The sequence below is a fragment of the Aquisalibacillus elongatus genome (assembly GCF_003843875.1).
GTDB classification, from domain to species: domain Bacteria; phylum Bacillota; class Bacilli; order Bacillales; family Alkalibacillaceae; genus Aquisalibacillus; species Aquisalibacillus elongatus.
On sequence record NZ_RKRF01000008.1, the window covers coordinates 461,373 to 576,715 of the forward strand.

Annotated in this window: 108 protein-coding genes, 1 tRNA gene and 1 riboswitch (2 of these 110 cut by a window edge); of the genes, 81 read left to right on the forward strand and 28 right to left on the reverse strand. The window is 39.6% G+C overall.

The features are described from left to right. The 8 genes from gnd to EDC24_RS07430 all read left to right on the forward strand — a co-directional run. On the forward strand, positions 1-259 hold the 3' portion of the coding sequence (gene gnd, locus EDC24_RS07395; protein ID WP_124221205.1) for a phosphogluconate dehydrogenase (NAD(+)-dependent, decarboxylating). Its footprint begins 641 nt before the window's first position; 259 of the gene's 900 nt are visible here — the last part of the coding sequence; its start codon lies off the left edge, out of view; its stop codon occupies positions 257-259. A gap of 31 nt (positions 260-290) precedes the next feature. Continuing rightward, entirely contained in the window at positions 291-1,337 is a 1,047-nt protein-coding gene (locus EDC24_RS07400; protein WP_124221207.1) for a TRAP transporter substrate-binding protein, read from the forward strand. Between the two features lie 117 nt (positions 1,338-1,454). Next, the gene (locus tag EDC24_RS07405) at positions 1,455-2,015 is read left to right on the forward strand and encodes a TRAP transporter small permease (RefSeq protein WP_124221209.1); all 561 of its coding nucleotides are present in this window, start codon (positions 1,455-1,457) and stop codon (positions 2,013-2,015) included. Further along, complete coding sequence (locus EDC24_RS07410; protein ID WP_124221211.1) at positions 1,990-3,270, forward strand: TRAP transporter large permease; 1,281 nt, start codon at positions 1,990-1,992, stop codon at positions 3,268-3,270. Before EDC24_RS07405 ends, EDC24_RS07410 begins: the two co-directional genes overlap by 26 nt. Positions 3,271-3,344: 74 nt before the next feature. Further along, entirely contained in the window at positions 3,345-3,995 is a 651-nt protein-coding gene (locus tag EDC24_RS07415; protein WP_124221213.1) for a bifunctional 4-hydroxy-2-oxoglutarate aldolase/2-dehydro-3-deoxy-phosphogluconate aldolase, read from the forward strand. Continuing rightward, positions 3,995-5,143, forward strand: coding sequence for a galactonate dehydratase (gene dgoD / locus EDC24_RS07420; RefSeq protein WP_124221215.1), 1,149 nt, complete (start codon positions 3,995-3,997; stop codon positions 5,141-5,143). The genes EDC24_RS07415 and dgoD overlap by 1 nt, the downstream gene beginning before the upstream one ends. Positions 5,144-5,149: 6 nt before the next feature. Then, positions 5,150-6,046: an AEC family transporter gene (locus EDC24_RS07425; RefSeq protein ID WP_124221217.1), complete on the forward strand. Its 897-nt coding sequence runs from the start codon at positions 5,150-5,152 to the stop codon at positions 6,044-6,046. 15 nt (positions 6,047-6,061) lie between these two features. Then, positions 6,062-6,328, forward strand: a complete 267-nt coding sequence (locus EDC24_RS07430) for an HPr family phosphocarrier protein (RefSeq protein ID WP_124221219.1) — start codon at positions 6,062-6,064, stop codon at positions 6,326-6,328. A gap of 130 nt (positions 6,329-6,458) precedes the next feature. On the opposite strand, the gene EDC24_RS07435 is transcribed toward EDC24_RS07430, so the two are convergent. From EDC24_RS07435 to EDC24_RS07465, 7 genes are all read right to left on the reverse strand, one after another. Further along, positions 6,459-7,220, reverse strand: a complete 762-nt coding sequence (locus EDC24_RS07435; RefSeq protein ID WP_124221221.1) for a putative hydro-lyase — start codon at positions 7,218-7,220, stop codon at positions 6,459-6,461. A 16-nt stretch (positions 7,221-7,236) separates the two neighbouring features. After that, on the reverse strand, positions 7,237-8,511 hold the full coding sequence (locus tag EDC24_RS07440; RefSeq protein ID WP_124221223.1) for a TRAP transporter large permease: 1,275 nt from the start codon (positions 8,509-8,511) through the stop codon (positions 7,237-7,239). Then, entirely contained in the window at positions 8,508-8,963 is a 456-nt protein-coding gene (locus tag EDC24_RS07445; RefSeq protein ID WP_170158506.1) for a TRAP transporter small permease, read from the reverse strand. Before EDC24_RS07445 ends, EDC24_RS07440 begins: the two co-directional genes overlap by 4 nt. A gap of 92 nt (positions 8,964-9,055) precedes the next feature. Continuing rightward, entirely contained in the window at positions 9,056-10,048 is a 993-nt protein-coding gene (locus tag EDC24_RS07450) for a TRAP transporter substrate-binding protein (RefSeq protein WP_124221227.1), read from the reverse strand. Positions 10,049-10,073: 25 nt separating this feature from the next. Continuing rightward, positions 10,074-10,865 (reverse strand): carbon-nitrogen family hydrolase, encoded by a 792-nt coding sequence (locus tag EDC24_RS07455; protein WP_124221229.1) that lies wholly within the window; start codon positions 10,863-10,865, stop codon positions 10,074-10,076. Continuing rightward, positions 10,866-11,546, reverse strand: coding sequence for a DUF2848 family protein (locus EDC24_RS07460; protein WP_124221231.1), 681 nt, complete (start codon positions 11,544-11,546; stop codon positions 10,866-10,868). 23 nt (positions 11,547-11,569) lie between these two features. Next, positions 11,570-12,235: a GntR family transcriptional regulator gene (locus EDC24_RS07465; protein WP_124221233.1), complete on the reverse strand. Its 666-nt coding sequence runs from the start codon at positions 12,233-12,235 to the stop codon at positions 11,570-11,572. Positions 12,236-12,423: 188 nt separating this feature from the next. Here EDC24_RS07465 and EDC24_RS07470 point away from each other — a divergent pair, with 188 nt between their 5' ends. Next, a complete protein-coding gene (locus tag EDC24_RS07470) occupies positions 12,424-13,320 on the forward strand; it encodes an AEC family transporter (RefSeq protein WP_124221235.1) in 897 nt (298 codons plus the stop codon). Positions 13,321-13,390: 70 nt separating this feature from the next. Then, positions 13,391-13,750, forward strand: a complete 360-nt coding sequence (locus EDC24_RS07475) for a cytochrome-c oxidase (protein ID WP_124221237.1) — start codon at positions 13,391-13,393, stop codon at positions 13,748-13,750. A 174-nt stretch (positions 13,751-13,924) separates the two neighbouring features. Here the strand turns inward: EDC24_RS07475 and gltC are convergent, their stop codons facing one another. After that, the gene (gltC, locus tag EDC24_RS07480) at positions 13,925-14,830 is read right to left on the reverse strand and encodes a glutamate biosynthesis transcriptional regulator GltC (RefSeq protein WP_124221239.1); all 906 of its coding nucleotides are present in this window, start codon (positions 14,828-14,830) and stop codon (positions 13,925-13,927) included. Between the two features lie 221 nt (positions 14,831-15,051). Between gltC and gltB the strand changes: the two genes are divergently transcribed. Next, positions 15,052-19,566 (forward strand): glutamate synthase large subunit, encoded by a 4,515-nt coding sequence (gltB, locus tag EDC24_RS07485; protein WP_124221241.1) that lies wholly within the window; start codon positions 15,052-15,054, stop codon positions 19,564-19,566. 15 nt (positions 19,567-19,581) lie between these two features. After that, positions 19,582-21,069: a glutamate synthase subunit beta gene (locus tag EDC24_RS07490; protein ID WP_124221243.1), complete on the forward strand. Its 1,488-nt coding sequence runs from the start codon at positions 19,582-19,584 to the stop codon at positions 21,067-21,069. Between the two features lie 49 nt (positions 21,070-21,118). Here the strand turns inward: EDC24_RS07490 and EDC24_RS07495 are convergent, their stop codons facing one another. Further along, positions 21,119-23,875 (reverse strand): FIMAH domain-containing protein, encoded by a 2,757-nt coding sequence (locus tag EDC24_RS07495; RefSeq protein ID WP_170158507.1) that lies wholly within the window; start codon positions 23,873-23,875, stop codon positions 21,119-21,121. Between the two features lie 326 nt (positions 23,876-24,201). On the opposite strand from EDC24_RS07495, the gene proC reads away from it, so the two are divergent. After that, positions 24,202-24,990, forward strand: a complete 789-nt coding sequence (gene proC, locus EDC24_RS07500) for a pyrroline-5-carboxylate reductase (RefSeq protein WP_124221247.1) — start codon at positions 24,202-24,204, stop codon at positions 24,988-24,990. 312 nt (positions 24,991-25,302) lie between these two features. On the opposite strand, the gene EDC24_RS07505 is transcribed toward proC, so the two are convergent. Continuing rightward, positions 25,303-26,397, reverse strand: a complete 1,095-nt coding sequence (locus EDC24_RS07505; RefSeq protein WP_124221249.1) for a M20 peptidase aminoacylase family protein — start codon at positions 26,395-26,397, stop codon at positions 25,303-25,305. Positions 26,398-26,476: 79 nt separating this feature from the next. On the opposite strand from EDC24_RS07505, the gene EDC24_RS07510 reads away from it, so the two are divergent. Continuing rightward, positions 26,477-26,965, forward strand: coding sequence for a VanZ family protein (locus tag EDC24_RS07510; protein ID WP_124221251.1), 489 nt, complete (start codon positions 26,477-26,479; stop codon positions 26,963-26,965). Positions 26,966-26,986: 21 nt separating this feature from the next. Continuing rightward, a complete protein-coding gene (locus EDC24_RS07515) occupies positions 26,987-27,202 on the forward strand; it encodes a hypothetical protein (protein WP_124221252.1) in 216 nt (71 codons plus the stop codon). 134 nt (positions 27,203-27,336) lie between these two features. On the opposite strand, the gene EDC24_RS07520 is transcribed toward EDC24_RS07515, so the two are convergent. Both EDC24_RS07520 and EDC24_RS07525 read right to left on the reverse strand, forming a co-directional pair. After that, positions 27,337-28,458: an ABC transporter ATP-binding protein gene (locus EDC24_RS07520; RefSeq protein WP_124221254.1), complete on the reverse strand. Its 1,122-nt coding sequence runs from the start codon at positions 28,456-28,458 to the stop codon at positions 27,337-27,339. Positions 28,459-28,562: 104 nt separating this feature from the next. Further along, positions 28,563-29,420, reverse strand: coding sequence for a PucR family transcriptional regulator (locus EDC24_RS07525; protein WP_124221256.1), 858 nt, complete (start codon positions 29,418-29,420; stop codon positions 28,563-28,565). Positions 29,421-29,524: 104 nt separating this feature from the next. Between EDC24_RS07525 and EDC24_RS15155 the strand changes: the two genes are divergently transcribed. Further along, positions 29,525-29,668 (forward strand): hypothetical protein, encoded by a 144-nt coding sequence (locus EDC24_RS15155; protein ID WP_170158508.1) that lies wholly within the window; start codon positions 29,525-29,527, stop codon positions 29,666-29,668. 29 nt (positions 29,669-29,697) lie between these two features. Here EDC24_RS15155 and EDC24_RS07530 read toward each other — a convergent pair whose 3' ends face one another. From EDC24_RS07530 to EDC24_RS07540, 3 genes are all read right to left on the reverse strand, one after another. Beyond that, on the reverse strand, positions 29,698-30,783 hold the full coding sequence (locus tag EDC24_RS07530) for an AI-2E family transporter (RefSeq protein WP_124221258.1): 1,086 nt from the start codon (positions 30,781-30,783) through the stop codon (positions 29,698-29,700). A 178-nt stretch (positions 30,784-30,961) separates the two neighbouring features. Then, a complete protein-coding gene (locus EDC24_RS07535) occupies positions 30,962-31,144 on the reverse strand; it encodes an anti-repressor SinI family protein (protein ID WP_245998018.1) in 183 nt (60 codons plus the stop codon). Beyond that, positions 31,125-31,208: riboswitch (cyclic di-GMP riboswitch) on the reverse strand. (Overlaps the previous gene by 20 nt.) Before the next feature lie 131 nt (positions 31,209-31,339). Then, a complete protein-coding gene (locus tag EDC24_RS07540) occupies positions 31,340-31,882 on the reverse strand; it encodes a hypothetical protein (RefSeq protein WP_124221260.1) in 543 nt (180 codons plus the stop codon). Positions 31,883-32,179: 297 nt separating this feature from the next. On the opposite strand from EDC24_RS07540, the gene EDC24_RS07545 reads away from it, so the two are divergent. Together EDC24_RS07545 and EDC24_RS07550 are read left to right on the forward strand one after the other, a co-directional pair. Next, positions 32,180-33,661 carry an APC family permease gene (locus tag EDC24_RS07545; protein ID WP_245998020.1) on the forward strand — a complete coding sequence of 494 codons (1,482 nt, stop codon included), beginning with the start codon at positions 32,180-32,182 and terminating at the stop codon, positions 33,659-33,661. 86 nt (positions 33,662-33,747) lie between these two features. Beyond that, entirely contained in the window at positions 33,748-34,008 is a 261-nt protein-coding gene (locus EDC24_RS07550) for a hypothetical protein (protein ID WP_124221262.1), read from the forward strand. 53 nt (positions 34,009-34,061) lie between these two features. On the opposite strand, the gene EDC24_RS07555 is transcribed toward EDC24_RS07550, so the two are convergent. Together EDC24_RS07555 and EDC24_RS07560 are read right to left on the reverse strand one after the other, a co-directional pair. Further along, entirely contained in the window at positions 34,062-35,606 is a 1,545-nt protein-coding gene (locus EDC24_RS07555; RefSeq protein WP_245998023.1) for a S8 family peptidase, read from the reverse strand. 390 nt (positions 35,607-35,996) lie between these two features. Continuing rightward, positions 35,997-36,638 (reverse strand): YigZ family protein, encoded by a 642-nt coding sequence (locus EDC24_RS07560; protein ID WP_124221264.1) that lies wholly within the window; start codon positions 36,636-36,638, stop codon positions 35,997-35,999. 150 nt (positions 36,639-36,788) lie between these two features. Here EDC24_RS07560 and EDC24_RS07565 point away from each other — a divergent pair, with 150 nt between their 5' ends. The 18 genes from EDC24_RS07565 (at position 36,789) to fliT (ending at position 51,195) form a co-directional block, all read left to right on the forward strand. After that, the gene (locus EDC24_RS07565; RefSeq protein ID WP_124221266.1) at positions 36,789-37,934 is read left to right on the forward strand and encodes a sensor histidine kinase; all 1,146 of its coding nucleotides are present in this window, start codon (positions 36,789-36,791) and stop codon (positions 37,932-37,934) included. Positions 37,935-37,991: 57 nt separating this feature from the next. Then, on the forward strand, positions 37,992-38,693 hold the full coding sequence (locus tag EDC24_RS07570; RefSeq protein WP_124221268.1) for a response regulator: 702 nt from the start codon (positions 37,992-37,994) through the stop codon (positions 38,691-38,693). Positions 38,694-38,936: 243 nt separating this feature from the next. Beyond that, positions 38,937-39,782 (forward strand): DegV family protein, encoded by an 846-nt coding sequence (locus EDC24_RS07575; RefSeq protein ID WP_124221270.1) that lies wholly within the window; start codon positions 38,937-38,939, stop codon positions 39,780-39,782. 75 nt (positions 39,783-39,857) lie between these two features. After that, positions 39,858-41,174 carry an ATP-dependent helicase ComFA gene (locus EDC24_RS07580; protein WP_124221272.1) on the forward strand — a complete coding sequence of 439 codons (1,317 nt, stop codon included), beginning with the start codon at positions 39,858-39,860 and terminating at the stop codon, positions 41,172-41,174. A gap of 1 nt (position 41,175) precedes the next feature. Then, the gene (locus tag EDC24_RS07585; protein WP_124221274.1) at positions 41,176-41,853 is read left to right on the forward strand and encodes a ComF family protein; all 678 of its coding nucleotides are present in this window, start codon (positions 41,176-41,178) and stop codon (positions 41,851-41,853) included. A gap of 78 nt (positions 41,854-41,931) precedes the next feature. Continuing rightward, positions 41,932-42,348, forward strand: coding sequence for a TIGR03826 family flagellar region protein (locus tag EDC24_RS07590; protein WP_124221276.1), 417 nt, complete (start codon positions 41,932-41,934; stop codon positions 42,346-42,348). A 71-nt stretch (positions 42,349-42,419) separates the two neighbouring features. After that, positions 42,420-42,689 carry a flagellar biosynthesis anti-sigma factor FlgM gene (gene flgM, locus EDC24_RS07595; protein WP_124221278.1) on the forward strand — a complete coding sequence of 90 codons (270 nt, stop codon included), beginning with the start codon at positions 42,420-42,422 and terminating at the stop codon, positions 42,687-42,689. A 12-nt stretch (positions 42,690-42,701) separates the two neighbouring features. After that, positions 42,702-43,196 (forward strand): flagellar protein FlgN, encoded by a 495-nt coding sequence (locus EDC24_RS07600; RefSeq protein ID WP_124221280.1) that lies wholly within the window; start codon positions 42,702-42,704, stop codon positions 43,194-43,196. A 27-nt stretch (positions 43,197-43,223) separates the two neighbouring features. After that, positions 43,224-44,792, forward strand: a complete 1,569-nt coding sequence (gene flgK, locus EDC24_RS07605; RefSeq protein ID WP_124221282.1) for a flagellar hook-associated protein FlgK — start codon at positions 43,224-43,226, stop codon at positions 44,790-44,792. A gap of 10 nt (positions 44,793-44,802) precedes the next feature. Further along, on the forward strand, positions 44,803-45,678 hold the full coding sequence (gene flgL / locus EDC24_RS07610; protein WP_124221284.1) for a flagellar hook-associated protein FlgL: 876 nt from the start codon (positions 44,803-44,805) through the stop codon (positions 45,676-45,678). 54 nt (positions 45,679-45,732) lie between these two features. Then, positions 45,733-46,287, forward strand: a complete 555-nt coding sequence (locus tag EDC24_RS07615) for a DUF6470 family protein (protein ID WP_124221286.1) — start codon at positions 45,733-45,735, stop codon at positions 46,285-46,287. A 15-nt stretch (positions 46,288-46,302) separates the two neighbouring features. After that, positions 46,303-46,737, forward strand: a complete 435-nt coding sequence (gene fliW / locus EDC24_RS07620; RefSeq protein ID WP_124221288.1) for a flagellar assembly protein FliW — start codon at positions 46,303-46,305, stop codon at positions 46,735-46,737. 1 nt (position 46,738) lies between these two features. After that, the gene (gene csrA, locus EDC24_RS07625) at positions 46,739-46,963 is read left to right on the forward strand and encodes a carbon storage regulator CsrA (RefSeq protein WP_124221290.1); all 225 of its coding nucleotides are present in this window, start codon (positions 46,739-46,741) and stop codon (positions 46,961-46,963) included. A 119-nt stretch (positions 46,964-47,082) separates the two neighbouring features. Then, positions 47,083-48,348: a flagellar hook-associated protein FlgL gene (gene flgL, locus EDC24_RS07630; RefSeq protein ID WP_124221292.1), complete on the forward strand. Its 1,266-nt coding sequence runs from the start codon at positions 47,083-47,085 to the stop codon at positions 48,346-48,348. Between the two features lie 117 nt (positions 48,349-48,465). Then, positions 48,466-48,840, forward strand: coding sequence for a flagellar protein FlaG (gene flaG, locus EDC24_RS07635; protein WP_124221294.1), 375 nt, complete (start codon positions 48,466-48,468; stop codon positions 48,838-48,840). 14 nt (positions 48,841-48,854) lie between these two features. Continuing rightward, complete coding sequence (locus EDC24_RS07640; RefSeq protein ID WP_245998024.1) at positions 48,855-50,417, forward strand: flagellar hook-associated protein 2; 1,563 nt, start codon at positions 48,855-48,857, stop codon at positions 50,415-50,417. Positions 50,418-50,441: 24 nt separating this feature from the next. After that, complete coding sequence (gene fliS, locus EDC24_RS07645) at positions 50,442-50,837, forward strand: flagellar export chaperone FliS (RefSeq protein WP_124221296.1); 396 nt, start codon at positions 50,442-50,444, stop codon at positions 50,835-50,837. A 1-nt stretch (position 50,838) separates the two neighbouring features. Continuing rightward, positions 50,839-51,195 (forward strand): flagellar protein FliT, encoded by a 357-nt coding sequence (gene fliT / locus EDC24_RS07650; RefSeq protein WP_124221298.1) that lies wholly within the window; start codon positions 50,839-50,841, stop codon positions 51,193-51,195. A 25-nt stretch (positions 51,196-51,220) separates the two neighbouring features. Here the strand turns inward: fliT and EDC24_RS07655 are convergent, their stop codons facing one another. After that, entirely contained in the window at positions 51,221-53,674 is a 2,454-nt protein-coding gene (locus EDC24_RS07655; RefSeq protein WP_124221300.1) for a YheC/YheD family protein, read from the reverse strand. A 271-nt stretch (positions 53,675-53,945) separates the two neighbouring features. Between EDC24_RS07655 and hpf the strand changes: the two genes are divergently transcribed. The 38 genes from hpf (at position 53,946) to EDC24_RS07845 (ending at position 96,196) form a co-directional block, all read left to right on the forward strand. Further along, complete coding sequence (hpf, locus tag EDC24_RS07660; RefSeq protein ID WP_124221302.1) at positions 53,946-54,503, forward strand: ribosome hibernation-promoting factor, HPF/YfiA family; 558 nt, start codon at positions 53,946-53,948, stop codon at positions 54,501-54,503. A 311-nt stretch (positions 54,504-54,814) separates the two neighbouring features. Further along, complete coding sequence (locus EDC24_RS07665) at positions 54,815-55,039, forward strand: hypothetical protein (protein ID WP_124221304.1); 225 nt, start codon at positions 54,815-54,817, stop codon at positions 55,037-55,039. 234 nt (positions 55,040-55,273) lie between these two features. Then, positions 55,274-57,787, forward strand: a complete 2,514-nt coding sequence (gene secA, locus EDC24_RS07670) for a preprotein translocase subunit SecA (protein WP_124221306.1) — start codon at positions 55,274-55,276, stop codon at positions 57,785-57,787. 242 nt (positions 57,788-58,029) lie between these two features. Continuing rightward, positions 58,030-59,134, forward strand: a protein-coding gene (gene prfB, locus EDC24_RS07675) for a peptide chain release factor 2 (protein ID WP_124221308.1) whose coding sequence is annotated in 2 segments (ribosomal slippage) — positions 58,030-58,101 and positions 58,103-59,134 — 1,104 coding nt in all. Because the reading frame shifts where the segments join, the coding sequence is not laid out codon by codon here. Between the two features lie 59 nt (positions 59,135-59,193). Next, positions 59,194-59,592 (forward strand): c-type cytochrome, encoded by a 399-nt coding sequence (locus tag EDC24_RS07680; RefSeq protein ID WP_124221310.1) that lies wholly within the window; start codon positions 59,194-59,196, stop codon positions 59,590-59,592. A gap of 265 nt (positions 59,593-59,857) precedes the next feature. After that, positions 59,858-60,544, forward strand: a complete 687-nt coding sequence (gene ftsE, locus EDC24_RS07685; RefSeq protein ID WP_124221312.1) for a cell division ATP-binding protein FtsE — start codon at positions 59,858-59,860, stop codon at positions 60,542-60,544. Beyond that, positions 60,534-61,430 carry a permease-like cell division protein FtsX gene (gene ftsX, locus EDC24_RS07690; protein ID WP_124221313.1) on the forward strand — a complete coding sequence of 299 codons (897 nt, stop codon included), beginning with the start codon at positions 60,534-60,536 and terminating at the stop codon, positions 61,428-61,430. The genes ftsE and ftsX overlap by 11 nt, the downstream gene beginning before the upstream one ends. A 42-nt stretch (positions 61,431-61,472) precedes the next feature. Continuing rightward, positions 61,473-62,834 carry a murein hydrolase activator EnvC family protein gene (locus EDC24_RS07695; RefSeq protein WP_124221315.1) on the forward strand — a complete coding sequence of 454 codons (1,362 nt, stop codon included), beginning with the start codon at positions 61,473-61,475 and terminating at the stop codon, positions 62,832-62,834. Positions 62,835-62,990: 156 nt separating this feature from the next. Then, positions 62,991-64,475: a S41 family peptidase gene (locus EDC24_RS07700; protein WP_124221317.1), complete on the forward strand. Its 1,485-nt coding sequence runs from the start codon at positions 62,991-62,993 to the stop codon at positions 64,473-64,475. A 114-nt stretch (positions 64,476-64,589) separates the two neighbouring features. Continuing rightward, entirely contained in the window at positions 64,590-65,783 is a 1,194-nt protein-coding gene (locus EDC24_RS07705) for a PDZ domain-containing protein (RefSeq protein WP_124221319.1), read from the forward strand. A 158-nt stretch (positions 65,784-65,941) separates the two neighbouring features. Then, positions 65,942-67,918: an excinuclease ABC subunit UvrB gene (gene uvrB / locus EDC24_RS07710; RefSeq protein ID WP_124221321.1), complete on the forward strand. Its 1,977-nt coding sequence runs from the start codon at positions 65,942-65,944 to the stop codon at positions 67,916-67,918. Positions 67,919-67,927: 9 nt separating this feature from the next. Then, a complete protein-coding gene (gene uvrA / locus EDC24_RS07715) occupies positions 67,928-70,795 on the forward strand; it encodes an excinuclease ABC subunit UvrA (RefSeq protein ID WP_124221323.1) in 2,868 nt (955 codons plus the stop codon). A 16-nt stretch (positions 70,796-70,811) separates the two neighbouring features. After that, positions 70,812-71,168 (forward strand): YojF family protein, encoded by a 357-nt coding sequence (locus EDC24_RS07720; protein WP_124221325.1) that lies wholly within the window; start codon positions 70,812-70,814, stop codon positions 71,166-71,168. Between the two features lie 12 nt (positions 71,169-71,180). Beyond that, positions 71,181-71,882 carry a bacillithiol biosynthesis deacetylase BshB2 gene (gene bshB2 / locus EDC24_RS07725; protein WP_124221327.1) on the forward strand — a complete coding sequence of 234 codons (702 nt, stop codon included), beginning with the start codon at positions 71,181-71,183 and terminating at the stop codon, positions 71,880-71,882. Positions 71,883-71,972: 90 nt separating this feature from the next. Further along, complete coding sequence (locus EDC24_RS07730; protein WP_170158509.1) at positions 71,973-73,046, forward strand: DUF4097 family beta strand repeat-containing protein; 1,074 nt, start codon at positions 71,973-71,975, stop codon at positions 73,044-73,046. A gap of 12 nt (positions 73,047-73,058) precedes the next feature. Next, complete coding sequence (locus tag EDC24_RS07735; protein WP_124221330.1) at positions 73,059-73,415, forward strand: phage holin family protein; 357 nt, start codon at positions 73,059-73,061, stop codon at positions 73,413-73,415. A 464-nt stretch (positions 73,416-73,879) separates the two neighbouring features. Continuing rightward, positions 73,880-74,803, forward strand: a complete 924-nt coding sequence (hprK, locus tag EDC24_RS07740; RefSeq protein WP_124221332.1) for an HPr(Ser) kinase/phosphatase — start codon at positions 73,880-73,882, stop codon at positions 74,801-74,803. Between the two features lie 28 nt (positions 74,804-74,831). Further along, the gene (lgt, locus tag EDC24_RS07745) at positions 74,832-75,692 is read left to right on the forward strand and encodes a prolipoprotein diacylglyceryl transferase (RefSeq protein WP_124221334.1); all 861 of its coding nucleotides are present in this window, start codon (positions 74,832-74,834) and stop codon (positions 75,690-75,692) included. Between the two features lie 26 nt (positions 75,693-75,718). Further along, the gene (locus EDC24_RS07750) at positions 75,719-76,693 is read left to right on the forward strand and encodes a nucleoside recognition domain-containing protein (RefSeq protein WP_124221336.1); all 975 of its coding nucleotides are present in this window, start codon (positions 75,719-75,721) and stop codon (positions 76,691-76,693) included. Continuing rightward, complete coding sequence (gene ppaX / locus EDC24_RS07755; protein ID WP_124221338.1) at positions 76,668-77,306, forward strand: pyrophosphatase PpaX; 639 nt, start codon at positions 76,668-76,670, stop codon at positions 77,304-77,306. Before EDC24_RS07750 ends, ppaX begins: the two co-directional genes overlap by 26 nt. Positions 77,307-77,311: 5 nt before the next feature. Beyond that, a complete protein-coding gene (locus EDC24_RS07760; protein WP_124221340.1) occupies positions 77,312-77,830 on the forward strand; it encodes an acyltransferase in 519 nt (172 codons plus the stop codon). A gap of 202 nt (positions 77,831-78,032) precedes the next feature. Further along, entirely contained in the window at positions 78,033-79,526 is a 1,494-nt protein-coding gene (gene glpK, locus EDC24_RS07765; RefSeq protein ID WP_124221342.1) for a glycerol kinase GlpK, read from the forward strand. A 15-nt stretch (positions 79,527-79,541) separates the two neighbouring features. Further along, a complete protein-coding gene (locus EDC24_RS07770; RefSeq protein ID WP_124221344.1) occupies positions 79,542-81,194 on the forward strand; it encodes a glycerol-3-phosphate dehydrogenase/oxidase in 1,653 nt (550 codons plus the stop codon). 105 nt (positions 81,195-81,299) lie between these two features. Beyond that, positions 81,300-82,280 carry a tetratricopeptide repeat protein gene (locus tag EDC24_RS07775; protein ID WP_124221346.1) on the forward strand — a complete coding sequence of 327 codons (981 nt, stop codon included), beginning with the start codon at positions 81,300-81,302 and terminating at the stop codon, positions 82,278-82,280. Between the two features lie 76 nt (positions 82,281-82,356). Continuing rightward, entirely contained in the window at positions 82,357-83,307 is a 951-nt protein-coding gene (gene trxB, locus EDC24_RS07780) for a thioredoxin-disulfide reductase (protein ID WP_124221348.1), read from the forward strand. A 413-nt stretch (positions 83,308-83,720) separates the two neighbouring features. After that, a complete protein-coding gene (locus tag EDC24_RS07785; protein WP_124221350.1) occupies positions 83,721-84,194 on the forward strand; it encodes an NUDIX hydrolase in 474 nt (157 codons plus the stop codon). A 27-nt stretch (positions 84,195-84,221) separates the two neighbouring features. After that, positions 84,222-85,112, forward strand: coding sequence for an RNase adapter RapZ (rapZ, locus tag EDC24_RS07790; RefSeq protein ID WP_124221352.1), 891 nt, complete (start codon positions 84,222-84,224; stop codon positions 85,110-85,112). Then, the gene (locus tag EDC24_RS07795) at positions 85,113-86,069 is read left to right on the forward strand and encodes a gluconeogenesis factor YvcK family protein (RefSeq protein ID WP_124221354.1); all 957 of its coding nucleotides are present in this window, start codon (positions 85,113-85,115) and stop codon (positions 86,067-86,069) included. Between the two features lie 31 nt (positions 86,070-86,100). Next, positions 86,101-87,048 carry a DNA-binding protein WhiA gene (gene whiA / locus EDC24_RS07800; protein WP_124221356.1) on the forward strand — a complete coding sequence of 316 codons (948 nt, stop codon included), beginning with the start codon at positions 86,101-86,103 and terminating at the stop codon, positions 87,046-87,048. A 97-nt stretch (positions 87,049-87,145) separates the two neighbouring features. Next, the gene (locus tag EDC24_RS07805) at positions 87,146-87,403 is read left to right on the forward strand and encodes an HPr family phosphocarrier protein (RefSeq protein WP_124221358.1); all 258 of its coding nucleotides are present in this window, start codon (positions 87,146-87,148) and stop codon (positions 87,401-87,403) included. Between the two features lie 171 nt (positions 87,404-87,574). Then, entirely contained in the window at positions 87,575-88,735 is a 1,161-nt protein-coding gene (locus EDC24_RS07810; RefSeq protein WP_245998026.1) for an aminotransferase class I/II-fold pyridoxal phosphate-dependent enzyme, read from the forward strand. Further along, on the forward strand, positions 88,732-90,390 hold the full coding sequence (locus tag EDC24_RS07815) for a thiamine pyrophosphate-dependent enzyme (protein WP_245998028.1): 1,659 nt from the start codon (positions 88,732-88,734) through the stop codon (positions 90,388-90,390). Before EDC24_RS07810 ends, EDC24_RS07815 begins: the two co-directional genes overlap by 4 nt. 43 nt (positions 90,391-90,433) lie before the next feature. Next, complete coding sequence (locus EDC24_RS07820; protein ID WP_124221360.1) at positions 90,434-91,933, forward strand: aldehyde dehydrogenase family protein; 1,500 nt, start codon at positions 90,434-90,436, stop codon at positions 91,931-91,933. A gap of 20 nt (positions 91,934-91,953) precedes the next feature. Next, a complete protein-coding gene (locus tag EDC24_RS07825) occupies positions 91,954-93,126 on the forward strand; it encodes a saccharopine dehydrogenase family protein (RefSeq protein WP_124221362.1) in 1,173 nt (390 codons plus the stop codon). Between the two features lie 512 nt (positions 93,127-93,638). Continuing rightward, positions 93,639-94,358 carry an IclR family transcriptional regulator gene (locus EDC24_RS07830; RefSeq protein WP_124221364.1) on the forward strand — a complete coding sequence of 240 codons (720 nt, stop codon included), beginning with the start codon at positions 93,639-93,641 and terminating at the stop codon, positions 94,356-94,358. Continuing rightward, positions 94,355-94,669, forward strand: coding sequence for a DUF3870 domain-containing protein (locus tag EDC24_RS07835; RefSeq protein WP_124221366.1), 315 nt, complete (start codon positions 94,355-94,357; stop codon positions 94,667-94,669). The genes EDC24_RS07830 and EDC24_RS07835 overlap by 4 nt, the downstream gene beginning before the upstream one ends. Before the next feature lie 73 nt (positions 94,670-94,742). Next, entirely contained in the window at positions 94,743-95,459 is a 717-nt protein-coding gene (locus tag EDC24_RS07840; protein WP_124221368.1) for a hypothetical protein, read from the forward strand. After that, positions 95,456-96,196 (forward strand): hypothetical protein, encoded by a 741-nt coding sequence (locus EDC24_RS07845; RefSeq protein ID WP_124221370.1) that lies wholly within the window; start codon positions 95,456-95,458, stop codon positions 96,194-96,196. The genes EDC24_RS07840 and EDC24_RS07845 overlap by 4 nt, the downstream gene beginning before the upstream one ends. Before the next feature lie 45 nt (positions 96,197-96,241). Here the strand turns inward: EDC24_RS07845 and EDC24_RS07850 are convergent, their stop codons facing one another. The 5 genes from EDC24_RS07850 to EDC24_RS07870 all read right to left on the reverse strand — a co-directional run bounded on the left by EDC24_RS07850 (position 96,242) and on the right by EDC24_RS07870 (position 103,130). Beyond that, positions 96,242-97,702, reverse strand: coding sequence for an NAD-dependent succinate-semialdehyde dehydrogenase (locus EDC24_RS07850; RefSeq protein ID WP_124221372.1), 1,461 nt, complete (start codon positions 97,700-97,702; stop codon positions 96,242-96,244). Further along, a complete protein-coding gene (locus EDC24_RS07855) occupies positions 97,702-98,916 on the reverse strand; it encodes an acyl-CoA dehydrogenase family protein (RefSeq protein ID WP_124221374.1) in 1,215 nt (404 codons plus the stop codon). The genes EDC24_RS07850 and EDC24_RS07855 overlap by 1 nt, the downstream gene beginning before the upstream one ends. Positions 98,917-98,931: 15 nt before the next feature. Next, positions 98,932-100,119, reverse strand: coding sequence for a CaiB/BaiF CoA transferase family protein (locus tag EDC24_RS07860; protein WP_124221538.1), 1,188 nt, complete (start codon positions 100,117-100,119; stop codon positions 98,932-98,934). Positions 100,120-100,333: 214 nt separating this feature from the next. Continuing rightward, a complete protein-coding gene (locus tag EDC24_RS07865) occupies positions 100,334-102,241 on the reverse strand; it encodes a vWA domain-containing protein (protein WP_124221376.1) in 1,908 nt (635 codons plus the stop codon). A 10-nt stretch (positions 102,242-102,251) separates the two neighbouring features. After that, entirely contained in the window at positions 102,252-103,130 is an 879-nt protein-coding gene (locus EDC24_RS07870) for an ATP-binding protein (RefSeq protein WP_124221378.1), read from the reverse strand. Positions 103,131-103,433: 303 nt separating this feature from the next. On the opposite strand from EDC24_RS07870, the gene EDC24_RS07875 reads away from it, so the two are divergent. The 3 genes from EDC24_RS07875 (at position 103,434) to EDC24_RS07885 (ending at position 106,712) form a co-directional block, all read left to right on the forward strand. Further along, a complete protein-coding gene (locus EDC24_RS07875) occupies positions 103,434-103,709 on the forward strand; it encodes a YhdT family protein (RefSeq protein WP_124221379.1) in 276 nt (91 codons plus the stop codon). Further along, on the forward strand, positions 103,706-105,148 hold the full coding sequence (panF, locus tag EDC24_RS07880) for a sodium/pantothenate symporter (RefSeq protein WP_124221381.1): 1,443 nt from the start codon (positions 103,706-103,708) through the stop codon (positions 105,146-105,148). Before EDC24_RS07875 ends, panF begins: the two co-directional genes overlap by 4 nt. 229 nt (positions 105,149-105,377) lie before the next feature. Beyond that, the gene (locus tag EDC24_RS07885) at positions 105,378-106,712 is read left to right on the forward strand and encodes a short-chain fatty acid transporter (protein WP_124221383.1); all 1,335 of its coding nucleotides are present in this window, start codon (positions 105,378-105,380) and stop codon (positions 106,710-106,712) included. 43 nt (positions 106,713-106,755) lie between these two features. Here EDC24_RS07885 and clpP read toward each other — a convergent pair whose 3' ends face one another. Continuing rightward, entirely contained in the window at positions 106,756-107,334 is a 579-nt protein-coding gene (gene clpP / locus EDC24_RS07890) for an ATP-dependent Clp endopeptidase proteolytic subunit ClpP (RefSeq protein ID WP_124221384.1), read from the reverse strand. Positions 107,335-107,564: 230 nt separating this feature from the next. Here clpP and EDC24_RS07895 point away from each other — a divergent pair. Together EDC24_RS07895 and EDC24_RS07900 are read left to right on the forward strand one after the other, a co-directional pair. Further along, positions 107,565-107,636: transfer RNA gene (locus EDC24_RS07895), tRNA-Arg, on the forward strand. Positions 107,637-107,792: 156 nt separating this feature from the next. Next, positions 107,793-108,824: a tyrosine-type recombinase/integrase gene (locus tag EDC24_RS07900; RefSeq protein ID WP_124221386.1), complete on the forward strand. Its 1,032-nt coding sequence runs from the start codon at positions 107,793-107,795 to the stop codon at positions 108,822-108,824. 42 nt (positions 108,825-108,866) lie between these two features. On the opposite strand, the gene EDC24_RS07905 is transcribed toward EDC24_RS07900, so the two are convergent. After that, a complete protein-coding gene (locus EDC24_RS07905) occupies positions 108,867-109,523 on the reverse strand; it encodes a hypothetical protein (RefSeq protein WP_124221388.1) in 657 nt (218 codons plus the stop codon). 50 nt (positions 109,524-109,573) lie between these two features. Then, positions 109,574-110,011, reverse strand: a complete 438-nt coding sequence (locus EDC24_RS07910) for a hypothetical protein (protein ID WP_124221390.1) — start codon at positions 110,009-110,011, stop codon at positions 109,574-109,576. A gap of 495 nt (positions 110,012-110,506) precedes the next feature. Between EDC24_RS07910 and EDC24_RS07915 the strand changes: the two genes are divergently transcribed. Next, a complete protein-coding gene (locus tag EDC24_RS07915) occupies positions 110,507-111,970 on the forward strand; it encodes a hypothetical protein (protein WP_124221392.1) in 1,464 nt (487 codons plus the stop codon). Positions 111,971-113,165: 1,195 nt separating this feature from the next. Here the strand turns inward: EDC24_RS07915 and EDC24_RS07920 are convergent. Together EDC24_RS07920 and EDC24_RS07925 are read right to left on the reverse strand one after the other, a co-directional pair. Next, positions 113,166-113,501, reverse strand: a complete 336-nt coding sequence (locus tag EDC24_RS07920) for a hypothetical protein (RefSeq protein WP_170158510.1) — start codon at positions 113,499-113,501, stop codon at positions 113,166-113,168. A gap of 545 nt (positions 113,502-114,046) precedes the next feature. Next, positions 114,047-114,433 (reverse strand): type II toxin-antitoxin system PemK/MazF family toxin, encoded by a 387-nt coding sequence (locus tag EDC24_RS07925; protein WP_124221396.1) that lies wholly within the window; start codon positions 114,431-114,433, stop codon positions 114,047-114,049. Positions 114,434-114,989: 556 nt separating this feature from the next. Here EDC24_RS07925 and EDC24_RS07930 point away from each other — a divergent pair. Beyond that, positions 114,990-115,343, forward strand: partial view of a competence protein CoiA family protein gene (locus EDC24_RS07930; protein ID WP_124221398.1) — the 5' end (the start) only. It continues 936 nt past the right edge of the window; the window shows 354 of its 1,290 coding nt (coding positions 1-354); its start codon is at positions 114,990-114,992; its stop codon lies off the right edge, out of view.

A 115,343-nucleotide genomic window follows, 5' to 3' on the forward strand; every position in this document is an offset into this window, starting at 1 on the left:
TCGATCATGGTTAATTGAATTAATGCAGAATGCGTTTTCGAAAGACGGCGATTTAGAATCTATTCGTGGGGTCATGAACTCTTCAGGAGAAGGGAAATGGACAGTTGAAAGCGCTATTGAATTTGAAATGGCTGCACCAGTAATCGCAATGTCGTTAATGATGAGATATCGTTCTCAAGAGGATGATACATTCTCTGGTAAGGTTGTTGCCGCTTTACGTAATGAGTTTGGCGGACATTCAGTCGTGAAAAAAGATTAAATTTTAATTAAATAAAAAGGAGAGTTCTATTATGAGAAAGTTATTTTCATTACTTGCTGTATCTCTTTTAGCATTAGTATTAGTAGCTTGTGGTGGTAGCGATGATGGAGATCAAAATGGTGAAAATGAAAGCGCTTCAGACGGTGACGGGAAGACAATTCGCGCAGGTATTGGATTAAACCAAGACCATCCTCAGTATAAAGGTTTATTGAAGTTTAAAGAGATTGTAGAAGAGGAAACAGATGGCGAAATCACAGTTGAAACATATCATAGTGGTCAACTTGGTGATGACCGCTCAATGACAGAAGCACTTCAACTTGGTAACCAGGAGGTAACTGTTCCTTCTACAGCGCCAATTGCGAACTTTGTTCCTGAATTCAGCGTGTTCGATATTCCGTTTTTATTCCCAAGTGAAGATGTAGCTGACGAAGTGCTGCAAGGAGAAGTAGCGCAAGGTCTATTAGACAAATTAGAAGAGGAAGACTTAGTAGGTCTTGCTTATTGGGAAAATGGTTTCCGTGATCTAACGAATAGTGAACGTCCTGTTGAATCAATTGAAGATTTCGAAGGATTAGATATCCGTACCATGGAAAACGATTTACACCTAGAAGCGTTCAAGGCATTAGGTGCAAACCCAACTCCAATGGCATTTACGGAGTTATTCACTGCTATGCAACAAGGTACTGTTGATGGACAAGAAAACCCGTATGCAACTATTTATTTAGAAAACTTCTATGAAGTTCAAGATTACGTTTCTAATACTCACCATGTGTATAGCCCATTCGTATTCTTAATGGGTAAACAGTTCTACGATGGTCTAACTGAAGAACAACAACAAATTGTAAGTGATGCAGCTAAAGAAGCAGGACAACATCAAATCAAGTTAAATCGTGAAGCAAACGCGACTTATTTAGAAAACTTACAAGAAGAAGGTATGGAGTATACTGAAATCTCAGATGAGAACCGTCAAGAAATGGTTGATGCTGTTCAACCAGTAATTGAAGACTTCAAAGATCAAATTGGTCCAGATGTCGTTGACGGTATTATGGAAGCAGTAGAAAAAGCGCAAGCTGAATAATTACAATATTCCCCACACCCTTTAAATTCAAAACTCTTGCTGCCGTTTAGGTGGCAAGAGTTTTGCCTTATGTGAGTGTGAAAATTGGGGAAAGTTGGTAGGTATTGAGGTGAAGTCATGTTTTTGCTAAAGAAGATTGAACAACACATTGAAGAATGGCTTTTAGTGATTATTGGTAGTGTGATGACAACCGTCATTTTTCTACAAGTTGTCATGCGTGAAATGGGAAGTTCACTATCATGGTCTGAAGAATTAGGACGTTATTGTTTTATTTGGTTAGTATATATCGGTATTAGTTATGGTGTTAAGAAACAACGCCATATTAAAGTAGATGTCATATTGTTCTTATTAAAAGGTAAATGGAAAGTTTTATTATCCTTGTTTGCTAATTTACTTTTCTTAATATTTGCCGTTTTAGTGGTTTATTACGGTAGTGATATTTCGTCTAATCTACTAAGATTGGGACAAAAATCTCCCGCCTTACAAGTTGAAATGGGACTCGTCTATTTAGCTGCTCCAATAGGCATGGGTTTAACCGTAATTCGCTTGATCCAAAACATGTATCGTCAGATTCTAATGTTAATTGGAAAAAAGGAAATGGATGTTGCAGATGAAAGAGAGAGAGTATTAGAAGAAAAGGAGGAAGTCACAGATGACAGTAACGGTACTGTTCGGTAGTTTTGCTTTACTATTACTTATAAGTGTTCCTATTGGAATTGCATTGGGTATTGCCACGTTACTAACGATTGTCTATTCAGAGTCTGTGCCAATCTCCTTTTTAATGACGGAGTTAGTAACCTCTCTTGATTCGTTCCCAATTATGGCCGTTCCATTCTTTATCCTTGCCGGTGAGATTATGGGTAAAGGCGGTATTTCTGAACGACTGTTTAATTTTGCTAATGCCTTAGTCGGAAGCAAAACGGGTGGATTTGCAATCGCAACGATTATAACGTGTATGTTCTTTGCGGCGATTTCTGGTTCTGGACCAGCGACCGTGGCGGCAATTGGGTCGATTATGATTCCTGCTATGGTGCGTAAAGGTTACGGAAAGGCCTTTGCTACGGCAACAGTAGCTGCTGCAGGTTCTATTGGTGTGATTATACCACCAAGTATTCCGATGGTTATCTATGGGGTAACAGGTGGTGCTTCCGTAGGAGATATGTTTATTGCAGGAATTATTCCGGGTATACTTGTTGGTCTTGGTTTAATGACATGGGCTTATATACACTCTAAGAAAATGGGTTATAAAGGTACACTTGAAAAAATAACAATGAAACATATTTTGCAAACATTTTGGGATGCAAAATGGGCTATGGTTATTCCAGTCATTATTTTAGGTGGAATTTACGGTGGTAAATTTACGCCAACAGAAGCGGCAGTCGTGGCTGTGTTTTATGGACTTGTCGTTGGTTTATTCTTACACCGTGAATTAAAGATCAAACATTTACCGAAATTAATTGCTGATTCAGCGCTAACGACGGCAACTGTTTTAATTATTGTAGGAACAGCCAATGCTTTTGGTAAGTATTTAACGATTGAACAAATTCCTAACCAAATCGCAGAATGGATGTTAGGTTTAACCGAAAATAAAATTATTCTTATTCTATTAATCACAGCTCTATTATTACTAGTCGGCTGTTTTATGGATACGATTGCTGCCATTATTATCTTAACACCAATTTTATTACCGATCGCTTTGAATATTGGTTATGACCCAATTCACTTCGGTATTATCATGGTTGTTAGTTTAGCAATTGGATTTATTACACCGCCATTGGGAGTCAATTTGTTTGTGAGTTCGGGGATTTCTGGGTTATCGATTGAGAGGATTTCTAAAGCGGTCATCCCATTTTTCTTTGCGATGATTTTCTCATTATTAATGATTGTTTTCATCCCAGAATTGTCAACTTGGTTGGTCTCATTAGGTGATTAGTAAAAGTTGCTGACAGGCTTTTTTAGTTCTGTCAGCTATCTTTTTTTAATTTGTTTTTTGGAAGGAGACGGCTAATGGAAAAGTCAAAAAACCTAGAAATGTTGAAACAGACAGGTATGATCGCTGTATTAAGGCGTGTACCTAAAGAGCGCTTATTTCCTTTAGTTGATACGTTAATCTCATCAGGCGTTAATGTTCTAGAGTTAACGGTGGATAGTGAAGATGCATTTAAATCAATCCAACAATTAAATAAGCAGTACGGAGACCGTGCTTTAGTTGGTGCTGGAACTGTTGTTTCAATCGACGAAGCTCAACAAGCATTAGAGGCAGGTTCTAAATTTATTTTTTCACCTTCATATAATGAAGAAGTGGTCAGGCTAACGAATCAATCTAACGCCATATCAATACCCGGTGTTTTAACGCCAACTGAAATCGTTCAAGCCCACCATACTGGTGCGGATGCGGTGAAAATTTTCCCGGCGTCTGCAGTTGGACCAAGTTACTTAAAGGATTTAAAAGGGCCTTTAGGTCATATCCCAATGATTCCAACTGGTGGTGTCGATATTGAGAATACGGCAGCGTATATTAAAAATGGTGCAGTTGCTGTAGGTGTTGGAGGATCGCTTATTGACCGTGAGGCTATCCAGCAGTCGGATATGGAAAAAATTAAAGAGAAAGCAAGTGCCTTTCTTAGTGAAATTCGCAATGGAAGAGGTGTTGAATAATGAAAATTACAAAGCTAACCACCTACGTTGTACCACCTAGGTGGTTGTTTTTGAAAGTTGAAACGGATGAAGGGATTGTCGGCTGGGGAGAGCCTGTTATTGAAGGACGGGCTGAGACGGTTAAAGCTGCGGTTCATGAACTTGAAGACTATCTCGTAGGGAAAAATCCATTACACATCGAAGATCACTGGAATGTCATGTATCGAGGTGGCTTTTATCGAGGTGGCCCCATTCATATGAGTGCAATTGCCGGTATTGATCAGGCATTATGGGATATTAAAGGCAAGTATTATGATGCACCTGTCTATGAATTAATGGGTGGCGCTTGTCGCGAATCGATTAAAGTGTATTCTTGGATAGGAGGCGACAGACCATCAGATGTTGGACAAGCTGCGAAAGAAGTAGTAGATAAAGGCTTTCATGCAGTTAAGATGAATGGAACGGAAGAACTTCAGTATATTGACACGTATGCAAAACTTGATCAAGTTTTAGAACGTGTGGCAGCAGTAAGAGAAGCGGTTGGTAATCATATCGGCATTGGCATTGACTTTCATGGGCGCGTTCACAAACCAATGGCCAAAATATTAGCTAAAGAATTAGAGCCGTATCGGTTAATGTTTATTGAGGAGCCGGTATTGCCTGAACATAATGAAGCGTTACGCGATATCGCATCTCACACAGCTACGCCAATCGCAACTGGGGAGAGAATGTATAGCAGGTGGGATTTCAAGCCACTATTTGAAGATGGTTATGTGGACATTATTCAACCTGACTTATCCCATGCTGGCGGTATTACAGAAGTGAAAAAGATTGCCAGTATGGCAGAGTCTTATGATGTCGGCTTAGCTCCTCATTGCCCATTAGGACCCATTGCTTTAGCTGCTTGCCTGCAAGTAGATGCAACGAGTCATAATGCATTTATTCAAGAACAATCTTTAGGCATTCATTACAATAAAGGAAACGATTTACTAGATTATATAAATGATCGATCTGTCTTTGAATACCAAAACGGACATGTTTCACTTCCGAAAAATCCAGGGCTAGGTATTTCAATTAATGAAGAATATGTAGAGGAGATGGCTCAAAAAGGACATCGTTGGAGAAACCCAGTTTGGAGACATCAAGACGGAACAGTTGCGGAGTGGTAAGTTAAAATGGGCGTATTTTTACAAACAGTCCTACCAGTTATTTCAATATTTTTTATAGGTTATATTTTGCAAAAGTGGCTTAAACTAGATGTCAAATCAGTTTCTTCTGTCGCGCTTTATGTCATGTTACCGTGTTTAGTGTTTCAGACCTTCTATGAATCAGAACTAAATGAACAATACATTAAGATGGTAGTTTTTTCGGCTATTTTATTATTGGCCATTATTATGATTAATAAGATTTTGAAATGGATCTTAAAGTTAGATTTAACAGATGAGAGTAGTTTAGTTTTAGGGACGGCTTTTATGAATGCGGGTAACTATGGTGCACCGATTATATTATTTGCATTTGGTGAAGAAGGCTTTGTTTATTCCGTTTCTTTTTTAGTTCTACAAGCCATTATTATGAACTTCTTTGGAGTTTATTATGCAGCGAGAGGGACTAAAGGCGGTATGGTCAAAGCGGTTTACTCCGTATTGAAAATGCCACCGACATATGCGTTGATGATTGTTATGTTTGTAAAATTCTTTGATATTCGTATGCCAGACGCCGTCATGTCACCGGTTGATTTGTTAGCATCAGCATTAGTGCCGATGGTTATGGTGGTGTTAGGGATGCAACTAGCTAACATCAAATTTGAAAAACTAGAATGGTGGAAAGTATCTTATGCTACCGTTGTACGTTTATTTTTATCTCCACTTATAGCCTTTATCATTGTATCATTTATAGATATGGAGCCATTATTAGCCAAGGTTCTTATTGTCTCGTCTGCCATGCCATCAGCTGCAACGACAACGATGTATGCTGTCGAATTTAATACAAAACCAGACCTAGTTTCTAGTATTACATTAGTCACAACTATTATGAGTGTGTTCACGATATCTGTTTTATTATTAATTGTTTAAAAGGAGGTTTTTAAAATGTCTAATCAAGTGAGTAAAACAATTCGGATTCAACTGGATGATGCTCAAACGATTATGGAATTAAGTCAGCTTATTCAAAAGTATGACGCTGAAATTTTTCTTCAAAAAAATGTGCATGGCAGCATGATGGAGGCAAATCTGAAAAGTATATTAGGTTTAGTTAATTTACAATTACAAGGTGATGATCAAGTTAAAGTCATTTGTGAAGGTCCAGATGCAGATTCCGCTTTACAAGCTATTGAACATTTCTTGAATGCAAATTAAGTGCTCTGAATTGTTGTTTGAATGCTCACAATTACAATTTAACAGCTCAAGAGGCCAAAATCAGAACTCAAAATATCATCGAAATTCAAAAGATAACCCCCAAATTATGGAATTATCCACAATCTGGGGGTTAAGTTTCCTCGAATTGATCGGTAATCAACATATAGCCTGGGGCATGGCTGATGAACTTTGGCAGTCTGGCGTTTTGTAAGACGTTTTGTGGTGTGACGCCGCATGCCCAAAATACAGGGATTCGATCATCATCCATATCAACCGGTTCCCCGTAATCTGGTTGGTTTAAATCATCAATTCCAATTTCCTTAGGATCACCAATATGAACGGGTGAACCGTGTGATGTTTCGAATCGGCTTGTAATTTTAACGGCGTGATCGACTTCTTCTGGCTTTAGGGGTCTCATGCTGACGACCATATTGCCTGAAAAAGGGCCTGCTGGGTGGCAGGGGATATTCGTTCGATACATTGGGATAACGCTACCTTGTTCCTGATGTAATAATTGAATGCCTTTTTCGGTCAGTGCTTTTTCAAACGTAAAGCTACAACCGATTAAGAATGTTACATACCGCTCGTTCCATTCCTCTGCAATATTAAAGACTTCCCTAGAAAATTCTCCGTTTTGATAAACTCTATACTTAGGTAAATCACTTCGAATATCTGCACCAATGGCAATTGAGGGTTCCACCTGGCCAGGTTCCAAAACATCGATGACGGGACAGGACTTTGGATTCCGAAAACAAAAGAGTAAAAAGTCGAACGCATACTCATAAGGTAACGAGATTAAATTCGTTTGTAAATAATTGGGACACATGTTGCTCGTGGTCCCAACGTGTTCATTGTTTCGGAAAAGTTCTCTCATGTCTTTAGGACTTTTCATTGTGTAACACCTCTAGTTAGTTAAATAACTCGACAGGGAACAAAATAACATCCGGTAAATAAGTGACGACTAATAACACAACGATTAAAATAGCGACCTGTGGTATTAAAAACTTAAACATTTTCGGCACGCTAATCTCAGCAATCGATGATGTGACAAATAAGCACACACCGAGTGGTGGCGTGACCATACCGATCGTTAAGTTGACAGCTAAAATAATCCCAAAGTGAAGCGGGTCCACACCGACTTGCTCGACTAATGGCAGTAAGAGTGGGGTGAAGATCGACACTGCACTGATCGTATCAATAAACGTACCTGCTAATAGTAAGATGACGTTAATTAATAATAGTAATAAAATCGGGTTGTCTGCAACGATGCCTAGAGCATCAATAAGTTGGTTCGGTATTTGGTTAAAGGATAAGAACCAAATAAATAAGGATGCACCACCGATTAAAAATACAATTGCTGCTGATGTTTTAGCTGTTTGTAATAAAATAGGTTTAAAGTCTTTGATCGAAATTTCTTTATAGACAAACATGCCGATAATAATCGCATACACAACCGCAATAACACCGGATTCAGTTGCGGTAAACACGCCTGAAACAATACCGCCAATAATAATGACTGGCATAATCAAAGCTAAAATGGCATCTTTAAATCCGTATAAAAGTTCACGAAAGGATGCGCGCGTTTCACTCGCACGATAATTGTGCTTTTTGCCAACAAAATAGCTGTAGACCATTAATCCAAGACCCATTAATAGACCAGGAATAACACCTGCGATAAATAAATCGCCAATGGACTGGTTGGCCATTACTCCGTATAAAATAAGCACGATACTAGGTGGAATAATCGGGCCGATCGTCGCGGCTGAAGCCACTAAGCTTGCTGAAAAACGGAGATCGTATCCGTCTTTTTTCATCTCTGGGATCATCATGCCGCCAATTGCTGCTGCGGCAGCTATTGCTGTGCCAGTTAATGCTGCAAAGAAAATACTAGATAGAATGACGACCATCGCAAGACCACCTGGCAAGGGACCTACGACCGTTTTCGAGAAGTTTATAAGGCGTTTTGAAATTCCGCCTTTCGTCATCAGTTCACCAGCTAAAATAAACAATGGAATGGCAACAAGTGTAAATTGGTCAATGCCATTAAATACATTACGTGGTACATTGATTAATAAATCTGGGTTACTCAGTAACATGCCTAATATGGAAACGAAAATTAAAGCAAAGGCAATCGGGATTCTGAGTAATATGAGCGCAAATAATAGAACAACAATCCAAATCATCTAAACACCTTCCTAACGTGGAAGTAAAACATTAAGATGGCACTGACAGGTAAAGCTAAGTACACATACGCTTTTTGGATGTCTAAAAATCCTAATGTTTGACCAGAATCTAAGTTGTTTTGAACGAGTTGGATGCCGTAATAAATAAGAAAGACGATGGTGAACCCAACTACTAAAAATTCAAGTACTTTTAAAACTTTTATCTTGATTCCACTTGCTTCTTCAAATAAATCAACCGTCAAGTGGCCGCTGTTATGAATGAGAAGAGCTGCTCCAAATAAAATACTGTATACGAATGAAATCATGAGCACTTCTTGCGACCAAGTTAATGGTTGTTGAATGACATAACGAAATAAAACCTGTAGGAAGGTTACGACAACAGTTGCTGTTAGCGTAAGTCCGACGATGATCTCCACGATTCGGTAGATCAAGGTATCTATTTTTTTAAGCAATAGAAACACCTCATTTCATAGAACAATTAAGGTTAAAAAAGACTAGCTCCTAGCTAGAGCTAAGTGTTTAGGAGCTAGTCTTGTTCAATTTTTTATCGTGCGTCTTCAATGCGGTTAATTAAGTCCTCTGGTACTCGGTCAGTTACCGCGTTTTTAACATCTTTAGTTGCTTCACGGAACGCTTCACGATTAGGTTCTGTAATCGTAACACCGTTGTCTTCTAGCTTTTGAATGATCTCGTCTTCTTTTTCAGCTAGCGTTTCTCTGTGGTAATCCGTAGTTTCTTCAACTGCTTCGTCAATTGCTTGTTGATGCTCTTCAGATAAATCGTCATATATACCTTGGTTCATAACGACGATGGCTGGTGAATACGTGTGCGATGTTAAGGCAACATAGTCCTGAACTTCGTAAAATTTCATTGAATCAATTGTTGGTAATGGGTTCTCCTGACCGTCAACGACGCCTTGGTCTAATGCTGAGTAAAGCTCGTTAAAGTCAACTGGAGTAGGTTCTGCTCCAAGTGCCGTCATGTGTTGTTCCCAAACGTCAGATGGTTGAACGCGGATTTCTAAACCTTCAACGTCTGCAGGTTCATTAATTTCGCTTTGATTATTCGTTAAATGTCTGAAACCAACTTCCCAATAACCTAAGCCTTTCATGCCATATTCTTCTGTTTTGCCTAGTAATTCTTGTCCAATGTCACCATCTAAAACGGAGTAAATGTGCTCTTCGTCTTCAAATAGGTAAGGGATACCAAATACGTTCATCTCTTCAACGGTATTAGAGAATGAGCTATCAGCAGCAACAGTTGTCATTTCAATGGAACCGTCCATTACCTGTTCAACTGCGTCAGCTTCACTTCCTAATGTTGCGTTACCATGAATTTCAATCGAGACTTCGCCATCTGTCTTTTCTTCAACTAGTTCTTTAAACTTCTCAGCGGCAATTTGATATTGGTGTGAATCAGAGCCAGAGTGTGCAAGTTTTAGAGAAACAGAGTCACCGCCTGATTCAGAATCACCACCGCCACATGCTGCTAAGATTAATAAGGATGCAGATACAACTAATAACAGTAATTTTTTCATTCTTAATCTCTCCTTTGATGTCGAATTATTTTTTGTAAAGGTTTGGGACGCGACTGTCGAAGATCGGAACGTCTTTTCGGACTTGATCGACTTTCTCTAAATCAAGTGACAGGCTTAAGACTTCCTGCTTGTCATTACTTCCTTCTGACAAAATGTCCCCCCAAGGATCGACCACCATGGAATTACCGCTGAATTCCTGGCCATCATATTCGCCGATTCGATTGCTTGAAACAACATACATTTGGTTCTCAATCGCTCGTGCGACTTGCAAGCTTCTCCAGTGGTTTCTTCTAGCTGATGGCCACTCGGCTACGACGCATAGGACTTGTGCACCTTCTAACGCCAGAGGTCGGATAAGTTCTGGGAATCTCAGGTCGTAGCAAATGATTAATCCAAACTTTAGCCCATCCAGTTCGAAAACTTCTGTTGGTTTCTCACCCCCTGTAAGATACTGTGGCTCATTTAACATTGGGACTAAATGTGCTTTGTCATATTCATAAACGAGCTTTCCGTTTCGATCAACAACGAGGGCAGAGTTATAAATGCCACCGTTTTTCTTATTGGCAACCGAACCACCGATGATATTGACGTTGTATTTCGTCGCTTGTTCTTTTAAGAAATCAATGGAAGGTTGTCCATTTTCATCTGCAATGTCGTTTAATTCGGGTAAGGTATATGCCGTTGTCCACATTTCGGGTAAAACAACGGTATCAGGGTTGTTTTCTTTTATATCTTTTTCTAGCCATTCGGCTACTCTCTCTCTATTGGCTTTAGGATCTCCATGGATAACATCCATTTGATAGATGGAAAATTTCATTTATTCATCACCTGTGATTTGATTAATAGTATAGGTTGCTACTATCGTTTTATTTAAAATAGGGTCATTTAAACGCATCTTAAAACCTTCTCCGAATTTAAAGCCGTCTAGCAGTGGAACGGTTCCAGCAAATACAATTGAGTTTTCAAAGGGAACTTCATGATCTTCAAGGTATTTGACGATTTCTTCATATGGAATAATCGCTGAGATTTCATGTTGTTGATACGAAACCCACTCGCCGTTTATAAGAATTTCTGATGAAAGCTCGAGTTGATCCCAGTGATCTTTGACATCAGATAATGTCCAAGCTTCACTTGCAAAAGGCTTATCACACACTTGCTTGGATTTATTAATATCAACGGTTTCTAAACCTCGGTCAGTGTGGTCACTGCCAACCGTTATATACGTTTCATCATTACCGAAAAGAAGGACGATTTCAGCTTCGCCACTCGTTTTTCCACCGATGACATCCATTTGACCCAATTGGTTCAAACTCGTGAGTCGAATTGGATATAGAGCAGGGACTTCACTCGGTTCTGGAATGCCGATTTCTTTTAGTTCCTTAATATGTTCTAATGTTTTTTCTTTGTTTCGTCCGGTGTAACCGATGCAATAAACATGGGCAATGTCTAATGGGGTTTGGACGCCGTTGATGTCTAGATTAAAAGTTAATGTTGTCAAAGTATTCCCTCCAGATGTAGTTCTTATTGCTTTATATTATTGACAATTACTTCAGTATTACTTAAATGAAAGAGTAATTTATTAACGGCAAGCTCTTCGTCATGTTCTTTTAAAGCATCGATAATCGCGCGATGCTCTTCAATAACTTCTTCCATACGACCTTTTTTCATTAAGGCTTCATGACCGATGACACGTGTTAGGTTGTAAAGGTCTAAGAAGATTTTTTTGAACATGTTTTGTTCCGCAAATTCTAGTAAGGTTTTGTGAAACATCTGATCGAGCTCAATGTTACGAACACGGTCGTTTTGTTTAGCCGCATCTTCTTGCTCAATTAAAATTTCTTCTAGTTCATGGATTTGGTCATCCCTGATAGAGGAGGCGAGCTTGCGGATGCATTCTTGTTCCATTGATTTTCTTAAGTAAATAATTTGTTCTTTTTCATTATCTGAAATTTGACGTATCTTAAAGCCTTTGCGCTGAACGTGGACGAGTAATCCTTCTTTAGTCAGCTCAGCTAAGCTTTCACGTATAGGTGTTCTTGATACGTTAAAGGTTTCGGATAACGAGATTTCAGTTAGTAATTCATCAGGAGAAATAGCGCCGTGTAGTATTGCGTTTTTTAGTTCATCGTAGACGAGTTCTTTGGATGTTTTTTTCTTTTGAATGGGTTTTAATTTGAAATCACTCAATTTAAATTCTCCTTAAATGTATGATGTATACATTATACACTATAGAATGTAAACGCTTTATTGTCAAACAACTTTTAAAATTTTTTAAAGCTCGTTCTGTTCATTGCAATTAGCGGGTCGTCATATTATGATTTAAGAATTAGTAATTTATGTTTATGGAAAGTGAACACTAAAAGGTTGGTGAAAAGATGGGGATCTTTCTTGAAGTGGTTTTGCCGATCATCAGCGTGTTTGTTATAGGGTATGTAATTCAAAAGTGGCGTCATTTAGACGTTAAAACAGCTTCAGCAATGACCATTTATATCTTCATTCCGTTTCTAGTATTTGAAGCTTTTTATAATGAAGAGTTTAGTGGAGCTTTTACGAACATTGTTATTAGCTGTTTTGCGTTATTATTTGGTACCATTTTAATTATAAAAATTTTGGCGGTCGTATTAAAATGGGACCGCGGTGAAGAAAGTGGCATGATTTTATCCTCAGCGTTTATGAATGCAGGGAATTATGGTGCACCTGTCATTTTATTTACGTTCGGTGAAGAAGCTTTTACATATGCGATTGTATTTATGTCGATTCAAACCATTATTATGAATGTGTTCGGCGTTTATTATGCGTCGCGTGGTGGTTACGAATTTCGGTATGCGGTATATGCAGTGCTTAAGATGCCAGCAACATATGCGATTATTTTAGGGATTGCGCTTAATTTACTTGAGGTTGAACTGCATAGTAGTTTAACGGAAATGGTTAATTTCATGTCGGCTGTCGCATTGCCACTCATGATGGTTGGTTTGGGCATGCAACTTGCGAATATCTCCTTTAAGGAGTTTGAAACAGGTAAAGTCATGTTAGGCTCAGCTTTGAAACTGATTGTCATGCCAGTGATTGCCGTTGGACTCGTTGCATTGCTACCAGTGTCTGATTTATTAGGAAAAGTAATCATCATTCAGGCTGCGATGCCTGCTGCTGCGACGACAACGATGTTCGCTCTTGAGTTTAAAGCAAGGCCTGACTTAGTATCGAGTGTGACACTCATGACGACGGTACTTAGTGTCATCACGATATCCGTTTTACTCATATTTTTGGTATAATCTGACATCTACTTTCATAAGGTTAATTAGTTAACCTCGATGAAAGTAGGTGAGACAAGTGGTTAAGTGGATGTTTAGGCTATCGGTCTTATATTTTTTAATCGGTGTTTTAATGGGCCAATATATGTCACAAGCACAAGACTATGTGTTAACCGGTGTTCACGTTCATATTAATTTAATTGGTTGGGTGTCGTTTGCGTTAGCTGGTGTGATTTACAAGTTGTATCCAGATGCGGCGAATAACTGGATGGCAAAAGGGCACTTTTGGCTTCATACGATCGGGCTTCCATTATTCATGTACGCGTTAGCGCAATATATACAAGGTGCAGATTTTGCAGGGTTCGTAGCATTCGGGATGATGATGTCGTATGCAATCATCCTAGGTGTTGTTTTATTTGTAATTAACGTTTTTGTGAATGTTAAAGATTAATAGGTGGTGAGAACTTGGTAGGTGCCAAGTTCTTTTTTTGATTAAAAGGGAAGGGATTCGTCAGTTGGAGAAGAAATTCGACAGTAATTAATGTGAACTCGTCAGTAAAAATTGATTATTCGATAGTAAAGCCGAGTGCTCAAAAAGAGACAGTCTTCGCGAAGACGCCTCTTTTTAAAATCCGAATTGATTTAGTTTTTCGTAATAGGTTTGTAGAAATTCGAAGAAAATTTTCTCAGATGGCGCGAGTTCTCGATTGGTTGGGAGGACAATGCCGACTGTACGTGTGACGTCTGGTTCGATAATTTCAATTGCCTTTGTGTCGCGCATCGGCATGTCGTTTAGTGTAATTTCAGGAAGTACACTAACGCCAAGACCTGCAGAGACAAGCCCTTTAATCGTGTCAATATCCTCGCCCTCAAATGCGATGCGAGGTTGGAACCCTACTTGGGAGCAGGCTTTCATGACGATATCGCGGATAATGTAGCCTTGTCTGAATAAGACAAAGGGCTCGTGCCTAAGTAAGTCAAGTCGCAAGTGCGGTTCGTGCACGAGTTGGTGCTGTTTCGGCAGGAGCGCCATCATTTTTTCGGTAAAAAAGATGTGGCCTTCAAGTTGTTCTTGACCGAACGGAACAGGGGAGACGAAGGCGATATCGATATGACCTTGAACGACTTGCTCCGTTAATTCGTTAACAGTACCTTGTTGTAGTTGGAATCCGATCTGCGGATGTTCTTTTCGGAAGGCAGATATGACGTTCGGGAGTGTTTTAGCTGCTAAACTCGTTGGAAAACCTAAACGAATTGTACCGGTCTCCGGATTTAAGTATTCGTAAATTTCGCGTTCGGCTTTTTCTAATTCAGCCATGACACTTTTGACGCGCGTTAGAAAAATTTCTCCCACAGGCGTTAGGCGAATGCGTCGGCTTCCTCGAATGAAAAGTTTAACACCGAGTTCATCTTCTAAGTTTCCGATCTGCCGACTGACAGCTGATTGAGCTACGTGTAATTCCGCAGCTGCCTCACTCACGTGTTCTAATTCTGCTACTTTTATAAAATATCGAAGTTGTCTAAGTTCCATTATACCAACCCTTGTAAGCGATATATCTCAAAATGCGATTAATTCTATCGAATATATATATTGATAGCATAACAGAAAAATCATACGATTAAAATAGCTAGTTGTCGCACTTTTAGGATTTTTTAAAAATAATAAAAAGCATATGAACTCGTCATTGGCGGGTTTTCTTTTTAAATAAGTATTTGAACGAAACGAGCACGTGTATAGAAAGGATGGTTTGTATGGTACGAACAGGGTTTCCAGAGAAGCAAGGGCTTTATGATCCTGCTTACGAAAGTGATGCCTGTGGTATTGGGTTTGTTGCAAGTATAGATAATGAAAAAACGCATCAAATGATTCAAGATGCTATTACGATTCTTTGTCGCCTAGAGCATCGAGGTGGCCGTGGATCGGATCCTAATACGGGTGATGGTGCTGGAATCATGATGCAGATTCCGGATGAATTATTTCGTCAAAAATGGAATCAAATGCTACCGCAACCGGGCGATTATGCGGTCGGCATGGTGTTTTTACCGCAACAAGACAATTTAAGAGAAAAAGCTGAAGCGGTAATCGAGCATGTGATTGAGGAAGAGGGCCATGAATTAATTGGCTTCAGGAATGTACCAGTTGATGCGTCTGTTCTTTCTGATACAGCGAAGTCAACGATGCCGTATATTAAGCAGATATTTATTAAAAAGCCTGAGACGACGTTTTCGACCGAGCGTTTTAATCAATCGCTTTACCTTATTCGCCGTATTATCGAGCGTCGCATTGAGGATATGGAAGAGTTGAAGGAAGGGCCGTTTTATTTTGCGAGCTTGTCTCCGGATACGATTGTTTATAAAGGCATGCTGACGCCGGAGCAGATGGATACGTTTTATTTAGATTTAAATGATGATTTAGCCAAAACGGCGTTCGGCATGGTGCATTCGCGCTATAGTACGAACACATTCCCATCTTGGGAGCGAGCGCATCCGAACCGTATGATTATGCACAACGGTGAGATTAATACAATTACGGGTAACGTAAACTGGATGAAGGCCCGCGAAACGGCTGCGATTTCGAATGTTTACGAAGATCGTCATAAGGATTTACTTCCGATCATTGATGAAACGTCTAGTGACTCCGGTATGCTGGATCAGGCGTTTGAATATTTAGTGATGAATGGTCGAAGCATGTCGCAAACGGCGATGATGATGGTACCTGAGGCGTGGGATTTAAATGAACAAATGAAGGACCCAGAGCGTGCGTGTTTTGAATATTTAAGTACGATTATGGAGCCTTGGGATGGACCGACGGCGATTGCGTACACGAATGGAAAGCAGATCGGTGCGTCACTCGACCGTAATGGGTTACGCCCAGCGCGTTTTTACATTACTGAAGATAACCGAATTATTTTATCATCCGAAGTTGGTGTTGTGGACGTTGAGCCTGAAAAAGTCGTGCAAAAAGGTCGCCTCGCACCAGGTGAGATGATTTATGTTGATTTAGAAAAACATGATGTGTTGTTTAATGACGATATTAAACGCGATATTGCGACGAAATTTCCGTATCGCAACTGGTTGAATGATTCACTGGTGCAGTTAAAAGGACCGAAAATATCAGATCCGTTTGAAGAAATGGACGAAGCGGATTTATTAAAATATCAACTAGCGAATGGTTATACAAAAGAAGAAACGATGAGAAATATTTTGCCGATGGTGAATGAACAAAAGGATCCGATTGGCTCGATGGGGAATGACACGCCGCTTGCAGTGTTATCACATCAGCCTCAGTTGTTGTTTAACTACTTTAAACAGCTTTTCGCACAGGTGACGAATCCACCGATAGATGCTATTCGAGAAAAAGGCGTCACATCGACGACGTCTTATTTGGGACCGCGTCATAATTTCTTAGACGATGGACCAGAACACTGTAGACGAATTCGTTTATACACGCCGATTTTGAAAAAACAAGAATTCGATGCGGTTATACACAATAGTCGCAGTGACTTTCGTTTTGAGCGTTTTTCAATGACATACCCGGTATCACGTGGTGCGCAAGGGATGGAATCAGCACTTGAGACGTTATTTAAACGTGTGGAAAACGCGATTAATCAAGGTGTGTCGATGATTGTATTAACCGATCGTGAAACATCGAGTGAACAAGTGGCAATGCCGTCCTTACTTGCCACGAGTGGTTTGCACCATTATTTAGTTCGAAAAGGACTGCGTACAAAGGCAAGCATTATGCTGGAGACAGCAGAAGCGCGTGATGTGCATCAGTTCTCTGTCTTAATCGGATTTGGCGGGGATATGATTTATCCGTATTTGGCTTATCGGACGATTGAGAAACTCGTTGATGATCAGTTTGTAGAAGACTTCACTTACGAGCAGGCGATTGAGCGTTATCGTGAAGCAGCAACGAACGGAATCGTAAAAGTCATGTCGAAGATGGGTATCTCGACGATCCAAAGTTACCGTGGGGCTCAGACGTTTGAAGCGATCGGTATTGATCAAGATGTGATGGATAAATATTTCTATGGTTCGAAGTCGAAGCTTGGCGGAGTAGATTTAGAGACGATTGCGAAAGAATCACTCGTCCGTCATGAGATGGCGTATCACAGTCACAAGAAAACGTTGCCGTCCGGTGGCGATATGCAGTGGCGTCATGATGGGGAACACCATTCGTTTAACCCGCGTACGATTCATACTTTGCAACATGCGGCGCGTACGAATAGTAAGGAGCTTTACGAGAAGTTTTCCGATTTAGTTGAAAATGAAAACGTCACGTTCTTACGCGATTTATTAGATTTTAAAGTCGACGAATCGAACTCGATTCCGATAGATGAAGTCGAGCCCGTCGAGAACATTTTTAAACGATTTAAAACAGGTGCCATGTCTTACGGGGCGCTAAGTCAAGAGGCGCATGAGGAACTCGCGATTGCAATGAACCGTATTGGCGGTAAGAGTAACAGCGGTGAGGGTGGAGAAGACCCTGATCGTTTTACTCCGGATGAAAACGGCGACTTTAGACGAAGTGCGATAAAACAGGTCGCATCAGGCCGTTTCGGTGTCACAAGTTACTATTTAACGAATGCGGATGAAGTACAAATTAAAATGGCGCAAGGTGCGAAGCCGGGTGAAGGTGGTCACTTGCCTGGTAAAAAAGTTCACCCTTGGATTGCGAAGGTTCGTAAATCGACGCCAGGCGTTGGTTTGATTTCGCCACCACCACACCATGACATTTACTCGATTGAGGATTTGGCTCAGCTCATTTATGACTTGAAGCACGCGAATCCTGAGGCGCGTCTGAACGTCAAATTAGTTGCGAAATCAGGTGTTGGAACGATTGCCGCAGGTGTTGCGAAAGGTAAGGCCGACGTTATTTTAATTAGTGGTTATGAAGGCGGAACCGGTGCTTCTGCGAAAACGAGTATCCGTCATGCTGGCTTACCTTGGGAGTTAGGTGTTGCAGAAGCGCACCAGACGCTTGTCTTAAATGGCTTACGCGAGCGCGTCAAGCTTGAGACAGACGGTAAGATGATGACCGGTCGCGATGTCGTTAAAGCAGCTTTACTTGGCGCAGAAGAGTATGGTTTTTCAACCGCGCCAATGGTTGTGCTTGGATGTATTCTAATGCGTGCGTGTCACTTAGATACGTGCCCGGTTGGAATCGCTACGCAAAATCCGAAGCTTCGTGAAAAATTCGTCGGTAATGCCGATCATGTTGTGAATTATCTACGTTTTGTTGCCGAGGAAATGCGCGAACTAATGGCGAAGTTGGGCGTCCACACGTTAGATGAATTAATTGGCCACACAGATTTGCTTACAGTTAGCGACAAAAAGGCTAACCATTCTAAGGCAAGGCAGCTTAATCTGTCGCCAATTTTATATCAAGCAGACGGAAGCTGGATTCAAAACGAACGTCCGCATATTAACGAATACGATGAACATTATTTAGATACAGAAGACATTATTCCACAAGTCGAACCAGCACTAGAAAAAGGCGAGCGCGTTCAGTTGGACCTTCCGATTGTGAATACGAACCGTACAGTTGGCACGACGCTTGGGTTTGAAATTTCGAAGCGTTTCGGTGAAGAAGGTTTACCTGAAGATACGATTGACCTAAGATTTACTGGATCAGCGGGTCAAAGCTTCGGAGCCTTTGTGCCTCGTGGTGTCACGATGCGCGTCAAAGGTGATGGAAATGACTACGTCGGAAAAGGTTTATCCGGTGGTAAGTTAATTTTTCAGCCGAACTTGCCGAGTGACCTTCACCGCATGGAGGAAGTCATTATTGGTAACGTCGCCCTTTTCGGTGCAACGAGCGGTGAAGCTTACATTAACGGCGGTGCTGGCGAGCGTTTTGCCGTGCGTAACAGTGGCGTCCACGCAGTAGTCGAGGGAGTTGGCGATAACGGATGTGAGTACATGACAGGCGGTCGCGTCGCTGTCCTTGGTGGCATCGGTAAAAACTTCGCAGCCGGAATGTCAGGTGGAATTGCATATATTTGGGCAAACGATCTGAAGGAAGTTAAGAAAAAGTGTTATAAAGAGCTTGTGTTATTCGAGCGATTAGTAGATTCGGATGAGATTAATGAGCTTAAAGATATGCTCATGAAACATGTTCAATATACAGGAAGTAAACGTGCGAAGTACATTTTGAATCATTGGGAAGAATCCGTGAAGCAATTTGTGAAGATTATTCCTGAAGAGTTTAAAGCAATGTTGTCGAAGGATGACAGTGAAGAACAGGAAAAAGTCGTTCAGTAAAAGGAGGGAGATTGAATGGGCTATTTAACAGGTTTTATGGATTATCAACGTAAAGATCAAGACGTTCAAGATCCGGTTGAGCGAATTAAAAGTTGGGAAGAGTACGTCATTCGTTTTGACGATCAAGATTTAAAAGAACAAAGCTCGCGTTGTATGGATTGCGGTACACCGTTTTGTCATACGGGCGCAGAGTGGGAAGGTTCTTACGTCGGGTGTCCGGTTAATAACTTTATCCCTGAGTGGAATGAACTTGTTAGTGAGGAAAACTGGGAAGAAGCGCTTCGTCGACTTGAGGAGACGAATAACTTCCCAGAGTTTACCGGTCGGGTTTGCCCGGCACCTTGCGAGGGATCTTGTACGCTTGCGATTAATGATGATCCGGTAACGATTAAGTCGATTGAAAATGAGATTATCGAGCGTGGTTTTGATAATAACTGGGTTGAAGCCAAAGTTCCTGAGAAGCGCACTAGTAAACACGTAGCGGTTGTCGGCTCCGGTCCAGCTGGATTAGCCGCAGCCGATCAGCTTAACGAATTGGGGCATCGCGTCACCGTTTTTGAACGCGACGACCGTCCTGGTGGCTTATTAATGTATGGCATACCGAATATGAAGTTGGATAAAGACACGGTGGACCGCCGTATTGATGTGATGAAAAAATCCGGAATTGAGTTCACATGCAATACCGAAGTGGGCGTGGACATCACGCGTGATGAACTGAACCGCGAGTACGATTCGGTCATTATGTGCACAGGGGCCCAAGACCCACGCGATACGCCAATTGAAAACCGTGACAGTCAAGGTATTCATTTTGCGATGGATTATTTAACAGCTGCGACTAAAGCACTTGAAACCGATCCAAAAGACACACCTATTACTGCGGAAGGTAAAAACGTTGTTGTGATCGGTGGCGGCGACACCGGTGCCGACTGTGTCGCGACTGCCTTACGCCAAAATGCAAACCGCGTCGTACAATTTGGTAAGCACCCGGCAAGCCCAGATGAACGTACGGAAGATAACCCTTGGCCAGAGTTTCCGATGACATTTAAACTAGATTACGGTTATAAAGAAGGCTTAGAAGCGCAAGGCGAGGACCCTCGTAAATACGAAATCCTTACCCAGCGCTTCGAACAAGATGAAAACGGCCAAGTGACAGCATTACACACATTGAATGTCGAAAAAGTCTATGAAAATGGCAAACTCATTACAAAAGAAGTTCCCGGAACAGAACAAGTCTGGGAAGCAGATTTAGTGCTAATCGCGATCGGGTTTTTAGGCCCAGAACAAGAAGTGCTAGAACACTTTGGACTAAAAACTGACGAACGCGGCCGCATCTGGACGGTTGACGGTATGCAGGATTACCGCACATCTGAAGAAGGCATTTATGCAGCTGGCGATGCCCGCCGCGGCCAAAGCCTAGTCGTTTGGGCTATTCGCGAAGGCAGAGAAGTCGCTGAGCAGGTTGATGCTTATTTAATGAATACAACAACAGAAGAAATTGTTTAATCGTAAATAACCCCCGAAGAAAAATCAATTTTTCTTCGGGGGTTCCCTTTTATATTTCTTCTAAACTAATACTATCGTAATAGGCTTCTCCAATTTGATAGCGTGTTGTATAAGCGTAAATTTTTAAATAACTTGTATCCTCAGGTGCAACAGCACTCACTTCTAAATCAGTCCATTGACCAATCGATGTGTTGTGATACACTGGATAGCTATCAATTAATTGGTTTTCCTCATTGTAAAAACGGACCATAAAACTCGTATTACCATCCATTAGCATTACTTTAGCTGATGCATTATATTCTCTACCAGGAGTGGCTTCAATTGGATCACTAGATATTGCCACGGATCCATCACGAACAGTATCGGTAATTTTTAAACTGTACTCACCATCAAAGCTATGTTCATTCGATAATTCGTGATAGTAGTTATCAGACTCTTCAAAATCAGAACTCCAACCAGGTATCTGACCATCAATTAATTCTTCTTCAAAATACTGATTAGGGACAGCTACAGAATCACCTGGCATTTCGAATTCATTATTTAGAATATTAATAAGCTGATCGCCCTTAAATTGAAGTGCTTTTTTGACTTCTTGTGATATAAATTGATCTAAATCCTCATTATTTAAATGCTTTAGGTAATCGTTTAGATGTTTTTCAGCTTGATCTAAATCACCTTTCTCGGTATGATGTTTCGCTTGGTTTATACTGTTGGATAACGTGGATGCCAATGGCTTCTCTATTAATCCTTTATTTAAATACTGGTTAATTGCATAATTAGTAAGGTCTGTGCTAAACGTTTCGATTTTATAAAGTTGAGTACGGTTTGATGGGAGTGAAAAGTATAAATCTCCAGAATCACTGAAATCAAACGCATATGCTTCGGTTACTTTTTGGCTATCAAGAGTATCAGGATCTATAACCGTTAAATTACGGTCAAAGTTAGCATACAATTTGTTGTTAAACCATTTTAATTCTATTGTCTGCCAAGAACTATAATATAGAGAATTGTCTGGGTACACCTTTTTACTTTTTATAACTTCTAAAGTTTCTGGGTCTAATGCAAAAATTACATTCTCATATGCGCCCCATAATAAACCGTCAGGACCAAATGATAAATCTCCAATCACCTCAGGATTATCAATACCTTCAACATTTAAGGTAGTCTCGTTAATTTTCTCACCACTATTAACATCCCAAACAAAAACTCTGGCTTCATCTGCAACGGTATCAGAGCCTAAACCGTTATGAATTGACGTAGACCCATATACTAAACCATCACGATAAGCTAGGCTAACGACACTTTGATTTTCAACAACATTGCGGTGTACTTCTTTTTCTCCAGTATTAGGATTGTATTCAGTTAAAGCTCCGCCTAATGTATTGTAATCAGAAATCGTTCCAATGAATAGTTGGTTCTCACCTTCAACAATCGTTTTGACACGATCTTGTTGATCCCCGATTTGGAATAGTTCTTTTGGATTTGAAGAAGAAGGGTCTTTATTTGTATCGTATTCAAAAATTCTGGCTCCAGGATATTGACCCAAGTATAGTTTATCTCCAACTTTTGACATTGTATCAGCTTGTCCAATTTCGAAAGACTTAAACGTTTCACTTAATGGGTCGAAAATTGCACCGTTAGTTGACTGGACACCGCTAATATAGAAGTTTCCATCAGCACCTTTTGCTATTTCATTTGTGACAGTTGGAGTTCCTGCTGCGATTTGGTCACCTGACACAACCTGTTCGGTTTCGATATTGAATTTCACAACAGAACCAGACCAGTTGATGGTTGCAAGACTTTTACCAGGTAAATCAGGGTCTTCTAGTTCAACCCAGTCTGCTCCTCTTAATCCACTTTGGTATCTCATTCCCGTATCTGTAACCTCTAATGTTTCGAGATTAACCTTTTTAAACTGATCTTGAGTGTTCATGAAGTAAACTTCATTATTTAAAGATTCCTCTTCAACATGAAGGCCACGTACATCTGGAATAACGATGTCTAACCATTCTTGATTTTGAGCATCATAAATGTACATGTTGCTACTGTCACCGTATCTAGTAAATATATAGCGATCATCTACAACCTCTAAGTCATAAACAATTCCTGTTTCATCTAATGGTTCTGCTATATCCGTTTTTGTATCTTGTGAAATATCGTATTCTACTATTTTGTCGCTTCCCGTACCTGCGTAGATTTTACCATCTAAATAACCGATAGAACGGATGTATTCCTGGTTGGCCTCAGGATTCATTTGTCCATAAGACGTTACTTCGTCATTTGTAGGGTCGTATTTAAATACTTTTCCACTAGGATATGTGCCAACATAAACGTTACCTTCATCATCTGAAGTTATTGAATAAGGAAAGGTTTCACCACTAAATCTCGCAACGATGGTAGCGCTTTCAGAACCAGGCGTATACTTCCAAAGCTTGGCACCGCCTCCAATAGTAGCAATGTATAAATCGTTGTCTACGGTTACTTCGTGTGCCCAAGTGCTTTCCGCACCCTTAAGATCTATCACTCGTAATAATTCATCATTGTTGATATCAAGCACACTTAGTCTAGCTGGCATTCCCTTGGATGTCGCATACATGACGTCTCGTCCATCTTCTTTGCCTACTGCACCGTCAAAAATACTGACAACATCATTTAATGGAGTATCAATAAATTCTTTACCACCGTAGGTTGTTTCGTTAATATTTGTATTATTAGCTTGGCTCAATAATGGCGTACTTAGAGTTGTAAGCACTAACGTCAAAATAGTAACTGGAATTAGCCAAATGCTACTTTTATTTTTGAACAAAGAAATACCTCCTATATTAAATACATTTTCAGCGCGCACTGAAAGTTTCATAGTTATTTTAACAAAATTAACTCAGTAAATGACGGAATATTCCGATATTTATATAAATAGACAAATTATAGTCTTTAAAGACAGTTAATCGTCACTTGTATTATTTTAAAAGTATGGCGAAATATAGAAATTCGACAATAACTGGCATTTGCTATTGAGTAAAGATCTAAATTATTTTTACAAGTTTGAACATATTAGTAACACTTGGATTTTGATAAAAATAAGGGTATGATATCAATTAAAACTAAAATCGATAGGCGAAAGGGGTGTGTGGCATGACAATCCGTACCATAGGGTTTATAGGGTGTGGGAAAATGGCGCAATCAATTATTAATGGCATGATTACTTATGGTGGTTATTCACCCGAACAGATTAAGGCAACCGCGGTTACTGATAAGACAATTAATTATGTAACTGAACAATTTGGAATTGAGATGGGGCAAGATAATAAAAAGGTAGCGGCTGAAAGTGACGTTTTATACTTAGCTGTAAAACCGTATGTCTATCCTGATGTCATAGAAGAAGTGCGTACTCACGTTCGTGAAGATACAATTATTGTGACAATTGCAGTCGGGGTTTCATTAAAGGAAATGGCTAATCTTTTCTCATCAGACACGAAAGTGGTGCGAACAATGCCCAATACACCTTCTTTCGTCGGTGAAGGTATGACGGCGTATTGTCCAAACGATAACTTTTCGAATCAAGAGTTAGAAGATTTGCAAGAATTGTTTGCGAGTTATGGTAAAGCAGAGATGGTTAAAGAAGACTTGATGAATGCGGTAACGGCAGTAAGTGGCTCATCGCCAGCCTATGTGTATGTGTTCATTGAAGCGATGGCAGATGGTGCTGTCCGCCAAGGAATTCCGCGTGAGCTGGCTTATGAACTCGCGACACAATCTGTATTTGGAGCAGCTAAAATGATGATGGAAACAGGTAAGCACCCAGGAGAGTTGAAGGACCACGTGACGACGCCAAACGGCACGACGATTCGCGCTCTAGCTTCTCTGGAGCAGGATGGATTCAGAGGTTCGGTTATTAAAGCGATAGATCAATGTTTTAAATAGATAAGGGTAAATAATAAAACGCTTGGCTGAACAAGGCCAAGCGTTTTATTCTGTTAAGCTTTTAACAATTCATCAACGGTATTGTTTTAAATAGAAGTTCCAAAATACTCTCTCCATTTACGAACATCTACCTTATAAGTTATTTGACGAAAAGGAGGGGGAGAGGTTACAGAAAAGAGACTTTAACTTTGTTATAAATTTTGAGCACTAATTTCGGTCTTTTGAGCAGTAAACGATACCTTTTGAGCACTAATTTCATCGTTTTGAGCACTAATCCGATTGTTTTGAGTAGTAACCCCAAACATTTGAGCACTAATAATTTTCCAATGTCACTTTAACGGCTTCCGATAAAACGTCAACAGCTTTCGGAATGGCACCGTGATCAAATGTCATTTTTGGATGGTGCAGTCCAGGTGCTAGATCACAGCCGACCCCAAGCATAGTCGCTTTTAAATGCGGCCGTTTGATGGTATAAAAATGAAAATCGTCGCCGCCGGTTGTAACGATTGGCTGTGCCAAAGAATCGTGGCCTGCCGCTCGAGAGATACCTTGCGACATAAAATTGATCGCCTCATCATTGGTGACGGAGGCGGCAATATTTGCACTGAGGTCCCAATCCATTTGAACATTATGATATTGCGCAAGCGACTTTACGGCTTTGTTAAATTGTTCGTGCAATTGCTCCATAGCTTCATTCGTTTGAGCACGCATGTCGATCGAAAAACTGGCATTACCAGGAATGATATTATCGCTTTTCCCGCCTGCTTGAAAACTCGTCATTTTAATAGAATAAGGCACCATAGGATTGATGTGTATTCCTTGGATAAGTTGATTTAATTCGGTTCCGATGTCAATAGCGTTGGCGTTCAAGTGCGGACGCGCACCATGTGCATCGTCTCCGACAATTTTTCCGTGAATGAACCGAGCGGCACCGTGTTTAATAACAGGTGAAAATTTACCGTTCTCGAGTTCCTCACCCGGCCTCAAGTGCATGCCGTATAAGTGATCGATGTCATCCACGACGCCTTTTTCAACAAAAGCCAGAGCTCCAGTGCCTTTTTCTTCAGCCGGTTGAAATAAGAATCGTACGGTGCCATCCAAAGGTGTATCTTTCAAAGCAAGTAATGTCCCAATCGCAATCGTCATATGCGCATCGTGTCCACAAGAGTGGTTCGCTTTAAATTCACCGTCAACCTCCTGCCATAAAGCATCCATATCAGCTCGTACGGCAACAACGGGCTTGCCAGACCCAATTTCTGCAACTAAACCAGGCATATTTGAAAACGTCTGTACTGAAATACCTTCTTGTTCCAATAGCTGTTTGATATAATCGGTGGTATGATATTCTTCCCAGCTAATCTCAGGGTGCGTATGTAAATGGCGAAAAACTTCTTCTACTTGGTCCATATCAAGCGCTCCTTTTTATATAATTAACAGAATACTAGCAAACATCAATCAAGCTATCAATAGGAAAAGGATTGGTCATATGCGAAAAATTCTATGGTGGATGCCAGCGATGGTGTGGCTCGGGGTGATTTTTTTCTTATCTGGCCAGCCCGGTGAAGATCAGGAAATCGAGCCTCTTATATCAATATATTTACCGGTAGAACAAATTAAACCTTTCATTTCGTGGATTGAATTTACATATTATGGGGAAGTGCGAAGTGTGGCTGCGATGGGAGTCGAGCCGTTTATTGAGTTTGTGTTTCGCAAACTCGCACATTTTGGGGTTTATTTTATACTGGCAATTCTCGTATACCTTGCCATGATTAAAACGACAGCGATTCAATCATTCTATCAAATGACGATGAGTTATTTACTCGTCGTTCATTTTGCGATTTTGGATGAGGTGAATCAGGGATTTACAGATGGGCGAACGCCTTATTTTGGCGATGTAATCATCGACGCTTTTGGCGCTCTAATCGGTTTAGGGCTTGTCACCCTGATTATCCAATTAAAAAAGACGTTCACGTAACGTAAAAGGAGGTATCTAAAATTGAAAGAATTTGTCGGCACATTTTTTGCTTGCCTTGTTATTTGTTATGTCGCTACTTTTTTCTTTGCATATCTTATTTTAGAAAATATTTGGATTATTGTTACGCTTATTGCACTTTTTTTGTCGGTGTTAATTACGATTTTTATAAAACAGGAAACTAGAATTGAAGAATTAGAGAAGAGAGTGGAGAAGTTATTAAATAACAAGCAGGATTAAGAAATTTATTTAATGAAAAAGAGACAGTTGAAATACAAAAAACGCTCAGATTTAACTACTGAGCGTTTTTGATTGCGAATTATTTGAATTTGGTTTGTTAAATAGACCCACATACTTCAGCCACTACTTAATATTTAGGCTTCAACTTTTGTTTCGTGGTAATCAATTCGTTCTTCTGTCTCAGCATCAAAGAAGTGCGCTTTGTTCATGTCAACGCCTAGTGTAATGTTTTGACCAGCATCAACATTGGAGCGAGCATCGACACGTGCTGTGAATTCTTGATCACCGATTTTCGAGTAAAGATAAGACTCAGAACCCATTAGTTCAGCAACCTCAATGTTAGCGGTAAATGTTGAACCTTCTGCTGTTTGTAAAAATGCTGGTTCATCGTGAAGGTCTTCAGGACGAATACCTAACACTATTTCTTTTCCGACATAGTCTAATTCACGTAAAACTTTCATACGACCTTCAGGAACCTCAATGTCGTGTCCCTCGATCGTAATCGTGTTTTCGTTCAATGTTCCTTTTAAGAAGTTCATCGCTGGAGAACCAATAAATCCGCCAACAAACATATTATTTGGTTCGTCATAAACTTGCTTCGGTGAACCGACTTGTTGAATAATCCCATCTTTCATAACGACTAAACGAGTTGCCATTGTCATTGCTTCCGTTTGGTCGTGTGTAACGTAGATCGTCGTTGTCTGAAGGCGTTGGTGTAGCTTTTGAATCTCCGCGCGCATCTGAACACGTAGTTTCGCGTCAAGGTTTGATAATGGTTCATCCATTAAGAAAACTTTAGCATCACGGACAATCGCGCGTCCTAACGCCACACGCTGACGCTGACCGCCTGATAATGCCTTAGGTTTACGGTCTAGTAATTCCTCTAAACCTAGTATTTCAGCTGCTTTTTGCACACGCTCTTTAACTTCAGCTTTTTTCACTTTTCGTAGTTTTAAGCTAAACGCCATATTATCAAAAACGTTCATATGAGGATAAAGCGCGTAGTTCTGGAACACCATCGCGATATCGCGATTTTTTGGTGCGACGTCATTCATCTGTTGATCGTCGATAAAAAATTCCCCGCCTGTGATATCCTCAAGACCTGCAATCATACGAAGTGTCGTCGATTTACCGCAACCTGATGGACCGACGAAGACGATAAATTCTTTGTCTTTAATATGTAAATTAAAATCCTGTACCGCGTGCACGTCTTTGTCGTACACTTTGTTAATGTTGTTTAAGCGTAGTTCAGCCATATGAAATGCCTCCCAAAGAATGATTAATTTTAGTTTAATAGATTCGAAAGCGGTTTCATATGGTTGAGTTGCACAAAAATGCTGCCTCGTTTTGTGCAACATGTTTAATCGATCAGTAAAACAGCTAAATAAACTCGTAGCATATGGTCAAATTGGCGAATGTCATTCCCGGTTAATTCTAGGAATTTATCAACTCGGTACTGAACACTGTTACGATGCATGTACAGCGTTTTTGCTGCCGAAGATACATTTCCTTGATGTTCAATGACCGTCTTAATTGTATTTAATAGATTTTCATCGTCTAGACTTGTTTTTAAAATCGCCTTCGTGAAATGATCTCGGTCCTGGTCGCTAAACTTTGAAGGGAGGAGGGGGATTAGACTACTTTTTTCATCTAAAATCCGCTTACCTGTTGTTGGCCATAACGTTCTCGCTAAGTTTAATAGCCATTGAACGTCAGTGGGCGCATCGTAAATGTCTGTTTTCGGACTGCTAATCATTAGCCTTATATTCGTATCTAAATCTTCACTCATCACATCAATAATACTGTCAAAATCAATAGTGTCGTTTGGATATTTGATGTCTTCTAATAAAATGACTTCATTCGGATTTAGCCAAATGACTGTGACATGTTGGCTGACAATCATTTGGATCGTTTCGTTAAACGAAGTGGGATCCGAAACAGTTTCCTTAAGCTGCATGATGATGATTCTATAAGAATTAAACGTTTCAGGTGGTTTCGGTTGGTCGCCGTTTAAAAACGCTAGCCAACGCTGTTCGCCCTCCGAATGCCAAACAGGATCATCACTGAGAGCTAAAATTAAATTCTTTTGCTCAGCGTCGATGTCGTTCTCCGGTATGGCATACTGCTGCCCTTTATATTGAAAAATAAAGTGACCATCCTCAGCATGTTGAACCCGTTTAATATTAGGAAACAGTTGCGATAATTTATGTAAATTCATAACAATTTCCCCTTTAATGTCGTTAAATCTTATTATATCAGATAGGACGTTGGATTAGAATTTTGTGTTAACATGAAGGAAAAATAAACGAAAGGGGCGAGTAGATGCTGTTTTTATACATAACCATGGTCATTGTCATTTTATTACTTATAGAAATAATTATTAAACTCGGCAAAATCGCAAAACATTTTGAACGAGAAGAAAAGATGTCGAACGAAGAAATTGAAAAGGAGTTAAACAAAAATTAAGGGCTTAAGCAATCGCTCAAGCCCTTAATTCAGTCAAACATCTCTTTATTTCGTAATTTAATAATTCGATAGACGTGACTCACGATCACTTTTGCAACAGCATAAGTCGGAACCGCAATAATCATCGCAACAATTCCACCGAATCTACCCGCAAATAGGAGTAAGAAGATAATTGTAATCGGGTGAATGTTTAATTTTTTACCCATCACTTGTGGTGAAATCAAATTACTTTCAATTTGTTGCACAACAACAGCGATAATGACAACCAATAGTGCTTGTAACGGCGATTCGAAAAATCCAACAATAACTCCTGGCGCTGTACCAATCCAAGGCCCGATAAACGGAATGAAATTGGTAAAAAGTGCAATGAGCGCTAAGATTAACGCAAATCGAAGGTCAATAATTAAGTAACCAATATAAATTAAAACACCTACACAAAGGCTCACAATAATTTGCCCTTGGATGTAGTTACTTAAAGCATCATCCATCTCATCTAAGATGTCACCAACTTCATCTTTATACTTTTTAGGTAAAAAGCCGATAATTCGCTTAGGCAGACGCTCGCCATCTTTAAGTAAATAGAATAATACGAACGGTACGACAATCAAGATAATTAAGAAACTAGCAATCATACCTAGGTAAGTCGTAATATGACTAGCGACATTTGATAAAATCTCGGTAATACGACTCTCAATACCCTCTAGCCATTCTGTGATTGCTTGCTCATCAGGTGAGAACCGGTTAAACCAATCACTTTCCTGAACAGCTAATAAAAATTGATTTGCTTCATTAATAAACTCTGGAACTTGAGTTGTTAGATTTTCAAACTGTTGTTGAAGCTCTGGGTAAATGATAATAACCAGTGCTGTTAGAACACCTATGCCACCTAAGAACACGAGTAGTACGGCTAATGGTCGAGGCATTTTACGATCTAACAGGTCAACGACTGGCCGAGTCAGGTAATAGAGAATACCTGCAATAATGATAGGTGTAAAAATTGTTTGGGCTAGTACAAAAATTGGCTCAAATACAAATTGTACTTTTGTTGATAAGAAAATAATGAGCATGATGATAATTATTCCATACCCAATTCGGAACCATTTCCCGTTCGGCACACTGTCACCAACTCTCTAAAACATTATAGTAATCATTGTAATATACTAAAAATTGCTAGTCTATTAAAAACTAGATTATAGCTCCATTTTTTCCAAGTAGTTTGTGTTTTAAAACACAAAAAAACCGCGACCATTAATTAGTTCACGGTTTACCGAAATTCGATGCTTGTGATAGGAATTAATAACCAGGTCGATTTTGATCTAAAAAATTTCTAATTTCTCGTTTGCTGATTCCCATTTCTTTTGCTTTCTTCATTAAAATAACCCAGTCTCTATCTAATTGTTTTGGCGTTCCTTTCTCATAATAAGTCATCGTGACCATATTTCCTCCCCCAAACAGATGAGGCAGCAGTGCTATCATAGGTAGCCCCCTTAGACCACTTGCTTTGCGTCCCTTTTTTTCAAAAGGTTTGCCTTTATACTGCATCGAATTATTAACCTAATTTAATTGTAAATGGTTTTTAGTAAAAAAGTTACCCCCTTTTCATCCAAAAATTACCCGAAAATACTACTAAATATTCTAAAAATTTAGATATATTACATAATATTTGTCGAATTAAAAACGTTTTTGTTCCTCGATCCAGGCGTTGGCTTCTTGGTAAAGGTCATCTTTTATGTCAGATTTTGTCTCGGAATACTGACGTTTTAACTGTTTGACGTGGGTTGTCGAATAGCCATTTCTTCTTAATTCAGATTGGTATTCCTGAAATAATTTTTGATATGAAGTATCAATTTCTTCTTCTAGCTGAGTTGCCTTTTTTTCATATTTTAAAATGGTCATTCCTAAAGTGAGAGTGTTTGTATCTTTGTTATTTACTTCTGCTAAAATGTCTTCTTTCAAATCGTTTATGTAACTGAGTGTATCTTCGGTTAAACGTTCGAACTCGGATTTATATTTGGACTTGATTTGATTGACGTTCGGCTTGCTTAACCAAGCATCTTCAGCATTTAGCGTATCATCGACCCAAGGAGTTTTTTCTTCTTCGTCAGTTTCAAGTTCTGTTTCGACTTCATGGTGAAGGATTCGATCAACTTGCTGAAGACTATTGGTTACGATATAAAAAATAAAAATAGCTAATACTAATAGTAGCTTTCGCATGATTGTTCACTCAGCCTTTCTAGTCGGAGCGTTTAAACTTTTCTATCACATCTTCGTCAAAAAAAAGGGGTTTTATACCAACGGCAAAGGGGGAAATAACATAAATCTCGCCGTAATTTGACAAATTTCCTAAAACAGTCGCTAATTAAACAAATAGTGGGGCATATTAACCGTATCCTAACTCACAAGGCCTCATAGTATCTCATTTATCATTTTTGTCGATGCGATTTTTCGTGTAAAATGGTTTCGTGTATTGAATGACTATTCAAACTATTAAAAGACAAAGGAGTTTTTAAATTGAGTTCAGATAGTGGTCTGACGAGGAAGAAACTAAGTAAAACACTTAAACCACATTGGGTGTGGGCCATTGCACTTGGTTCATCGATTGGTTGGGGTTCATTTGTTCTTCCAGCTGATTGGATGCAAGGAGCTGGACCTCTAGCGGTTATCCTTGGTTTATCGATCGGTGCTGTATTAATGGCAATTATCGCGATTAGTTATGGTGTATTAATTCGAAATTATCCCGTTTCAGGTGGGGAATTTGCTTACACGTTTTTAGGTTTAAACCGTGTACATGCTTATATTAGTGGTTGGTTTTTAACATTAGGTTATATATGTATTGTCGCCTTAAATGCGACAGCTTTTGCCTTAATGCTTAAATTCGTATTTCCTGATTTTATACAGAATATGAAAATGTATTCCATCGCAGAATGGGATGTATACTTCACAGAAGTTATTGTGGTTACGATTTTAGTGGCATTCTTTACTTACTTAAATATTAAGGGATCAGGATTATCTGGTCGCATGCAATTTATTTTTGTTATGATTTTAGTTGTCGGTGTATTTGGCTTAACTGGACTAATGACAACAAATGTTGATGCATCATTTAGTAATATGACACCATCCTTTGACCCCGATGTGTCACCTTTAGCAGCTGTTTTAGCAATGGTTGCCATTGCACCGTTTGCATACGTTGGTTTTGATAACGTTCCACAGGCGGCAGAGGAATTTAAATTCTCAGCTAGAAAAAGTTTAGGACTCATCATGATGGCGCTACTATTCGCAGCTATTATTTATTCTTTAATGATTATGACAACTGCACTAGGCGCTCCTTGGCAAGAAACTTCTAATGCTGGATTGCAGTGGGGAACAGGTACGGTTGTTGAAGACGTATTAGGTACAGGTGGATTAATCATCTTAGTCATTGCGTTATCGATGGGGATTTTCACAGGTTTAAACGGTTTCCTCATCTCTGCAAGTCGTGTGTTATTTGCGATGGCACGAGGTAAAGTTTTACCAGACGTTTTCTCAAGACTTCATTCTAAACACAACACGCCATACTTTGCGATTATTTTCGCAGCTCTTGTTGCGATCATCGCGCCTTGGTTTGGACGTGAAGTGCTGGGTTGGATAGTCAATATGTCATCTGTTGGTGTCGCAATCGCGTACTTCTATACATGTTTTACAGCGTATAAGTTATTGAAGTGGAACAAAGATGGTGCGGAATTTGATGAAACGCTTCATATTGTTTCACCTGGGAAGAAGTTTATAGCAATGTTAGGTATGGTATCAAGTATTGGTTTCTTAGTACTACTATTATATCCAGGGTCGCCTGCAGCTTTAGGTGCTGAATCATTTTGGGCATTACTTATTTGGATTATCCTAGGTTTGCTCTTTTACTTAATCAGACGTAAAGATTTAAACAGTTATGACCGTGAAGATTTAGCTTATTTAATCTTAGGTAAAGATAAATTTAAACTCACAGATAAAGAAGATTAATTGAAAATCCACCGGGGCTCCGGTGGATTTTTTTGTTGAGACAGGCTCGGTGGGGGGCTCACCCGCTGGAGAGTGAAACAGGCCCGGTGGAAGAGCAAACGTACCCGCTGGAGAGTGAAACAGGCCCGGTGGAAGAGCAAACGTACCCGCTGGAGAGTGAAACAGGCCCGGTGGAAGAGCAAACGTACCTGCTGGAGAGTGAAACAGGCTCGGTGGAAGAGCAAACGTACCCGCTGGAGAGTGAAACAGGCTCGGTGGAAGAGCAAACGTACCCGCTGGAGAGTGAAACAGACCCGCTGGAAGAGGGGACTCACCCGCTGGAAAAAGACAAAACCCTCATCAAGTAATTTTTTTCATAAAAAAACAACTCACGGAACATCTCCGTGAGTTGTGATCCTTACTATTGTAATGCGTTAACAGCGTTTAAGTGGCCGTTACCAAATAACTTTTTATCTTGTCCGTTAACTTCTTCAACGCCATCTTTAAGCAGTTCGCGTTTAACTTGTGCTGGTGAAAGTTCACCATTGTTTTGATCAATGATTAGACCAGCAACAGCTGAGACTTTAGGTGTTGCCATGGACGTACCAACGCTGAAGTAGTAACCATCATTAGAAAGGTTGTCAGCGCTTAGGTTGAATTCCAAAATATACATTTGATTATCTAAATACTCATCTAAACGACCTTCAGCAGCATACTGATCATATAAGCGAGTATCGCCACCAACAGTTGCAATGTCAACTTGACCTGCCCCGTAGTTAGAGTAAACCGCTAATACATCGTTTGGACCAGTCGATGAAACATTTACAACGTTAGACAGTTGAGCTGGAACTGTTTTACCTGTGCCGCGGAATTCAACATTTTCACTTCCGTACGCACTATTTAAGTAGTCCATCACTTGATTATTGTTGCTTAAGTCAAGTCCGTCGTTACCCGCTGCAACGACAACAACAGATCCTTTGCTTTCAGCGTATTTAGCAGCACGTTGATAAGCAACATAGTCTGCTACATCGTTACCTGCATTTTCCCATTTTCCATCTTCATTTTTAACGAATGTTTGACCGAAAAGGTCCCATCCGCCAAGGCTCATCGATAATACATCAGAACCATCATCAGCAGCTGAAATCATAGCATCATAAATCCAAGCCGATTCAGCTGAGCTAGTACCAAATACACGGTATGCACGTAGACCTAAGTCTGGTGCTACACCTAGCATACCGTTACCAGCACCAGCAATTGAGCCAGATACGTGGCTACCATGACCGTGGAGGTCTACAAAATTATCTGGGTCACCAGTTTCATCTGGCTCCGTTCCTTGGAATCCACCTTCAGGAACAAAGTTTTTAGACCCATCAACTAGGTTCGGTGCTAAGTCTTGGTGAGTAGGGTTAATCCCCGTATCAATAACAGCTACGACTGTATCATGAGAACCTGTGTGCTCCGCAAAGCTTGCACCGTTTTCAGTGATGCGCTGAATGTCCCACTGGATTGGCCAGAATCCTGGCATTTCCATTCCAGCTTCATCTAAAAGGTCGCCATTAAGGTCGCCTAAAAGATCTCCATTGAGGTCACCGTATAAATCACCATACAGGTCACCATTTAAATCTCCTAAAAGATCACCTGATAAATCTAAATCACCATTGAATTCTACCGATTCTTGTTCAGGTAAGTCCCAAGAAAGTGAAGGGCTTGCTGCTTGTACAGCTTTAAAACCTTTAATTTGATTTAGGTCGCCTTCAGTTCCTTTAACCTGATAATAACCAATTTCAGGTACTTCATAAACAATTTCTGCATCTGTTAAGGACAGATCACCTTTGAATTGTTCTACTTTAGCATTGTTTTTCAGAACAACAGAATAGTAATCTTCTTCTGCATCTGCACCTAAAGTAGTGAATGACATGGCTGCGATTGCGATTGCTGCAACCATTGCAATAATCCATTTACGCATTAAGTTTCCTCCCCCTTAAATAATTTTCTTACACTTAATTTAATTCTTTAATTTATCAAAATTTACCTACCGACTTTAGTTGTATTTCTTTCCTGGGTCGATAGACTCATAACAATGAATTATTATTAAATAATAATAATTCTAAATTTGTGATAAAATATGATTAATAAGAGCGATTTTTTGGCTTATTTTCAAAAAAATTTATCAACCATAAACCTATTGTATTAACTATACAACTATAATAAAATAAAAATTGACCTCGATCATAAAGGGTTATTTAGACGCTATCTTTTTATTTGCCTCTCACATTTGTGGGAGGTCTTTTTTTTATCTTTTTTTAGCTAAACTAAAAGGCTCCACTTAACGTGCAGCCCTTACTATATATTGAGATTAATTCAATTGAACATCTTCTTCTATATAAGCTTGATCTTTAAAATCTATGTGACCTTGCCCAGAAGTTAAATTAACTAACCAGTCGTTACAACTCTCTGCTTCTGAAATAGGAGCATAAATATTAAACGTTACTTGATCAAGATACTCAATTTTTTTTAATAAGAAAGAACTATTCCTCAACTCATTTTCAACTTTTCCAATCAGATGATAGTCAACTTTTAGTTGAATGTGCTGCATTAGTGAGCGACGGACAATGCCAACAGCTTTTATAGCTTCCGATGTAGAGCTAGAATAAGCGCGGATTAATCCGCCTGCACCTAATTTAATGCCACCAAAGTAACGGGTCACAATAATGGTTGTATCTTTAAGGTCCATTTGTTTCAGAACTTCCAGCATGGGAACGCCAGCAGTTCCGCTAGGTTCGCCGTCGTCATGGGCTTTTTGAGTTAAGTTTTGTTCGCCAATCATATAGGCCGAGCAGTTGTGTGTCGCGGATTTATGTTCTTTTTTGATTTGTTGAATGAATTCTTGTGCTTCTTCTTCCGTTTCAGTGCGTTTGACGTGTCCGATGAAACGAGACTTTTGAATTTCGATTTCATGTGAACCTTCTTCTTTTATTGTTAAATAATGTTCAAGCATATGCATGGCTCCTCTCAAATTTTATTATAAAGAAGTAGTATTTAAAGAGCAAAGTGTGTATTCGACATAATTTAATGATAAAATATGACTATAACCCTCGTGAAAAAAGTCTGATACTCGAATGGATATAGACACATTGGAGGAATTGTAATGTCGGTGACGAAAGAAAATGAACGCGCACTTGACCAGGTCATCGAAGATATGATGGACGTGGTTAACAACAGTAAGCAAGAAGTTTTTGAAATCGGAGAAGAGTCACGAAAACAACAAGAAGTTTTAACGAGCGAAGTGAAGGAAATTAAGCAAGAAGTAGAGAATATTATTAAAGAGAGTGATGAATTAGAGAGACGACTTAAGGCCTCAAGAGTACGGTTATCAGAAGTGAGTAAGCATTTTGACCAGTACTCAGAGGAGGAAGTGCGCAAAGTTTATAATAGTACACACGAGCTGCAGACTCAGCTTGTGGTCCAACGGCAGAAGGAAGTGGCGTTAATTAAACGCCGTGATGATCTTGAGCAACGGATAAAAGCATTAACGAACAATGTTGAACGTGCTGAAAAATTGATGAGTAAAATTAATGTTATATCAACCTATTTACAAGAAGATTTTAAAGAAGTGAATCAAGCACTAGAATCGGCAAAAGAAAAGCATGAGTTTGGCCTGCAGATTATTGAAGCTCAGGAAGAGGAGCGTCGTAAACTTTCTCGTGAAATTCATGATGGGCCAGCGCAAATGTTAGCCAATGTGTTGATTCGTTCTGATATAGTAGATAAAACGATTAAACAAAAAGGAATCGATGAAGCGGTTAAAGAGATCCGAGAGATGAAAGAGATGGCTCGAAACGCTTTATATGAAGTGAGACGAATTATTTATGATTTACGGCCGATGGCTTTGGACGACTTAGGACTTGTTCCGACATTACGAAAGTATCTAACAACTGTTGAAGATTATCATAATTTAAAAGTTCAGTTTGACGTAAGAGGTAAGGAAATGCGTTATGGGCAAAAGTTTGAAGCCGCTGTATTCCGTATGGTGCAAGAAGCTGTGCAAAATGCGTTGAAGCATGCGGAAGCGAGCTTAATTAAAGTTTTATTCGAAACCACCCAGCATCAGTTAAATGTCATCGTCATTGATGATGGGGTTGGATTTGACCAAAGTGAAAAGAAAAATCAGTCATTTGGCTTGATTGGTATGAGAGAACGAATAGAAATGTTAGACGGCGAGTTAAAAGTTGAATCTCAAATAGGAGATGGCACTAAGGTTAAAATTTCTTTACCAATTGTTTACGAAGGTTAAAATGAAAAAGCTAGTCATGTATACTGAAACTGGAAATGGAAACTGGGAGGTTTAATGATGGGAACAAGGATCGCGTTAATAGATGACCATAAATTATTCCGCGAAGGTGTAAAGCGGATTTTAGAATTTGAAGAGGGCTTCGAAGTTGTAGCAGAAGGGAATGATGGGTCTGAAGGGGTTCAGATCGTCAATCAGACAAACCCTGATATTGTGATTATGGATATCAACATGCCAGGAATTAATGGCGTTGAAGCCACTCGAGAACTAATCGAACAATTTGAAGACTTACGCGTGATTATTTTATCGATACATGATGATGAATCCTATGTCACACATGCCTTACAATCAGGCGCACTAGGGTACATGTTAAAAGAAATGGATACAGACGAGCTCGTGAACGCTATTAAAATTGTTAGCGAAGGCGGCTCATACGTTCATCCAAAAGTTACACATAATTTAGTGAGAGACTATCACCGTTTAGCGTTAAGTGGGTCTAAGTCAGGCAATGAAACGCAGACAAGCAGTTATTTTCAGCCAGTAGAATATCGCAAACCACTTCATTTGTTGACACGACGTGAATGTGAAGTATTGCAACTTATGGCTGATGGCCAAAGCAACCGAGGAATTTCCGAGACACTCTATATTAGTGAAAAAACAGTAAAAAACCACGTCTCAAACATTTTACAAAAAATGAATGTGAACGACCGCACCCAAGCTGTAGTGACAGCGATTAAAAATGGGTGGGTTGAAGTTAGATAGTTAAAATCCGCCGGAGCTCCGGCGGATTTTTTGATATTTGGCTGAGTGTTCAAAAGAAGGGTATTAGTGCTCAAAAGGAAGCATTAAGTGCTCAAAAGAGGAAAATGACTGCTCAAAACAAGGAAAATAGTGCTCAAAACAAGTAAATTAGTAGTCAAAAGAAGATCTAAGTTCCAAAATTTTTTCGCAAATATCTTCATTCTATAGTAAAATTAAACTAAACAATTAGAGAGGGGTGAAGTCATGAAAACTGTAGTCGTGACGGACAGTACAGCTTACATACCGGAAGAGCAGTTGAAGGAATTGAACATCCATGTTGTTCCGCTTTCTGTGACGTTTGGACAAGAGTCGTACCGTGAGCTTTATGATATTACGACGAAAGAGTTTTATGAAAAAGTTCGCCAGTCGGACGAGCTTCCTAAAACGTCGCAGCCTTCAATTGGTGATGTTCTGACAAAGTATGAAGAACTGGCGCAAGAGTACGATGCAATTATATCTATTCATTTATCAAGTGGTGTTAGTGGTACTTATCAGGCGGCGGTTTCGGCTGGGCAATCTGTTGAGGGTGTCGAGGTGTATCCTTACGATTCTGAAATTAGCTGTATGGCGCAAGGTTTTTATGTGTTGCGTGCGGCTGAAATGGCGCAACAAGACAATGGGCCAGAGGCGATTTTAGAAGCGATGGATGACATTAAAAAAGAAATGCGTGCCTACTTCATGGTAGATGACCTCAGTCACTTGGCGCGTGGCGGTCGTTTGAACGGCGCTCAGGCAATGGTTGGAAGCTTACTTCAAGTAAAGCCAATCCTTCATTTTGAAGATAAAAAAATTGTTCCATTTGAAAAAATTCGCACAAGCAAAAAGGCGTATAAGCGAATGGAAGAGTTACTGAAAGAAACCGCGGACCAGGCGGAAGAGGTCAAAGCTTGCATTATCCATGCAGAGCGTGAAGAAAAAGCGATCAAGTGGAAAGAAGAGCTTGAGGACAAATTCCCGAATGTTAATTTTGAAATTAGTTATTTTGGTCCTGTCATTGGAACGCACTTAGGAGAAGGCGGAATGGGCCTTTTCTGGTACAAAGTTAAATAAGTTTGCAATTATATTTATCATTATATCCAATCAGACAGGTCACTTATCTGTCTGATTTTTTATGGAGGTATGCCTATGGATGCTAACCAATTTTCAGGAAAACTTCTATTAAAACATGAGTGGAACTTGGATGATGAGTTGTTTGAGTTATGGCTTCAGAAAAAGTGGATTCAAGAAGTGCCTGGAATCGTTCGAAAGTTTGGGGTGACGATGTGCCAGCGGTGTTTTAATACTGAGAAAAAATACTTTGGCCTTATGCCGGGTGACATCACCTATTGCCGAAAATGTGTTGCAATGGGGCGGTTGAGTGAGCGTGAGCCTCTTTACAGGTGGTCGGGGCCTGAAAATGAGCTCGAACCTATCCCCAACAGCTGCGCTTGGGAAGGGAAATTGACCCCACTTCAAGAAGAGGCAGCCCATGCTATCGTGAGAACAATTCAAACAAAAAAGAGACTTCTCATCAGTGCCGTTTGTGGCGCAGGTAAAACTGAAATGCTCTATAAAGGAATCGAATACGCCGCCGAGCATGGCCTTCGCCTTTGCATCGCAACGCCTAGGCAAGATGTTGTTAGAGAACTAGCACCAAGGTTAAGACGAGATTTTCCTAGTTTAACGTCAGCTGCTCTTTATGGTGACTCAACGGAACGAGACCACGGGGCACACCTCGTCATCGCGACCACCCACCAAATGCTCCGTTATCAAAACGCCTTCGATGTCATTATCGTTGATGAAGTCGATGCCTTCCCTTTTCATAAAGACCGATCACTGCCAAAGGCTGTCAATCGTGCGCTAAAACCCAAACACGCTCTTATCTATTTAACCGCAACCCCTAGATTCAACCTAAAACTTCAAACCGCATTAAAATTGATTCCAACCGTCTCCATCCCTATGCGTTACCACGAACACCCACTACCTGTTCCAACGTTTAAACGCGTCCACCAACTAGAAAAACAACTGCAAGCATACGAATTACCAAAGTTAATACTCGATTGGATTGAAGAACGTAAGGGAAGACGTTTTTTACTATTCACTCCAACAATCGAACTTGCCCAAACCCTTTCTCAATCACTCAGTATTCCCTATGTCCATTCGGAAAGCCCTGACCGTAAAGAACTCGTGATGAAATTTCGAACCCATCAATTAAATGCGTTAATCACCACAACGATTTTAGAGAGAGGCGTGACATTTCCGTCGATTGATGTAGCGGTATTGTTAGCTGACCATCATGTGTTTGATGAAGCGGCACTTGTTCAAATTGCTGGACGAGTGGGGCGCAGCGCGGATGATCCGACTGGTGACATTACATTTTTTTACGAACAAAAAACCAATGCGATGGTAGCCGCGAGGCAATACACACGGATAAAAAATAAAGAAGCACAAAGGAAGCGATGATATGCACTGCTTAATCTGTTTTCGTGACATAACGGAAGCGACGACTTGGCAGAATTTATGGACCGTTAAAGAGAAAAATATTTGTGACGACTGTGAATCAAAATTCGAAAAAGTCAAGGGTTCAACACTATGTGAAAAATGTATGAAGCCAGTTTCAGAAGAAGTTAACCTTTGTGGTGATTGTTATGAATGGCAAGAGCGTTTTCAACAAGATCCTTTAATCCAAAACGTGTCCATTTTCACTTATAACGACTATATGAAAGACGTCATGGCGTGCTTTAAATACAGAGGAGATTATGAGTTAGTTCATGTGTTTAAAGAAGCCATCAAGGATACTTTCAGCGAACATTTCAAACATTCATTTCAACTCGTCCCAATTCCCTTAAGCGACGAACGACTATCCGAGCGTGGCTTTAACCAAGCCGAAGCGCTCGCACAACTGATTGATCTACCAATTTACAACGTTTTAAAACGAACCCATTCCGAAAAGCAATCAAAGAAATCCAAACTAGAGCGCCTGACGTCTAAAAATCCTTTTCGAGCTAATCATCCGATCTCCGGAGATGTATTAATAATCGATGACATTTACACAACTGGTACAACCTTACGACAAGCTGCACAAACACTAATTGACCATGGCGCAACAACCGTTTCCTCATTAACTTTAATCAGAAGCTAAAAAATTACACAAACCTACTTTGTGATTCGTTCTTTTTGCCGATATAATAGAAAGAAGAATATACGGGGAGGATCCATTATGGGAGATTTAGCGAATTGCCCTCGCTGTGGCGCATTGTTTTTAAAAGGGCCATTGGACGTTTGTCAAAATTGTTATCAAGAGGAAGAAGAAAAGTTCGATTTAGTCTATCAATTCATTCGTCAAAAGAAAAATAGAATGGCGACTGTGCTTGAAGTTTCAAGTGAGACTGGTGTTGAGGAAAAGTTGATCATGAAGTGGGTACATCAAAAAAGACTACATCCAGCTCAATTTCCGAATTTGACATACCCTTGTGAAAGGTGCAGTAACCCGATTCGTGAAGGGAAGCTGTGCAAAGACTGTGCGGATGAGTTGAAAGAAGGTTTTAATGATGAACAACCGAAGACCATTGCTGAGAAAGAAGCAGAGTATGAGAAAAATAGAGCCTATATCAATGTTTCAAAATGGGAATCATAAACACTTAAACTTTTTAATTTATATCCGATATATAATATAGAGAGAATGTTCGTAAAAGAGGTGAATCGAAAGTGAAGGTAAATCCAACAAACGGTTCGAACCTAAACGTGTATAAGCAACAGCTTCAAAAGCAAGATGACACCAAACAAACCCAGAAAACTCAAGATAAAATAGAAATCTCAAATCAAGCGAAGAAGCTACAAGAAGGCAATAGCTTAGTAGAAGCTCGTCAGGAAAAGGTTCAGAACTTAAAACAACAAGTTCAAGACGGCAACTATGACATAGACCCTAAGAAAACGGCAGAGAAAATGATTGATTTTTGGACGAATAAACAGGTTTAAGGAGAGGATCCTTTGTCTATCCAAGCCATTACTGAGCACTTAGAGAAGTTGTATCAGTTGAATGAAAGCTTGCTAGCTTTATCAAAAGAGAAAACGGAGCTAGTGAAGAAAAGCAAGATCGATGAGTTCAATGATCTATTAATGAAAGAACGTAAACACGCTCAAGGAATTGAACAAGTCGAAAATAAGCGTATGAAACTAACGGACGACTGGTTTCAACAACACGCACCCGACGCAGAAGAACAGACAATCAGTGAACTAATAGAACGTATAGAAGATGAGTCAGAAAAAGAACGTTTGCAGACGATTTATGAGAAACTGATTTACAACCTAGCTGATTTAAAAAGTCAAGAAGCGTTAAATCGAGATTTAATTCAACAATCGTTACAGTTTATTGAATTGTCTCTAGAAATGTATCAGCCTGAGACGAAAAACATTAATTATGACAAGAAGCAGGCAAAGCAAGGATCAAAATCGAATTCTTCCGTTTTTGATTCGAAAGCATAGAGTTTTTAACAGAGGAGCGAATTGATCATGGCTTCAACATTTCATGGCTTAGAGATTGCGAGACGCGCATTATTCACGCAGCAATCGGCTTTAAAAACGACTAACCATAATATAGCGAATGCGAATACAGAAGGCTACTCCAGACAACGCGTGGAATTTAGCCAAACAAGCCCATTTCCTTCACCGGGACGTAACAGACCAGAAATACCAGGTCAGATGGGAACGGGTGTCGAAGCAGGACAAGTTGAGCGCGTGCGCGATGAGTTTTTAGATTACCAGTATCGTATGGAAAACAATAAAAGCGGTTATTGGAGTTCGCGTGCTGATTCATTAAGCCGTATGGAAGATTTACTGAACGAACCGACTGATGAAGGATTAAATGAAGTCATGGATCAGTTTTGGCAAGGTCTTCAAGACGTAGCGACGAATCCGGAAGATGAAGGAGCTAGACGTGTCGCTGTTGAGAGAGGCGTTGCTGTGTCGGATACGTTTAATTATTTAAACAACCGATTAAGCGATGTTCAAAACGAACTTAAAAATCAAATGGACCAAAGCACAACACAAATTAATGATTTACTAGCCGAGATACAAGGTGTAAACGAACAAATCGGTCGAATCGAGCCCAACGGCTATCTACCAAACGATTTATACGATAAACGTGATCAGTTAGTCGATGAGCTTTCACAACATGCCAATATTGTGGTAGGTACCGAGCCTAGTGGTGGTAACGCGAACCCAACGGCTGAGGGAAAGTATACAATTAAACTAGCAGATGCTGAAGGAAAAGCCTTAGAAGATTCAGAGGGTAATAGTATTGATTTGTTAAATGCCGATAATGACATGCTACATGTAAATGTTGACTACACAGATGTCGATGGTGAGGAAGTTGTATCTGGTATAAATGTTGTTGAATTAGACGATGAAGGTGAAGTTGTTTCAACGGAACACGAATTATCTGTTGGCGAATTCAACTCTCCAGGAGAGCTAAAAGGCCTGATCGAGTCACATGGTTATGAAGACGGAGGCGAGGTTAAAGGCATTTATTCAGATCAAATTAGTGAATTGGATGACCTTGCTCAAGCATTTGCAGTTGCCTTTAACGAACAGCATCAACAGGGATACGATCTAGATGGTCAACAAAACCCTGATTTAGAATTTTTTACATTTAATGCTGATAACGCTGCAGGTTCTATCAGTGTTTCAGACCAATTAAAAAATGACGAGCGTTTACTAGCAGCTTCTGGAGACGGCTTCCCGGGAGATGGTAGCAACGCAGATTTATTAGCTGGAATTAAAGATATGACTCTTGGAGCTGACAGTGCGATTGGCGAACAGAGTATTCAAAAGTTCTACGAAGGTATGATTGGTGACTTAGGTGTTCAAGCCCAAGAAGCTAATCGAATGGCTGAGAATAGCGATGTATTAAAGCAGTCGGTTGAGGAAAACCGTGAATCCGTTAGTGGCGTTTCACTCGACGAAGAAATGGCTAACATGATTCAATTCCAACATGCTTATAATGCAGCAGCTAGAAGTTTAACGACAGTCGACGAAATGCTTGATCGAGTTATTAATCAAATGGGAATCGTCGGAAGGTAGGTGAATAATCATGCGCGTCACACAGTCAATGTTAAATAATAATATGTTAAGAAATATTAGCCAAAGTTACTCGAGTATGGATAAATACATGGACCAACTATCTACGGGTAAAAAAATTAACCGCCCGTCAGATGATCCAGTTGTTGCCATGAAAGGGGTCAACTATCGTTCGGAGTTAACAAAGGTTGAACAATTTGAGCGAAATATTTCTGAAGTTCATAACTGGATGGATAATTCGGACGAATCGTTAAACGAATCTAACCAGGCGTTACAGAGTGTTCGCGAATTATTAGTCCAGGCAAGTAACGATACATATGAAGAAAATCAGCGCGACAATATTGCGGAAGAAGTTTCTGAGTTACGTGATCACTTGGAAGACTTAGCGAATACGAAGGTTAACAACAAGTATATTTTTAACGGTACGAATACGTTAGGTAAGCGAGTTGAAGATGGGAATGTCGATGAAACGAATAATAGCGCAGTTAATATTGAAGTCATGGACGGCGTGACTTTGCAGGCAAACGTTAACCCAGAGAATGTTTTTAGTCAGGATTTATTTGATGATTTACAAGAAATCGAGGACGCTCTACGCAACCCTGATACAAGGGGCGATGATTTAGACGAATTCATTGATGTCGTTGATGGCCATTCTCAAAATCTCGTGAACGAGCGTGCCGATTTAGGTGCTCGTATGAACCGTGTAGAAATGATCGAAGACCGACTAGGTCAGCAGAAAGTTTCAACTAACAAATTGTTGTCGGATAACGAAGATGCTGACATTGAAGAGGTCATTATGAACCTAAAAATGCAAGAAAGTGTTCACCGAGCATCACTAAGTGCCGGTTCACGAATCATCCAACCAAGTTTAATTGATTTCTTAAGATAAGACTATCTGTCGCAATACAGATAGTCTTTTCACATAAGAAAGGCGTTGAGAAAGATGCAGTTTCCACAAATTCGAATGCAATCACAAATGGCGTTAGTCGGAATTAATTCGACGCAAGGGAAGCAAACGATTCAACAACCAGAGGCAGAATTATCAATCCAGCAGCCAAAAGCAGAAGTCATGATTAATAGAAGGCCGCCTAGACTAACCATTGATCAATCCCAAGCCTGGAGTGATATGGGGTTATATGGAGCGTTAGAAGCAACCGAACGTAACGCCCAAGAGGGAGAGCAAGCCTGGCTTCAATCCATTGCCAAAAAATCACAAGAAGGCGATCAACTCATGAAAATCGAACAAGATGGCAACCCCATTGCATCAATTTCAAAAAACAACGCTTATGAACCGATGAAAGAATTTAATGTAGGCTGGATTCCATCACATTTTTCAGTGAAAACAGACTATGACCCAGGTGAATTAAATATTAACGTGAAACGAAATGAACCGATCATTCAAGCACAACCACAAAAACCAGTAATTAACTACGAACGTGGACAAGTTGAGACCTATTTAAGACAAGAGAATGATTTACAAATTGACGTTGAAATTTAGAAAAGGCGGGAGACTATGAACATTAATACCGTACATTTTGGCGAAATTGAATTAGACGAATCAAAAATTATAAATTTTGAAAATGGCATCCCTGGATTTCCAATACAAAAAGAATTTGCCTTAATCGATATTGAAGGAAATCCCACATTTCAAGTTTTACAAGCCATCCACAACGAGGAACTCGCATTTATCGTTACAGATCCGTTTTTAATTTATAAAGACTATGAATTTGATTTAGATGACCAAGTACTTGAACAACTTGATTTACATACGAATGAACATCTGGTCATTAGATGCATGATCACCGTTCAACAACCATTTGAACAATCGACGATTAACTTAAAAGCGCCAATCATTATTAATAAACAGAAAAAAGCAGCTAAACAAGTCGTTTTAAACGAAGAACAATACACTACAACACATCCGATTCAAGTTAAAGGAGGGGAGTAAGATGCTAGTCTTAACACGAAAAGTCGGTGAATCGATCCAAATCGGAGAAGACATTACGGTTAAGGTATTAGAGGTCGAAGGCGAACAAATCAAACTAGGCATCGACGCTCCCCGCGACGTAGATATCTATCGATCAGAAATCTATCAACAGATCCTGGAGGCCAACCAACAAGCCTCACAGACGAAAAATTCCATTAATCTACTAAAAAATTTAAAAAAAGACTAAACTCCCTTTAAAACGTGTCGATATTAATATTAGTGGTGGAACTAATGTCGGCCGACTTAAGTTTCATGAACAAAGTCACAAGGACGTGACGAAAAAACAATTCAGGGAGGAATTTTACAATGAGAATTAATCACAACATTGCGGCGTTAAACACGCACAACCAATTAACAAACAACCAGAACAACACACAAAGCTCACTTGAAAAACTATCTTCAGGTCTTCGCATCAACCGCGCAGGCGACGATGCAGCAGGCCTAGCAATTTCCGAGAAAATGCGTGGTCAGATTCGTGGTTTAGACCAAGCAACTCGTAACGCACAAGACGGTATTTCATTAATCCAAACAGCCGAAGGTGCTCTTAACGAGTCACACTCAATCCTACAGCGTATGCGTGAACTTTCTGTACAATCTGCCAACGATACGAACACTGCTGAGGACCGTGCAGAGCTTCAGAAAGAAGTTGATCAGTTATCTCAAGAACTTTCACGTATTGGTGATAACACTGAATTTAACACTCAAAAATTACTTAGCGGAAATTTTGAAGGCACACTTCAAATTGGCGCTAATGAAGGACAGAACTTATCCTTAGATGTACAGGATATGAGAGGGTTAGAATTAGGAGTAGCAGGTGATGCAAAAGTTGATGTTGCTTCTTCAGTAACTGATGGAGGAGACACTACTACAGACATCGCTGAAGGCACTTATTCTATCAAGGAAAATGATGCTGGAAACTACAATATGATTGATTCGGATGGTCAGGTCATTGCAGAAAGCGAAGATGGTGGGGCAACTTATACTGCTACAAATGGTGATGATACAATTAACTTCGGTGAAGAGCCTGCTAACGTTACAAGTGGAACTATTACTGTAGACTCTGGTGGTGAGGTAGAAGCTACAGGATCAGTTGAAAACGATGCACTTCAGGCAGGGACATATACTTTTGATTCTGGTAACAACGCCCTAACGGATGAAAATGGGGATGTCGTTGCAACAACCGAAGATGGAGAAACATTTGAAACTTTAGATGGTAGCGAGATTAGTTTCGAGAATGCATTAGAAAACGGAGACGAACTTAATGTTGGCGGAACCGATATCTCTACACACAAAGCTGCAAATGAAGCTATCTCAACAATTGATGAAGCACTTCAATCAGTATCAGAAGAAAGGTCTAAATTAGGTGCATTCCAAAACCGTTTAGAACATACTATCAACAACCTTTCAGCTTCTTCTGAAAACCTAACAGCAGCTGAATCTCGTATTAGAGATGTCGATATGGCTAGTGAAATGATGGAATTTACTAAAAACAACATTCTTTCTCAAGCGTCTCAATCGATGCTAGCTCAAGCCAATCAACAACCTCAAGGAGTACTTCAGTTACTTCAATAATAAGTTATTTACAAAGGCGATCTCGTTTAGAGGTCGTCTTTTTATTTTGTGAAAAGACTTAAAAGAATCATAGAATTGCCGATATAAATAAAAAAGGACGAAAGGGAGTTGCTGATAGTGAATATAGACTCTATTTTGACGAATTCTCAACTCCTGCAGGGATCGGGGACGATAGGGCGACAGGACATTGAACAGACAAAGGCAAAACCGAAATTGCAGGCGATTCAAGATGAAGGGGCTTCACAGCGTGAAACTAGTGAGGAGTTATCAAAGGAACGTGCCAAGGAACTGGTTGATGGCTTAAACGAATTTTTAGAACCAATGGATACGTCTTTGAAGTATGAGTTTCATGATAAATTGGACAGGTATTATGTATCGATTGTCGATCAGAATACAGACGAAGTCATAAAAGAAATTCCTCCTAAGAAAATGCTTGATGTGTATGCTGCAATGGCTGAGTTTATGGGCTTTATTGTCGATGAGAGAATATAAAGGTGGTGTGAGTTATGATTGGAAATAACAGCATGAGGATTGGCGGTTTAGCAACGGGTATGGATATTGATACCATGGTAGAAGATTTAATGAAAGCTGAACGTATCCCAATGAACAAAATGGAGCAGGATCAAACATTATTGACTTGGGAGCGTGATGCGTATCGTGAAGTGAACTCAAAGTTATCAGAGTTTGATTCGTTATTCTCAGATTTGACGAAGAGTAGAACCTATGAATCTAAGAGTGCTTCTTCTACAAATGAACAGGTGTTATCCGCAACAGCTACTCGTCAAGCGAGTGAGAGTTCTTTTAACGTAGAGGTTGATGAACTCGCTTCAAAAGCGATGAATTATAGTCAGGGAGCCATCTCTAATGGTGAAGGAATTGACCCGGAAAAGGCACTTAAAGATACAGACTTAAAAAATAATTTAGTGACAGGTGAACTAGAGTTTTATACGTATAATGAGAATGGTGATGAAGTAGCTCATTCTGTACAAGTTGAAGAGACGGACTCTTTAAATGATGTGTTTAATAAAATTTCGGATGCGACAGATGGTGGTGTCCGTGCGTTTTATGATCAAAATTCGGATCAAGTATTCCTAGAAAGAACTGAGACTGGAAATTTTAATAAGGATGATACAAGATTTTTAGGTGCTGAGATTGGTTTTAATGGCAGTACGAACTCTGGTTTTCTTACGGAGACATTAGAAATTAAAAATGGAGAGCAACAGGCTGACGGTAGTTGGGAGAAGGTCGAAGTCGGAGGAAAAGATGCGTCATTTAAGTATAATGGGATCGAGATGACTTCAAACTCAAATGATTATGAGATTGATGGTGTCGAACTTCAATTCAATGGCGTTGGTTCATCTAGCGTCAATGTGCAGAACGATGACGATGCGCTAATGGACAAAATTACAGGGTTTGTTGACAAATATAATGAAGTCGTTGATTTTGTTTCTGAAAAAACATCAGAGGAGCGTCACCGTGATTACCCGCCTTTAACTGATGCACAAAAAGAAGAAATGTCAGAACGTGAAATTGAGCTTTGGGAAGAAAAAGCCAAAAGCGGGATGCTACGTAGTGATTCAATATTAGAGCGTGGTCTATCTAGTATGCGTTCGGCTTTTTATTCAGTGGTCGATACAGGTGAGGATGGCCATAATCTATTAGCTGATATCGGGATTACAACATCTTCAAACTATCGAGATAATGGGAAACTTGAAGTTGATCGTGCAGAATTGCGTGCTGCAATTCAAGAAGATCCAGAAAAAGTGAAAAATCTATTGCATAATGATTCAGAAGGAGATAGCCGTGGGGTCATTAACCGTGTTCAAGATGAACTATCTGGTACAATGGAGCAAATTACGAACAAAGCAGGGAATGAGTTCCGTACCCAACAGCAATATAGTATGGGGCGTGAACTGATTTCAATGGCTGAACGTATGACAGATTTCGAACGTCGTATGACTCAGACGGAAAATCGTTATTGGCAACAGTTTACACAAATGGAAAAAGCGATTCAACGTATGAACCAACAATCTCAACAAATGATGAGTCAATTTGGTGGCGGACAGTAAACGTATTAAGGGGAGTGTTCGAGGATGAATTATAAAAAACCATACCAAACGTATCAGCAAAATTCAGTACAAACCGCATCACCTGGAGAGTTAACGTTGATGCTATATAACGGTTGCATTAAGTTTATCAGACATGCGAAGCGTTATATTGAAGAAGACGATGTTAAAAATAAAAATATTAATATTCAAAAAGCACAAAATATCATTAATGAGCTTATGGTAACGTTGAATCCAGACTATGAGATTTCCAAACAAATGATGCCTTTATATGAATATATGAGTCATCAATTAGTTCAAGCGAATTTAAAGAATGACACGGAAATTTTAGAAGAAGTAGAAGGTTTGGTTAGTGAATTCCGTGACACTTGGAAAGAAGTTATTAAATTGAACCGCCAAGAGCGTCAAGCGAGTGGTCATTAAGATGTCCATACTTACACAACTATATGACATGACAAAAAAGATGTATGAGAGATTTCAAGAAATTCAATCTGACGGCCAAAAGCGAGAAGAGCTAATTCAAGAATTTAATGACTTCTTAGATCAGAGGGAAACACTTATTAAACAGGTTTCGAAGTCTCAAACGGATGAAGAGAAACAGTTAAGCCGTGACCTCATATCTGTCGATCAAAAACTGCAAAATATTGCGCAAGAGTATTTTAACTCATTCAAAATAGAGTTGGGTAGTTTTAAACAGAAAAAAGCTCATAATAAAAAGTATATTAACCCTTATCAGCAATTATATGGTAATGGTGGTGCATATTTAGATCATAAAAAATGATGGACAAGTCAATGTCCATCATTTTTTAATAAAGTTGATTGATATACTGTAGGACGTAGTCTGCTAGAAGTTTTTCTTGGAATAATAGTTCAGGATTGTTTATGCGTACATCATTAACGAATATGTTTAAATCTTCAGTTACAATAAAGTGAATCACTACATCATTTATATCGTATTTATTAATACTTGAATCAAATTCCTGAGCAATATTAAGAGCATTTTTTTCAATAATATTAATATGCTCTGGTGTTAAATCAGATTGGTTTACAAAATTGTTTGTCAAAATTACAAAATTTTGTTCCGATTTAGAGTTATTAAATCTAGTTTGATTGTGAACAATGTCCCATTTATGATTCTTCGATACCTTGTGTAAGTGAACATTAATTTCGTAAGGTTCTTCATCCTTCAAATTTAAATTTGGATTCGAAAGAGCCATTTCTTCCTCGCTAATCTCTTTGAAATAGTCTTCAAGCCTGTATTTTAATGTAATAGAATTAACTTTTTCAGTTTTCCCTTTTATGGTTAAATCATATTCATCATTACCAGTTGAAGAGATATAATTTTTTCTAGATTTATATAATTTGACTGGTTTTAATACTATATTGTGATTTTGTTTTAAAAATTCTATAGTGGATTTCGCATCGTTGACCACAGCATATGGGACTACTAAATCCGAGCTTAGTTGGTTAAATAAAAACTTTCTGTCAGAAAAATCTGGATGATATTGATTTAATATAGGGATATGCTCAAAGTCTTCAAAAATCGAGTTAAAGATTTCATTATTTTGATTATTTAGGACACGATTAAAAATAACATCTGGGTATTCAACAATTACTTCATGCCAATCGTTATTCTCAAATAACTGTCCTCTGATTAACATTTGATCGATGTCGACGTCTTTGTGTGTAAAGGTATAGACATGGTACCCCGATTGTGCAGATTTTTCAGCCAAAGCTTCAGTAAACTCATCATGTTGTTTAATCGTAAAAATACCGATTGTTTTTTGGTCGAGCTTGCGAATAGGTAAAGTTGAATTTCTTGAATCAAAGAAATTTTTCAGGAAGTACCTTTCGTTGTATGCATTTGTATGGAATATTTGGTTTTCTGCTAAATACATTGCGTAATCAATTACTACTTCAGCTCTTTCATATTCATGTGCTTTTGTTTGAGGTCCTAAGTTAGCCTCATGGAGCCAGAAACGTCTGTTTTGATCGATGGCAATATCTAACCCCATTTCATCAATAGCAAAACCATGCATTGTATCTATTTGAAAAGATAGGTCTAAAGACAAGTATTCTAATTTATTTAATATATCCTTCCATGATTCATCAAATTCATCTTTCAGAAATTCATGTAAATTTAATAGATTATTATCTTGGTAGATTTGGATTTGATTACTTTTGGTACTCCCTTTTCTTGGGTACATTTTAGTAATTTGCCATTTGCCTTCGCCATTTTTTTGCATATGAGCTCTAAAGTCAAAAGGTTCTCCTTGTTTCGTTCTAAAATCAATGTACTGCTGAATCATATATTGTTTTTGTTTATTAAAAATAATCTGGTCTAACCAATCTGAGAAGTCATGAACATTTAGAATTCTACTTTTATCGTTACGAGAGATTTCAAATTTATCTTTTCGTTTAGTCACGAAATAAATGTGTTCACCACGTGCTCCTGAAATGGGTTTTAAAACACCTTTGTCAAAATACTTAAAGAATTCGAAAACAAGGCTCTTACTTTTCAACACCCGGAACGGGACGAGTAAATCCGCATAGACATTGTTTTCAACCATTTTTTTTGGTAAATATAATTTGTTTCCGAAAATAAATGATGTAAATGGAATTTTTCTTTTGAGTTTACGTTCAGTTCGACTTTGTTGTGTAATAGCTTTTGGAAATAGGTTATGTATAACATCTGGATAATTAAACTGCCCTTTTTTCCATTCATCATTCTCAAGATAATGGGCATTAATCGTCTCTTCACTTAAATCTACATCTTCTGAAGAGAAGTAAAAAATGGGACAACCTTTCTTTTTAGCGTGTTTATCTAGAGCTAAAATTCTTTCCTTGGAATAGCTAGTTAACGGATTTTGTTTATCGTTATATACTCCAATGGATATAGTTTTAAAATCTTTATAACCAATTTGCTGATGAAGCTCTTTATTCCATTTTTTTAATAAAGGTAAAAAGCTAAATTGAACAATTTCATTTACCTTTAAGTGTTTTTGTTTCTCTAGAAGTTCAGATATATTTTTTATATTACTCATGATTTTTTGATCATACTTATTAAATAATGAGTAAAGATGATTATTTTGATTGATGGATTGTTGAATGACTGTGTAACCTTCAACAATAGAGCTAAAAATATAAATACTTTTAGGGACATCTTTATCTTTAATGAGCTGATGAAAATGTTCTGTAGCTTCTAAAATAGTATCTGAAATATTAACGATTTGTTCTAGTTCTTTATTTGAATTTGCCATATTATAAATACCTCCTGTTATTAATATCGGTTATATTGAGTGAAATTTAATTTTTAAATCTAAGAAATATATGCCAGTTGTTTTAAGTCACTTCAGAATTTTATGTATGAGAAGGTAACGAAGAATAAACGTGAGATTGCGATGATTAAGAGATATAATTAAAAACAAAACATTTTTCGACAAAAAATTTCAAATATTTAGATGGTTTATAAAGGGATATTTGAGGGTAATGTAGAATATAGATTACATATCTTGAAAGGAGGATATGCATATGAACTACAACATTAGAGGGGAAAACATCGAAGTCACGAATGCGATCCGAGAGTATGTAGAAAAGAAGATTGGGAAGATGGAGCGTTATTTTGACACTCCTCCGTCTTCAGAGGTGCACGTGAATTTAAGTGTACACAATGATGAGCAGCGTATTGAGGTGACGATTCCGATGAAGGATTTGTTACTGCGCGCTGAAGAGAATCATAACGATCTATATGCGGCGACGGATTTGGTGGTGGATAAGTTAGAACGTCAAATTCGTAAGCATAAGACGAAGATTAACCGAAAGTTCCGCCAGATGGGTGCTCCGAAGCATGTGTTTGCTGAATTGGAAAAGGAAGCAGCTGTAGCGGTTAATGATGAACCAGATGATGAGATACAAATTGTTAAGAAGAAACGTTTTGATTTAAAACCAATGGATGAGGAAGAAGCAGTGTTACAAATGGACATGTTAGGTCACGCGTTCTTCGTATTTGAAAATGCGGAAACGGGAGATACTAATGTGGTCTATAAACGTAATGATGGGAAATACGGCTTGATTGAGCCGAATGCATAACATAAGTCAAGGCCCTTTTGCTTATAGCAAGAGGGCTTTTTTTGTGTATTAAGCACTAATTGAGGAGTATCAAGCACTAATTCATAGCAATTAAGCAGTAAAAGGTCTTTTGAGAACTCATAAAAATTTTTATAAATTTTTTTAAAAAAGTATGTTTTTAAATTATCTGCTATTTTTTGATACAAGTTGACTCAAAATTTAATAGAAAAATTGATTTTCCCTTAGAGAAATTTCAATTTTCGGGGGTGTGACACAAACAATTTTCCCGTGGTATAACTTAATCAACAAGATCATTGAAGGGGGAATACGATATGAGTCGTCCAATTGTTAAAACCCATTGCTCCAGTTGTGTGGAATTGAAGAAATATGTCGACCAACAAGGTGAATTAATTTCCCAGTTAATGAGAATGATTGCCCAAACCCACGAAAAAGTTGTTGTTATGGAACGGAATGTCCATAAAATCACTCCGGAAAATGAGGTGGAATACGTATGCGACGTTTCCGAACCCTCCTCAGATCCCTCCGTCATCGATTAATCCTCTACCCTTAAGACCCTTTAGTGATCTTGTTGAAGGTCAGTTTCTCCTTTCGCTGACCTTCAGTTATTCATAAAGTCTCTGTCGTTTGCAGAGGCTTTTTCTTTTGTTAATGGCGAAACAAAATTCGACAAAACCTGTCTATTATCGCTACGGGCCTGTATTGTACCTTCGTTTTTTTAGTGTTATCATTATAATTGGACTATTGTAAATGAAGAATTAGAGGTGCAAATAATGAATCAGTTATTGAAGAAGGTTTTTGGTGATGGTAATTCAAAACAATTGAAGAAGCTTGAAAAAATTGCTGATCAAATAGAAGCGCTTGAGCCGGAGATGAAAAAGTTATCAGACTCTGGGTTACAAGCGAAAACAGATGAATTTAAAGAACGTTATCAAAGTGGAGAATCGTTAGATGATTTATTAGTCGAAGCCTATGCGGTTGTACGTGAATCGGCTGATCGTGTTTTAGGCTTACGTCCTTACTATGTCCAGCTAATTGGAGCCATTGCGCTTCATCATGGCGACATTGCTGAGATGAAAACGGGTGAAGGTAAAACACTAGCCTCAACTATGCCAGCGTATTTAAATGCGATTACTGGTAAAGGTGTTCACATTATCACGGTGAACGACTATCTAGCAGACCGTGACTCACGTGAAATGGGTGAGTTATACGAATGGCTAGGTTTAACAGTTGGATTAAATACGAATGAGTTGTCTAAAGATGAAAAGCGTGAGGCCTATGCAACTGATATCACGTATGGTACAAACAACGAATTTGGTTTCGATTATCTTCGTGACAACATGGTGTTATATAAAGATAAAATGGTTCAGCGTGACTTACATTTTGCGATTGTGGACGAAGTGGACTCGATTTTAATTGACGAAGCTCGTACGCCACTTATCATTTCAGGTTCGCAAAAGCGTTCGCAAACGAATTATATGCAAGCAGATTCGTTCATGCGTACATTAAATGAAGATGATTATTCTTTCGATGAAAAGACGCGTAATGTCCAGCTTACAGAGTCGGGTATTACGAAAGCAGAGAATTACTTCAATATTGAAAACTTATATGACTTAAACAATGTAACGCTAACGCACCACATTAATCAGGCGCTACGTTCGCATGTGGTCATGCAGCGTGACCAGGATTATGTCGTTCAAGATGGCGAGGTTGTCATCGTCGACCAATTTACTGGACGTTTAATGAAAGGTCGTCGTTATAGTGATGGTCTTCACCAAGCGATTGAGGCTAAGGAAGGCCTACAAATTCAAAAAGAAAGCATGACGCTTGCGACGATTACATTCCAGAACTTCTTCCGTATGTATGACAAGTTATCTGGAATGACAGGTACTGCGAAAACGGAAGAAGAGGAATTCCGTAACATTTATAATATGAGTGTTGTCGCGATTCCAACGAATAAACCGATTATTCGTAAGGACTACGCTGATTTAATTTATCAATCCACTGAAGGTAAGTATAAGGCGCTCGTTCAAGATATTAAAGAACGATATGAAAAAGGGCAACCTGTCCTTGTTGGTACTGTTGCAGTTGAGACGTCAGAATTGATTTCCCAAATGCTGAAAAAAGCAGGCGTGAAACACAACGTCCTAAACGCGAAGAACCACTTTAGTGAGGCTGAAATTATTCAAGAAGCTGGCGAAAAAGGTTCTGTAACAATCGCGACAAACATGGCCGGTCGTGGTACTGATATCAAACTTGGTGATGGTGTTGTAGATTTAGGCGGTTTAGCCGTTATCGGTACTGAGCGTCACGAATCACGTCGTATTGATAACCAGCTTCGTGGACGTTCTGGTCGTCAAGGGGACCCGGGTGAGTCACAGTTCTATCTTTCGATGGAAGACGAACTCATGCGTCGTTTCGGTTCTGATAATATGCGTAATATGATGGAACGTTTCGGTATGGATGATGATCAGCCGATTGAAAGTAAAATGGTTTCACGTGCAGTAGAATCTGCGCAAAAACGCGTTGAAGGTAATAACTTTGATGCTCGTAAACAATTATTAGCATATGACGATGTCCTTCGTCAGCAGCGTGATGTGATTTATGAGCAACGTTATCAAGTGTTAACAAGTGATCAATTACGCGATATTATCATTAACATGATTTATTCAACGGTAGAGCGTAATGTCCATGCATACACGCAAGATGAAGACGATGAAAAATGGGATTTAGATTCATTAATCGACTTTATCCATGCGAATGTGTTAGAAACAGATGAGATCAACGTGAGTGATTTGAAAGGCAAAGAGCCTGAAGATATCGTTGATTTAATCATGGATATTGTGAAGAAAAAATATGATGAACGTGAAGAAGAACTGACTGAAGATCAAATGCGCGAATTTGAGCGCGTCATTTTACTTCGCACAGTTGATTCGAAGTGGATGGACCATATTGACCAAATGGATCAGCTACGTCAAGGTATTCATTTGCGTGCCTATGGTCAGACAGACCCGTTACAAGAGTATAACATGGAAGGTTTTGCGATGTTTGAAGAGATGATCGCTTCGATCGAGCAGGAAGTGGCCAAATATGCGATGAAAGCTGAAATTCGCGACAACCTACAGCGTGTTGAGGTCGCATCAGGCACAAAAGCAGTCTCTGGCGGTCGCCAAAATCAAGAGAAAAAACGCAAACCATACATTAAACGTGAAAACATCGGTCGTAATGACCCATGCCCATGCGGCAGTGGTAAGAAATATAAAAATTGTCATGGAAAAGAAGCATAGTTTGTTACGAATCCCTCAGATGGTGGTCTGAGGGATTTTTTTAGAGCCTTTTTAATTTAGTTCAGACCCTTTCGAGATAGGATTAGACCCATTTTTTGAACTAATGATTAAGAATTTTGTCGAAGAGCAATTAAATTTGAGTTTTTCAGACCTTTTTCTTCAATTTATCTTAACAATTAGTTGTTTTTACCAAAATATAACGTGGTATACTAACATTAGGAAATGATATAGAGGTGAGAGTTATGGATTTAACAGAAATTAAAGACCAATTATCGAAGCTGTCAAATCGATTAGAAGACTTCAGGGGGTCTCTTTGACTTAGATCAGGATCGAGAGAAAATTGCTGAATTAGAACAGCAGATGACTGACCCGACGTTTTGGGATGACCCAGACAGTGCACAAAAAGTCATCAGCGAAACGAATGCCTTAAAAGACAGGGTTGATAAGTTTGAAAAAAATGAAGAAGACCTTGAGAATCTTGAGGTTTCATATGAATTAGTTAAAGAAGAAGATGACGCAGAGCTTTTTGAGGATTTGCAACAGGACCTTAAACGCGTCATTGAACAATTTAATGAGTTTGAGTTAGAGATCTTATTAAGTGAACCTTATGATAAAAATAATGCAATTTTAGAAATTCACCCAGGAGCTGGAGGGACTGAGTCTCAGGACTGGGCTGAAATGTTACTTAGAATGTACAAGCGTTATGCTGAAAGTAAAGGGTTTTCGGTTCAAACGCTTGATTTTCTGCCAGGTGATGATGCTGGTATTAAAAGCGTTACGTTACTCATAAAAGGCCATAATGCTTATGGTTATTTAAAAGCTGAAAAAGGAGTTCATCGCCTCGTTCGCATATCGCCGTTTGATTCTTCAGGGCGCCGTCACACGTCTTTTGCTTCTTGTGATGTGATGCCTGAGTTTAATGATGAAGTTGAGATCGATGTGCGATCCGAAGATTTAAAAATCGATACTTATCGCTCAAGTGGTGCTGGTGGACAGCACGTCAATACAACCGATTCAGCCGTCAGAATTACGCACCTACCAACAAACACGATTGTGACGTGTCAGTCAGAGCGATCTCAAATTAAGAACCGTGAACAAGCGATGAAAATGCTTAAATCAAAGTTATACCAACAAGAAATTGAAAAACAACAACAAGAATTAGATGAAATTCGTGGTGAGCTAAAAGAAATAGGCTGGGGTAGTCAAATTCGATCGTATGTGTTCCACCCTTATAACATGGTGAAGGACCATAGAACCAATTTAGAAAATGGTAATACACAGGCTGTCATGGATGGCCATATTGGTCCATTCATTGATTCATATTTAAGGTCTAAAGTGAAAGGATAAATTTTTCACTTTAGGGTACATTATACTTATCACATCCAAAAAGAGGAGGTTAAAAGCAGATGAAAAAATTACTCGTGGGTGTTTTTAGTGTATTTTTAGTGTTAGCCGCTTGTGGTGGCGGTGGTGACGATGGTGGAGAAAATGGTGATACAGGCAATGAGGAGTCTGGCCAAGAGCAAGATGGTGGCACTGATGAAGGTGGCACTGACGAAGGCACAGAAGGCGACGCAGGTGGCGATACAGCACAAGCTGGAGAACAGTTATATCAAAACAATTGTGCACAATGCCACGGTGGTGACCTAAATGGTGCCAATGGGCCGAGCCTACAAAATGCAGGTGACGATTATGATATTGATGAAATCGTAGGTATTATTCAAAATGGTCAAGGTGCCATGCCTGCACAAGATGTTAACGACGAAGATGCGAATACTATTGCAGAATGGTTAGTTAACCAATAATTAAGAAGGTCAAGTCCTTGGATGAGTCCAAGGACTATTTTTTTGTCTGAAAAGTACTTTTTAATAATTTGAAATAAAAATGTAATATAAATAGACCTAAACATTTTGTCGAGTCATGTTATAATAAGAATTAACTTAATGAAGTAAATTGTAAGAATTTTAGTATAAGCAGATAATTAACGTAGAATTTATGATATAATAAAGCCTAAAATATCGAATTTTCGGATAAATTGTTATTTATTGCAACAGGAGGCGTGGACCTTAGATGATTGAGCTCAAAAAAGTTTCAAAGGTTTATAAAAATGGAGTTGGCGCCTTAAATGGTGTTGATGTCACTATTAATCAAGGCGATTTTGTATATGTTGTAGGACCAAGTGGGGCAGGTAAAACCTCGTTTATTAAAATGATGTATCGAGAAGAGACTCCGTCAGAAGGTCAAGTATTTATGAACGGAGTAGAAGTTGCTTCTTTAAAAAAGAAAGAAGTACCATACTTAAGGCGTGATATTGGCGTTATTTTCCAAGATTTTAAATTATTGCAACGTAAATCGGTTTATGAAAATGTCGCTTTTGCACTAGAAGTCATCGAAGAAAATCCAAGAAAAATCAGAAGACGTGTGTTAAGTGTACTTGATCAAGTTGGCTTGAAGCACAAAGCACGATTCATACCTGCACAATTGTCAGGAGGGGAACAACAACGTGTTGCAATTGCTAGAGCGATAGTTAATAATCCAAAACTTGTAATTGCGGACGAGCCTACAGGAAACTTAGATCCTGAAACATCATGGGATATTATGCAGACATTCGAAGATATTAATGCCTCGGGGACGACCGTCATTATGGCAACGCACAGCAAAGATATTGTTAACCAAATGAGAAAGCGTGTGATTGCGATGGAAAATGGTCGAGTCGTAAGGGACGAGCATCGAGGAGAGTACGGTTATGAAGTTTAGTACAGCTAGAAGACACATAAGAGAAGGTTCAAAAAATATTATCCGTAACAGTTGGATGACCGTTGCATCGGTTGGTGCGGTGACGACAACACTTATTCTAGTAGGGATTTTCTTAACGCTTATCCTTAACTTAAACCAAGTCGCTGAAAATATTGAAGAAGATGTGGAAATGACGGTATATGCTGAACTAACAGCAGGTGAAGAAGAGTTAAACGAACTAGAACAAAACCTAAGCGAACTCCAAAATATAAGGTCACTCGATTTTTCATCTAAAGAAGAAGAACTAGAAAAACTAGTTGAAGATATGGGCGACACTGGTGAACAATGGGGATCTGTCTTCGAGGATAGTAATCCCTTAAATGATGCTTTTTATATTAAAGCAAATCAAGCAACTCAATATAAATCTCTGTCTGAACAAATCCAAGGTATGGATTATGTGGATGAGGTCAGTTACTCGCAGACGACAGTTGAAAACTTATTAAGCTTTAACCAATATGCCCGTTACATAGGTATTGGTTTTATATCAGCTTTACTATTGACAGCCATTTTCTTAATCTCTAATACGATTAAGATGACGATTATTGCTAGACAAGAAGAAATCGGCATTATGAAGCTTGTCGGTGCTAAAAATAGCTTTATTCGTTGGCCTTTCTTCGTAGAAGGTGCTTTGATGGGGGTATTAGGTTCAATTATTCCTATTGGTATTGTCATTGGCGGTTATTACTATTTATACGAAAACTTTAATGACAAAATCAACATGGCTTTTGTTGAACTATTACCCTTCAACCCATTTGCGTTACAAATATCCTTGATTCTACTTGGAATCGGCGTCTTTATCGGTATTTGGGGAAGCGTCATGAGTGTTCGTAAATTCTTAAACGTATAAATAAAACTCACAACTTAACGAAAAACGAGGAGGAGAAACAATTTGGTAAAGAAAACACTGGGGATCTTGTCAGTTTCTGCAGTTGCAATTGCTTTAGTGTTCATGTTTAATCAAGATGAAGCAGTTGAAGCACAGTCGGTCGAGGAGATTGAAAAAGAGCTTGAGAAAATTCAAGAAGAGAAAAATAGCGTTAATAATGACCTGAACAGTATAGAACAGGACCTAAATGAAGCACAGTCTAAGAAAAGCTCAGCAGAAGCAGATTTACAATCTATTAAAAATGAAATCAGTCAGACGGAAAGTGAAATCCGTTTAAAAGAATTAGAGATTAAAGAAACGGAAACTAAGATTAATAGGTTAGAAGCTCAGATTGAAGAACTTGAAGGTGAGATTGAAGATTTAGAAAATCAAATCACTGAACTTGAGGAAGAAATAGAAGGTGCGGAACAACGTATTGCCGATCGTGAAGATCTACTTAAAGATCGAATACGCTCACTACAAAGAAGCGGTGGTTCTGTTAAGTATTTAGAAGTGATCATGGGTGCCGAAGATTTTGGTGATTTGGTAAATCGAACAAAAGCTGTTAATAAGATTATGAGTCAAGACCAGAAAATCTTAGAGAATCACTTAGCAGATAAGATGCAATTAGACGAGGACCGTGAAGCTTTAGAAGATTCTAAAAAAGCCGTTGTTAGTAAAAAGGAAAATGTTGAGAGTAATAAATCATCAGTTGAGGATAAACGCGATCAGTTAGTAGCCCAGAAACAAGATCTTGATAGCTTAGTTGCTAACTTAGATCAACAGCGTGAGGAACAACGTGCCGTGCTTGTTAGTTTAGAGGAACAAGTTCATGAATTAGAAAAACTTGAGTTGTCAGCTGAACAAGAACAAAGACAATTGCAAAAGCGTGAGCAATCGTTGGAACAAGCAAAACAAGTAGCTAGTGGAGATGGTTTTGTAGTTCCTGCTAAGGGTACTTATGGTTATGATGGCTCTCATTTTGGACAAAGGTGGCATCCAATACACCAAGAATATAGGTCACATAATGGGATTGATATTGCGAGCGCTAGAGGAACACCTATTTACGCAGCTGCCACAGGGGTAGTGTATACTACCCATACTGGATGTGCTAGATACAGTAATAATTGTTCAGGTGGAGGATTTGGTAATTCAATATTTATAACACATAATGTTGATGGTCAGGAGATAGATACAGTTTATGCTCATTTATCTGAAGTCTATGTAAATGAACAACAAGTGGTACAAGCGGGGGAAATGATCGGTCGTATGGGTTCAACTGGTGATTCTACAGGAGACCATTTACACTTCGAAGTTCATCCTGGTGGACGTGAATGGGGTAATTTACGGCCTGCTAACCCTCTAAACTACATTCCAACTCCATAATAATTTTTCAATAAGTTTAAGCATCACACAATCGTGTGGTGCTTTTTAATCATCTAAAAACTTAATTTTTAGTTGGTTTATCATTACAGGTTGTCTGTCAAATGCTATAATAAAAAGATATACAAAAGTTACATAGGCTTACATTGGGGTGAATCCATGAATATCAGTAAAAGATTTTTTATAACGATTGTTATTGTATCTCTACTGGTTGGAGCAGCGTCGACAGCTGTAACACTAGAGATGTTAGAGGAAGACCAAGTTGTACAGCAAGATCAAGATGATCAGCAAAATGGCTCAGAACAAGAAGAAAATGATCAGGATGAATCAAATCAATCCGAGGAATCTAATTCAGACCTAGATGTGTTGAGTTATGCTATGAATTTAATTGAATCGGACTTTGTCAGTGAAGTGAGCCGTGAAGAGCTAATTGAAGGAGCTTTAGAAGGTGTAGTAAATAAGCTCGATGATCCATATAGTGAATACATGGATGCTGAGGCTATGGGTGAATTCCAAAGTCAAATAGAGTCTACATTTGAAGGGATTGGTGCAGAAGTCACTAAACGTGATGATTACATTACGGTGATCGCACCGATAAAAGACACTCCTGCTGAAAATGCTGGCATCCGACCAAACGACCGTATTATTGAAGTCGATGGGGAAAGCCTTGAAGGGTATACCGTTTATGAAGCAGTAACATTAATTCGTGGTGAGAAAGGTACGGATGTTACGTTAACGATTGATCGTCCCGGTGAAGATGAACCTTTCGAAGTCGTGATTACACGTGACACTATTCCAGTCACAACGGTTTATTCAAGCGTTGAAGAACATGACGGCAACAATGTTGGTGTGTTGGAAATCCGTTCGTTCTCAGAAAAAACACATGAAGAGTTTGCAGAAGAACTTGAAAAATTAGAGAATGAAGAAAATATAGATGGCCTTGTCATCGATGTAAGAGGTAATCCTGGAGGCTTATTAGAATCTGTTCGTACGATTTTAGGACATTTCTTAAATGAAGATGATCCGTTTTTACAAGTTTCTAGTAAAGACCAAGATCAATCCCCTTATTATTTACAACAATCTGGTGATAAAGATTATCCGATTTCAGTTTTAATTAATGAAGGTAGCGCATCCGCCTCAGAAATTATGGCAGCTGCGATGAAAGAAAATGGCGGCTATGATGTCGTCGGACAGACTTCGTTTGGTAAAGGTACGGTTCAGCAAACGGTAGAAGTAGGTGATGGTTTACTTAAGATGACGGTGATGAACTGGTTAAGCCCAGAAGGTAATCAGATTAATGAAGTTGGAATTGAGCCGACCGCCAAAGTTGAACAACCAGAATACTACTATGTTTCCTTAATTCAAACTGATGAACCGTTAGCTTATGATATGAATAGTCAAGAAGTTAATAAAATGCAAGTAATGTTAGATGGCTTAGGTTATGAGCCAGGACGTACAGACGGCTATTTTGATCGCAAGACAGAGTCAGCATTAGAAAGCTTCCAACAAGATAATGGTTTAGATGTAACGGGTACATTGAATGAACAGACAGAAGACGAAATTGAACAACAAATTCTAGACCTCGTTCAAGACCCAGACAGTGACAGACAATTACAACGTGCTGTCGAGTTATTGTTTGAGTGAAAAACATGATGACTCAGCTATCAATAGTTGAGTCATCTGTTTTAAATTAGAAGGAATCGATGACGAACTTGACGAAATGTAAACGTGATGGAAACCTAAACGGGGGTTAGCAGCATGGGTATGGAGTGGCTTAGAGAAATTGGATTCGGAATGTTATGGTTGTTTGCGCAACCGTTATTATATTTGGTAGTGGCCTTTACATTTTGGACAGGTTATAGGCGTGTAAAAAAAGAGCGTGAGATGTTTCGACATCGGATTTTTCCAGTAGGCTCAGAGTGGTCCAAAACCTGGTTGAAAGGATTGCTTGTAGGAGTCATTCTATCGGCGGCTTTAATCTTATCAGGTTCGATGATGACATATGAATGGATCTTAGCTTTATCAGCAATCGTATTCATTTTTATGTTATTCAACATAGTAAAAGGATTTTCGCCAGCTTATACCATTGGGATACTCGGTTTGTCGATGTGGGCTGTTATGTTTTTTGATATTAATATCCCAGCGGTATTAAACCCTGTTATGTCAGTGGATTTAGTGTTGGTCAGCTACTTACTGGTTTTCTTACTCGTAGGTGAATTAATCTTAATATCCACATCGAAACGGTTTTTGTCCTTTCCTGAACTGAAAAAAGGTAAACGTGGCAAATTTATCGGAAGACATCTAAATAAGCGTTTAATGGTGATTCCATTTTTAGCCCCTGTGCCAACAGGGACGCTTCAGCTTAATATGTTTGATTGGTGGCCGGTATTTGGGATTAATGATACGTTTGGGCTTATGTTAGTTCCGTTTGTCCTCGGGATTAGCCAACGCTTCCAAGGTGAGTTTTCGGAAGTTGGGGCTAAGAAAATGGCTAAAGCGTTAAGTGTATTAATTGTAGTATTAGTCATCGGAGCGGTAGGTGTTTATTTTTATCAAAGTTTTGCACCTGTTCTAATAGGAGTAGCAATTGTTGGGCGTGCGATGACCCAAGCACTTGTTTCCATTAAAGATGTAGAAAAAGCACCGATTTTCTCACCACAGCCAGTTGGGATTACAGTTGTCGGTGTTATGCCGAATTCGCCAGCCGCTGACATGGGAATACAAGTCGGTGAGAAAATTATTAAAATTCATGAAGAGCCAGTTTCGAATGAACATGAGTTTTTTGAAGTGATGAGTGAAAACCGAACGTTCTGTAAAATGTCCGTTCAAGATTTAAACGGTGAAATTCGTTTTGTTCAACGGGCTTTATATCAAGGCGAGTATCATGAATTAGGGTTAGTTTTTGTGAAAGAAACGCCGAAATTCACGTTAAAAACTGAAGAAATTAGTTAAGGCTCGGGTACAATGTATTCGAGCTTTTATTAGTTCATCACATTCTTTGCAAATTTGTTTCTGCAAACTTATGCTTAAGATACGGAAATGCAAATAATAGAACTCTTGTTCGTATTTTATGTTATAATAAATACAAATTATCGAAAATATTGGAGTTGGTGTTTGTGAATCAATTTAAATTAGAATCTCAGTTTGAACCACAAGGCGATCAACCCAAAGCGATTGAACAGATCGTGAATGGTATTCATAAAAATGAAAGACATCAAACATTGCTAGGGGCGACTGGAACAGGGAAGACGTTTACGGTTTCAAATGTTGTAGAGGAAATTAACCGTCCAACACTTGTTATAGCACATAACAAGACATTGGCGGGGCAGTTATATAGTGAGTTTAAAGAGTTTTTTCCTGAAAATGCGGTCGAGTATTTCGTAAGTTATTACGATTATTATCAGCCTGAAGCGTATGTACCGTCGACGGATACGTACATAGAAAAGGACGCTAGTATTAACGATGAGATCGATAAGTTAAGGCACTCAGCTACATCGTCCTTATTTGAGCGAAATGACGTTCTAATTGTAGCCAGTGTGTCTTGTATTTATGGTTTAGGTTCGCCAGAAGATTATAGAGACCTCGTATTATCACTACGAACCGGAATGGAAAAAGATCGTGATCAAGTTTTACGCGATTTAGTGGATATTCAGTATTCGCGAAATGATATAGACTTTCAGCGCGGAACATTTCGCGTGCGTGGGGATTCTGTTGAAATTATTCCTGCATCACGTGAAGAGCACTGTATTCGCGTTGAATTTTTTGGTGATGAGATCGATCGCATACGTGAAGTCGATGCGTTAACGGGTGAGATTGTTGGGGATCGTGATCATGTAGCGATATATCCGGCATCACACTTCGTCACGAAAGAAGAAAAAATGCAAAAGGCGATTAAAAACATTGAAGCGGAATTAGAGGAGCAGCTTGAGAAGTTTCGACAGGAAGATAAATTGTTAGAAGCTCAAAGGTTAGAACAACGGACACGTTATGATTTGGAAATGATGAATGAGATGGGCTTTTGTTCTGGAATTGAGAACTACTCTAGACATTTATCATTCCGTGAGCCGGGATCAACACCCTATACATTATTGGACTACTTTCCAGATAACTCTTTGATTGTAATTGATGAATCACACGTGACGTTACCTCAAATTCGTGGCATGTACAAAGGTGACCGAGCGCGTAAAATGACGCTTGTCGACCACGGGTTCCGGTTACCATCGGCTTTGGACAACCGTCCACTAACGTTTGAAGAGTTTGAGAAGCATATTGAGAACATTTTATACGTAACGGCAACACCTGGTGATTATGAGTTAGAGCATTCACCAGGTGTCGTGGAGCAAATCATTCGTCCAACAGGTTTATTAGACCCTAAAATTGACGTTCGCCCGATTAAAGGACAAATTGATAATTTAATTGGCGAAATTAATAAAAGAAAAGAACATAATGAGCGTGTCCTTGTGACCACCTTGACGATTAAGATGTCTGAGGACCTGACGGATTATCTTCAAGAAATGGGCATAAAAGTGGCCTATTTACACTCTGAGATCAAAACGCTTGAACGGATTGAGATTATCCGTGATTTACGACTGGGTGTTTATGATGTCATTGTCGGTATTAACTTATTAAGAGAGGGACTTGATATACCTGAAGTGTCTCTCATTGCCATATTAGATGCCGATAAGGAAGGCTTTTTACGTTCAGAGCGCTCGCTTGTTCAAACCATTGGACGTGCGGCGCGTAATGAAAACGGTGAAGTCATCATGTATGCTGATAAAATCACGAAATCGATGCAATATGCAATGGATGAGACGAACCGACGTCGCTCAATTCAAATGGAATACAACGAAAAGCATGGCATTACACCTAAAACGATTAAGAAAGAAGTGCGTGATGTCATTAAGGCAACGTATGAATCGGATGAAGAAAGTGATCAGGTAGCTCAATACCAGAACTTATCGAAAGAAGATAAAGCTGAAATGATTGAACGAATGGAAGCCGAAATGAAACAAGCTGCCAAGGAATTGGATTTCGAAAAAGCGATGGAGCTACGCGATGTCATATTAGAGCTAAAAGCGGAAGGATGATCATAGATCATGAAGTCTATTACGATTCAAGGTGCACGTACGCATAATTTAAAAGATATCGATGTAACAATTCCAAAAAATAAATTCGTCGTGATGACAGGTCTATCAGGGTCCGGTAAGTCATCACTGGCTTTTGATACAATTTATGCTGAAGGACAGCGTCGTTATGTGGAGTCCTTATCGGCATATGCTAGACAGTTTTTAGGACAAATGGATAAACCCGATGTTGATGCCATTGAAGGACTGTCACCGGCGATTTCGATTGATCAAAAAACGACGAGTAAAAACCCACGGTCAACGGTTGGTACGGTAACAGAAATTTACGATTACTTTCGTTTACTGTATGCAAGGGTTGGCAGACCTATCTGTCCGGTACATGGTGAAGAAATTTCGGCACAATCGGTCCAGCAAATGGTGGATCAAGTTTTGGAGTTAGAAGAGAGAACGAAGCTACAAATTTTATCACCAGTTGTGTCAGGAAGAAAAGGCGAACACGAAAAAGTGTTATCAGACTTGAAAAAGGAAGGTTACATTCGTCTTCGTATTGATGGAGAAATGCGTGAGATTAACGAGGAAATTAATCTAGATAAAAATAAAAACCATGATATTGAGGTCGTCATTGACCGAATTATTATTAAAGAGGGCATTGAGACGCGCTTAACTGATTCTATTGAAACTGCGTTAAAACTCAGTGGCGGTAAAGTCGTTGTTGGTTTGATTGATGGCGATGAAATGTTTTTTAATGAACATCACGCGTGTCCTAAGTGTGGTTTTACGATTGGTGATTTAGAACCTAGGTTATTTTCATTTAACAGCCCATTTGGTGCTTGTAAAACATGTGACGGTATTGGTTCGAAGCTAGAGGTGGACTTAGATTTAGTCATTCCTGATTGGGACCTTACTTTAAATGATGGAGCAATTGTCGCATGGCAGCCTGTTTCTTCTCAATATTATCCTCAGTTATTAAAAAGTGTTTGTGAACATTATGGAATTGGTATGGATACACCCGTTAAAGATTTGCCGAAAAAGCAAATGAATAAAATTTTATACGGTAGCGGTAAAGAGCGCATTTTATTCAAATATCAAAACGATCGCGGTGGCAATGTCCGCGAGAATTATATTTATTTTGAAGGGGTCGTCCAAAATATATCAAGACGTTATCACGAGACGGTTTCAAGTTATGTTCGTGAAATGATGGAAAAATATATGATGCAAAGCGAATGCCCAACGTGTAAAGGGTATCGCCTGTCAGAAGAAGCCTTAGCAGTGAAAGTGAATGATCGGCACATTGGAGAAGTAACTGAGAAATCTGTCAGTCACGCGCTAACATGGATTGATCAAATTGAGCTTACCGAAAAAGAAGAACAAATTGCTAAAATGATTCGAAAAGAAATTTCAGAACGGCTTGCGTTTTTAACAAATGTTGGTCTGGAGTATTTAACACTATCACGCTCAGCTGGCACGTTATCTGGTGGTGAAGCTCAGCGTATTCGACTTGCGACGCAAATTGGTTCAGCGTTAACTGGCGTTTTATACGTCTTAGATGAGCCTTCTATCGGCTTACACCAGCGTGATAATGATCGGTTAATTCAGGCACTCAAACGCATGCGTGACTTAGATAACACCTTAATCGTCGTCGAGCATGACGAAGATACAATGTTGGCTGCGGATTACTTAGTTGATATTGGTCCTGGCGCTGGTGCACAAGGCGGTGAAGTCGTGGCGGCTGGATCACCTAGTGAAGTCATGGAAGTTAAAGAATCATTAACTGGAAAGTATTTAAGTGGTGAAGAATTCATCCCACTTCCGACAGAGCGCAGGCCAATTGAAAAAGACCGACAACTTGAGATTAAAAAAGCTGAAGAGAACAATCTATTAAAAGTCGATGCAAAGGTTCCGCTTGGTTTAATGTCTGTCGTTACAGGTGTTTCAGGTTCAGGAAAGAGTACGTTAATCAACGATATTTTATATAAGTCACTATCAGCGAAGTTTCATAGAGCGAAGGTGAAACCAGGTGCTCATAAGGAAATCAAGGGAACGGAGCATTTAGAGAAAGTCATTGATATTGACCAATCGCCAATCGGGCGTACGCCTCGATCAAACCCGGCAACATACACGAGTGTGTTTGATGATATTCGCGGTGTTTTCGCTCAAACGAGTGAGGCAAAAATTCGCGGGTACAACAAAGGCCGTTTTAGCTTTAACGTGAAGGGCGGACGCTGTGAATCGTGTAAAGGCGATGGTATTATTAAAATTGAGATGCATTTCTTACCTGATGTTTATGTTCCGTGTGAAGTGTGTGATGGCAAACGTTATAACCGTGAAACATTAGAAGTGAAATATAAGGGAAAAAATATTGCGGATGTCTTAGGTATGCGAATTGAAGAAGCATTTGATTTTTTTGAAAACATCCCGAAAATTAAACGTAAACTTCAAACGCTTTGCGATGTCGGCTTAGGGTATATTCGTTTAGGTCAGCCGGCAACCACATTATCCGGCGGTGAAGCTCAGCGTGTCAAATTAGCTAGTGAGCTGCAAAGACGTTCGAACGGTAAAACCTTATATATTTTGGATGAGCCAACGACTGGGCTACACGTCCATGATATTTCGAAGTTGTTAAATGTTTTACAACGACTCGTTGAAAATGGCGATACGGTTGTCATTATCGAACATAATTTAGATGTTATTAAAACCGCGGATCACATTATTGATTTAGGTCCTGAAGGTGGAGAAGGTGGCGGTCAGATTATCGCAACCGGTACACCAGAAGAAGTAGCGGAAAGTGACAAGTCATATACAGGCAAATATTTAGCACCAATTTTAGAACGAGATCGTGAGCGGATGAAACAGCGAATTTTAGAAAGCTCGGCAAATTGAAAGGGGAAAACAAACCATGGAAGCCATTAATAGAGAACGCATACAACATTATATTGATCAGTTTACGAATAAGCCCGTCTATGTTCATTTAGAAACGACAAACGGGGCTTATGCTAGCCATTTTAATACGAATGCTTACAATGTTGGAGCGTATATTCGAAACGCACAGTTGACGTACAAACAAGGAAAAATTGTACAACACGACGATGGCTCTTATCGTGTAGGCCTTAAACATGACATTGGTTGGATTTATGCAGAGGGCCTTTCAGATTATGAATTTAATGAGCATGGGCAACTGCTTATGGCTGGTCATGACGACCGAGGGCGTCTAATGGTCGCATTAGAAATCAGTGAAGAGCCATTTTCTTACTAGGGAGGATTAACAATGAATTTTAGTGAACATAATCATGTCATTATCATTTATCCGCATCCAGATGATGAGTCATTTGGTGCAGCAGGAACGATTTCAAAATTCCGTGAAGCAGGTGTCCCGGTAACGTACCTTTGTGGAACGTTAGGGGAAATGGGACGTAATATGGGGACTCCGTTTTTCGCAAACCGTGAGACCTTACCTGAAATTCGTAAAAAAGAGTTGCAGGATGCGTGCCAAGTTCTAGATATGAATCTCGAAATGCTAGGTTATCGTGATAAAACGATTGAATTTGAACCACGTGAAGCACTGGCAGAACGGTTTAAACAATATATAGAAGACCTTGGAGCAACGTTAGTCATTACATTTTATCCAGGCTATGCGGTACACCCAGATCATAATGCAATGGGAGCAGCTGCATTTGAAGCAGTTAAACAAATGCCAGAAAATGAACGCCCGACGTTATGGGGCACTGCTTTTTCAAACGATCATCGTGAAAAATTAGGAGATCCGAACGTCGTGATTGACCTTATTGATTCATTTGATAAAAAATTAGAAGCGATAAAATCCCACAGGTCACAGGCTGAAGGCATGCTAAGTCAGTTATTAGCCCAAAGTGAGTCAGATGATGAGTACGAAGCGGCACTTGAACGTTTCCGTTATGAAGCGTTTTATGAAGTTGATATCGATCAGGTTGACCTTAAGAATCAGACTTGAGTTGGATGAAGTTCCGTTCTCGTGAATGATGCCACTGATCTTAAAGTTGCGTAAGATAATATTAAGATGAGTGAAAAAGGGGGACCCTCCATGAGTGAGGAGCGTCAAAAGATTTTAAGATTGTTAGAAGAAGGTCATATTACATCTGAAGAAGCGGAAAAACTGTTGAATGCACTTGAAAAAGGAAAAGCAGAGCAGGAAAAGTCGAAGGAATCATCTAACGAACATCAAGATGCTTTTCAAGAGTTTAAGGAAGACTTAAAGAGTTTTACAAGTGGTATTCTCAATTTTGTTGATGATACGATTCAGCGAGTGAAAGACGGCCCATTTGAATTTACGTTTAGTCATGTTCAAGTGAAACGAAAATTTGAATTTCACGCTGACGAGATTAATCAATTAAACGTTGATTTAACGAATAGCCGGATTGAATTTTTACCTTCTAATGATTCGACGATTGTCGTTCAGTGTATCGGTAAAGTTCATAAAGAAGACGATCAGGAACGGGCTGAAGAGAAGTTTGATGATGTGTTGTCCGTTGGTGTAACGAATGAAACTTTACACATCGATCAAAAATCAGGTAACGTGTCGATTGAACACATTATCTATTTACCAGAAAAAGAGTTCGAGCAAGCTTATATTAAAACGATTAACGGTTCGATCAAAGGTCGCTCCGTTAACTTGAAGTTTGCGCGTGTCAGCACAGTTAATGGAAGTATTCGATTAAGTGATTATCAGGGCGATGCTATTTTTATAGAATCAAAGCATGGCTCACTTCGCTTAGATGAAGCTAATTTATCTAAAGTGAAGCTTGAGACGAAGACAGGTTCGATTTATTATGATGGTCAAGTCGACTACTTAGATGTTGATGTCACAACAGGTAGTTTGCGTACGTACCTTCACAACTCGACCGTTCAGCGTGTGGACTTAAGCTCGACCACTGGCTCAAGCCAGTTATATTTACCAAAGGGATTAAAAGTAAAAGGCACAGCCAGCACTGGCGTAGGCAGCATAGATGTGAATATACCGGAAGTCGTCGTCAGTAAAATGGATGACCATTCGGTGAAAAAGTTAGTCCAATTTTACAATGCAACAGATGATGAAAATTACGCAGATGTTGATATCGAAACCAAAACGGGTAGTATAAAAGTAAATACATTAAATTAAAGGAGTATCTCTATGCTGAAAAATTGGTTGATTTCAATAGTCGTTAACACCGTTGCTATTTTAGCTGTCGCAGAATTATTTGACCGTGTGCATGTCGAAGGTGTTACGGCTGCGATTTTGGCAAGTGTTATTCTAGGGATTTTAAATGCAATTGTTAAACCTATTCTAGTCATTTTTACCCTTCCGATTACGTTTTTAACACTAGGACTTTTCTTATTTGTTATTAATGCCATTACACTTATGTTGACACAATGGATTTTAGCTGGCGACTTCGTCATCGAAGGTTTTGGCACAGCAATCCTCGCAGCGATTATTATTACGATTCTAAATACGATTTTACAAAAGCTATTAAAAGAAGTGTTAGATTAATATTAATAGGCTGGAACAAAAGTTTATAAGTAAAATAAAGACCGTACAATGAGTAAATCATTGTACGGTCTTTCTAATGCCGCTCCGTCAAAAAGCTCCGCTTTCCGCAGGCACGGCTTCAACTTCCCAAAACTCACTAAGTAAGTTTTGCGTGATTTTCAGCTCGTGCTGTTCCTGCTGGAGTCTGCGCTTTTTGACTACGCTGAGAAATCAGTGCCCTCAATTAATAATCGTCTTTTATAACTTTCACTTACCTTTTGTCACAGCCTCTTTTTGTATGTGAATCCGTCAGTAAAAGGTGATTATTCGTCAGTAAAAAGTTAAAATCCGATAGTAAATAATCTTAATTTGTCAGTAAACTTAAAAAATCCGTCAGTAAATTTAATTCAACTTATTTTCATAATAAGCTATATTCATTTATGATATAGTTATTAATAATGTTTTACATAGAAGGAGAGAGACGGATGATTAAAGTCCGTGTAAAGGATTTAATTGAACGGTTTGATTTAGAGTTAGTAGCAGGAAAAGATGGCGTCCATCGTGAGATTTTTACGAGTGATATATCAAGGCCTGGGATGGAGATGGCTGGGTACTTCACGCACTATCCAAAAGAGCGTCTTCAGTTGATGGGACGTACGGAGTTACAGTTTTTATACGATCTGCAAAGTGATGAGATTGAGGATCGGATGGAGCAACTTTGTACAGATATCACACCAGGGATTGTCATTACGCGTGGATTGGAAGTACCACAAGCGTTAGTGAAAGCCGCGGATCATGCTGGGGTACCGGTCATGCGTTCGCCGTATAAAACGACGCGAGTCATTAGTCGTTTGACGAATTTTCTTGAGACTAAATTTGCACCTTCAACCGCATTGCACGGTGTTCTAGTCGATGTGTACGGCGTTGGCGTGTTGATCACCGGTAAAAGCGGGATTGGTAAAAGTGAAACGGCTCTTGAACTTGTTAAGCGCGGGCATCGTTTAGTGGCTGATGATAACGTTGAAATTCGTCAGGAAGATTACGATACGCTGATTGGGAACCCACCGAATTTAATTGAGCATTTATTAGAAATTCGGGGTCTAGGCATTATTAATGTTATGACGTTGTTTGGAGCGGGTGCCGTCCGTAACTATAAGCGTATTTCGATGGTTGTTCACTTAGAGACCTGGGAAGCGGATAAACAATATGATCGTTTAGGGTTGGATGAAGATAAGTTAAATATCATGGATGTTGATCTTCCGAAGGCGACGATTCCGGTAAGACCGGGTCGTAACGTATCGGTCATTATTGAAGTAGCCGCGATGAATTTCCGATTAAAACGGATGGGAATTAATACGGCAGAAGAGTTTTCGAATCGACTCAATTCTGTCATTGATGATGTTGAATAAACGTGAGATTGAATAAGGGGGATTAGCAATGTATTGTGAAGCGGAACCATATAGCAGAGTATTTATAGAGCTAGGCCCATTTCCAGTTTACTGGTATGGTTTTCTAATTATGTTAGGGGCGGTCATTGCCCTTATTGTCGCACAGCGTGAAGGAAATCGACTTGGCCTACATAAAGACTTTTTCATCGATTTATTAGTGTTTGCCATACCGGCAGCAATCATTGGTGCTAGATTGTATTATGTCATTTTCCAATGGGAGAATTATAATTCCTTTGGGGATATTATCGACATTCGTGAAGGTGGCTTAGCGATTCACGGGGCGTTAATTGCATCCGTGCTGGTGGCTTACATTTATGCGAAGAAGAAAAACGTCTCGTTCTGGAAGGTTGCCGATATTGCAGCACCAAGTATTTTGATAGGTCAAATGCTAGGACGTTGGGGTAACTTTATGAACCAGGAGGCCTATGGTGGTCCGGTGTCTGAAGCAGCTTATCAAAATGTGCTACAATATGTACCTGATTGGATTATGAATCAAATGTGTGTCGATGGCGTTTATCACCATCCGACGTTTTTATATGAATCGTTGTGGAGTATGTTAGGAATTGTTTTATTACTCGTACTACGTTATAAAGTTAATCCGCGTCGCGGTGTGATTTTCCTATCATACGTCATGTGGTACTCATTCGGTCGATTCTTTATTGAAGGCATGCGAACAGACAGTTTATACATTGTACCTGGATTACGTACAGCACAAGTCATTTCGATTTTATTAATTATCGGTAGTATTGTGCTACTATACTATCGTCGTAAGAAAGGATATGACGACGTGCTTTATGATGGAACGTCGTTAAAACCGAATAAAAACAGCAAGAAAAAGAAGAAAAAATGACATCATAAGGAAGAGGAGTTTGTGAATTGAAGGGGATACTTAAGCGGGGATTACACAGTGGATTGTCGTTAACGTGGACGTTAGGGAAAATTATTTTTCCAATTACGCTCATCGTAACGATTCTTCAGTTTACACCTGTATTACCATATATAATAGATTTAATCCAGCCGTTAATGGCTCTGATTGGCCTGCCAGGGGAAGCGGCTGTCCCACTCGTTTTGGGAAATGCCTTGAATCTTTATGCGGGCATTGGAGCTATTGTGAGTTTTGACTTTACAGTAAAAGAAGTTTTTATATTAGCTTTGATGCTGTCATTCTCGCACAACTTATTTATCGAGTCAGCCGTTGCGGCGAAGGTCGGTGTGAAATTTTGGATCATCATTCTTGTGCGGGTTGGTCTCGCGCTCTTCTCAGCCATGCTTGTCAATTGGTTTTGGCAAGGCGGTCAGGAGATGGCGCAGTACGGGCTGATTTCAAATGAAGGACCTGAGCCAAGCGGATGGGCTGAAATTACGTTAACAGGCCTTGAAACAGCTGTGTTATCGATTGTTCAATTGGCTGCGATTGTCATTCCGCTCATGGTTGTCATGCAGTGGTTACGCGAGCACCATTGGATGGACTGGATGTCACGGAAAATGTCACCGTTTACGAAAATGATTGGTGTGAAAGAAAATGCTTCGATGACCTTAGTGGCGGGGTTAACGATTGGATTAGCATACGGAGCAGGCTTGATGATTCAAGCTGTTAAAGAAGACGGTGTGTCAAGAAAAGACATGACGCTCGTGTTGATTTTCCTCGTGACCTGTCACGCGGTCGTAGAGGATACGCTCGTGTTCATTCCACTAGGGATTCCTGTATGGCCATTACTCTTAATCCGCTTAACGACAGCCATTATTTTAACTGCCGTCATCGCTTATATTTGGAACCGAGTTGAAAAGAATAAAGAAAAAGACGCAAGAAAGGATGCAGTAAGCCATGAGCATACGTACGATACTGTTTGATTTAGACGGAACACTAATTGATACTAACGAATTAATCATTGAATCCTTTAAGCATACGCTTAAGGAACACTTAGAAGAAGATTATTCTCGCGAGGAGATTTTGCCATTCATCGGACCGCCTTTACAAGAATCACTAGGAAAAGTGAAGCCAGATGAAGTTGAAGCCATGGTTGAGACGTACCGAAAGCATAATCTTGAGAACCATGACTTGTATGTCAAAAGTTATGACGGCGTGTTCGAGACCCTTCAAGAGCTTCATGACAAAGGATATAAAATGGCGATTGTCACAACAAAAATTCGAAAAACGGCGATGAAAGGCTTAGAATTGACGCAATTAGACCAATTTTTTGATGTCGTCATTGGTTTAGACGACATTGAACATGCGAAACCTGATCCGGAACCTGTTTTAAAAGGCATGAATGCATTAGGTGGCGAGCCTGAGACAACGATCATGATTGGTGATAACTCACACGACATTCATGCTGGACAAAACGCTGGAACGAAAACGGCTGCTGTAGCGTGGTCAGCTAAAGGAAAGTCATTTATGGAATCGCTCAACCCAGATTACATGTTAGGTCATATTTCGGATCTATTAGAAATCGTTGAGGAGTGAGGGACATGCGGAAGACGGAGCGTTACGCGGTCCAAGAACAAAACTCGTTATGGCAGATTTATAAAACGGTCCCTTTTTTAAAAGTCGCTAAAAATTTTGTATTCATTCAACTCGGGCGCTACACACCATCACTTAAATTGAAAAACTGGCTATATAAAACGTTTTTACGAATGACGATTGGCAAGCATACAGCGCTTGCCTTAATGGTCATGCCTGATGTCATGTTTCCAGAGCGCATACATATCGGAAAAAATTCGATCGTAGGTTATAACACCACGATTTTAGCGCATGAATATTTAATCGACGAATATCGATTGGGTGACGTTCTAATTGGCGACGAAGTCATGATCGGCGCGAACTGTACCATTTTGCCCGGGGTAACAATTGGGGACGGTGCGATTGTATCCGCAGCAACGCTTGTGCACGAGGATGTGCCTGCCGGAGCGTTTGTCGGCGGCAATCCAATGCGCGTCATTTATACGAAGGAGCAACTAGAGCAAAAAGAATTAGAGAAACGACCATAAGAGACGTGTACTAGTAGTATGCGTCTTTTTTGCTAACTGCTTAATACTCCCAAATTAGTAATTAATACTATGATTTAGTGTTTAATACTGTTGAATTAATGCTTAATACTGATAATTTAGTGCTTAATACACTAAAATTACTGCTTAATAGGTTTGTTAATATTTTAATAATGGGAAAAAGAAAAGTAGAGGAGGAATCGGTGTGGAACAGTTCATTTTATCACTAGATCAGGGGACGACGAGTTCTCGTGCGATTTTATTTAATCAAGAAGGTCAAATCGTAAAAGTTGCTCAGCAGGAATTTGAACAGTATTTTCCTAAACCAGGCTGGGTTGAGCATGATGCGAATGAGATTTGGACTTCGACCCAGCATTGTATAACTGAAGTGATGCGAAAAGCAGATATTGGTCCTGGGCAAATTGCAGGGATCGGGATTACGAATCAGCGTGAGACGACGGTTGTGTGGGAACGTGAGACTGGCCGTCCGATTCATAAAGCGGTCGTTTGGCAATCGCGTCAGACAGAGGATATTTGTCATGACTTAAAGGAACAAGGCTTAGAGCAAACATTCCGTGATAAAACCGGACTTTTATTAGATCCTTATTTTTCAGGGACAAAAGTAAAATGGATTCTAGACCATGTTGATGGTGCGAAAGATCAAGCAGCGCGCGGTGAGTTAATGTTTGGAACAATTGATACATGGTTGATTTATAAATTAACGGGTGGCGAGGTGCATGTCACTGATTATTCAAATGCCTCTAGAACGCTTATGTACAATATACATGAGTTAAAGTGGGATGAAGAATTGCTGGACATTTTAGGTGTTCATAAAAACATGCTTCCTGACGTTCGCCCGTCATCTGAAATTTACGGCCATACGGCAAGTTATCAATTTCAAGGATATGAGGTCCCGATTGCTGGTGCGTGTGGCGATCAGCAGGCGGCGCTGTTCGGTCAGGCGTGTTTTGAAGAAGGTATGGCCAAAAATACATATGGCACAGGTTGCTTTATGTTAATGAATACTGGGCAGGAGGCCGTTAAATCTGATCATGGGCTTTTAACGACGTTAGCTTGGGGCATTGACGGTGAAATCCATTATGCTTTAGAAGGTAGTATTTTTGTAGCTGGGTCAGCTATTCAGTGGCTTCGTGATGGCCTTCGAATGTTTAAATCCGCATCCGATAGCGAAATCTATGCTAAGAGGGTCGATTCAACGGATGGTGTGTATGTCGTACCAGCTTTTGTTGGGCTTGGCACGCCGTATTGGGATAGTCAAGCGCGTGGCGCTGTCTTTGGCCTTACCCGCGGTACGGAAAAAGAACATTTCATTCGCGCGACGTTAGAGTCGCTTGCGTATCAGACAAAAGACGTCGTCAATGCGATGATTGAAGATGCTGATTTGAAAGTGAAAAAACTCCGTGTTGACGGTGGCGCTGTTCAAAATGATTTTCTAATGCAGTTTCAAAGTGATATTCTAAATACTGAGGTTGAACGTTCCGTTGTAAACGAAACGACGGCACTTGGCGCGGCTTATTTAGCAGGTATTGCCGTTGGTTATTGGGAAAACAAAGAAGAAATTGCGAACCAATGGAAACGAGATCGAACGTTTGAACCAGAGATGAGTGAAGAAGTGCGCCAGGAAAAATATGACGGATGGAAAAGGGCCGTTAAAGCAACGCAAGCATTCACATCTTAGAAAGGGTGCAATGATTTGGATTTTTTATCGAACAAATCCCGACATGAAAATAAGCAAATTTTAAAAAACGAATTCGACATCATCGTAATTGGTGGAGGCATCACAGGTGCTGGTATTGCCTTAGATGCAATCACGCGTGGCTTAAGTGTTTTGTTACTAGAGATGCAAGATTTCGCTGCTGGAACGTCAAGCCGCTCGACGAAGTTAGTCCACGGCGGGCTTCGTTATTTAAAAAACTTCGAAGTAAAAATGGTCGCAGAAGTCGGAAAAGAGCGTGAGATTGTTTATGAAAACGGTCCGCATGTGACAACGCCAGAGCGCATGATGCTGCCTTTTTATAAAAATGGTACGTTCGGGCCGCTATCAACGAACGTGGGTCTCCGTGTTTATGACTTTTTAGCAGGGGTCAAACGAAAAGAGCGACGTCAAATGTTATCAGTAGAGGAAACCCTTAAAAGAGAGCCCCTTTTAAAACGCGAAGGGCTTCAAGGAAGTGGTTATTACGTCGAGTACAAAACGGATGATGCGAGGTTGACACTCGAAGTGTTAAAAAAGGCGATTGAAGAAGGTGCCTATGCCTTTAATTACATGAAAGTGAACCAGTTGCTTTACCGTGACGGGCGTGTGGTTGGTGTTCAAGCACTTGATACGACAAACGGTGAGACGCACCAAATCCATGGTGACAAGGTGATCAACGCTACTGGCCCTTGGGTGGATGAGATTCGTTCAATGGACCATTTCAAGAAGGAAAAACACCTGTATCATACAAAGGGTGTTCATCTAGTTTTTGATCAGTCTAAATTCCCGCTTAATCAGGCGGTCTATTTTGACACACCGGATGGGCGTATGGTGTTTGCGATTCCGCGTGATGATAAAACTTATGTTGGCACAACAGACACACCTTTCGAATCTGACTTAGCCAACCCGACAACGTCCAGTGACGATCGACAGTATTTACTAGAGGCTATTCATTGGATTTTTCCAGAAGTGGAGATATCAGAGGATGATATTGAATCGACGTGGTCAGGCATACGACCGCTCATTCATGAGGAAGGAAAAGACCCTTCAGAGATCTCCAGAAAAGATGAAGTATTTGTATCGGATTCAGGGTTAATGTCAATCGCAGGCGGAAAGCTAACGGGCTACCGTATAATGGCAGAAGAGATCGTTGACCGAGTCGTTAAGGATTTTAAAGAAGAAAGATACAAACGCTATCCAAAATCACAAACGAAAGACATGCCGATAAGCGGTGGCGATGTTGGTGGGGCAGATGGATTGCTGACATTTGGAGCGATCGCATATAAAGAAGCCATTGATCAAGGGGTGCCAGACGATGTGATCCGTCCTTGGATCAAGCGATACGGCGGAAATGTTCATAAGCTAATCGAATACTACACCAATGCTCCAGAGGATTTGGCACTTGCACGTGATGTTTATGCGGAATTGACCTATAGTTTAGAGCACGAGTTAGTTTATAAGCCGGTTGACTTTTTTACCCGAAGAACTGGTGCGCTATTTTTCAACATCCAGTGGGTACAAGAACATAAGGAACAAGTAATTGATTGGATGAGTGAGTACCTTAGCTGGTCGGAACATGAATTAACTCAATATCAAGAGGAACTCGAGATTGCGATTAAGCAAGCACAAGAACCATTCCCGCAGAGTTGAATCTGCGGGAATTTTTATGTCTTTTACAGAATTTTCTACAGAAAGTGATGAAATTTTACATCTGTGCTATACTTGCACTTAGAATGATTTAGTCGGGAGGCCTTTATGCAAACAACTGATACCAATATTTTAAATTACCGAAATGATGGAGATTTCTACTTTTCTTATGGCATTAAGGCTTTCAAAGAAAAGCGCTTCGACAAAGCAGAAAAGTGGTTCTTAAAATCTCTTGAATATAAGCCAGACAATCCATTGTATTTATCGCAAATCTCGGTTTTATATACCGAAATTGGTCAGTATCAGAAAGCCAATGACTGGCTTCAGCGCGTTGTGGATGTTCATGGGAAAGACTACCCTGACTGTTACTACCTACTTGCTAACAACTATGCGCATTTAGGTCTTTTTTATGAAGCACAAAAATATGCTCATAAGTACTTGGAACATAGTCAAGATGGCGACTTTAAAGAAGAGGTTAACCAGTTAGTCGAGATGTTAGACTATCTTTCTAAGGAAGAGAACATTGAAGATGATTTTGAATTAGAAGAGCTGGATGAGATCATCATTTATCAAGAAACGGCCTTTTACTATTTAGAACACGAAAAATGGGATGAAGCCCTCGAGATATTAGAAGAGATGATGACATTTTATCCTGAATATACATCATCGAAGCATGAGTATGCCTTCGCTTTATTTCAAAAGGGAGATTGCGATGAAGCGATCGCTTTAGAAGAAGCTTGGTTTGAGCAAGACGAGACTAACTTATACAGCCGCATGAATTTAGTTTATTTTTATTACAAAATTGGTAAAAAACAAGCGTTCATGGAATTGTTACCAACGCTCAATAACGTATATCCGACTTTGGAACAGCAAAAGTTAAAACTAGCGGTAACATTAGCTCGAGTTGGTGAATATAACCAAGCATTTAGGCGGTTTAAGCGCGTTGACTCGATGCAAGTGGCGAATTATATGAGCTATTTTTATTGGTATTCAAAAGTTTTATTTGAGAACGGAAAAACACAATTTGGTGAAAAGATTTGGAAAAAAGGGTTGAACAAGCATCCGGCGTTAGAGTCGTTTACGTTTTAAATAGTCATAAGCAAAAAATTTGTCGCTCTTATTGGTTTTTAATATGATATAGAAAGACGAGCGAAAAGGAGTGAGTTTGATGGAAGAACGAATTTATGATGTTATTATTGCTGGCGCTGGCCCTGCAGGCTTAACAGCAGCGGTTTACACATCGCGTGCCGACTTAGATACGTTAATGTTAGAGCGTGGTGTACCAGGCGGGCAAATGGTTAACACAGAAGACGTTGAAAACTATCCAGGCTACAATCATATTTTAGGGCCTGATTTATCAAATAAAATGTTTGAACACGCACAAAAATTCGGAGCGGAATACGGGTTTGGCGATATAAAAGAAATTATTGACGGAAAAGAATATAAAACGGTTAAAGCAGGGAATAAGGAATTTAAGACACGTGCGATCATTTTAGCGACGGGTGCTGAGTATAAAAAACTTGGCATTCCGGGTGAAGAAGAATATGGTGGCCGTGGTGTATCCTACTGTGCAGTTTGTGATGGTGCATTTTTCCGTGATAAAAGCTTATTTGTCGTAGGCGGTGGTGACTCCGCGGTTGAAGAAGGTGTTTATTTAACACGCTTTGCTAATAAAGTAACGATCATTCACCGTCGTGATGAATTACGCGCGCAAAAAATTCTTCAACAACGCGCATTTGACAATGAGAAAATTGATTTCAAATGGAACACTGAAATGAAAGAAATTAAAGAAAAAGACGGTAAAGTCGGAAGCGCCGTGCTTTACAATAACGAAACGGATGAAACGTATGAGGAAGAAATTGAGGGTGTGTTTATTTATATAGGGATGATTCCTCTAAACCAAGCATTTACGGATCTTGGCATTACGAATGATGAAGGTTATGTGGAAACTAATGAAAACATGGCAACGAACATTCCTGGTATTTTCGCAGCCGGCGATATCCGTGATAAAGAACTACGTCAGATCGTTACAGCAACCGGCGATGGCAGTATTGCAGCCCAGTCAGCACAGCATTATATCGAGAATTTAATGGAAGAATTAAAAGTCCAACAGTAAAAGTAATTGCATCTTAACTGCGCTGTAACACGCTTGAAACATTGATACGTTACAATAGGGGTAATTAATTGACCCCCTTTATTAACTATAGATTTAGTTAACACAGGTAGCTTTCTTCTACCTGTGTTTTTTTTGGTTTCAAAAAACAGCGGTAGAGTGTACTATAAGGTTTACTCTTGAACACGAGGAAAATACTCTCGAACACAAGGGGTTTACTCTTGAACACGAGGAAAATACTCTCGAACACAAGGGGTTTACTCTTGAACACGAGGAAAATACTCTCGAACGCAAGGGGTTTACTCTCAAACACGATAGGAATACTCTCAAACACAAAAGCTTTACTCTCAAAAGATTTAGATACTGTTATACACCCCCTTTAAGATGTATAATAGGAAGTGGAGGAGTGAAACACGATGCAACGTGTGACGAATGCTGTTTATATAAAAAATAATCATGTGTTGATGCTCAAAAAACCGAAACGCGGTTGGTACGGAACACCTGGCGGTAAAATGGAGCCAGGTGAAAGTATTAAGCAGTCTGTTCTTCGTGAGTTCGAAGAGGAAACAGGACTACTTTTAACCGATGCAAAACTGTCAAGCGCCTTCACATTTGTGATTGAAGACGAACAAGAATGGATGCTGTTTACTTTTGTGGCACAAGCATCTACCGGTCAGCTTTTGGAGGAAACTCCAGAGGGAGAACTTGAATGGGTGCCATTTGACAAAGTGTTAGACCTTCCAATGGCTGAGGGTGACAGACGAATCATTAAGCATGCTATCAGCGATCCTGAATATGTTTTAACAGGGACGTTTTATTATACACAGGACTATATACTACAAAAAGAATTCATTGACGGACCTTCAGAACTAGTAGCAGAAGAAGAGTAAAATCTTACAAAATAAAGAGGGGATCTCATGCAAGAGCAAAACAAAGTGGTTGAGTTAGTCATCATTACAGGCATGTCGGGTGCGGGGAAAACGATTGCGATTCAGAGCTTTGAAGATATGGGGTATTTTTGCGTAGATAATTTACCGCCTACGTTATTACCGAAATTTTTAGAGCTGATGAAAGAAAACCCGGAAGAAAATAAAAAACTCGCTGTGGTGATGGACCTAAGAGGACGCGAGTTTTTCGATAGTTTATATGAAACGCTCGATCAACTCAGTGCCGAAAGTTGGATTCAAGAACATATCCTTTTCTTAGACGCCGATAACGAATCGCTCGTGCAGCGTTATAAAGAGTCCAGACGCTCGCATCCTTTAGCATCTGACGGATTGCCGCTCGATGGAATAGAGCAAGAACGTCAAATTTTAGATGAGTTAAAAGGGCGCGCTCAACGCATTATTGATACAACAGGACGCTCAGCCCGTCAGCTAAGGGAAAAAATTATTAAACACTACACAGAGGAAGAACAGCAAATTTTCTCTGTTCAAGTGGTATCATTTGGTTTTAAGCATGGGGTTCCAATTGATGCGGATTTAATGTTTGACGTCCGGTTTTTACCGAATCCACACTACGTTGAGTCAATGCGTGACTTAACTGGGTTAAATCAAGAAGTCAACGCGTATGTGTTCAAATGGAAAGAAACGCGCCAATTTGTGCGCAAATTGCAAGATCTGCTTCAGTTCATGTTGCCGCATTACGTACGCGAAGGCAAAAGTCAACTTGTCATAGCAGTCGGCTGTACAGGTGGTCAGCACCGCTCTGTTGCAATTGCTGAGAAAATTGGTGAAATTATTAACGCACAATATAACGCTCATGTTTATCATAGAGATATAGATAAGAAAAAGGGGAATAAGAAATAAATGACGAATGTACATGGACCAAAGGTGGTCGTCATCGGGGGAGGAACGGGGCTGCCTGTTTTATTAAGGGGCCTTCGAAAATTTCCGATCAATTTATCTGCCATTGTGACGGTTTCAGATGATGGCGGCAGTACAGGAAGGCTTCGAGAGGACTTATCGATTCCAGCGCCTGGAGATATTCGAAAAGTCATCGCCTCTATGTCTGATGTTGAGCCGACCTTATTAGAATTATTTCAGCATCGCTTTGAAAATGGAAATGGAATATCAGGGCACTCGCTAGGGAATTTAATTTTAGCGGGAATGACATCGATTACAGGTGATTTTTATAAGGGGATCAAAGAGATCTCGCGTGTGTTTAATGTCAAAGGCCGTATATATCCGATTGCGAATGAGAATATGTATTTAAAAGCGGAGTTTGAAGACGGAAGCGTCGTCCGCGGTGAATCAAACATTCCAAAGGTCGGGAAGAAAATTAAACGCGTCTTTTACGACCCGCCTAAAATTGAACCGTTGCCTGAAGCCGTTCAGGCTATTCAACGAGCTGAAATGGTTGTCGTAGCTCCTGGCAGCTTGTATACGAGTATTATTCCGAATCTTATTGCTCCTGAGATTAAACAGGCGTTACGTGAAGCAGATGCCAAGAAATATTATATATGTAATATTATGACCCAACACGGTGAAACGAACGGTTATAAGGCTTCAGATCATATTGAGGCGCTACATCAACACGTCGGTGAACGTTTTATCGATAACATCGTAATACACGGTGAAATGATTGAATCGACGATTAAAGAAGGCTATGCTAAAGAGATGGCAGAGCCAGTCTTGTGTGACGAAGAGCGCCTTGAAGGTTTAGGCGTTCACGTCTTAAAAGACGATATCGCTAGCCTTCATACAGATGGCACGTTAAAGCATGATGAGCAAAAAATCGCGAAACTCCTTTATAACTTGTTATAATGGATGTATAAGTAGAAAGAAGGGAAACGCCATGTCATTCGCATCTGATACGAAAAAAGAATTAACCGGCATCGAGATTGATGACTGCTGTAAACGTGCGGAACTGGCAGCACTCATTAGAATGAATGGTTCATTATCATTTTCCAATCGCCAGTACATTTTAGATATCCAAACGGAAAATGCCGCTATAGCAAGACGGATTTATTCATTAATTAAGGGTTTATATGATGTTCCGTTAGAACTACTTGTTCGTAAAAAAATGCGCCTCAAAAAGAATAATATTTACATCGTGCGTATGTACGAAAACGTTAAAAATTTATTAACAGAACTTGAAATTTTAGAAGAAACGTTTGCCATTAAGCGTAGAGTTTCTGAACGTTTTATTGAAAATGAATGTTGTAAGAAGTCTTATTTACGAGGTGCCTTTTTAGCTGGTGGTTCGGTTAATAACCCGGAGACGTCTTCTTACCATTTAGAAATTTTTTCGTTTTACGAAGAGCACAATGAATCGGTATGTAACTTGCTTAATTATTTTGATTTAAATGCTAAAAAACTAGAGCGTAAAACCGGTTATATATGCTATATTAAAGAGGCTGAAAAAATCACCGAGTTTCTCATTTTAATCGGGGCGCACCAGGCGCTATTGAAATTCGAGGACGTTCGCATCATGCGAGATATGCGTAACTCAGTCAACCGATTAGTTAACTGTGAGACCGCCAATCTAAATAAAACGATTGGAGCGGCGTTTAGACAAGTCGAAAATATTAAGTATATTGAACAAACGGTAGGTTTAGATGCACTTCCGGAAAAACTCCGCGAAGTTGCCGAACTCCGCGTTCAGCATCAAGACGTGACCCTAAAAGAACTCGGAGAACTCTCGCAAAACGGAAAGATCAGTAAATCTGGCATTAATCATCGCTTGAAAAAAATCGATGAATACGCTGAAAAACTCCGCCGAGGAGAATTATTAGAAAAGTGATGCAATAAAACTTTTTATTTCCAATTTTTCATGCTATAATGAATGAAAATTTCGATGAAGCGCTTTAATATTATATCAGAGAGAGGGGTAGCTGAATTTGGTTGAAAAGGAATTATCAGTCCAATTAGAAACTGGCTTGCAAGCAAGGCCAGCTGCCAAGTTTGTACAGGAAGCAAACCGCTATTCGTCAGATGTATTTCTAGAAAAAGACGGAAAACGAGTGAATGCGAAAAGTATTATGGGAGTCATGAGCTTAGCGATTGGCTCAAATGAGACAATCACGTTACAAGCTGAAGGCCCTGATGAACAACAGGCTTTGGATTCATTAATGACATTTATAGAACAAGAAAAATAAGGCAGATGAACACTCATTAAAACCTCATCCGAATAGGGTGAGGTTTTTCTGTTTCTTTGTCGATATTTTTGATAATTCTAAGTATTGTAAAAATTTCACACCTCATTTATAATCAAAGTAACACAAAATTGAAATACCATTTCAATTATTGAAATGATGGGAGGTAAGGTGTTGCCAAAATATGCGAAGCGAGTTGAAACGCTTCCGCCTTATGTGTTTTCTCAATTTCAAGCTCGAAAAAAAGAGTTAGAACAAAACGGATTCGATATAATTGATTTAGGAATTGGAGCACCCGATCTACCAACACCTTCATTTATTATTCAAAAAATGATTCAAGAGGCAAACAAGCCAGAGAATCATCGCTACTCACCTTATCAAGGCTGTTCAGACTTCAAAGAAGCCGTCGCGGAATTTTATGAAGTGCACTATAACGTACAGCTTGATCCAGCTACAGAAATTCTCGCACTGATCGGTTCTAAAGAAGGCATAGCAAATTTTATGTCAGCCGTCATCGACACAAACGACACGGTATTAGTTCCCAACCCAGGTTATCCAGTCTATCAGTCTGCGATCCACTTAGCAGGTGGAACGCCAGCCTATTTACCACTCGATTCTACACAAAATTTCAAACCTAACTTTCAATCAGTCTCTCAAACTGACCTAGCACAATCGAAGTTGATGCTACTGAACTATCCCAACAATCCTACCGCAGGAACAGTTGAGTTAAACACATTAATGGAAGCGGTTACAATCGCGAAAGAACATGAGATCATCATCGCTCACGATGCGGCGTATCAGCTCGTGACATTTGGTGATTATAAAGCCCCTAGCATCATGCAAGTCCATGGGGCTAAAGAACACGCTGTTGAATTCGGCTCATTGTCTAAAAGTTTTAATATGACCGGGTGGCGTATCGGTTATGTCGTGGGCAATCCAGAGTTAATCAAAGCTCTAGCAACCTTAAAAAGCAATATAGACACTGGGCAATTTTTGCCGATTCAAAAGGCGGCAGCAGAAGCACTTAGAAGCGATTTATCGACCGTGAAAGACAATAATAACCTTTACGAAAAACGTTTGAACCTTGCGATGGATGGATTAGAAAAACTAGGTGTCAGAGCTAATCGTCCGAAGGGAACCTTTTTTCTCTGGGCTGAAGTTCCAAAAGGTTTCACATCAATGGAATTCGCCAACTTGCTACTTGAGAAAGCCGGTGTAATCGTAACGCCGGGCTCAGCCTTCGGTTCACTAGGGAAAGATTATTTCCGATTATCATTATCAGTTTCTGAAGAACAATTAACTGAAGCTCTGAATCGGATGGGAGGGATCATGTGACGAAAGGTGTGCAAGTTGAGAAAAACGAAACTGGTGGTGACGCTGTCGTCAGTTGTCTGAAACAGCTTGGCGTAACAAAAATGTTCGGTGTACCGGGCGAGAGTTTTTTGCCTATTTTAAATGCCATTTATGGTGAGCCCGAAATGACGTTTATCTCAAATCGACATGAAGGCGGAGCATCATTTATGGCGGAAGGATATGCGAAGGCGTCCAATCAACCTGGCGTCGTGTTAGCAACAAGGGGCGTCGGGGCATCCAATCTTTCAATTGGCGTTCATACGGCGATGCAGGATTCAACGCCTTTAATCGTGCTACTAGGACAAGTGCATAGTTCTTTTCTTGGTCGAGAAGGGTTTCAAGAAGTTGATTTAGAGAAATATTTTAATCCAATTTCTAAATGGGCTTGCGAAGTCCGTGATGCGAAAAGAATCCCGGAAATCATTTACCGGGCTTATAAGAAGGCTGTGTCAGGCAGGCCTGGGCCGGTTGTGTTGTCATTCCCTGAAGATGTTTTGCGAGATGTTTCCGAGGTACCGAAGTTGCCATGCGTTGAACGAGAAAAATTTACTCCGTGCCACGACAAGCTTAAGCAGATTGAACAATACCTAAAACAAGCGAACCAACCAGTGGTGATTGCTGGCGGTGGCATTAAACACTCGCAGACCGAACAGCGTCTAGAAGCATTTGTTGAGCGTTTTGATCTACCAATAGTATCGGCATTTCGCCGTCATGATGTCATGAATCATGAGCATCCCAATTTTGTTGGTCATTTAGGACTTGGAAATCCGAAACACATTCAAGACACTATTAAAAAAGCAGATACGATCATTGCAATAGGCACGCGTTTGTCTGAGATTACGACGCAGAGTTACTCGCTAATTTCAGATGAACAGACCTTAATTCATATCGATATTTCTGAAGAAAGTATGGCGAAAGGTTATGTGCCAAAAGTTAGTCTGCAAGCGGATGCAGGGGCGGCTTTGGATGAACTCCTGGTTATGTCATTTGAGCCCACGTGGTCTGAATGGCGAAAAGAGCGACGTCAGACTTATGAAGTATCAGCCTATCAACCGGTTCAGTCATCAGATCCGATTAATCGGCATATCATTGAATTGTTGCAAGATGTATTACCTGAAGATGCAATCTTAACTAACGATGCAGGGAACTTTGCCGGTTGGCTCCATCAATATTATCAATTTAAACGACCGAATACGTATGTCGGTCCAACGTCAGGTGCCATGGGGTACGGTGTCCCGGCAGCAATTGGTGCAAAAGTGGCAAACCCCGACCGGACCGTTGTAGCCCTTGCAGGAGACGGGGGCTTTATGATGACGATGCAAGAAGTTGAAACGGCCGTGCGTAACGACATTCCAATCATCAGTATCGTGTTTAATAATCAAATGTACGGCACGATTCGTATGCACCAGGAAAAACACTACCCGAAGCGTGTCGTTGGAACTGATTTAGGTCACGTTCATTTTGCAAACCTTGCAGAAAGTATGGGAGCGTTAGGCTTCCAAGTTCAAGATATATCAAACTTCGAACACGCTTTAAGTAAAGCGTTAGATCAAAAAAGGCCAACAGTAATTGAAGTTTTAACAGATCCCGAACAAATATCTGTAACATCGACGATTGAAGACTTGCGTCAGTCATGAGGGTTTAACCTCATTAAATTTTTATAAATGGAGGGTTTTAAACATGTCACAAGCATTAGTCACGGAACAGAAGTTGTCTAATTACATTAACGGAGAATGGGTGAATCACGATGGTGATTATGCGTCGGTGGTGAATCCAGCCAATGGTGAACATTTAATCGATGTCCCTTTATCAACGAAGGAGGATGTCGATCAGGCTGTTGAAGCAGCAAAAGTCGCTCAAAAAGAATGGGCTCTAGAACCAGCGCCACAGCGAGCCGAAGTGTTATTTCGCATTGGAGCCATCATGAAAGAACACAAGGAGCATCTGTCTCAAATTTTAACGATGGAAAATGGCAAGGTGATAGAAGAGGCGCGTGGTGAAGTGCAAGAAGGAATTGATATGGCGTTTTATATGGCAGGAGAAGGTAGACGTTTATTCGGTCACACCACACCTGCCGAGTTAAAAGATAAATTTGCGATGAGTCAGCGTGCACCTGTTGGAGTTGTCGGCATTATTACGCCTTGGAACTTCCCGATTGCCATTGCGACGTGGAAGTCGTTCCCGGCGATTGTGGCGGGCAATGCGGTGATTTGGAAGCCGGCAACGGAAACGCCGATGATGGCTTATGAGATGGCGAAAATTTTTGAAGAAGCGGGACTGCCCAAAGGTGTCGTTAATGTTGTTTTTGGAAAAGGATCGCAAGTGGGGGATGCCATGGTTGAACATCCCAACATTCGAGTCATTTCGTTTACAGGGTCCAATGATACAGGCCGCATGATTGCTGGAAAGTGCGGTCAGTTACTAAAGAAAGTTTCGCTTGAGATGGGCGGAAAAAACGCCGTTATTGTAATGGATGATGCGGACTTGGATTTAGCTGTGCAAGGTATTGTGTGGAGTGCGTATGGCACAAGCGGTCAGCGTTGTACAGCATGTAGTCGTGTTATTGTGCATGAGGATATGAAAGAGCGTTTAGAAGAACGCTTATTAGCCGAAATGGAGAACATCACAATCGGTGATGGCCTGGATGAAAAGAATAAAATGGGACCGATTATTAATGAGGACGGTCTTAAGAAAATCGAGTCATACATGGAAGTGGGTAAGAATGAAGGTGCGAAGTTGCTAGCTGGCGGGTATACGCTTGAAGGCGGAGATTATGATAAAGGCTATTATTTTGTCCCGACATTGTTTACGGACGTCCTACCGGATATGCGAATCGCAAGAGAAGAGATTTTTGGCCCAGTTTTATCGATTATTCCAGTGAAAAATTTAGATGAAGCCATTGAAGTTAATAATGACGTTGCGTATGGCTTATCAAGCTCCATTTTTACACAGGATATTAATAAAGTTTTTCAAGCACAGCGTGACCTTGATACCGGTATTGTATACGTTAACGCGGGGACGACGGGTGCAGAAATTCACCTGCCGTTTGGTGGCACGAAAGGAACTGGTAACGGCCACCGTGATTCCGGTCAGGCGGCGTTAGATGTATTTACGGAGTGGAAAGCTGTTTACGTTGATTTCAGTGGTAAATTACAACGTGCACAAATCGATGTGGAATAGAAGAAGGGGGAGTTTCAATCGTGAAAGTAGCAGTATTAGGTTCAGGATTAATGGGAAAAGAAGCGGCACGGGACTTGGTGAAGAGTGAAGGTGTTTATGAAGTGGGGTTAGCCGATATTGATTTAGCGCGTGCGAATCACGTATGTGACACGCTAAATTCATCGAAGCTTGAAGCGTTTAAGGTGGATGCAGGCAATCCTGAAGAACTTGGTCAATTTTTGAAACAATATGATGTCGTTATTAACGCGTTGTTTTATAGTTTTAATGAAATCGTCGCGAAGACCGCTATTGAAGTCGGCACACACGCGGTTGATTTAGGCGGACATATTGGCCATATAACGGACCGTGTATTGGAGCTAAAAGATGACGCACAAGCAGCCGGTGTAACGGTCATTCCAGATTTAGGCGTCGCACCGGGGATGATTAATATTTTATCAGGTTATGGATCTAGTAAACTTAATGAACTAGAGTCAATTAAACTATTTGTCGGCGGTATTCCGGTTCAGCCAGAGCCACCGCTTGAGTACAATCATGTTTTCTCGATGGAAGGTTTGTTCGATCATTATACAGACCCGGCTTTAATCATTCGAAACGGAGAAAAGGTGGAAGTGCCAGCCTTAACTGAGGTTGAAACACTTCATTTTGAAAAATTTGGTCCGCTTGAGGCCTTCCATACGTCGGGTGGAACGTCGACGTTGCCACTGACGTTTTCTGATATTAAAACATTGGAGTACAAAACGATTCGCTACCGCGGGCACGCAGAGAAATTTAAGTTATTAGTCGATTTAAACTTAACTCGCAATGATTATGAAGTTGACATTAACGGGATGCCTGTACGCCCTAGAGATGTATTGTTGAAAGTGCTCGAGCCTGTTGTTGACTTGAAAGACCGTGATGACGCAGTCCTATTAAGAGTCGGTGTCGGTGGTCAAGAAAATGATACCCCTGTCGAGTATCAATATGAAATGGCGACGTTTAAAGATCGGATGCACAATGTAACAGCCATGGCGCAGGCAACAGCTAACACGATTTCCGTTGTGGCTCAAATGATCGGAAACGGCACGATTACGAAACGCGGTGTCTATCCGCCAGAACAAATCGTTCCAGGCCGTGCCTATATAGATGAGATGGCGAAGCGTAACGTTCATATTAAGGAAAGTCGCTCTGAGAGTTCGTTAGTTGCGAAAACTTAATTAAAGCTTGAGGAGAATTTTTCTCAAGAGGTGAACCTGAGAGAAAATCTCTCGAACGGGATGGGACCAAGCTGTTTGCACCGATAATCGAGTACTCTCCATTTCAGGGTTGATTAAGAGGGGGTGGTGAGGCGAAAGGGTGAAACCCCTTTCGCCGAAACGTACCCGCTGGAGAAGGAAACGTACCCGCTGGAGAAGGAAACGTACCCGCTGGAGAAGGAAACGTACCCGCTGGAGAAGGAAACGTACCCGCTGGAGAAGGAAACGTACCCGCTGGAGAACGGAACCCGCTGGAGAAGGAAACGTACCCGCTGGAGAAGGAAACGTACCCGCTGGAGAAGGAAACGTACCCGCTGGAGAAGGAAACGTACCCGCTGGAGAACGGCGGGAATCTCTCGAACGCGAGGGTGAATCTCTCGAACAGGGAGGATAATCTCCCGAACTCAAGAAGAAATCTCTCGAAAGCAGGTGGGCCTTCAATAGAAGGCCCACTATAAGATTGAGGGGGTTATATGAACCAGAGTGTGATTAAGGCTTTGAAAATCTTAAATTTATTCAGCGAAGAGACGCAGGAGCTAACGTTAAAAGAGATTGCGACCCAATCAAATTTGCCGAAACCGACAGCATACCGTTTGCTTCAGTCACTTGAAGAAATGGGTTACATAATAGGGCATGACGGACGCTATAGTCTGGGATTAAAACTACTAGAATTAGGACATTTAGTATCGCACCAACTCGACCTAAGGCAACTCGCAAAGCCGTTAATGACCAATTTGGCTCAGTCGATCAACGAAGCGGTACACCTAGTCGTATTGCACGGCGACCATGCAACGTATATTGAAAAAGTCGAAAGCAGGCGAGCGTTAAGGCTGTATACGAAAGTCGGAAAAAGTGCGCCACTGTATAAAGGGTCAGGACCCAAACTATTGTTGGCACACTTACCTCAAACTGAGCAAATGAGAGTTTTACCAGATGAGAGTCTCATAGAAGAAGTGGAACAGATTAGACAGCAGGGGTATGCGATGAGTGTAGGTGAGCAGGACCTTGATACAACAGGGTTATCTTACCCAATTTATAACCATAGCGGAAATGTTGTAGCAGCGCTCACTGTAAGTGGGTTGTCTAGCCATTTTGAAGGTGATCATCTAACGTTTATTAAAGTTGAAACTAAAAAAACAGCTGATGAGATTTCACGATGCTTAGGGTACGCAAAAAAGGAGGGACATTCTTGAATACTATTTTTATCGCAGGACATGCTAAACTGCCGTCTGGAATGGCGGCGCAAAACGTTTATGAAAGTTTAACCATTACAGTCGAAGTAGACCGAAAGTATGGTGTGATCGTTCAAGCTAACTGTACGTTAGCGACCTCTCACGGACGGGATTTTATAAGTGAGCTGTTAAAAGGTCATAGTTTGAAAGATGGAATCGAGGAACCATTGAAGTGGATCGAAGAGAGGTATCAAGGCAAGGCCTGCAATGCCTTAATGTCTGCTTTGAAAGATTTACATAAACAATACGAAACCCAACTGGGAAAAATTTAATCTAATATTCAGTTACTTGGAATTTTGTGTTAAGATAAAGGAGATTTTGTAAAAACTGAAAGGGATTAAATTTATGTTGGGAATAACGAGTTTTACAGAAGGTTTATCTTTGCTACTAGCATGGTTCATCATAATTATATTAATCTATGTTGTCTATCAAAAGTTAGATGAGAAGCCTAAGTGGTGGGCTGCTTTAATCATTGTGGTTGTGGGGATGTTCTCATTTGATTTCAGCTTTACATTTACTCAATTTAGTTTAAGCATACCCATATTACCACTCGGCGTTTGGTTATTAATCCTCATATTTAAATGGACAGATAACACCGAAATATGGCCGATTTACAAACCATTTGCCTGGTTAGGATTTTTAAGTCTTTTTCTTTTTATTATAACTAAATTACTTGTCCTTCCAGTGGACCACTTTATGTATCCAGAAGAAGAGTTATCGACTTATATGTCTGATGTAGAAAACGCTTCTGTTATGAAAATTCACCCATCAGGTGATGACGTGTCACTCGATGACCTTGAGCCCAAAATAGACTCGATGCAACGCGACTCAATTAGAAGTATCGATTGGTATAATGATTTAACGCATAATCCAGATCCTGATTCAAATGAAGTTGACGCTCGTTTCCCTTATTTGTTGACAGGTGTTGAACCTAAGTGGGGCAGTGATCTTGAGACGATGATTTATGTTGAACATGATGGTAAAGGACTTCTTGTCACATCATCTGATCACCAGTATTATTTCCGTTCAGAAGACTCCCTGTTAAAGGAGGGAGTTGAATGACCAAATTAACGAAAATTATTAGCATTACTACTATTTTGCTTGTGGTTACGCTATTTCTAATTTATTGGTATTTCTTTTCTGAACCAACCGCTTTTCCTGAAGATGAACAACTGATTGAGGAAATGAACGACCTTTTTGATCGAGCGAATGCTGAAGAGATTCAGGATACGATTCAGTTGGATGATAAACATGTATTTGTGCCATTCATATCAAGTAATGACATGTATGGTGTGAGTTATTGGAAATGGGATAAACGTAAGTGGCGTCCAATTAGAATAAGTACAGATGGCGACCCGAGAGTTTGGAATACAGATGATGATGTAATTTCAACCTATATCATTTGGAACTTTCATCCAGATGACGACGTTCAAGATATAACGTTTTATTTAATTCGAGATCGTAGCTATCACGTGTCGGCTGGTGAGCATACATACATTCCGAGAATACAAGTTGAAGAAAAAGTGTCTGCCAGTGATGAGACATATGGCGTGTATGAATTCTCTGATGACTGGGGAACATTAGCGAGTCAGATTAACGCGTTAGCTGAACAAAAAAATCCCGACATGCATTTTGGCTTTATGTTTCAAGATCCGAAAGTGCAGTTCGGGTATCAACCACTAAACAAAAATGGTGAAACAGTTTTTCCTGAAAACTCTGCGAATGGAGCGGGTTTTTCAAACGGACACGTTCAAACAGATTTCGTGTTGTTTATAGATTCGCTAGAATTAGAAGAATAATACTTATAAAGGGCTTAGTGATGTTAGTCACTAAGCCCTTTCATGTTAGTTATGCATCCCAATCGAAACATATTTTTGTTCTACAAATTCATGAATTCCGTGGTGACCGCCTTCTTTGCCCATGCCGGATTGTTTGATGCCTCCGAATGGTGCTTCAGCTGTCGCAGGGAAGACGTCGTTCACGCCAACGATGCCGTAATCAAGCTTTTCCATGACCCGAAGTGATCGGTCGAGGTTTTCGCTAAACATGTAAGCTGCTAGACCGTAAACCGTATCATTAGCTTGAGCGATGACGTCATCTTCGTCATTGAACACTTGAAGTGGAAGAAGAGGGCCAAACGTTTCTTCGTTCATGACCTTCATGTTGTTGGTAACGTTTTTGACAACGGTTGGTGGGAAGAAGTATCCACCAAGGTCGCTTTGCCAATCAGAATCACCGTACAACACTTCAGCTCCATGACTGACTGCATCCTCGAGGTGGTCGTTTACTTTTTGCAAGGCCTGCTCGTTAATGAGTGGTCCGATATCAGTATCAGGTTCCGTGCCATCACCCATGGATAGTGCGGCGACGTGTTCTAATAGTTTTTGAGAAAACTTATCGTAAACGGACTCGTGAACGTACACGCGATTCGCGCAAATACATGTTTGGCCTGCGTTTCGGTATTTACTAGCAAGGGTCATCTTAGCGGCTATATCAAGGTCTGCATCGTCAAACACGATAATCGGAGCGTGCCCGCCAAGCTCAAGTGATAGCTTTTTAACATGATCGGCGCTTTCTCGCATCAAATGTTTTCCAACTTCCGTCGAACCTGTAAACGTAATTAATCGTACATCCTGATTCGTCAGCATCGCATTTCCGATCGCTTCAGCATCACCTGTGACTAAGTTCAACACACCTTTTGGCAATCCAGCTTTTTCAAAAATTTTCACGATTTCAATTGCCGAAAGTGGCGTTTCAGGTGCGGGTTTTAGCACAACGGTACAGCCAGCAGCAAGAGCAGGACCTATTTTTCTGGTAATCATCGATGATGGAAAATTCCACGGCGTAATCGCACCGACGACGCCAACAGGTTGTGGGACGACGAGGATTCGTTTTTGCGTTTGTGAAGACGGAATCCATTCGCCGTAAACGCGGTTCGCTTCCTCAGCGTACCAAAGCAAGAAACTGGCTGCAGATTTGACTTCACCACGCGCTTCTTTAAAAGGTTTGCCTTGTTCAGTCGTTAAAATTTCTGCTAAACGGTCTAGGTTGTCAAACATGAGCTGGTGAGCTTTGTATAAGATTCTAGAACGTTTTCGTGGGCTCATCGATGACCATTCAGGGAAGGCATCTCTCGCAGCTTTGATCGCGTTATGTGTCTCCGTTTCACCACCATAAGCGACTTCACTAATCGGCTCAAGCGTTGCTGGGTTGACGACGGTGTCTGTTTGGCCCGATATCGCATCGCGCCATTCTCCGTTGATAAATAAACTCGAAACTTTTGTCTCAACTAATGACAACTTCATCATCTCCTTTGTAACGATTCGTTTTGATCAAATGGCCACGCCGGAAGCATTTGGTTTAATGCTTTGTCCTGACGGTAGCCCAATACATATTCAGCTTGCATTACGGTGTGAATCTCACGGGTGCCTTCGTATATGACGGGTGCTTTAGAGTTTCTTAAGTAGCGCTCAACAGGGTATTCATTGGAATAACCGTAAGCCCCATGAATTTGAACCGCGTCATCGGCGGCTTGGTTGGCAAAATCGCACGCCTGCCATTTCGCAAGGGACGTCTCGCGCGTGTTACGTTTTCCTTTGTTTTTCAGTTCACCTGCACGATAGACGAGCAACCGACTCATCTGAAGGCCGGCTTCCATTTTGGCAATCATTTGTTGGACGAGCTGATGCTTACCAATCGGTTTGCCGAATGTTTCGCGCTCATGGCAATAGTTTACGCTCGCTTCAAGACACGCTTCAATGAGGCCACAAGCACCAGCCGCCACGGTAAAACGACCATTATCAAGCGCCGACATTGCAATTTTAAAACCTTCACCTTCTTCGCCAAGTAAGTTTTCCGCTGGCACGAGCATGTCATCGAAAAAGATTTCGCCGGTATTCCCAGCGCGAATGCCGTGTTTGCCCTTAATCGCTTTCGATGAAAAGCCAGGCATCGTTCGCTCAACGATAAAAGCCGAAATGCCTTTATGCTTTTGAGACGGATTTGTATAGGCAAAAACTAAAAAGTGATCCGCTTGATCGCATAGCGAAATCCACGTTTTTTGCCCGTTTAAAATGTAGTAATCGCCTTCTTTTTTAGCTGTCGTACGAATCGCAGCCACATCAGACCCTGCGCTAGGCTCGGTTAAGCCGTACGCCCCAATTTTTTCACCTTTAGCTTGCGGAACAAGGTATTGCTGCTTTTGCTCTTCGGTTCCCCATTGGAGTAACGTTAGGCTGTTAAGGCCAGTATGAACCGAAACGGCCGTTCGAAAAGCGGTATCACCACGCTCGAGCTCTTCACAAACGATGGCGAGCGAATTATAATCCATGCCTGAGCCGCCATATGCTTCAGGAATACAAACTCCCATTAATCCTAGGTCAGCTAAGTGCTTCCAAATATTGGGGTCAAATGCACCTTGTTCTTCCCATTCTTGGATGTAAGGATTGATCTCCTGATCGACAAACTGTCTCACCGTCTGCCTTAACAACTTTTGTTCATTGGTTAATTCAAAATCCATCTAAACAATTCCTCCTCATATAATGTTATGGTTTCGATAATCCTTTAATGTGTCCTCGTCAAACCCGAGTTGCTTTAAAATCTCGTCGGTATGCTCACCAGCATCAGGTGGGTGGTGTTGGTAGTTAACGTTTGTGCGTGATAGTTTAAGCGGACTTCCAACCATTCGTATACTACCTGCTGTTGGATGATCCGCTTCGATTAACATATCCCGGCTTTTAAGCTGTGGGTCGTTTTCTAAGTCTTGTAAGTTTTGAATCGGACCACACGGGATGTGGTTGTCTCGGCACCGCCTAGTCCAGTACTCGGTTGAATGTTGTAAAAAACGTTCCTGCAAAAGTGTTGTAAGCTCATCGCGATAATCGACACGGTCTGGGTTAGTTAAAAATTTAGGATCACTCGATAACTCAGGAAGCCCCACCATCTGAGTCAGCTTCGCAAACTGTTGATCATTCCCAACCGCAACGACCATCTCGCCATCGCTCGTTTTAAACGTTTGATAAGGAACGATATTCGCATGATGATTTCCGAGCCGTTCAGGAATCTCACCTGACATCAAGTAATTACTAGCAATGTTGATCAAAGAGCTCACCGCAGAGTCATAGAGTGAGAGGTCGAGTTTTTGCCCTTGTCCTGACCGAGTACGTTCAAGGAGCGCTGCCTGAATGCCAATCGCCGCATACAACCCTGTTAAAATATCCGTAATCGCCACACCGACTTTTTGCGGACCTGAGGATTCATCACCCGTAATACTCATCAGCCCACTCATCGCTTGAATAATAAAATCGTAGCCAGGGAAGTTTTGATACGGCCCCGTTTCACCAAACCCCGTAATCGAACAATAGACGATTTTAGGGTTGATAGATTTTAAGTTTTCATAACTTAATCCAAGCCTATCCATCGTGCCAGTTTTAAAGTTGTGTAATAAAACGTCGCTATTTTGCACGAGCTTCTTAATGATCTGTTGACCTGCTGGCGTTTTCAAGTTGACAGTCAAACTTTTTTTATTGCGGTTGGCGCATAGATAGTAGGCACTAACTTCTTCTTGAAAAGGAGGGCCCCACTTACGCGTCTCATCACTGCCGCCCGGGGCTTCGACTTTAATCACCTCAGCTCCTAAATCACCTAGAATCATAGAACAATAGGGTCCCGCCAGCACGCGTGATAAATCTAGTACCCGAATGCCTTCTAACGTTTTTGCCAGTTGACTCACTCCTTTCTAAGTGCTCAAAATCCCCTCGTTCAAAACGACACACCAACTAAAAAAAGCCAGTTTTAATCCACGGTGACTGGATTAAAACTGGCTTCTCATCTGTTGAGCCAAACCGGGCATTGGTTTGGGGCCAGATGGAACAGTTGTTGTTCGAAGGGATTCAATTGTCTTCATTATAAATTATTCAAAATATTTTGTAAATAATCTAAATGGTCGATAATAAAATTTTTCGTAGTAAAAAGGAAAGGGCGTCGGGCAATTCTTCAAGGCCTTCTACCAGCAAGTGTTCACGCCCGTAAATATTTTTCATCATTAACGCTTCTTGCTCATCAATTTGATCCTCAGATAAGAAAACGCCAATAACATCAAGTCCGCGTTTCCGCGTTTCTAACACGGCATCGTGCGTGTCGATAATGCCATTTTCACTATAATTGCAAGCGGACGGCTCGCCGTCAGAAAAGACGAGTAAAATTTGATGTTCAGCTTGGTGTTGTTGCAATTCTTCTGCTGCCACACGTATGCTGTAGCCATCGCGGTTATCTTCCTGCGATTCCAACTGCACAATCTCAGCGCCAGACTTCGGGTCTAGTGATTGTTCCGCAGAAATAACCCGGTGAAAGTAGTTCGGCTGACTCTCATCATCTGCTTCGAATCCATCTTCCCAAAAACCGATAAGGGTATGCGGAATCCGAAGCTCTTTTAAAACCTCATGGAATAAAACTGCCGCACGCTTCGTCTGATCCATTTTGTTCACCATCGACGCTGAACAATCAATTAGTAGCGTAAAGACCGCATCAATCTCTTTTGACTCGTGGTCCTTTTTATAAAATACACGCGCATCATCATCCATGATCAGTGGAAGGAGCTGTTTTTTAGACAAACGTCCCGTTAATAAATGATCGCGAGCCGCATTTTGTTTATGTTCGAGTGCTTCATCAATCGTTCGCTTCAGTTTTAATTTTTCAGGTTGAATATCCGAGACAAACTCTTGATAACGCTCCCGGTCTTCAGGTGCCACAGGTTCGGGTTCTATATCGTGTTGTTCAGCATACAAATTTTCCTTGCCGTAACGACTGGCCTGACTTTCCTGTCGCTCATTTTTCTTCTCCTCTAAATTCTCAAGCGTTGAATAATCGTACTCTTTACTTTCAGCCGAAAACCCTTGGACGCTCGCCATCGCTTGATCGCCTTCCTCAGTCTCACGCGCGCCGTCGCCTAAAATATTTGTTTTCGTGCCTTGATCGAGCTCGTAGCGCATGAAGCTTTGCTGTCGGTCGCTATTTTCATTTTCACGATGCCATGTCGAAAATTTTTCATCCATGACCTCATCCTGATCCTCAACGTCTTCCATGTCGTCATTCGTTAAAGGATCAGTACGCATTAATTCATCAAACAGCAGGTCGTTTTGAAATTGTACGTCCGTTTTAATCGGCAACACAAAATAACGATTGATCGCATCACGATCCTCAGCCAATGAACCATCAATTTGAAGACTAATGCTGACGATATCTTTTGTCGAACGAGCTTCAAACGTCTGAAATAACAGTGGTTTAATTTTTTCTAACATATCCAGTTGCTTACGATTAGCTTTCGGAAACGACTGAACGGGTGAATCGTTCGTTAAGGTCAGATAGATCAGGCAAAATAATTCGTCAGTTGGAAAATTGCGCGTCACATTGGTCTCAAGCTGCGTGCGGAAGTATTTTGTGTACGTTTTAGTTCTCATTTTAAACCAAGAAATCGCACCAGGTCGCTTTTGGCGGATCCGGTCTTCTAGCCTTAAATCTTCAAGTAACGTAAATAATTCCGTTAAAAAATTAGGGCGTTCAGTTGTCTGGACTTCGTCTTGAATGTCCTGAAAGTCGGATAAGTTCGTGTCCGTCATCGTCCCAAGCGCACGAAGAAGGACGTCCGATTTATAACCCGCTATTCGCTCGCGATCTTCGAAGTGGTCCCAGAAATGACTAGCCGATAGTTTGCGATTTTCAAAATGCACATAATGACCAAACTGGTAGTCGAATTCGAGGTCCGGCACTTTCGATAAAACCATCGCCATGTCTTGAAGCTCAGCGAATAGCTTCGCATCAATAATTGAATTGTTGAATTTAATCATATGTGACCCCTCATTCAAATAACGTTTCAGCTAAATTTCGAACGACTTCTTTTTCACGGTCGTCTTCAAGCTTGTCGATAATTGCTCGCAAAATCGCACGTTTGGGCGGGATGATGGCACTTAGATCACATGCATCTAACAGTGCCCGAATACTCGCCGCATCCTCTGAAACCCGACCTTGCTGAGTCGCTTCAATTAAATCGCTTGATAACTGCACGAACTGTTGAATCAGTTTTTCATCATTTAAATCAGTATGATCTTTAATGAGCTGTTTTAGCTCATCCCCTTGAAGATACGAGACATCGATCACAATAAAACGGTTTTTGAGCGCCTCGTTCAAGCGCGTGGTTCCAATGTAGCCCTCATTAATTGCTGCAATCACGTTGAACCCTTCCTTAGCACGAATCATTTCATTCGTCAGCGGATTCGTAATCTGCCTACGATAATCGAGCACCCCGTTAATAATCGGCAGCGTCTCAGGCTTAGCCATATTAATCTCATCAATATATAAAAAATGCCCATTTTTCATCGCCTGAACTAACGGCCCTGGCACAAAATCGATTATCTGCTTTCCGTCCTTATAGTCAATCGTTTTAAAGCCAACAAAACTCTCCACGTCCAAATCAACCGAACAGTTCACGCTAAAAAGTGGTTGATTAAAAAGGGAGGAGAGGGTTTCCGCAAGCTTCGTTTTACCAGACCCCGTCGGCCCCTTGAGCAAAACATTTTTTCCTTGAGAAAGCGCCGCGATGATATCAATTAAAACACTCTCTTGACTCGGAATATAACCACTCTCACCAATTAAGTAATCAAAATCGGTATCGGCCTTGTTTTTATGTTGATCAATCAATTGCTTGATGTCATTAGGTAAATTTTGTGTAAGATCCATGTCGGACTCCTTTCGAGTTGTGTAGGTTGAAACTTTTCCTTAACCGAATTGTACTACATAAAATGCTAGACCGTTAAACAGTAAGGGTTAAAAATGATTACTCTCGAACAGCGGAGAATACTCCCGAACGCAGAAGCTATGCTCCTGAAAAGGAAAGAAATACTCTCGAACGCAAAGACTTTACTCTCGAACAGGATGGGGAAACTCCCGAACACAATGACTTTACTCCCGAACTAGAAAATTGTCTTAAAAAATACGATGCATGGTATAATAGATTCAAACTCGATAGGGGAGGATTTCAAAATGGGGAAGGACCGTCGCTTCCGTATCGCACATAGTGAGGCACTCATTGGTGTCGTGCTAGCCTTGATTAATTTCCTATGGTGGTACGGATTTGCGTATGGCTTAGGCAATAAATCGCCAGATGAATATTCCTATATTCTAGGCTTCCCGGCTTGGTTTTTCTGGAGCTGTATCATCGGGTTCATCGTCATGGTGATTTTGGTGATTGTTGTCGTGAAGTTTTTATTAACAGATGTTCCTCTTGATGATGAGGGAAGGGAGGAGCAGTCTGAATGAATTGGGATGTATTAGTACCATTAGTGTTATTTTTAGTGATTATTTTCTTAATCGGTATTTGGTCTAATAAAAAATTATCGCAATCAAAATCGTTCTTAGCAGATTATTTTGTTGGCAGTCGTGAGCTCGGAGGATTAGTGCTCGCAATGACCATGGTTGCTACATACGGAAGTGCATCCAGTTTCTTAGGAGGACCGGGTGCCGCATATTCAATTGGCCTCGGTTGGGTTTTACTTGCCATGACCCAAGTGGCGACAGGTTACTTTGTCCTGCTTATTTTAGGGAAAAAATTCGCGATCGTCACTAGACGCTACAAAGCCGTGACGTTAACCGACTTTTTAAAGGAACGCTACCAAAGTTCTACTGTGGTAATCCTTGCAGCCTTTAGCATTATCATATTTCTATTTTCAGCGATGGCTGCCCAGTGGATCGGTGGCGCATACTTAATTGAGTCGATCACTGGACTAAGCTACACAAGCGCACTATTTATTTTCGCGATTGCTGTATTAGTCTACGTCGTCATCGGTGGGTTCCGAGCTGTGTCAGTGACCGACACGTTACAAGGAATCGTTATGTTTTTCGGAACATTACTCCTTTTAATCGGCGTGATTATCGCAGGTGGTGGTTTAGATCAAATCTTCACAGACTTAACCAACGAAAACCCGAACCTTGTCACACCATATGGTAACGATGGAAATTTATCGGCTTTATATGTATCATCTTTCTGGATCTTAGTGGGTGTTGGTGTCATTGGTCTTCCGCAAGTCGCTGTCCGTGCGATGTCATACCGTGATTCACGATCCATGCACCGCGCCTTGATCATCGGAACGATCGTGGTCGGTTTCATTATGCTTAACATGCATTTAATCGGTGTGTTCGCAAGACCCGTTTTACCTGGCATTGAAGTGGCTGATCAAGTCATTCCGTTGATTGCACTCGAAGTCTTACCAGGGTGGCTTGCCGGACTCGTACTGGCAGCACCACTCGCCGCCATCATGTCAACGGTGGACTCACTCTTGTTGTTAGTTAGCTCATCTGTCGTCAAGGACGTTTACGTCAATTACATCAAACCTGAAGCTACACGAAAAAATGTCCAAAACGTCAGCTTCAGCGTCACAGCGATTATCGGCATTATCGTCTTTTTACTAGCCATCGAACCACCAGAGTTTATCATCTTCTTAAACTTATTTGCCTTCGGTGGCTTAGAAGCGGCCTTCATCTGGCCAGTCGTCCTCGGACTTTACTGGCAAGACGGTAATAAATACGGCGCCATCGCCTCAATGATCACAGGCATTGGCTCGTATATCGGCATTCATTTTTACAACGAAGCGTATGGCAACTTGCTAGGAGTCCACACTGTGACCCTGCCAGTGTTCTTATCGTTGTTTGCCTTTGTACTCTTTAGCATGGCCTTTCGGAAAAAATCTCAAGTAGCCTAAATCCGGGTTAACTCCCGGATTTTTTTATGGAAAAAGAGCGCATAAACACCCTAAAAAGGGCGCATAAAATTTGGAAAAGGAACCGTTCGACAAAAATCGTAGCGCATAAATCCAAAAAAGCAGCGCATAAATTCAAAAATGGGTTGCATAAACACAGCAGGAATTCACCCTCCAAGTATCAAATTAGAATATTGTCACCATATTTTTATAAATAGGAGGGAGAAACAATATGTTTAAAAAATTAACAAACTTCTCAGACCGAATGGTTCGTCGGTACTTACCAGACGCCTTTTTATTTGCGATCTTATTAACGATTTTAGTTTTTTTACTTGGCTTCATTTTTACCGACAGTACACCGACTAATATGGTCGCTTACTGGGGAGGAGATTTTTGGAACTTATTAGCTTTCGCCATGCAGATGTCACTCGTTGTTATCACAGGTTACGTCGTGGCGAACACACCAGTTGTGAAAAAAGCTTTATCCGGTTTAAGCCAATTCGCGAACACACCAAGTCAAGCAGTTATGTTAGTGACGTTTGTGTCGGCTATTGCCTGTCTCATTAACTACGGTTTCGGACTGGTCGTCGGCGCATTATTTTCAATCCACGTCGTGAAACGCGTTCCAAACGTAGATTTTAGACTATTAGTTGCAAGCGCTTACAGTGGGTTCTTAGTTTGGCATGGAGGATTATCAGGTTCCGTTCCACTCACAATCGCTTTAGAAGATCACCCACTAGTTGAAACAATGGGGACAATCCCAGTTACGGAGTCATTATTCGGTTGGTTAAATATCTTTATCGTTGTTGTATTAGTCTTAACACTTCCTTTAGTCAATTGGTTCATTATGAAAAATAGTGAAAGTCATACGAATATCGACCCAGCTATTTTAGATGCACAAACTTCATACAAGGAGCAAGCGGCAACGGTTGATCAGGCTGAACTGACACCGGCTGACCGACTCGAGCACAGTAAAATCATTGCGTATCTCGTAGGATTATTAGGGCTATCATTTATTGTTTATCATTTCGCGATTAATGGCTTTGATTTAAACATTAATATCGTAAACTTCATCTTATTGTTTGTCGGTATTTTATTCCACCAAACGCCTAGACGATTCTTAGACAGTGTTTACGATGCCGTACGAAACGCGGGAGGCATCATTATTCAGTTCCCGTTCTATGCCGGGATTATGGGTATGATGGCAGGTTCGGGCATGTCTGTTGCCATGACCGAGTGGTTCGTAAGCATTTCCAATGAAGTGACGTTCCCAGTCTTCGCTTTCCTAAGTGCTGGTATTGTCAACTTCTTCGTTCCATCCGGCGGCGGCCAATGGGCGGTACAAGGGGATATTATGATTAATGCAGCACAAGGTTTAGGTGTTGACACGGTAAAAACAGCGATGGCAATTGCTTGGGGAGATGCTTGGACGAACATGATTCAGCCGTTCTGGGCATTACCATTACTAGCAATCGCAGGCCTTAAGGTTAAAGACATTATGGGTTTCTGTTTAATTATTTTAATGTACAGCTTTTTCCCAATTGCGATTGGTTTATTAATCTTTTAAACAAAAAAGGGGTGAGCCTCACACGGGCTCACCCCTTAACATTTTATTTTTCCATTACTTCATCAATTAAGCCATATTCCTTCGCTTTTTCAGCTGACATGAAGTTGTCGCGATCGGTGTCACGCTCAATCACTTCATAAGGCTGACCTGTACGATCAGCAAGAATTTGGTTGATTTTCTCTCGCATTTCAACGATACGCTTAGCGTGGATTTGAATATCAGTAGCCTGACCTTGCGTACCACCTAATGGTTGGTGAATCATGACCTCACTGTTTGGTAGACCATAACGTTTGCCTTTTTCACCAGCAGCAAGTAAAAATGCACCCATAGAAGCTGCCATACCAACGCAAATCGTTGATACATTAGGCTTAATGAATTGCATCGTATCATAAATCGCCATACCTGCTGTAATCGAGCCACCAGGTGAGTTGATGTATAATGAAATGTCCTTATCCGGATCTTCAGCTGCTAAGAAAAGCATTTGCGCAACGATGGAGTTCGCAATGTTGTCGTCAACTGGACCACCAAGCATAATGATACGGTCCTTAAGTAAGCGTGAGTAAATATCGTAAGCACGTTCCCCGCGGTTAGTCTGTTCAATGACTGTAGGAATTAAATTCATTCTCAATTTCCTCCTTTTACAACTTCAAATTATGTCTTCACTTAATATCTTACTCGTTTGGTCAATAAAGGTCAAACAAAAAACTTACCAACTTTAACACTTTCAATTTTCCCATATAAATATGAAAATAAACGTCTGAAAATGCCAATCCAATCAAAAATCTCAACCAATTGCATACTTGAATTATATCGAAACTAGAAGTATAATTACAAATGCATTTATTGCTACATGCCCTCGTGGTGTAACGGATAACACATGAGATTCCGGTTCTCACGATGGGGGTTCGATTCCCTCCGAGGGCGTTACCTAAACCCACGTCATGACTGCTTTCGAGACGTTTGAATACATTCGAAAGCACCCCGAAAACCCGACTATATAATTTTTGAAAATAACACGAAGTACTAACACGTGCTCCTTTTTTTCTACTTGCATTTCGCGTTTGAAAGGAGAAAATTTTTATGCGAAAAAATGCAAGTGAGAAAAATTCCAATAACAAACAGAGCCGTCGAAAAAATCGAATGCAACTTGACGATTCGGCCCTCGAAGCAGTTAAGCAATTAGAAGTTAAAAAAGAGGGGATTGAACGAAAGCAATTACCATTAGAAAGTGCTATCGAAGCTTTTCTAGACTATTGTGAACTTAAAGGACTAAGATATGATACTTTAAAATATTATACAAAAGAGTTAAAACAATTTAGATTTCATTTAATTGACTTAGGTATAACTGAACCAATTGAAAATGATTTGGTTGACTTAACTCAGAATCATATATATGAAGTTATTCGATTTATGAAGCAAAAGAGTTATGCAGTTAGTACGATTAATACTAGATTAATTGCGATAAAAGCACTATTAAACTGGGCTGTTGAACGTTCTTATATTTCTGAGTCGCCTGCCAAAAATGTAAAACAACTCCGTAAACGTCAAGAGGTTGGGCCAACTTTTAGCCAAAATCAATTAAGAAAACTATTAGCTGCTCCAGATTTACACACTTTCCCTGGTTTTCGTGACGTCTGTATAATGACGACATTATCTGATACTGGATGTAGAGCTGGTGAATTAGTCGCATTGAAGCTTACAGATGTTGATTTAGTTGAGGGTACTATCTTGTTTAGGATTAATAAGAACGGAAATCCTAGGAGAATACCTATGAGTAAACGCTTGAACAAGTTACTGAGTATATGGATTAAAGAAATAAGAGGGCAGAGTGATAATGATTGTTTGTTTATATCTGTAGATGGTGGCTCGATTAGTAACCGTTTGTTACAACAACAAATAAAGCATTACAGTCGAAAGACTGGTGTGGAAAGGGAAGTTAGTGCTTCACCTCACGCGTTTCGAAGAACATTTGCAAGGAACAAAATTGCAGCAGGTGTTAATATCTTTGTCGTTCAGCAGTATTTGGGTCATTCATCGCTTGATATGTTAAAACGATACGTAGCAATTTATGGTCCAGATTTAAAAGAATCAATAGAAAAAGGAATTGATTAAAAATTTTTGGAGAAAAAATGAGAAGCCTCAAAGGCTTCTCATTTATGATACATCAAATTGGTTGAGTATATCATCAGCTGTATCGATATTATCATTTTTATTATTCAATAAAATTTCCTTAACTTCATTCTTCGATTTTCCTTGTTTGAATAGGTTTTTTATTTGTTTGAATTTATCACACAACATATTTAATTCAGCAAAATTATAGACTGTGATTAACATACCAGCTGCTATTTCTTTATTCTTTTCTAAATAGCAAAAGGCTATTTCACAATTATCAATTAAAAATATGGTTTCTTTACTAAGTGTTTCTGTATTGTTCTGTTTAGAATGATTTTGATACAAACCTTTTGTAAATTTATATTCTATTGAACCAGAGCGATTAGAAGAAAAGTGTTCATTATTATTATCCGAAAAATATTTTTTTATATCATGAAATTGTTTTTCAATAATTTTATCGTCTGGTGTGACATAGTAATATTTGGGTCTAAAACTATCAGTATTCTGAATAATGTACCAACAACCTGGTTCTAAATCAAAGATTGCTAATCCATTCCGACAAGCAGTAAATTTCCCTTCACTTGGTTCTAAGTAACCTGTGTAAATTCCCTTGTCATTTTTAAAGTTAAATCCTTTGAATTTTTTAACAAATCCACTTTCTTTAAATCTTTCTTTCCATTTCATTTTATATATTGCCATATTAGTCTTCCTTTCTATGTAATATTTTTAATAATTTACAAAAAATCTTTTTAATATGTATAACCGTTTTCTTCGTTTAGTTCAGAGTAATATTCCAAAGCTTTAATTTCATTATCCGAAAGTATTTCGTTTATATAAGGGTTATTAATCATTGATTTTGTGTCACTACAATTGTTCCAATATTCAATTTCCTCTTTTAGTTCTATTTCCTCTGCTTCTTGAATTGCTTCCACTTGTTCATCTATGTACATTTCCCATTGACATTTTTCGCAAAAATCGTGCATTGAATTTATACTCTCTGAACATTCTTGGCACCCATAGATTTTTTGTTTTGTTTCTTTTGAAACATCATTTCTAACCTGGGATGTTGATGTATTTATCTCATTGATGAATTCTTCAAATTGTTTATTGAAATCTTCGAGTATATGTAAGATTTCTTCCTCCTTTCTCGATTCGTTGTACTGACTGTGACATGATGGGTTATTCATTTTACATTCATCCTTTCTAAAAATTTATTAGTTGAATAATTGCTCTATAATAATCGTATCAATTCAAAAGAAATTTTGGGAAAAATCGCAATTTAATTTTTGAGAATTTTTTATAAGTGGACATGAACGTTGTTAAATCAACATTTATCAGTAAAATTAATAACTTTTATTTAAGTAGTGTAATTTTAAATTGATGCCATCGTCATTAGACCAATGTAAATCTTTTAGAAGGCTAGTTCTATATATCTAGGATGGAATATTTATCGATGATATATTTTTGTTCAATTATGCAGATTTTATGTTATTTCTTATTCTCCACCTGATTAATCACTTTCATTTGTTAGGTGCATCGGTATTTATTTTTCTTTAGGCTTATTAGAATAAATTATGTTAGATAAAGTCAAATCATGTAGGAATATTCAGACTATTGTTGATGCTTACTATATAATTGGATATAATTAACAATACAACAATTTAATGAATGGGGTTTTTGCAATGAGTGTAGACGTTTATTTTTCTGACTTTTTTAATATTGAAGCAAAAGTGATTGAGGATTATGGAGCATTTGACGTCTCATTGATTAATGACTTTCCACTATTTATTGACCCTTTCCTGCTCTTTAATAGTAGAAAAACGGAGTATCAAGAATTACATGAGGGCATGATTAAATACCTTAAATTCTTAAGGGATAAAGCGCAAGAGAAAAAGATATCTCCTGGACTTTTGAAGGCCTGGTTTATGTTTCCTGAAATTAAGCAAAACTGGCTCGGCTTTTCTAAGAGTGGTAATGGAGGCAATGGTTTAGGTGAAGATTTCGCACAAGCATTATACTCCAATTTAAATAATGTACTTTCAAATTTCGGAGAAGAAAAAGTAACAGAGAGTAGCCATCTGGAAAAGCTTTGTATAATTAAAGAAAAGGTGGGGAAAGACAGTATAAGTGATTTTACTACAAGGTTGATTCATGAATATTTACTGAAGTATACTCAAACGTTTGCTTTAAAACACTTGGAAAAAGAGTATGTTAAAAAGGTTTCAGTAAATAATGTTAGGTTTAACTATAGAACTGAAACATGGGAGAGTGATACTTTTCAATTGCCTTTTATTAAAGGTGATTATGTGCTGTTATCACCAGTTGATATCTTAACTAAGGACGAAACATGGATAAATAAAATAGATATGGTAAAGGATTTTTCTCTAATTCCTGAGAGTTTTGATAACGAACAATTAAGGTTCCAAGTTAATAATTATTTTATGTCTATACTCCCCAAAAAACCTTCACAAAAAGACAGAAGTCTTGCTGTCAGTCGAGTTATAGCTGAGTATCCAGAATTTGTGGATTATTATATCAAATATAAGGAAGAACGAGGGGATGAGGCTGAAGAATCTAGTATTGAAAAGGTGAAAGAATCCTCTAGTTTTTATGTTGAAAATTTCAAATATCTTATTACATTGCTCGATAAAGAGACAGAGTTCTATCAAACGAAGGACGACACAATTGAAGAATCATTGAAAAGAGTCATGTTCATGAAGAACGTAATTGAAAACAACGATGGATATCGTATATTCTATTCCAAAGGAAAGCCAATAAAAAAAGAAGACGACCTTCAAATTTTATATAGGTTAACATGGTTTGCAACTGAATCAGATGTCAATAGGGAAGTAAATAATGGGCGAGGTCCAGTTGATTACAAAATATCCAGAGGCAATAAAGATAAGACGTTAATTGAATTTAAGTTAGCCAGTAATTCACAACTAAAGAGAAACCTTAAAAAACAAGTGGAGGTATATGAGAAGGCTAACGTTACAAAAAAATCAATAAAAGTTATTCTTTATTTTTCTGAACAAGAACTGGGTAGGGTAAATAGAATTCTGAGTGAGTTAAAGTTATCAGGTGAGGAGAATATTATACTTATAGATGCTAGAAATGATAATAAACCGTCTGCTTCTACAGCCTAGATAGTATCCAACTACACATCCTCTGAGTAATGTTTTAGTAGCTTTATACGGTAACACAATTGACCAAATATAACTTAGGTCATAGGTTGATTAAACACATCAAATGATTGTGTTTGCATTGCATAATGAAATTAAATAGTGTTTTTTTAATTCAGAGAAATTATCAATTGCTACTACTAACATTAATGTGAAGTCTAGGGGAACATTTCGTTTTTTAATAATCATTACTGAATCCTTTAGTCTTGAACTTATTATATAATCTTACTGATAAACACAATCAGAAGAAAATGTGATAAAAGATATTTGAGGAAATATCCAATAATTTAATTAATAGTGTGTATTTATTTTAATTCAAAGTTAACCAACGTATTTATATAATTTCATATTAAGCTAATGTGCACGTTAATCCAGGGAGGATTAACGTTTTTTATTTTATTTTAATTAAGGGTGGATTATTGTATAAGGCATTTTCTGAACTTTACTTTTAAGTCAGTCAAATAATTAAAGTGAATCGAAACTCAAAAAAAGTTTAAATATATGTAAATAGCAGCAAATTGTTGTGGAAAAGTTTATTAAACATTTTAATTACATAGATTGAAAAATTTAAAATTTTTGGGAAGGTATTTTGATTTTATTTCGAAATAGTATTAATAGAGTTGAAAAAATGAATAATTATTTTATTAGCAAAGACGAAAAAAAGTATCCGGGGGTTTACACGTCTATCCTGCGGCCACGACTCACCCTCGTGGAGTAGCCCGTTAGAGGGGCGGGACACTCCCAGAGTGTCTTTTTGTTTACTAAACAATCTGAACACACACCCCGTGCCTGTTGCGAAAGCAAGGTAGGTGAAAACATACGCTGTGGTAGCGTAGTCGGTAAAGCAGGACCTGGGCGACTTGTTGAAAAAACGGTGTTTTCATTTGATGGAGCGAACGACCGAGCTAAAAATTTCGGTAAATGCACATTCTACCCTCGAAAAAGGGGGTAGTCTGTCACTTCACTCCCTTCGCAAAAATGTTGTTACCAACCCATTTCGCTTTGCTCAATTCAATGTTATTAGCAATTGATTTTTCATAAACGATTGGGTTATAACATTGATAGTTATAACATTAACTAATATTAAACTAGAAAAGCAAAACAAATAATTATTAAATTTATTTAGTATGGTAAGTAAATTCAACTAAAAAAATTATGTTTACAACATTACCCTTAAGAGTTTGTAATTAAGTTCAGCAGCTTTTTTACCACCATATCGTCCTTCAGTATTAACTAAGAAAGTTGTATCAATTTGTTTATTATTACCTTTAATTGAATAATACTCAATTTCTTCATATGCAACATTTTCTAGCCATGTTATATAGAAACATTCAGGTGGATAGGTTTTTAATAAATCAGCTACATAACAATTCACATTATTAGGTGTTTGTCCACTATTAATAATATTAAGGTAATCGTGTGTTCTTCTTCTGAAATTGCCTGCTTTACCAATGTAAATTTCTATAGGCTCCATGTGTTTTGGAACTTCATTCATATTTGGGTGATTAATTATATTATATACTGAACATATCTTGTTGGAAGGGCAGAAATAATATATGCTGCGCTATTATTGGTTAATTCTGAATAACTATGTTCACAAACGTTAAATACTGGTAATAAAAAACCTGGAGTCGGAAAGTTAACAGCCATATTTAATATCCTCTCACAATGAGATTTGATTTCTTACCATGATAGTTTGAACAAAGTTATAAATATTATCATTGGAAATTTATAGATATTTTAATGCCAATAATTAACAACAACACTTCAAAACTGAAGTGCTGTAAGTTAGTCTATTAGTTTAGAATGGTTATTTTGAATTTTCATTATAAAAATGTAGTTTCTGAGTCATTTTTCTGACCATTGTGTTAATAACAAATAAAAAAGAAGCCTTTATTCGACTTCTTTTTTCAATATTGTTATCTATGTGAACTCTATCGAGAGAAGTGAATTTAGAAGAACAAGTCAACTCAATTGCATTTCTTTCTTTTTTCTTATTTCATTCCTTCTTTTTCTTCAATTCAATGAAAACTTCTCATTTTATACTGTTGCTAGTTTCTCTTTTTTCTCTTTGTTTTTTTTGAACCCTAAATGAATCATAAGTGCAGTGTGAATACGTTCTAAAACATTTTTATGAACGACACAAATCTTACTATGTACGTCATCCTGGTTAACTACACGTATTTGTTCGCAAAAAACATAAGACGTACATTCAAGTTCGCCCATTTTGCAATCAGATTTATCAATTCTCACATGCATTGGTAATCCTTTTTGTTTAGATGAAATTGGGATTACAGTGGTTGTAGTGCTGTGCTTGTTCCCAGCATCACACTGTAATATTAATGCTGGACGAACTCCCCTTTGGATGCTAGAACCTCTATTACTGCTGAAATTAACATAATGTATATTTCCTCGTTTAATTCTCATTCTCTTTTCATCCTTTCAATTTTATTATCTTATACCATGAATAATTTAAATGTGTGAAAAAAGATGAAAACTTTGAAGGGAAGGGCCTCGCTTATAAACTAAAAAAATTTTATTTTTATTTAAGGAATTTCAAAAATAACTGATGAGTGAACTAAGAGAAATACTTTAGAATTGGAGTTAAGAGCTTGACCGTCTCCTTCTTAGTTAAACCCTTTCTTAGCAAAAAACTATCAATTTAAGACAATTATCACTTCTCATATAAATTCCCGTTTTCTCTTATATTTTCCTATAAATCATCGTTTATCAGTGTTTTTATTTATATTTTTATTAATTACATGGAATTCGTATTCATTTTTTATTCTTTTTAGCACAAAGATATACTTATTTTTAATAATCATATCTTTGTAGAACCTTGTTTTTTATGGTGTTCTATAATAAAAAAACAGTAGCATAAGTTTTTAAAAGGTTTTTACAATAAATGGTCTGAGCATCAAATTGAAAATAAGGTATATTATGGTATGATTTATTTAAATATTTTGTTTTTTGGGGGATTTTTATGAGGGAAGCAATTCATGCTATTGACGAGACAATTGAAGTTTTACCTTTCACTTCAAATTTTGATGAAATTAATAATTTCAAAAAGCTTGCCAAGAAAGGAATATATAAATGTCCTTACTGTAACTCGGAACTAATAGTTAAATCTGGAGAGGAACGGGAAGTTCATTTCGCCCATAAACATTCTGAAGCATGTATTGATTCAAAAGAATTCGACCAGGCGGAAAAGAGGTATAGCAAACAAATTGAACGAGAAACAAAAACGCATAAAGTTTTAGTTGATATTGTTTATGATGAACTTACTACTCAAACAAAGGTAAATAATGAATTGTTTGTAGAGAAAGGTTATCGCTTT

Coding starts and splice junctions, on each gene's coding strand:
- EDC24_RS07400 (WP_124221207.1), top strand. CDS start 291: ATGAGAAAGTTATTTTCATTACTTGCTGTATCTCTTTTAGCATTAGTA.
- EDC24_RS07405 (WP_124221209.1), top strand. CDS start 1,455: ATGTTTTTGCTAAAGAAGATTGAACAACACATTGAAGAATGGCTTTTA.
- EDC24_RS07410 (WP_124221211.1), top strand. CDS start 1,990: ATGACAGTAACGGTACTGTTCGGTAGTTTTGCTTTACTATTACTTATA.
- EDC24_RS07415 (WP_124221213.1), top strand. CDS start 3,345: ATGGAAAAGTCAAAAAACCTAGAAATGTTGAAACAGACAGGTATGATC.
- dgoD (WP_124221215.1), top strand. CDS start 3,995: ATGAAAATTACAAAGCTAACCACCTACGTTGTACCACCTAGGTGGTTG.
- EDC24_RS07425 (WP_124221217.1), top strand. CDS start 5,150: ATGGGCGTATTTTTACAAACAGTCCTACCAGTTATTTCAATATTTTTT.
- EDC24_RS07430 (WP_124221219.1), top strand. CDS start 6,062: ATGTCTAATCAAGTGAGTAAAACAATTCGGATTCAACTGGATGATGCT.
- EDC24_RS07435 (WP_124221221.1), bottom strand. CDS start 7,220: ATGAAAAGTCCTAAAGACATGAGAGAACTTTTCCGAAACAATGAACAC.
- EDC24_RS07440 (WP_124221223.1), bottom strand. CDS start 8,511: ATGATTTGGATTGTTGTTCTATTATTTGCGCTCATATTACTCAGAATC.
- EDC24_RS07450 (WP_124221227.1), bottom strand. CDS start 10,048: ATGAAAAAATTACTGTTATTAGTTGTATCTGCATCCTTATTAATCTTA.
- EDC24_RS07455 (WP_124221229.1), bottom strand. CDS start 10,865: ATGAAATTTTCCATCTATCAAATGGATGTTATCCATGGAGATCCTAAA.
- EDC24_RS07470 (WP_124221235.1), top strand. CDS start 12,424: ATGGGGATCTTTCTTGAAGTGGTTTTGCCGATCATCAGCGTGTTTGTT.
- EDC24_RS07475 (WP_124221237.1), top strand. CDS start 13,391: ATGTTTAGGCTATCGGTCTTATATTTTTTAATCGGTGTTTTAATGGGC.
- gltC (WP_124221239.1), bottom strand. CDS start 14,830: ATGGAACTTAGACAACTTCGATATTTTATAAAAGTAGCAGAATTAGAA.
- gltB (WP_124221241.1), top strand. CDS start 15,052: ATGGTACGAACAGGGTTTCCAGAGAAGCAAGGGCTTTATGATCCTGCT.
- EDC24_RS07490 (WP_124221243.1), top strand. CDS start 19,582: ATGGGCTATTTAACAGGTTTTATGGATTATCAACGTAAAGATCAAGAC.
- proC (WP_124221247.1), top strand. CDS start 24,202: ATGACAATCCGTACCATAGGGTTTATAGGGTGTGGGAAAATGGCGCAA.
- EDC24_RS07505 (WP_124221249.1), bottom strand. CDS start 26,397: ATGGACCAAGTAGAAGAAGTTTTTCGCCATTTACATACGCACCCTGAG.
- EDC24_RS07510 (WP_124221251.1), top strand. CDS start 26,477: ATGCGAAAAATTCTATGGTGGATGCCAGCGATGGTGTGGCTCGGGGTG.
- EDC24_RS07520 (WP_124221254.1), bottom strand. CDS start 28,458: ATGGCTGAACTACGCTTAAACAACATTAACAAAGTGTACGACAAAGAC.
- EDC24_RS07525 (WP_124221256.1), bottom strand. CDS start 29,420: ATGAATTTACATAAATTATCGCAACTGTTTCCTAATATTAAACGGGTT.
- EDC24_RS15155 (WP_170158508.1), top strand. CDS start 29,525: ATGCTGTTTTTATACATAACCATGGTCATTGTCATTTTATTACTTATA.
- EDC24_RS07535 (WP_245998018.1), bottom strand. CDS start 31,144: ATGATAGCACTGCTGCCTCATCTGTTTGGGGGAGGAAATATGGTCACG.
- EDC24_RS07540 (WP_124221260.1), bottom strand. CDS start 31,882: ATGCGAAAGCTACTATTAGTATTAGCTATTTTTATTTTTTATATCGTA.
- EDC24_RS07555 (WP_245998023.1), bottom strand. CDS start 35,606: ATGCGTAAATGGATTATTGCAATGGTTGCAGCAATCGCAATCGCAGCC.
- EDC24_RS07560 (WP_124221264.1), bottom strand. CDS start 36,638: ATGCTTGAACATTATTTAACAATAAAAGAAGAAGGTTCACATGAAATC.
- EDC24_RS07565 (WP_124221266.1), top strand. CDS start 36,789: ATGTCGGTGACGAAAGAAAATGAACGCGCACTTGACCAGGTCATCGAA.
- EDC24_RS07570 (WP_124221268.1), top strand. CDS start 37,992: ATGGGAACAAGGATCGCGTTAATAGATGACCATAAATTATTCCGCGAA.
- EDC24_RS07575 (WP_124221270.1), top strand. CDS start 38,937: ATGAAAACTGTAGTCGTGACGGACAGTACAGCTTACATACCGGAAGAG.
- EDC24_RS07580 (WP_124221272.1), top strand. CDS start 39,858: ATGGATGCTAACCAATTTTCAGGAAAACTTCTATTAAAACATGAGTGG.
- EDC24_RS07585 (WP_124221274.1), top strand. CDS start 41,176: ATGCACTGCTTAATCTGTTTTCGTGACATAACGGAAGCGACGACTTGG.
- EDC24_RS07590 (WP_124221276.1), top strand. CDS start 41,932: ATGGGAGATTTAGCGAATTGCCCTCGCTGTGGCGCATTGTTTTTAAAA.
- flgK (WP_124221282.1), top strand. CDS start 43,224: ATGGCTTCAACATTTCATGGCTTAGAGATTGCGAGACGCGCATTATTC.
- flgL (WP_124221284.1), top strand. CDS start 44,803: ATGCGCGTCACACAGTCAATGTTAAATAATAATATGTTAAGAAATATT.
- EDC24_RS07615 (WP_124221286.1), top strand. CDS start 45,733: ATGCAGTTTCCACAAATTCGAATGCAATCACAAATGGCGTTAGTCGGA.
- fliW (WP_124221288.1), top strand. CDS start 46,303: ATGAACATTAATACCGTACATTTTGGCGAAATTGAATTAGACGAATCA.
- csrA (WP_124221290.1), top strand. CDS start 46,739: ATGCTAGTCTTAACACGAAAAGTCGGTGAATCGATCCAAATCGGAGAA.
- flgL (WP_124221292.1), top strand. CDS start 47,083: ATGAGAATTAATCACAACATTGCGGCGTTAAACACGCACAACCAATTA.
- EDC24_RS07640 (WP_245998024.1), top strand. CDS start 48,855: ATGATTGGAAATAACAGCATGAGGATTGGCGGTTTAGCAACGGGTATG.
- fliS (WP_124221296.1), top strand. CDS start 50,442: ATGAATTATAAAAAACCATACCAAACGTATCAGCAAAATTCAGTACAA.
- fliT (WP_124221298.1), top strand. CDS start 50,839: ATGTCCATACTTACACAACTATATGACATGACAAAAAAGATGTATGAG.
- EDC24_RS07655 (WP_124221300.1), bottom strand. CDS start 53,674: ATGGCAAATTCAAATAAAGAACTAGAACAAATCGTTAATATTTCAGAT.
- hpf (WP_124221302.1), top strand. CDS start 53,946: ATGAACTACAACATTAGAGGGGAAAACATCGAAGTCACGAATGCGATC.
- EDC24_RS07665 (WP_124221304.1), top strand. CDS start 54,815: ATGAGTCGTCCAATTGTTAAAACCCATTGCTCCAGTTGTGTGGAATTG.
- secA (WP_124221306.1), top strand. CDS start 55,274: ATGAATCAGTTATTGAAGAAGGTTTTTGGTGATGGTAATTCAAAACAA.
- EDC24_RS07680 (WP_124221310.1), top strand. CDS start 59,194: ATGAAAAAATTACTCGTGGGTGTTTTTAGTGTATTTTTAGTGTTAGCC.
- ftsE (WP_124221312.1), top strand. CDS start 59,858: ATGATTGAGCTCAAAAAAGTTTCAAAGGTTTATAAAAATGGAGTTGGC.
- ftsX (WP_124221313.1), top strand. CDS start 60,534: ATGAAGTTTAGTACAGCTAGAAGACACATAAGAGAAGGTTCAAAAAAT.
- EDC24_RS07700 (WP_124221317.1), top strand. CDS start 62,991: ATGAATATCAGTAAAAGATTTTTTATAACGATTGTTATTGTATCTCTA.
- EDC24_RS07705 (WP_124221319.1), top strand. CDS start 64,590: ATGGGTATGGAGTGGCTTAGAGAAATTGGATTCGGAATGTTATGGTTG.
- uvrA (WP_124221323.1), top strand. CDS start 67,928: ATGAAGTCTATTACGATTCAAGGTGCACGTACGCATAATTTAAAAGAT.
- EDC24_RS07720 (WP_124221325.1), top strand. CDS start 70,812: ATGGAAGCCATTAATAGAGAACGCATACAACATTATATTGATCAGTTT.
- bshB2 (WP_124221327.1), top strand. CDS start 71,181: ATGAATTTTAGTGAACATAATCATGTCATTATCATTTATCCGCATCCA.
- EDC24_RS07730 (WP_170158509.1), top strand. CDS start 71,973: ATGAGTGAGGAGCGTCAAAAGATTTTAAGATTGTTAGAAGAAGGTCAT.
- EDC24_RS07735 (WP_124221330.1), top strand. CDS start 73,059: ATGCTGAAAAATTGGTTGATTTCAATAGTCGTTAACACCGTTGCTATT.
- hprK (WP_124221332.1), top strand. CDS start 73,880: ATGATTAAAGTCCGTGTAAAGGATTTAATTGAACGGTTTGATTTAGAG.
- lgt (WP_124221334.1), top strand. CDS start 74,832: ATGTATTGTGAAGCGGAACCATATAGCAGAGTATTTATAGAGCTAGGC.
- ppaX (WP_124221338.1), top strand. CDS start 76,668: ATGAGCATACGTACGATACTGTTTGATTTAGACGGAACACTAATTGAT.
- EDC24_RS07760 (WP_124221340.1), top strand. CDS start 77,312: ATGCGGAAGACGGAGCGTTACGCGGTCCAAGAACAAAACTCGTTATGG.
- EDC24_RS07775 (WP_124221346.1), top strand. CDS start 81,300: ATGCAAACAACTGATACCAATATTTTAAATTACCGAAATGATGGAGAT.
- EDC24_RS07785 (WP_124221350.1), top strand. CDS start 83,721: ATGCAACGTGTGACGAATGCTGTTTATATAAAAAATAATCATGTGTTG.
- rapZ (WP_124221352.1), top strand. CDS start 84,222: ATGCAAGAGCAAAACAAAGTGGTTGAGTTAGTCATCATTACAGGCATG.
- EDC24_RS07795 (WP_124221354.1), top strand. CDS start 85,113: ATGACGAATGTACATGGACCAAAGGTGGTCGTCATCGGGGGAGGAACG.
- whiA (WP_124221356.1), top strand. CDS start 86,101: ATGTCATTCGCATCTGATACGAAAAAAGAATTAACCGGCATCGAGATT.
- EDC24_RS07820 (WP_124221360.1), top strand. CDS start 90,434: ATGTCACAAGCATTAGTCACGGAACAGAAGTTGTCTAATTACATTAAC.
- EDC24_RS07830 (WP_124221364.1), top strand. CDS start 93,639: ATGAACCAGAGTGTGATTAAGGCTTTGAAAATCTTAAATTTATTCAGC.
- EDC24_RS07840 (WP_124221368.1), top strand. CDS start 94,743: ATGTTGGGAATAACGAGTTTTACAGAAGGTTTATCTTTGCTACTAGCA.
- EDC24_RS07845 (WP_124221370.1), top strand. CDS start 95,456: ATGACCAAATTAACGAAAATTATTAGCATTACTACTATTTTGCTTGTG.
- EDC24_RS07850 (WP_124221372.1), bottom strand. CDS start 97,702: ATGAAGTTGTCATTAGTTGAGACAAAAGTTTCGAGTTTATTTATCAAC.
- EDC24_RS07855 (WP_124221374.1), bottom strand. CDS start 98,916: ATGGATTTTGAATTAACCAATGAACAAAAGTTGTTAAGGCAGACGGTG.
- EDC24_RS07865 (WP_124221376.1), bottom strand. CDS start 102,241: ATGATTAAATTCAACAATTCAATTATTGATGCGAAGCTATTCGCTGAG.
- EDC24_RS07870 (WP_124221378.1), bottom strand. CDS start 103,130: ATGGATCTTACACAAAATTTACCTAATGACATCAAGCAATTGATTGAT.
- EDC24_RS07875 (WP_124221379.1), top strand. CDS start 103,434: ATGGGGAAGGACCGTCGCTTCCGTATCGCACATAGTGAGGCACTCATT.
- panF (WP_124221381.1), top strand. CDS start 103,706: ATGAATTGGGATGTATTAGTACCATTAGTGTTATTTTTAGTGATTATT.
- EDC24_RS07885 (WP_124221383.1), top strand. CDS start 105,378: ATGTTTAAAAAATTAACAAACTTCTCAGACCGAATGGTTCGTCGGTAC.
- clpP (WP_124221384.1), bottom strand. CDS start 107,334: ATGAATTTAATTCCTACAGTCATTGAACAGACTAACCGCGGGGAACGT.
- EDC24_RS07900 (WP_124221386.1), top strand. CDS start 107,793: ATGCGAAAAAATGCAAGTGAGAAAAATTCCAATAACAAACAGAGCCGT.
- EDC24_RS07905 (WP_124221388.1), bottom strand. CDS start 109,523: ATGGCAATATATAAAATGAAATGGAAAGAAAGATTTAAAGAAAGTGGA.
- EDC24_RS07910 (WP_124221390.1), bottom strand. CDS start 110,011: ATGAATAACCCATCATGTCACAGTCAGTACAACGAATCGAGAAAGGAG.
- EDC24_RS07915 (WP_124221392.1), top strand. CDS start 110,507: ATGAGTGTAGACGTTTATTTTTCTGACTTTTTTAATATTGAAGCAAAA.
- EDC24_RS07920 (WP_170158510.1), bottom strand. CDS start 113,501: ATGAATGAAGTTCCAAAACACATGGAGCCTATAGAAATTTACATTGGT.
- EDC24_RS07925 (WP_124221396.1), bottom strand. CDS start 114,433: ATGAGAATTAAACGAGGAAATATACATTATGTTAATTTCAGCAGTAAT.